The following is a 115,343-nucleotide window of genomic DNA, read 5'->3' on the forward strand; positions in this document are numbered from 1 at the left end:
TTTTGTAGGTGGTGTAGTTGGCCAGCACGTCCAAAATAAAGCCTTCTTCAATCGCTTGCTTCATCGAATACAGATGAAACGGTTTGAATGTGCCGTCTGCTTGCTTCTGGCCAAACTTCTCTAAGGTGCTGTTTTTCGGAGTTGCCGTGAACGCCAAATAAGAGGCATTGCCACGCATTTTGCGTGAATTCATGGCTTGCAGAATTTTGTCTTGCGCATCTTCCGCTTCTTCGACATCTGTGCGCCCCATGGCTCGGTTCATGCTGTCGTGCGCCGAACCCGACTGCGAGCTGTGTGCTTCATCGATAATCACGGCAAAGCGTTTATCACTCAGATCGCTAATGCCGTCAATAATAAAGGGGAATTTTTGAATGGTCGTGATGATGATCTTCTTGCCATTCTCTAATGCTTGTTTCAACTCAGATGACTTATGCGCCGGCGCGATGATATTTTTGGCCTCAGAGAATTCCTTAATGTTGTCTCTGAGTTGCTTATCCAATAGTCGTCTGACTGTGACAACAATCACCGAGTCAAACAAAGGTTGCTCCAGGCTCTTGCCACCGGATACCGCTTCCGATGCAGGGTAGGTTTCAATCAACTGATAAGCCGCCCAAGTGATCGAGTTTGACTTACCTGAACCGGCAGAGTGCTGAATCAAATAAGTCTGACCGACGCCGTTGTTCGACGCATGATCGACCAACTTTCGAACAACATCCAACTGATGGTAACGCGGGAAGAAGAGCGTTCGCTTTGGCAATGGATCTTTGCCGCCGCCATCTAGCCGAACAAAGTGCTGAATGATGTTGACAATACTGTCTTTGGTGAAGATCTCTTCCCAAAGATAAGCTGTTTTATGACCCTGCGGATTTGGGGGATTACCTTGACCCAGGTTATGCCCTTTGTTAAACGGTAAGAAGAAGGTACTTTCCCCAGCCAATTTGGTGGTCATGTAAACTTCATCCGTATCCACCGCCATATGCACCAAGCAACGTCCAAACGTCAGTAACGGCTGTGTTGTATCTCGATCTTCACGGTATTGTTTCTGGCCGTGATAACGCGCAGTCTGCCCCGTCCAAGCATTCTTTAGCTCAAGCGTAACCAGAGGAATGCCATTGATGAACAGCACCATATCGATCTCTTGCAGGGGATTGGCAAGCGAGTACCGAACCTGTCTTGTGCAGCTGAAAATGTTATTTGCAAAATTCTGCGTTACTTTCTCACTGCTACTGGCGAGTGGTGCGGGATACAGCAGGTTAAAATGCGCATCATCGACACTTAAGCCTTTTTTCAATAGATGTAAGATACCGTGCTTTTTGATCAGTCGGTCATAACGTTCAAGCAGCTTACGTTGCCAATCACCCGGGTTGTTTTTCTGAAGCTTGGCCAGCTCTTGTTCCTGAGTTTTTTCCAGAAACTGCCAGAAAAAGCGTTCGTCAATGGCATATTGGCTATTAAAATCTGATGCCTGACCAACTTTATAAAGTTGATTATGAAAATCAGGTGTTACTTCTTGAACGCCCGCTTTTAGCTCCTCTAAGCAAGTGCCGGTTAGGCATTTTTCAATCGCCGCTTCAAGCGCTTGTTCGTTTGTTTGACTGACCATATACCCCGCCTAAAAATGTACTATTATCACCAAGCCTATGATATACCTTTCGCACTTCAAATTTCGGCAGTGCCTTAGGAGGCCCCCCGGTGCCGAATTTTGATCTCCGATGGGTATAAATAGCTTTCTTTATGATTCTTTGTGGTTTTTCTCGTGAGAACCTAACAGCTCAGTTTCAAATTCTGCTTCAATATCTTCGACGCTCGGTAGGCTTGGCTTTAAATTTTTCGGTAATGATTTAGTTAATTGATATTCAGATACGCCTATAGGTTTATTGATATCACTAAGCGCATACTCCACTACCATGCGATCTTTATTTTTGCAAAGTAAAAGGCCAATGGTTGGCAGATCGCCAGCGCGACGTAATTGCTCATCGACGGCTTTAATATAAAAGTTCAGTTTTCCCGCATACTCGGGTTCAAAGTCGTTAATTTTTAGCTCAATCACTACATAACAATGGAGTTGCGTATGATAAAACAACAGATCCAAATAGAAGTCTCGTTCACCCACAGCAATTGGCACTTGTTGTCCCATGTAGGCAAAGCCTGAGCCTAATTCAAGCAAAAATTGGGTAATGTGTTTAACCAAGCTTTGTTCAAGCTCGCGCTCGCTGTGATCGACGCTTAGCGTCAGAAAATCAAAAATATAAGGGTCTTTTAGCGATTGTTGTGCTAAATCGGATTGGATGGCTGGCAAGGTCTGCTCAAAATTTGTGACCGCCATACCCTCTCGCTGCCATAAGCCTGATTCCATTTGATGAACCAGTACTGCTCGGCTCCAACCGTGGATTAATGACTGCTGAACATAATACAGCGCCTCTTGGTGATCTTGCGTTTTGCTAATAATGGCTAGGTTATGCCCCCACGGCAGTTGGCATAATTGGGCAACAGCCTGTTGCCCAATTTCCGCGTAAAAGCTGCGCCATTGGCGGATATATTTAAGATTACGAACCGAAAATCCTTTGACAGCAGGAAATTCCGCCATTAAATCTTTGCTCAGTTGGGGAATAAAACCCTCGCCCCATTGCGTCTTTTTCTGTTTTTCTAAAATTTCGCCACCAAGCTGCCAGTAAAATTGCAACAAGGTTTGATTCACCTTGATAACGGCTTTGAGTTGTGATTGGCGAAACTGCTGTTTTAATGCCTGAATCCAGTTAGCGTATTGGGTGTCTTTGATAATTTTCGTCATCACACGTACCCTATCATCTCTGGGGTAATTTTGATTTTGCCGGTAACCGCGCTGTTGATCAGGGTGGTTTTGTATTCTTTGAGTTTTTCGATTTGGGCATTCAGTAGCTTGTCTGCTGCTTCAGTCTTGGTTGCCAAGTCTTGTATGAACTGGATAATCTTTTCTTGTTCTTTCTCAGGAGGAACAACTGTTTTCAACTGCTTGAAGCCATCCCAGTATAATCTCTTACGAAAATCTGTAATTCCTTTAGAGTATCTATCCATCTGCTGTATAAACTTAGGGCACCGATACTGATACTCAAAAAAATCAGCAACAATTGCACCAATGGGCTTGGCAACAATATATGCAGGGCTAACCATTCCCTCTGTCGTTACAGCACCAATTCCACCCTGCCAAGCACGCATCATGTTGAAAGCGACATCCCCTTTTTTAACAAGAACATATTTCGTTTTATCCTCGATTTTGACGCGACCACGAACATTATCCTTCTCTGAGACCTCCTCAGAAGAAACACCTGAATGAATTGAAACTGAAAGCAGGGGTAATCCCTCTCTACCTGATTCTACGCGCTCAGTAAACAATGTGCGATTAGCCAGCACTTCCCAATGTTCGGGAATCATCCCAATCCAATCCACGTCCGAATTTTTCATGGGTACGTTGGGGTCTAGGCCTTGCGTGACTGCTTGCTGGATGATGATTTGCTTGCGCTCCTTGAGCAGGCTAATTTGCTGCTGTTTGATGGCAATGGCTTCGTCGATTTGGGCTGTTTTTATATCTAGGTATTTGGCGATGAGTCCTTGTTGACGTTCATCAGGAAGAATGAAAGGAATTCCTTTCATTCTTGTTTTGGACAAGTCCCACTGACCAATACGAACACCATCAGAAGCACTTCCGAAGTAAGATACATAGAGCTTACTACGGATGGCCCAGTTAAAAAAATCAGGATTAATCTCTTTAGCAAAGTCGAATATGTAATATGCGGGGCTAACTATTCCTGTATACTTTGATACCCCGTACGAACCTTGCCACGCTTTCATTTTATTCATACCAAACTGACCTTTTTTGATTAGCTTGTAACCACTCAAATCGTCTGGAATAAAGTTATGATTAGATTCTTGGTCTTCAATATTTCGCTCAATAACTCCCTGTTCCCTTGTTATTGAAAGTAATGGAAGTCCTGGATAGTTCTTAAAAGAAACAGAAGATAAACATGCTCCTAATTTTGATATTTCCCAATCTAAGGGAATTTCGCCAATCCATTTGAATCCTGAGTCCTTATAAGCCTTATACTTCGGCATTTCTGCAATAGTTACCATAATTGTATCTTCCTAATTTTGCAGTTTTTTCGGCTTTGAACTTGCCCAATGTGAACGCTTTCAAAATTCATCCGCAATGGGGATCAGAAGAGTGAAATGGGTCCAGCTTAATTGTCGCATCAGTGGTGCGACATTGTTTTCATACGGAAAAATAGCCGAAAATTGCATCATCTTGCGTAGGTTTTTCTCGCTAAAACTCTTGCCGTAATCAGCAGTCAATTGTCGCGACAGCGATGTGACAATCTTTTTCCCATAGTCAGCGCGCAGCCCTTGCAACACTTCTTCGTTGATTCGCTTTCCAAGTTGCCAATATAAATACGTCATTTGCTGGTTCACTTCTTGGGCGATCGTATTACGCGTCTTTTCAACCATCGCTTTCACCTCAGACATGAACTCATGGGACACGCTAGCCATCTCATGTTTCATAGTGGATTTCCCTCGGATAGATTTTTCAAACCCAAAATATTTGCGATCAACCCTTCCGCCTGCTGTTCCAGGCGAATAATGTCGGTTGCAACTTCCTCTAATGAACGCAGCGGCTTATGGCGATAAAAGTATTTGTTAAAGCTGATTTCATAACCGATTTTCACCGAATCGAGGTTGAGCCAGGCTTCGGCGACATGGGGCCGAACTTCATCCACAAAGTATTGATGAATGGCGGAATGTTCGCCCTTGGCTGGGTAGGTCAGTGGGATGGATTCGCTGTCGCGCAGGTCTGAATTCGACTCAAAAGTGACAAATTCGCCCTTTTTGCCTGTGGGGTAGTAGCCAAAATCCGGGAGTTCGGCTTCGTCACATGCATAGCGCTCTAACAGGTCTTCAAGCTTATCCGCACTGAGTTTAACCACTTTTTTCACCACCTTGGCTGCGCTGTCGTCATACCAACTCACGGCGTTTAAAATGGCGTTTTTCTCTGAGGCGCTCAGTTTGGTTTTTTGCGCTTTCAGTTGGGCTTCGACTAATTCTTTAAACGGGTTGTAGTCGTTGTATTCCTCCTGTCCGATGGCGGCCATCAGCTCGGTGGCGACGCGGTGCAGGGCTTGCAATGACAGCCAGTGTTTCACATCCAGTAATTTGCTTTTGGCTTTGGTGTTTAGGCTGATGTCGTTGTCTTCGCACCAACTGAGAATGGCTTTGTCGATGGATTTTAAAAAGCCGGCTTCGTAGACGCGCTCGCCGTGTTCTTGGTAAAGGTGCTCCATCACTTCGCTAAGGGCTTTATCAAAGCGCAGCGGCGCGATGGCCTCGGGTGTGAACTGCGCTTTGCGCCGGTCGGGGCGCTCAATGCTGACTTTGTAATAGCCAAAGTCGGCATTGTTAAACACCTTGCTGGCCAGGCCAATGGGGTCTTGGTTGTCGTTGAGTTGGCGTTCAACTTCGGCGCAGGCCAAATAGGTATGGGTGATTTCTTCAATGTGCTCGGGAGCAAATTCGCAGTTTTTGTTACCCAGGTTTTTGCGCAGTTTGCGAAACATCAGGCTGGCGTCGATTAACTGCACCTTACCTTGGCGTGATTCGGGTTTGTTGTTGTTCAAGACCCAGATGTAAGTGGTGATACCGGTGTTGTAAAACAGATTATTCGGTAGTTGAACGATGGCTTCCAGTCTATCGTTTTCGATGATGTAACGGCGAATATTACTCTCGCCACCGCCGGCATCGCCGGTAAACAGTGATGAACCATTGTGAACAGAGGCGATTCGGCTGCCGAGCGGGCTGACGGCCGGGTCTTTCATCTTGCTGACCATTTCCATCAGGAACAGTAACTGACCATCACTGGAGCGCGGCGTGGCATCAACCACTTCCTCATTGCCCCAGTAGTCTTTCAGGCTTACTTTGAAACGCGGGTCAATCACATCGTTGCCGTCTTTGATGTGCTTTTGTTCACCGGCCCAGCTTTTGCCATAAGGCGGGTTGGACAGCATAAAATCGAACTTGGTACCGGCAAACTCATCGGTAGACAGGGTTGAGCCTTCTCTGATGTTTTCCGGGTTATTGCCCTTAATCATCATGTCCGATTTACAAATCGCGTAGGTTTCGTCGTTGATCTCTTTGCCGTAGAGATACACATCTCGATTGTCGTTCGGGTATTTTTCTTCAATGAAATTTTGCGACTCCGTCAACATACCGCCGCTACCACAAGCCGGGTCATACACGGTCATCGTCAGTGGTAGCCGGTCTTTCACCGGGTCGAATACCAGGTGCGTCATCAGTTCAATGACTTCCCTGGGCGTAAAGTGTTCTCCGGCTTCTTCGTTATTTTCTTCGTTGAATTTGCGGACTAGTTCTTCAAACACATAACCCATGCCCAGGTTGGTCAATGCCGGCATTTTATTGCCATCCGGATCTTCAACGGTTTCGTGCGTTAGGTTGATATAAGGCGAGACAAATTTTTCGACGACATCCAGCAGCACCTGTTTTGACGCCATGTGGCGGATCTGAGACTTCAAGTTAAAGCATTCAATGATTTCTTTGACGTTGTCGCTGAAACCGAGCAGGTATTCTTCAAAGTTTGCCAGCATGATTTGCTGGTTGTTCGTTGCGGTATTGAAGAGTGACTTTAGCGTCCACTTGGACGTGTTATAAAACACATAGCCACTGGCGGCTTTTAACGGTTCGTCGTCCAACTCCGTGGCTTGCATTTCTTCTTTCTGAAATTTTACTTCTTCCAGCACCGCTTCTTTGGTTGGCTCAAGCAGGGTATCGAGCCGACGCAATACCACCATAGGCAGAATGACATCACGGTATTTGCCGCGAACGTACACATCGCGCAGACAGTCGTCGGCGATATTCCAGATAAACGAGATCAGCTTATTGTGTACACTGTGGTCCATTTTTTTCCTTTGAGTGCCCGGTTTCATCGGGAACTGATTCATTTCAGATGTTGTTCAATTTTTTTAAGGATTGGGTCGTAAATAACTTCCCCATTTTACGGAGGGTTCGGTTGCTCGATTGGCAGGTGTCGGCGGCAGGGAAAGCCGCCGTCAAGCCTACACGGACGTATTCACCCAGCACCTAAATTCCATAGCCTTTTGGCTATGGTAACTATCTTGCATAATTCATCCAGCACCTAAATAAGCCATGATTTTGAATCATTGCCAAACACCTATAGAATTTAGGTGCTGGATTTAGGTGCTGGGTTCACGGCGTCCTGCCAAGCGAGTTACCGAACCCTCAACAAAGCGCATAGTTCAAAGACGTTATTTATCACGAAATCCTAAGGCTTCTGATGCGTGTCATTCAAACCATTAGCCCGAGCGCCCCGGCGCCGAAATTTGACTAGATAACGACGAACGCGGAGCGTGGAAGTCATTCGGGGATGTTGTTTTTTACCGTATCTTCAAGCATCCTCCCGGTGCTTGATAATCAGCGGACAAAACAAAAAACCCAACAGCACGCCGAGCACGACGACGCCGGCCAGAATTCTAAGCGATGTACTCTCGGCCGTGCCCAAGCAACCGAAAGCCAGCGCACTGGTGGACATCGAGGCGGCCATCGCTTGATAGGTTAGTTTGATATTGCCGCCGCGATTTTCCTGGTAAAAAATACCGTAATCGACACAAATTGCTACGACCAGCAGAAAACCGACCAAATGCAGAAAACTGATCGCCGCGCCGCTCAAGGACCAGAGGCTTAAAATGAACAGCGCCGCCAATACCGCCGGCAATAAGGTTTGCAGCGTTTTTACCAGGCTTCGGTAGCGCACGGCCAATAACAGCACGATAATGAATAAACCGACCGCCAGCAAGATCCGGGCTCTTTCGGTATAGTCGCGGGTCATGTCGTTGAGCATATCGCGCTGGCTGAAATAACGCGCGTCCTCGATCGTAGCTAGCGCTGCCCGTAGCGCTTCGGGCTTATGTTCGGCCAGCCAGATCATCACGACGGTTTGGCGCTCCGTGCTGATGATACGGCTGTCTATCAGTCTTTTGACCGGTGTTTCGAATACTTGCTCCAATGTCAGCGGGTCCTGCTTCGGATAGTCGAATTGGCCTAATCGTTCGATCGACAAGCCTTGTTCCCGAAGGGCCTGTTGCCAGAGCTGCCGGTTATCGTCGGTCAGATAGTCTTGAAATAGCGCTTGATTACGCTGTTGTTGTTGCGCCGATAGCAGCCAAGGATACAGGCCGAAATACTCGTTCAGTTCGCCTTGTTGTTTCAATCGGTCCAGCACCGGATAAACTTGCTCGGCTTTTTGCAGTGCGGCTTCGATGTCTTGCCCGGTAATCAGCACGAAACGCCCCGGCTCAATGCTGACCATGCGCGCCCTTATGCGTTTGTCGTTTTCTTTCAGATAATCCAGTTCCGGCGTTAAATCCTGCATGTCTTCGAGCCAGCGTATCGACTGCAAACCTAACAACGATGAGCCTAGCAGCGCTAGCAGCACGGTCAACAGCCAAGGCCGGAAACGCGCGCAGAAGCTGGCCCAACGCGCGACAAGCGGGACCTTTAACGTTCTACGGCTGCCTGCGACGACCAAGCCCGGTAGGATGAAGCGGGTCAATAACAAGGCGGTAATGATGCCGGTACCGGCATAGACCGCGATTTGTTGAAATCCCGGATAACCGGACGCGCCCAAGGCCGTATAACCGACCAGTGTTGTAATACCACCGAGTAAAAGACTAGGCCAGATTCTGACAATCGCCGCGGTCTTGTCCCCGGCGCGAACCGTTTGCGCGTGTGCAACCGCATGTATCGGGTAGTCGATGCAGATACCGATCAACGTGGAGCCGATCGCAATCGTCATGCCGTGCACATAGCCGAATACCCAAGCGGTGCTCAGTATCGCGCTCAGGATCACGATAATCAATAAGGTGAATACTTGCAGCAATGCGCCGAACGAGCGGAATAGCAGCAGAAACAGCGCCATTAAGGCAATGGAAGACAGAACGCTAATTTGGACGATATCGCCCTGAATCAATTGTTGCGTTGCCACCGCAAACACCGGAACGCCGGTCATTTCCAGTCGCCAGGCTTCCGGCCGGGCTTGCATGAGTTCTTTAAAGGCTTGATCGATCGCCGCCTGAATTCGGCTTTGTTGCGGCGCGTCCAATCCGGCCATCTCGGTTTCCAGGATCAAATTCCGGTATTGCGTATTGGTGATGCCGGCTTGTTGCATTTGCGCGCCGACGGTGCGAAAGCCGTTTAGCGTCAATAACAAGGGATCTTGCAAGGCGATGCTTTTGATCATCGCGCCTTGCGGAGACAAGAGCGCTCGTTTCAAAAACTCGGCGCGTTGCGCCAAGCCTTGCGGCGTGAACAGCTCCGCCAAGTCCGATTCCGGGGTAAGACTGTAGAGCGCGCCGGCGTAATCGCGGTATAGTGCTTGCACCGCTTCGATGTTTTGGTTTTGTCGTTCGGGCGACCAGACTTCGAGCACTCCGTCGATGGTATTCAAGCGTTCTTGCAGTGCCTCGATGAAAGCGCCGGTGACCGGCTCGCCTGTATCCGAGCCGACCGAAATTAAATAACGCCGCGACAATGCGCCGGACTGCATTTCGCTCGCGAGCATCAGTTCTTCGGCATTGTCGCCGGCGATGATGAAAGCGGAAAGGTCGGTCTTGAATTCGACCGTTAATGCCACCAGCAATGTCAGCAATGGCGGCAACAGATAAAAAAGGCTATTGCGTAGCTTCGGCAAATCAGTTCCCCAGCAATTCTTTATACAAGCGATTCACTTCGGTTTCGATCGTTTTGCCTTCGGCATCCTTGCTCAACAAAAATTCGCTGTGATCGCCGTCGGCCTGCCTGATTTCGATACGCTCGGCTTGTTGTCCGGGCGGGCCTGAAATAACGACAGTCAATCCGGACCGGTCGCCCCGCCTAGGCTTCAGCGTCATCAGCCAGTCTTGCTCCCGGGCGTCGAAATCGACGCGATAAACTCTGTGCAGCAAGGCGATATCGGCATTGACCAAGGCATTGAAGAAGGCGATATGCAAGCTTAACGGATTGGCCGCGTCCAGCTCGCCTCGATGGCGCATATTAGCCGCCGGATCGAAATAGAACATCCGGTCGCCCTTGATGCCCATTAATACCCTCTCCGGTCGCAATTGTTCCTTGATCATCAAATCCGGCGCCTGCGAGTACAGATAACCGCTGCCTTGCCAAGGTTGATCGATAAGTTCCAGTATGCGGGTTTCTTGATAGGCGATTCGCACCGCGGTATCCGATTGCATCCTTTGCATGACTTCCCACTCGGTATCGACGGCATGGGCTGCTTTTGCCGATAAAAAGAACGGCAGTAGCAAAAGAAATGTTGAGCAAAATGAGGTGATGTTAGGTTTATTCATTTAGAGTGTTTGTACATACATCCCGATTCTCAAGGGGTTCCCATGCTCTGCGTTACTGACATTAAGGTAGGTGGGTCAAAACAGCGTAGCCCGGATGGAGCGTAGCGCAATCCGGGAAGCTCGGAGCCACGCCATTCCCGTATTCCGCTGCGCTGCATACGGGCTACATGCTGCAATTGCTCCTTGATCATCAAATCCGGCGCCATCGAGTACAAATAACCGCTGCCTTGCCAAGGTTGGTCGATAAGTTCCAGTATGCGGGTTTCTTGATAGGCGATTCGAACTGCCGTATCCGATTGCATCCTTTGCATGACTTCCCACTCGGTATCGACGGCATGGGCTGCTTTTGCCGATAAAAAGAACGGCAGTAGCAAAAGAAATATTGAGCAAAATGAGGTGATGTTAGGTTTATTCATTTAGAGTGTTTGTGCATCCATCCGGATTCCCAAATAGTTCCCATGCAGAGCGTTCATTGTTATACATAAATGGTGTATTACCGTCATGTCATCTTAGCTAATGTGACCTCGATACCATTTATTGTTACCTAACGCGCCCGGCTTCGAAATCGCGATCTGGGGATCGCTCCCACAGAGCATTCGAAACCTTTGTGGGAGCGACGCCTTCGTCGCGACTATCGAAGCCCCGATGCGCAATGTTCTGTGACTTATCAAACAGCACAGCTCCCGGATATTCCGATAACTGGTTGTCAAAACGCATGACGGTACTTGTCTATAACGTTGGGCGCAGAGCGTGAGAACGATGGAAAGCGATTTAAGGCAGGTCAAGATTAAGGAAAATTGTTTCATTAACGCGCCTGCGCATCCATCCAGATTTTTCGCCCGTTGACGATCATCGTTTTAATCGTCGAGCGCGGGTCGGGGATGCCTAGGCCGGGAAAGCGGAAATGGCGATAAATGTACTCTCCTATCATCAGAGCGCCGATCATCGTATAGATCAATATGCCGTTATAGACTGTCCACCAAAAATCGCTGCCCCAGACTGCCAAGATTGTACACATCGCGGCATTGAATGCGAAAAATCCTGTCCAGAGCAAAGTCAATTGACGGCAATAGACCAGGATTTCGGGAGGAATTTCAGGGAATTCCAGCCTTACGAAGCTTTCGATAAACGGCGGTCCCTTGTCTTTCAGCAAAGTCCGCCCGAAAACGCCCATCAACATGAGTTGAATCAATACCGGCAATATTTTCGCGGTGACGGTTTGCAGATAATACGCGCCCAACAGCAAGGCCAGCGCGAACAGGCCTTTGTAGATTTTGACTCTCAGGCTGGGTGCGGCCAACGCCCGCATCAGATAGAGGCCGGAAAAAATAGCCGGCGCCAGCCAGACCATGCCGCTTTCGATCCCCCGGTAAACCAGGTACGGATAGGATAGGAACAAGCCGGTGGCGATGATGCTTTTTATGAGGGCGGTCATTTCGAACAAGGATACATAGTAGGAGAAAAACAAAAAATAGGCTTAGGATTTGGCCGTAAATAATTTCCCTATTTTAAGTAGGGTTCGGTTGCTCGATTGGCAGGTGTCGGCGGCAGGAATAGCCGCCATCAAGCCTACACGGACGTATTCACCCAGCACCTAAATTCCATAGCCTTTTGGCTATGGTAACTATCTCGCATAATTTAGGTGCTGGGTTCACGGCGTCCTGCCAAGCGAGTGACCGAACCCTCAACAAGGCTCATAGTTTCAGGACGTTATTTATCACAAAATCCTTAGGTACCGTCTAAAAAATACTTTCGGATTTTATCGGGTACGTTACGCTAAACTTCAGTCAGTAAATGATGGACCGTTACTTAACCCATGCAACCGCGATACCGCTTGTTGTTACCTAGCATACATGGCTCCGAAATCGCGATCTGGGGATCGCTCCCACAGAGCATCCGGCCTTTTGTGGGAGCGACGCCTTCGTCGCGATTTCGAGGACGAAAGCGTTAAACGACAATAAATGATATCGAAGACTCATTGACTAGGTGGCTGTTTAAAAATGACTTACCGATTTTATCGGATGCGCTACGCCAAACTTCGGGAACTAGATGACGGACAGTTACTTAGCGCCGACCGCTCATTTGTTAGGGAAAAAAACGTTGCTTCGCCTCGTTCAATACGCAAGCGTCTTTCGTCGAGAATGTCTCGGTGCCAGCCGGGCATGTCGATTTCAGTTTCGTCACGAACCAAGGAATCCCAAATTGCTTCCATGGTTTCAAGACGTTCTGTCGTAGTCATTTTGTTGATTTCAAATGTATTCATAATCATTCCTCGACCCAACTCACCTTGCCGTCTTTGAAATGTACATTGAAGCGATTGAAACGGTGGCTCCAGTAAACCCAGCGATTGCCGTCCAAGCTCGGTGTTTCGGTGATCGGCGGATAGCCGATCGCGACTAGTACTGCGTCCTTGCTCATGCCTTTGGCTACCGTGCCGTTTTGAATATGTTGCTTTTCCAAGGCGTTGAACCTTGATAAATCGACCTTATTTGGCGCGAATAATTTATCGAAGGCCTGATAGACGTCATCTCCGGTATGTTTTTGAACATTTTTTATCGTCAAATGCTGGCTGGAATTATCGACCTCGACTTCGATCGTTTTATTGGTCATTTTCAATAGCCTAACCGGGGTATTGACCGGAATCGACGCGCCGCGCCGGTAATTGGTCGTTGGATGGACGTCTTTTTCGTAACGCATCACGAATTGCGTATAGTAGGTATCCCCCAATGAGATATGTGACGGCAAGGCTCCGGGCTTGATGGCTCTGGTGCAGGAGGCCAGCGAAAACAGTATTAATAAAAATAAACCGTAAATAGTCGTACGCATCATTATTCTTCTCCTCTTTCAAAAGCCGGTCGGTAACGCGTAGACCGGGTTATTCGATAATAGAACCACAAAAAAATGACGAAAACCGTCAGGCTGATGCCGATAATATTAGCAGTTAATGGAATCAATATCAGCGAGCTGAGCAACTCGACCAGGATCAACAGGATCAAGATGACGGCAATGCACCGACTATTCAGCTTAGTACAGCAATAAGCGCCCAACGGCGCGCCGATCACGACGACCGGCACTGCCGCTAGCCAGTAACGCTCTACTGTCGCGGTGAAGCTATCCAGCAAGAACCCATGTAGCGCAAATCCGGCCAGCGCATTGACCGCCATCAAGATCACCGAAGTCGGCGTCGAGACTTTTTCCGATAAACGGAACCACAAAACCATCACCGAAAAACAAATGATATCGATGCCGTTGCCGACCAAGCCGGTCATGCCGCCGCCGACGGTTCCGGTCAACAGCATAATGGCTTTTTCGCGCGCGCCGAAAAACGGCAGCGTGTTGTTATACAGTCGTTTTTGCCAAGTCAAGATCGTCAACGGCAATGCAAAAGCGGCGATCATCGCGGTGAACAGCATTTTTAACAGAGCGGGCGACAGCAAGGGCGCCAATGCCGCCGAACTGATCGAGACGCCGGCTAAACCGCCCAAACTGACCCAGGCAATGACCGGCCAGGCAACCGGAACGCGCAGCGCGATAATGGTCAACGACGCGGCGGTCATGCCAACGCTTTGAATGGCCAATGAGAAGACCTTGGCATCGAGCGGCGCGATATGCAGTACTTTCGTGAACACAGGAAAAGCGACCGCTCCGCCGCCTTCGCTGGTCGCGCCGGCGATGAACGAACCGAAGACCATCGTCAAAGTGACGGCCCAATTTTCTTCGATGATCGATAGGCTACCCGGCGAGCTGTAGGCGTACCAAGCCAGCCAAACCGCAAGTGCCAAAGCCGTGCTAAACAGTAATGGTTTATTCAAACGGCTGGTTGGATGATTTATCGTTTGATTGTCGATCAAGGGTGATGAATGCTTAATCCGCAAGAACATCCTCAAAAATTTCAGCGAGCGGAATCGTTAAGTCGAGACTGACAAGTCGGCAATCTTGTTGGCCGGTGTAATCATGCAATAGCCATTCGTTGTCCGCGGTCCGCCGATAGCATTCCACCCGGAGCGCGTCGATATCGACGATGACATATTCCTTGAGCGACTCCAGACTGCGGTACGCGGCGAATTTATCGCCCCGGTCGAATGCTGCCGTGGAATCGGACAATACTTCGGCAATGAGCGTCGGATGGGCTAAAAATTGTTCGGCCTTGCGGTCTTCCGGATGGCAAGTCACGATGACATCGGGATAGAAGAATGCGTCGGCCGACTCGACCCGCAGTTTCATGTCGGCCATGTAGGATTGGCAGGGCGTACCGCGTAATCGTATCTTCAGTGCGGCCAATAAGTTACCGGTAACGAGAACATGCTCGCGCCGCGCGCCGACCATTGCGAAGGTCTCTCCTGCAATGAATTCGTATTTCTCGGTTTGGGATTCCTCCCAAGCCAAAAAGTCATCGGCGTTGAATGTTAATGCTTCTGCTTGTTGCATAAATCTATTTATCCTGAAAATCTAAAATGACAAAATGGTAACGAATCAAAACCGGTCATCGGGTCGACGGCCGACCATTAGCGCATTATGTTCGGCTAGATAGTCAGGGCGGTGCATCGGCTTGATTAAAATCAGTCCCGCTATAAAACCGCCCGCATGCGCCCAAAAGGCGACACCACCGGCTTCATCGCCGATTGCCGGAATGCCGCTCAACAATTGAATCAAAAACCAATAACCCAGCATGAAGCCGGCGGGAACGGAAAACGATGTGATATAAAAACCAATCGGTATGATCGAATGTACCCGTGCTCTTGGATATAGCCGGGCATAAGCTCCCATGACGCCGCCGATCGCACCTGACGCGCCTACCATAGGTATCGCTGCTCCCGGATTGCTATAAATTTGAGCCCCCGCCGCGGCAAGTGCGCACAGCAAATAAAATGCCACGAAGCGAAAGCTACCCATCACATCCTCGACGTTATCGCCGAAAATCCATAAAAACCACATATTGGCGATTAAATGGAACCAACTGCCGTGCAAAAAGGCATGAGTCAACAGCGTGCTATTGCCGGTTTCGCCGCTTAGAATACAGCCGTAGTTCGCAGTCACTTGAATTGTCATTCCCTTAGGCACCATATTCAATAATTCACCCGGAATCAAGCCGTAATGACACAGCGACTTAACCAATGCAGCCTCTCCGCCGGCACCTTGAAGCAAGAGCCATACCGCGATATTCGCCGCAATGATTGCGATCGTGATCACGGGAGGACGAACGACAGGGTTTTCGTCTCGTATCGGTATCATTTTTAATCTCGGAGGGGTTTAATTTTTCTTACACTAAAACTCTTTTAGCTCTTAATGTATTCCAGGGAGCTCGAAACAACATAGCAGATATAGCCTTCGTAGATCATAATTCGGCACCGGGGCGCCCGTCAAAGGACACCGAATTTTGATCTACGATGATATAAAAAATTTATCTTGCCTTCGATAACTTGCATCTATTTTGAGTCTACACAACATCTATTCCGCCCGCTATGCTTGGCTTCATAAAGCGCTCGGTCGGCTCTTATGATCAGTTCATCGAGACTCTGCGTTTCCGGTCTCAAACACGCAATACCTAAACTCGCGGTAATTGTTTGTTCGATACCGGAAAGACTTAATTCGGTGATGGCCTCACGCAGTCGCTCTGCAAATTTAAGCGCGTTATGCGAATCCGCCTCTTCCAGAAGCAAGACAAATTCCTCGCCGCCGAAACGCGCAGCAAAATCGCTGTCTCGGCAACTTTTCCGGAAACAATCGGCGACCTTGACCAACACTTGGTCGCCCACCGCGTGACCATAGGTATCGTTGAAGCGTTTGAAGTGATCGATATCCAACATGATTACCGACAGGTTCCGTTTGTAACGCTGGGCGGCGCGAAATATCGGTTCGCCTTTTTGGTAGAATGCGCGCCGGTTCAAAATATTGGTCAACGGGTCTCTTGTTGCTAATAATTCGAGCTCCCGTGTGCGGTCTTTGACTTTTTGTTCAAGCGTTGCGTTGAGTCGTTTTAACTCGGTTTGCGTTTGTACGAAGTGATGTAACGAAATGGCGATCAATGCCAATGAAAAGCTTAACACGCCCCAGGTCAGCGGTATTCGCCGCCAAGGTAGAATACTGTGCGCCACAGCCATGTCGAGCAACAGCAATAGACCGAAAAAAGCAAATGTGACGATGATGACTTTTTGCTCATTATTGACATGACGAAATCTCGAGAAAGCCACTGCAAACAATAGCGTCAGGCTGAGCGTAAGTAAACCGTCAAAAACGAAATACATTCTGGAAATCGCGCTATAACCGAGCAATGGCAATATATTGGCGCCTACCGCATAGGCTAAATGAAATCGCCATAGCGCCCCGATCAATTTTTGATACTTGATTCCTGCGCACCACTCCCCGAACAATAAAGCCATTGCGACCGGCAATAAAAAATAGCCGGTCGCAGCCAGATGATCCCAAAATAAGGGTGCGTTGATCAACCACAATTTGACTTGGCTCTGACCGAAGACCATCAAGGTGGATGCCAAGGCGAACAATGCTAGATAATAAAAACTTCTCCGTTCGGCTTGCAGTAACGCGAAAAAAAAGGCCAAACCGGCAATCAGCAAGGAAAATCCGCTAACGACAATTTGTTCCACCGAATGATCGAAAATCAATTTGATCAAATCGAGTCGTTCCATCAACCTGACTTCGCCCCATAGGCCGATGTCGCTATAATCGGAAAAAACCCGAAAATAAAGAAACTTGCCGGCAAAATCGGCAGGCAGTTGGATCATGTGCCAAGGCCAACCTTCGAAACGTCCATGACCGTTATCATCGAAATGGCCGTACTGATAGATTTTTCGCCCATCCAGATAAGCTTGAACAATCAAGTCGACACTGTAGATATAAACGACCGGGTCATGCCAATTGCCATTCGGTAGAGAGGTACGAAACCAAACATTGGTCTGCCCGTCGCGTCCCGGAGGATTGGAAGGAAAGTCGATTACTTGCCATGCTTCGCTAGCGTTGTCTTGCTGAGCCCACTCCGGTCGCCCTTGAGCATCGAAAGGCGAGTCGCCCCAGCGGTATTGCCAGTCGTTATGCAATGGCAGGGGGGATTCATGTGCTTGGAGACAGACGGTAAAAAGTGACAGGCAAAGCATTAAGCCGCCTTTCAGTCGGTGTTCCGTCACAAGATCTATGAAGTAAACGACTAATCGTGTAAGCAACTGTATCAATCGGCCTGATAATAGAGATTGACGGGAAAGCCATCGCTTGCGATAGGCTGATAGCAAAGATCAGAGACATACCTTTTTGCTCTGCACACTTCGTCAAAGCCGTGAGCAATATTCGGTGTGCCTTGAATAGTTGTCATGGCGGAAGTATAGCAGCGTAACGCCTCGGAAAATGGTCATACCTCACAAGCCGGCAAATAGATTCATTAAATTTTGAATTAAGGCGAAAGGTATATAGTTAATTGTCTTGGATAATTTAGGTGCTGGGTGAATACGTCCATGTAGGCTTGACGGCCGCTATCCCTGCTGCCGACACCAGTCAATCGAGCAACCGCACCTCCTTTCAGCCATTGGCGCGATATAGAAAAAAGGAAGGTTATTCAGAGTTGAATCCTTGGGGTTCATGTTGGCTTTTAGTTCAAAAATATCAACTATTAACGCGAACATAGCCTTAAAATACACATAAAGAATCCCATAAAAGGCCTGAGGAACCAGTTTACTCCTTTCGCAAGTCAAATTTCGTCAGCGCCTACGGAGGCGCCGGGGTTCCGAATTATTATCTACGATGGGTGTAAATAGTAGCCATCAAAACCTAATTATTTCATTTCGTTACACAATATGACCGAACTCAATCCCCAACAACTTGCGGCGGTGCGCACCGTCGACGTTCCATTGCTTGTGCTAGCAGGCGCCGGCAGCGGCAAGACGCGCGTGATCACCGAAAAAATCGCCTATCTGGTCAAACAAGGTACACCGGCTCGACACATCGCGGCCGTGACATTCACGAATAAGGCCGCGCGCGAGATGAAAACACGGGTGTCGAAATTGCTGAACGACAAAGACATTCGAGGCTTGACCGTGTCGACTTTTCATTCGCTCGGTTTGAATATTCTCCGCAAGGAACACAAGATGCTCGGATACAAAGCCGCGTTGACGCTTTTCGACGAACTGGACAAACAAACGCTTCTGAAAAACCTGGTCATGCACAACGGGAAGGAATGCGATATCGACAAGGCCGATCATTACGCTTGGCAAATCGGTCAATGGAAAAACGCCTTCGTGACGCCGGAACAGGCCTTGTCTCATGCCTCGCAAGAACAAGCACCGGCCGCACATCTGTATAACGATTACACACGCAGCATGAAAGCCTACAATGCGGTCGATTTCGACGATTTGATTCTGATGCCGGTATTATTGTTTCAACAGCATCCTGAGGCTCTCGAAAAATGGCAAAATAAGATTCGTTATCTACTGGTCGACGAATATCAGGACACCAACATCACGCAATATCAATTGGTGAAACTGCTGGCCGGTAATCTGGGCCGCTTTACCGTGGTCGGCGACGACGATCAATCGATTTACGCCTGGCGCGGCGCGCAACCGGAAAATCTGGCGCAATTGCAAAAAGACTTCACGCGCCTGAAAGTGATCAAGCTTGAGCAAAACTACCGCTCGGCCGGACGGATTTTGAAGGTTGCGAACCAATTGATCGCGAACAATCCTCATACTTTTGAAAAACGCTTGTGGAGCGATTTGGGCTTCGGCGATCCGCTGCGCGTGTTGAGTCATAAGGACGAAACCATCGAAGCGAAACAGGTTGTCTCGGAAATCATTCATCACAAGTTTAAAACCGGCAGTAGCTACCAGGACTACGCGATTCTATACCGCGGGAATCATCAATCGCGACTGTTCGAACGGGCGCTACGCGAAAACAACGTGCCGTATTTTATCAGCGGTAGTACGTCGTTTTTCGCATATACCGAAATTAAAGACATACTCAGTTATTTGCGGTTGTTCGTGAATCCGGACGATGATGCCGCGTTTTTGCGCATTATCAACACGCCGCGCCGCGAAATCGGTCCGAATACCCTCGAAAAACTCGGTGCCTATGCCAACGAGCGCCACGTTAGTTTGTTTAAGGCCAGTAACGAAATGGGCCTGATGCAGAAGCTGTCCGACAAGGCGCGTCAGCGCCTTAATAAATTCACCGATTGGGTGACCGATACGGCGGATCGCATCGAGCGCGGCGATACTTTTGCCGTGATCGAGCAAATGATAGCCCAAATCGGCTACGAAGCGTGGCTGCGCGAAAACGCGAAGACGCCGCAATCGGCCGAACGCAAGATGCAAAATGTTTACGAACTGATCGACTGGTTGAAGCGCATCGCCGACAAAGACCTGGGCACCGAGAAATCATTGTCTGAAATCGTCTCGAAGATCATGTTGATGGATATACTTGAACGCAACCAGGAAGAAGAGGCCGGCGACCAGGTCAGCCTAATGACACTGCACGCAGCCAAGGGTCTCGAGTTTCCGCATGTTTTCTTAATCGGCATGGAAGAAAACCTGCTGCCGCATCAAAACAGCATCGAAACCGATAATATCGAGGAAGAGCGCCGACTCGCTTATGTCGGCATCACGCGCGCGCAGCGTTCATTGACCTTCAGTTATTGCACGCACAGAAAGCGCTATGGCGAAATAAGCGAATGCGAACCGAGCCGCTTTTTGGGCGAATTGCCGTCCGACGATTTGGAGTGGGCCAACAAAAAACAGCTCGATCCGGCCGTGGTCAAAGAGCGCGGCAAGGCCAGTCTCGCGCATTTGAAAACAATGCTATCGTAATTATCGCGGCGATCGGTTAGAATACGCATCCCAAACAAGCGCCCGTAGCTCAGCTGGATAGAGCGCGGCCCTCCGGAGGTAACGGTCATCCGGTTTTTGGGCTTGAGGGTCACGGTCATTTTAGAATGACCCCAAAGACTGTAAAATTTTATCGCAATTCACTTTGCGCCCGTAGCTCAGCTGGATAGAGCGCGGCCCTCCGGAGGCCGAGGCCAGAGGTTCGAATCCTCTCGGGCGCGCCATTTTGACATCTACCCCAAAACGGCCATTTTTGCTCTGTGCCCTGTATGTGCCCTATCTGTGCCATGCCCTTTAAAATAGATTGAGGTCAATTAAAGATTCCGACCTTTGCCCCCGATTGCGCATTTCGCCCATATCAAAATAAATCAGCACAGTTTTGCATTCTATTTTTGGAATTGATACTGAGCTATTCCTTGATATATCAACGACAATATTTAAGATATTATTTTCGAGTTTGCTTCAGTTTAGATCATCTCCAAAAATGACTAGAAAGCAATCGATGATAAAAAATTATTTGACCGGCTGAACCCGACTCTTGAACTTCCTGAAAAGCTGCAAGCTCTTTATCGCCGGTTAAAAAATGAATATCTTCTCCTGAACGCGTAGTTTTAAAAATCCGGTCTGAAGATTTTCGAGTTTTAATGATTTGACGCTCTTCAATATCAATTTTTTGCTTTACGCAAACAATTTGATTTGTTTAACGAATAAACAAAAGAATGAACTCGATGCACAACGAAATCATCGTGTCGCTCGCCATATGTGCCTTTTTCTCCGGCAACCGATTCCTTGAGCTTGTGGCTCCAGTGCTTGATCGAACGACGAGGCTTCAACAAGGCCGCGGTGACTTTGGCCAACAAGAACGCTAGAATTATCTGGGAGATGGCCACATGAGGAGGCAACTATGCGCCTCTAACGACTTAGTGGCATGAAGGGGCAATCAAGCGTCGGGGCTTTTCTCCGCATTAGCAGTTCATCCAAGTTATAATCGTGACTCAAGCCGACATAGTTAACGTACTGTTTCTGCGATTTTCCCTAGAGGATGAGCCTTGAATGTCGGAGCACAGTGAAACGTATTCATTGGCTACGGCCTCTTCGAAGAGCTGACTGTAAAGCGAGCTGGTTAAAACTTCTTGATAGGTGATGGATGGCATAGTTGGCTATCGGATTAGCTGTTGTGCAACATTTTTATATTTTGTTGCACAACAGTACCCTGTCCAATGACACATAAGCCTGAGCGACGGGCTGTATTTCCATTATTAAGTGAGCCTGGAGGCGCAAAAGCTGGGATCATGGAGGCATGATCGTGACTTTACATCCCCAAGGATTAACAACGCTAGCCCAATCGGATAGAGCCTTACGGTGAGAGCGGAAAATATAAAGTGATCTTTTCTGAAAAAGCCAAGCTAATTGGCTCTATCAATTACGGGGGGCATACAGGGCGGCACGCAAAGCCCGCGTTACACATCTATCGACAAACTTAAAATAGCAATACAATTGACAGATTTGTTTGGTAAGAAATAAGGTGTTGTAAGCTGGGACCACAGAAAATTTATTCCTTGGTACGGTCTCCGATCAAAACCGCCAAGCATTCTAATACAAGTCAGCTAGATTTTGGACGCTGGAGATCGGCTATTTTCGGACCGCAACATGGATATTACGAGTAACTGAAGTTGAATCAATACCCGTCTGCCAAATTAGCTGTAACTTTAAGCATCTGATTTGAAGAAATAGAGTGCATTCAAGTTGACCTCATTGCTTGTCCCCTCCGGCAGACCATGGGTATCTACACAAGTACTTGCTCCTTCTCTCTTGAGGGAGAAGATTGGGGTGAGGGGGATATAGTTGGTTGTTTTTACTCTCACCCCCCCTCTCCAACAGGAGAGGAGGGGGGTGGGCCGACTTGTAACTCATTGTATTTTATAATATAAAAATTTTTTTAGATCCCTATGCCGGCAGATGTGGGACGTGAAGAATTGGTTCGCAAATAAGAAGGCTTCAAAAGGTATGTTTTGTTCCCAGCAATAGATTGGCAAATACTAATCTTTCTCGTATTCGTCCCGGACTCGTGCGGCGTCTGTTTCATAACTATCCGCCAAAGTATTTAACGTCTGGGCAAACCTGACATAACCTTCATGTTCCATTTCTGCTGCTTGCAAACGATATTTCTCCGCAAGTTTAAGTTCCGACGCACCAGAAGGGTCAACCGTGTAAACACCGCGCGAATTCCGAATGGCGAAGTAGTAACCTCGTCTGAGCGCCTCGGCGTATTTTTCGTTCAATTGCTCAGCCGCTCCCCGGTTCATCCAAAGACCATCAGCGTCGGGCGGACAATGCATCAACACGTGACCAACGCTGGACATTGCCACATCCGAATGACCAGACTCCTCAGCGAGTTCCCTGACCCGGTTTATCCAAACAACTAATTTTTCTGAATTAAAAGTTCCATCGGCCTCAGTTCCAGGGGGAGTTTTCCAATCGTTCAATAAGCGGTAGGCATTATTTGCCAAGGATTTTCTTTGCTCGGAAACTTCTTCCGTTTCCGTGCCTTGCTTATCTGAGCGATAAATCAATCGGATTGCTTCGCAGAAAAAATCAGGATCGTCAGCGAGTCGCTTTTCCAGATATATTGGTCTGGCTCCGTGATAGCCATTTAACAAAGGTAAATAAGCCCATTCGACTCGGAAGAGGTCGTCAGGTGAAACATCGATCGATTCTTGTAGATATTTAATCAAATCAACGATATGGTGACTTGCCAAAGTATGCGTCGGTTCGGATGTTGATACCGCTGCCATTAAAGCCCTAACGCATTGATCGACATCGAGTGATTTTTGACCATGCCGCATCATATCCAGACAATCGATCGCAGCCAACGGTCGTCCATACTTAATCAACTTGTCCACGGCAAAAGCCAAATCGCTATCTGGCTGGTAGGGATTCACCCAAGCGTGTTGCCAATATTTAATCTCGCAATCACGTAAATGTTGGGCGACGCGTTGCCATGTGCGCTGTTCGAAAGGTAGCTGGCTAAAAAACTGAGCAATTTGGGACTTATTCCATGTAGTCATATCAAATCCGTCCGCCCATGGCCAACCACTGATATGAAGACGAGTTCCGATATAGGCGGATATAAAATTATCTAGTTGTACATTTTCTTTGCTGAGATATTCCGGCAATAAAAATTCATCAATTTTGTCGTCAGCGATATGCGCCAATGCTTGTCCTACCTGATTAGGCGATTTCACGGCTTCGGCAAACCAGATAAGGGTAGTAATACCATTTTGATCCAGTAAATCTTTTGCCGCATCAATGCGGCGCTGATTTAGTTTTTTCAGTTTCTCGTCCCAAGATATTTCATCGTCATATTGTTCAAAGTCTCGATTTGAAAACAAATGCTGGTATCGGATAAAAGGAGTTAATGGGGCCAATTTTTCCGCCACCGCGTCAATCGGTGCCAACAATGCTTCATCCATGCTCCACTCGGCGTTTGGAAATCGGCGATGTTTGGCAACAAATCCAACGAGTTTCTCCCACAATTTTTGTCGAACGTCTTCACCGAGACTAACCACAGTTTCCGATCTCAACACACTAAGCAATTGATCGTATGCAGGATTCGGCAAGCTATCGAAGCGCTCTACCAAGTCTCCCAGTCTAATTGGATCGTATCCCGCCATTTCAACGGCTTGTTCTGCATAAAAGGATATTTGTTCCCAATATTCTTGCTGAGTAACGCCTTTCTCCCAAGTCGCCGGAATCACATTTCGCCAAACAGGCTTATGTGCGCCAAACGATGACTGAAGCTGGTTAGGCAATAAATTCAGGATCAGCGACCACGCTACATCGGGTTGATCATTCTTTAACGTGCGAATGACAGCCTGGCGCTTTTCAAATGGCGCAACGGTCTGGGGTAACCATGGCAACAAAATGGTCGATAGGGAGTTTGCCGGGTGATTGGCCCATTTGCCGCCCGGATCATGGCCAGCGAGTTCGCCGAGTAACGAGCAAGCGCTGACCAGATAGGCTTCGTCCCAGGCCAACGTTTCCAAGGCCCAAAGCAACCCAGACAGATAATTGCCGCCAAACATACCATCGCCTTCTTGCGCGAAAAGCTCGTCAAACGGACAAGGCGTTTGGTTTAATGCATTCTCGACTGCTCGCAAAAACTCCTTAGGCGCGGCTTCCGCTAACGTCGGTAACAAGTGATTTAGCGAACCCCATAGCCGCCAATCCGCATCCGCGAATATCTCCCTGATTGCCAGAGCTACGGTAACTTCGGCCTTATTCAGGGAGCAGTGAGTCAGCCATTCCGGACAAGCTCCTAACAATGCCAAACCTTCGGCGAATCCTTTGCGCAAGATTTGGGAATGCGATGGAACTTTGCCGTAAATACTGGCCATAATGCGTTGATCGGTGGCTAATTCGAAAGAGGGATCACTTTCGCGCAATACCGAAACTGCGTTTTGTTTGAATGCGTCAAGGTTCTGGTCAAACAATTTATTGCCGAGTGCTTGCAACAACTCAATGCGGCGTTGTACCGTCCACACGCCGTTTTTGATAGCAACAGGCGCATCGGTCAGCGTCAACCATGATTTGGGTTTTTGAATCCAATCGTTATAGTTTTCGCCGACTAGAGCGCTAACAACCTCAACATCGGTTGGCTTTTGTTCATCCCAGCAACCGATTAAGCTTGCAACGGCCAGTGCGGTTGCGTGTTGGTGCTGACTCCAATCGATTGGCTCAACCGATGTTTTGGGTTTGACCAGTGATGTTGGGAAATGGCTCACCTTTCGTTCTTGGAAAAACGCTTTGATTTCTTCCGGCAAATTTTCCAACGTGATAGTTCCGGCGCTCTGGTTCCATATGTGAACGGTATCGACGATTCGAGACCAAACCAATCGAGGTTCTGGCGTACTGAACTGAGAAATATGCGAATGCAGTAACGACAGTACCACACCTTCCTCCTTACCCAGATCATAACCCAGCCAGTGAAAATGTCTGAGAAAAGCATAGAGTTGATCGTCAGCGACATCGCGATTTCGGTTGGCGGATTTCAAGTGGTGCCGGATCACTTCAAGTTTGTCACTAGAGCCAGACGGACTGAAGTTTGTATGTTTGACGTTTCTGAAAAATTCGTCAACGCTGGCTGTGCGTTTAGCCTGTTCCAATATCCACGGTACTGTTTGGAAATCTTTCGCCGTTAATGGTCCCGTGATCAGCGCAATAGCATCCTTGTTTTTATTGAAAATCCGTGGGTTGTTGAAATCGCTCCAGGCTGCGTTGATGACATCTTTTAGCTGTTTATCGCTTTTGACGAAACTAACTGCGTGCTTGACTTGGCCCAATAATTTCTGAGTTTCTCGGGTGCCCGCGTTTTCAACAAAAACGATCAAATCGTCAGTATCGAAGCCATCGATTTTACCTTGCAATTTGACCTCGCTGATCGGCCAGCAAGGTAGACACGGAGCATGGCCGCCAGTCAACATCAACGTAACGAATGTGGCTTGGACGTGGGCTTCGAAATGCGCCCCGCCCCCGCCCGTGGAAAATGGATTGCTGAGTTGTTTTTTGGGATTATTCATTTGATAGAGATTGAATCGGTTTGAACAAAGATAAGCCCAACTTTTGAATTTGAATGCAATTTTCTAATTGCTTTAAGACATTCCAACCAGTCATTTTGGCGAGCTTACGAGGGGACTGAGAGCACACAGATTGATAAAGCCACAAAGAACTGTAATTAAATTCAGGGTCTTTCTTTTCATAATATCTGCATAAATAATTTGATTACCGGTTAAATTGCCGTTCGCAAGGAATGCCATCTCCATCGCCATCTAGCTTGGTGTTTGGGCAATTGCGAAGGTAAAAAACCGCTTCTTCGTACAAAGTCATTTGGGAGCAATACACCTTGCCCTCGCATTGGAACCGTTGAGTTTGTTTCTCGGGTTGGTTACTCAATTGGAATAAATTCTGCCGGCACTGAGAAGCCATGACGCTTTGAAGTCTCTTTGTAGGCAACGGCAGCAATCCCAATGGCAATAAAAATTGGGAATGGGTTAAAGCGCTTTTCGGCATGCTAAAGTTCGCCTTAGCTCTGTGCGGCTTTACTCTGGCCGAGGAAGGCTTAAAAATCTTACGTCCTTCAAATGCGGCCAAGTTCAAAGCCTGGCTGACACCTTTAATCCTGGCATTGGTTGTGCAAGTCTTGCCGCTTTTGTCAAAGCCGACCCGGTAATGAATGACATCGCCAATGACCGGTTTACGGCTCATGCCCTTCAATGCCGAAATGTGGATGAAAATATCCGGTTCGCCATTAACTTGCTTTATAAACCCGTACCCCTTGTCATCAAGCCATCGAACCAGCGTTCCTTTGCTAGTAGTCATCCTGAGTCTTCTCCAAAACAATCGCCCTATAGCTTAAGCTTTTTAGCCGCCTCTTCAGGGCTTTCATACCGGTCGCGCAAGGCCAGCAGCAACAAATCCCAGGTCCAATCGACGCGCTTCGAACTTTTCGTGGCCCATAACCGATCTTCGGTAGGTTTCTTTTGCAGCAGTTCTTTGAGTTTGCTTAGAGAGTCAGGGGCTTCCGTATCGACATCGGATAACCAATTCAGCTCAGCCGGTGTCAGCTGTATGCCGCTTATTCTTTTAGGACTTAACTCCATACCGGGTGCCCAAGTGACGAAAGACGTCTCTTCTATATTGGGGTTTATTTCCAGCGACTGACGGTCCGAGTCCTTCGGGACGTAATAATTGGGGGTCTTTTTCAGCGTTTTGCTTTTGGGTAGCTTCCATTTGACGACAACATAGATCTCCTGCCAATTGAACACCCAGAATGCCGCAGGCAGGCCTTTCACGTCGCCACCCAGGATCGGAGTCGCCGTGAATTTATAGGGGTCGGCGCCTGATTTTGGCTGGGCATTCGTTGTGTTAGTCACCAATTCGGTGGTCACTCTAAAAACCCGATTCAATGCCGCCAAGGGCAAAGGGCTTGCCTCAACGCCCCAAGTATAAATTCTGTTCTGTTGTAAAAGACCTCTGTGATCAAGATTCAGTAATTGATGGACCCGATTTAACCGATCATCGGAAAGCCTGTGCGGAAGGCCCTTCAGGTGATCGCGTATGCCCGAATAACTGAGATTGGTCATTTCACCTAGATGCCTTATGGACCAGCCTCGGGCGGTGATGAGATCGAATATGAATTGATGCATTGGGAAAAAGCCTGCAAAAAAATGCGGTGGGACAGGAATTTTATCATGTGATCTTGTTTTTTTATAAGGCCTCGATGAGATCATTGCGGTGGGTTGATTGCTGAAAAAAATTATAATCATTTAACTTAAATGTGAACTTGTTTTTTTGTTGTCGAGCGCGTATATTTTATTTCGCAACTCACGAAGGAGATCAGGCATGCACTCAACAACACAATCATCTAAGCCCGGTGCGGTCTGGGTAGATGAGCCATTCGAACCGGACTGCGCGCGCAATACGCTTTTAGTCCGATTCCCATGGACATTGTCTTGGCGGATCCACGTTTCCAGTGGCTATATCGAGCTGGTTGACCAACTGCTGCAGAATATCGAGGACATTTTGGGTAAAAACCCGCCGCTCGATTTTTTACGCATCATCGAGCAGGAGGAAGAACAAGGGCCCACGCGGCGCAAAATCCATGTATTCATTGAGCCTCGTCAATGTAGCGCGGCGAAATCCCAGGCGATCAGGCACGCGATACACATGACGGGCAAATGGGCGGAACGGCTTTGCCCGCGCTGCGGCGATAAGCTAGTGACGGTAAACCCGTTTGACGAGGATACCTGCGAAATGACGCCGGAACTGATCGCGTTCCTGAAAGCCAGGTCGGGACCGTTCCGGAGCCGCACCATTGAGATTTGCCTGCCGTGCCTGCAGTTGGAATGGGAATCCAGCCACCCGTTCGGGTTCGTGGAGGAAAGCGGTTTGGAAGTGTCTGATGAGGATGAGGATTGCGACGAGGCAATCGATGGCGATGAGCCGTGGGACGAGGCTTGTCCGGCGGAAGAAAATGAGTCGGGCGAGGATTGCGCCGATGCCATCAACGACGATGCGCCGCCGGATGAAGTGCAAAACAGCGCCGTGGAGCAAGCGGTTAAGGCCGCGATTTTCAAGGCCGCCGATATCGATCTACTGGAAAAGACGTGCTCAACTGCGACTCGGGACCAGTCAAGCCGGGCTAAGGCTTTGATCTCTAGTTTACGCGAAACCGAGCCGGACAAACCGTTGACGCCAATTCCTGATGACTGGCGCTCGGTTTGCGATGATTTGGACGCCAGATTCCCGAATTTCAAAGACGTCACCGAGTTTCTGCGTTCGCAATTTGCGCTGTCGGATATCGGCGACCGAGTCATCCGGTCGGCGCCGGTTTTATTGGTCGGCGAGCCGGGAATCGGTAAAACGGAGTACCTGCACCAACTCGCGGAGGCTGTTGCCGGCGAATTCATAGCGATCAATATCGGCAACTCTCAAACCAACTCGACGCTGGCGGGCTCCGAGCGATATTGGAGCAATAGCCACCAGGGCAGGTTGTTCGACGCGCTGGTTTTCGGGACGGTCGCGAATCCGATCATCATGCTCGATGAGATCGACAAGGCCGGCGGCCAGTACGACAAATATAAGCCTTTGTCCGCCCTGCACCAATTGTTGGAGCCGAGGCAGGCCCGTAATTTCTACGACCTGTCGGTGCCGGAGATCAAATTCGACGCGTCCCATATCCTTTGGGTGGCGTCTGCGAACGACCTGGATATGATCGAGAAGCCCATTGTCGATCGGTTTACGGTGTTCGGGGTCGAAAAGCCGACGCCTGCGCAGATGACGGCGGTCGTGAATAATATTTACCGGCGCTTTTTGGCCGAACACCCCTCCGGCGCTTATTTCGATAGCGAGATCCGGCCGGACACGATGGCGTTATTGTGCGCGCACCCACCCCGGAAAGTCCGGAAACTCGTAGAGGGAGCCTTCGGGTTTGCGGCGAGGGAAGCCCGCAACTATTTGCTGCCCGAAGACATCCGGGACAGCGAAAAGAACAAGCGGCACACAATAGGGTTTGTGCGCTAAGGCATTGAGGCGCGGCTGTTTGCGCCCGACAACAGACAACCGGAGGAGAAAACCATGAAAAGAATGTTACAAGAAAAACTGTTTCAAAAGTATCCCGCATTGTATTCGCGGCCCGAGGATACATTGATGCGATTCGGTTTCGAGACTCACGACGGCTGGTACGAACTGATCGATGCGGTATCGGATATCATCACCCGGCGCTGTCCGGACGCTCACGCCAGGCAGGTAAAAGAAAAATTCGGCGGCCTGCGGTTCTATTACGGCGGCGGCGACGCCTATTGCTATGGTGCGGCACGGCTGGCCGAGGAGTTGTCGTATTCGATTTGCGAGGCGTGCGGCGCGCCGGGCTCGGTTTACAACAATGGCGGCTGGGTCTCCACCAAGTGCGCCGAGCATGCGAAAGATCGAAACTTAGACAACATCGAGACGGATTATGAAATCGAGGTTACCCCGGTTTATGGTCTGGGGCCGGGATGGTCGCGCCTGATATTGATTTTAGAAAAAGCCGAGTCCGATTATGCCAAAATCGACGGCCGCCCGCCGGCCCGTTTCCTCGTGGCCGTCAAAAACGGCAAGCTCAAGGTGTCATATTCAGGCGGGAACGAGGAAACGGCCGGCCGCGTCGACCTGATCAACCGCTATGCCGGCCGCATCGACCAGCACACGGGCAGGGTTTTGGATGATTTATAAAGTCGAGCCGCCGCAAGACGGCGAGTACGCCGAAGTCTGCGACTGGACGATCCGGGCCGTCGTTTGCCGGTTGCCTGAAAACCTCATGGAAGAGGTCACTCACCATGTGGTGGGCCTCAATAGGGCAACCGGCAGAGGGCGGGTCAGCACCGCGATCGAGGCGTTCGATCCCGCGACGATGACCCTCAGTACGCGCTCCGGGCGGCATTACCATTTGGTGGGACAACCGGGGCTCCATGTCTTTGCCGAGTATGTGTGGCAGTATTGGAGGGCTCTAAACCAAGCCGTCCACGAGCGTGACGTGACGGCCGACTACTGGTCAGGGAGCACTTGAGCATGAAAATTTTTTTAATCTCCGACATTCATACCGAATTCGCGCACCGGCGGTTCGACCTGTCCGTCGATTACCGGTGTCTGCGTTTCGATTATCCCGATGCCGCGGATGTCGTGATTCTTGCCGGCGATATTGGCGAAGGGTGCAATGGCCTGGAATGGGGCCGGAGGCGATTTGCCAACCATGAAATCATTTATGTCGCCGGCAATCACGAATTTTATGACAACGACCTGAGCATCATCGATGAATTGCGGGCGACTGCGGAGGCGCTGGGCATCCATTTTCTGGAGAATGACGGCGTGGTCATTGACGGGGTGCGGTTTTTAGGCTGCACATTGTGGACCGACTTTAACCGCTATTCGCCAGCAGCGGTTTACGATGCGCAGTCGACCATGACCGACTATCGCTATATCACCTGCAAAACATGGTGGCAAAATCCCGGCCACTACGATCGCGCGACCTCGCTGATGAGGCGAACCACCGATTCGCTGTTCGGGTTTGAGCCGCGTTATTTTTCCCCGGCCGTCGCCTATTGTCTGCATCAGGATTCGCTGCGCTGGCTGGACCGGCAATTAGCCGAAGCGCATGACGGAAAAACGGTGGTGGTAACCCATCATGCTCCCTCGCTACGCTCCATGGAAATCGTCGATTACGCCTATGCCTCTGCGCTGGATGATTTTATCGCCGACCGATCGCACCGCATTGACCTGTGGTGCCACGGCCATATCCATAAATTGGTGGATTATGAAATCGCCGGCGTTCGGATCGTGTCGAATCCGCGCGGTTATCCAAAATCACCGGCGCCCGGCTTTGATGAGGGGCGATTGATAGAGGTAGTTTCTTGATTTCATAATCAGTTTTTCTTGCACTTATCCGGGATTTTCATCTCGGATTATTTGATTCTATAAGTGCACTTTTTCTCACATTAACTGTACCTGACTTTTATCCTGCTCACATTAAATGATTTTATAGCCTGGAAATTCTCACTTTAATTGATTCTATCGGTTGCCCAAAAACAGGAAAACAGATGAGCTGTTTTATGAAAGCTATAAAAACTGAATTTTATAACTTATTATTGAAAACACAGTGCTTTTCTTTACCGAAATAGGTAATAAAAATGATCGTTTTTTCTTTCGTATTTTATGGTCAACAAAACCAAAGCGGACGCTGACTTATTAACGTTGAAAGCTTACTACCGGCCAAAAGCTACCAACCAGTGGTGTTATTTCTCACGTAACCCAACAGCTGCTATCAATTCTAAACCAGCCAGTTATTTATCTATCTAATCCGAACTTTCCTACAGTTCTCCATCAAAATCTTCTTGCAGGCGTCTTTAAAATATTGATTTGAAATAACATCGCTTGTTGGTTGTTCAAAATCTGATTCGTTAATTTTCGCTGCAAAAGGGTTTAGAGAGTTGGCATTTGAGGCGATGCTGATCTTGATTCAGGCATTCCGGTAATCGATAGGCAAGCTGTTTGATTTGTGCGTGCAAAGACATGCGTAAAATACAGTCAAAAAGCGGCTGAACCATTTGATTGGAAGGCATGAGCAAATCTGTTCATTTAAATCAGCTCGAACGACTATTTGCTAATCAGCAAAAAATTCCCACAGTTTTCCCATTACAGCGGCGAATCTTTCGAAGATACTACACGCCAAGTTGAAACGAACGGCACGGCGGGCGCAAGCCTTTATTTACCGATACAAACCCGTTCAAACCAGTAATTTAATGTATCGATTGAGAATATAAGCGACGGCATTGCCGACCATGCAATGCCGTTTAACCGAACGAACCGCAGGAGAACGACAACATGAACAGACTGCCTGAAACCGTCCATCAAAAATTCAACGAACTGTTCGCCGTTATCGGCAAAGCCGGCGACGATTTGAAAATCGCAACGGCCGAAGCGGCTATGGCCGGGAACTTCGATCAAGTTTCCGCCGCCAGCGAGCATTGCTTACGTTTGCAATCCTTGGAGCTGGAAATCAAAACTTGCTTGAGTCATTTCGAGTCTCACTTCAAACAAAAATCACAGGAAAGTGCTGGACATAAAAAAGCCCGGCGCCGCCCGCGCAATTCCCGCAGTCGATTGAGAGTCACCATCGCCGGTAAAATCATCGAGGAAGCCACGATTGCCGAAACCTTCGTGAAGACCTTGAGGATTTTCAAATTGGAGCGGGTGGCTAAATTGAATAAAACGCTGAGCGCCGTCCCGCTCATCGCCAGAACGCCGGCGAACGGCTATCAAACGCAGAAACGTTGTGATGGTTGGTACATTACGACGCATGTCAACAAACACAATGCGACCGCGTTAATTGAAGAAATCGGCAAGGATTTGAACATGCCGGTTAAGGTTGAATTTGTTGAACGGTGATTTTTAAAACAACTCGTTAGCCTGATAGACCGATAAAACATTAAGTCATAGCCAATGACTGTAGTACAAGAATCAAAAAACCAAGGACAAGATCATGATTGAACAAAACAACGTATCATTTACTGCGCTGAAACAAAAAGCTCATGAGGGCGATGCTCAAGCACAATTTGACTTAGCTTATTGCTATGTAAGAATTGACGGAAATCAGGATCTGTCTCTCAAATGGCTTAAAAAATCTGCTTTGGGAGGTCTTGCAAACGCTCAATTTACATTGGGACTTTACTATTATCATAGACTTGAAAAACAAATACAGACTGAGTTTGGAAGTCAAATGAAAATAGATAGTGATATTATGGATATTTTACGTGAACGAAGAAAACCTCTTGATTTAACAGTTGATCCAATGGATTTTGCTCTTAAGTTATGGCTGAATGAGAGTGAGACTAATGAGGATTGCGGTATTGCTAAACTAGCTTTTGAGTGTTTTAGAAAGGCTGCTGAACAGGGTTTTGTGCTTGCTAAGTATTGTTTAGCACTATGTTATTGTAAAGGTAAATGTATAGAAAAAAACGTTGAACTAGCATTTAAATGGTTTAAAGAAGCTGCCGAACAAGGTCTTGTTTATGCCGAATATTCGTTAGCACGTTGTTATTATGATGGTGTGGGTGTTGGGCAAAATTTTGAACTCGCCAAAGAATGGACTTTAAAAGCAGTTAACAAAGAATACACTAAATCCTATTTACTTTTAGGACATTTATATTCTCATGGCATAGGCATTGAACAGAACGATAAAGTTGCTTTTGATTGCTATAAAAAAGCTTCTGAATGTAATTCAGAAGCTGGGTTTTTGACGGCTTGCTGCTATCTTGATGGAAAAGGGGTAGAACAGAACTATGAACTCGCATTAGAGTGGTTTAATGATGCTGCCATGCGTGGTCATAGTGATGCTAACAACTGGTTGAACAATAACTCAAAATTAACTGATCAAACAAATTTTGATGTCGTAAAGTCATTGTCACCCGAATCTGCTGGTGCAGAAAGATTCTTACCTTTAAGGCTATCTGTTTTTATCGATAATAAAGAATATGATTTAGCAAAAGAATTCGTTGAAAAAATCTTCGAAATTGTCCCTTACTTAGATCAAAACTTTAAACACGTTTGTATTAAAGCTATTGATCAAGCAGAAGAACTAGATATAAAAAACAAACAACTCGAAGTAACAAACAAACAATTACAGGACGCTCAAAAAGAACTGGAAGACATGATGTCCATGTTCGCGCATAAATTCCGCAGTCCTTTGGATGCGATCATCTACAATACCACGCACGAAAATCAACCGAAATTGTATGCCCAAGCCGCTCAAACCATGCGCGGTTTGCTGGATGTGTTCAGCATCATTTCCACCGATGAAACCGTACTTAAAAACCGGCTAATGCAGGATATGCAGGGCGATAGCGGTTTGTTGCCGGTTTTCGACAAAACGCTGAACATGATCATGATGCACTTGCTTTCGGTTTCCGGCGCCGAAAAAATTCAGCAGCATTATACGAGTTACGCCAAATCGCATGGTTTGTGCGGCTCCGATATCAGCCGCAAAATCTGGAATGAAGAACACTATGAACTGGAACGGCAACTACAAACCGATTGGGAACAAAGCTATGCCGATTTGTTGAACCGGTCGGCGACGCTCGAACAGCGATTGTCTTGGATCGAGGAACGTTTTTTCAAGTTGGAATTGCACGGATTCGAGCGCACCGATATACAATTCAAAGCATACGGCATCACCGAATCGTTCTTGACCATCTTGCTGAACGAGATTTTGGTCAATGCGTTCAAGTATTACTCGTCAGCCGATCGGCAACCGGTGCGATTGGAATGGACCGAGCGAGGCATTCATCACTGGTTGATTTGCCGCAATCCCAGTATTCGAAACGAACGTTCCAGGCTAAAAGGCAGCGGTAAAGGCCATGTTTTTTTGTCGGCATTGGCCAGAAAGACCGGCAGCCAGTTTAGTAAACCCAAACCGCTGGATGATTTTGTGTTGGAATTCGGTATACCCAATGAACTTTTAAAAACCGATTGAGGGATAATGCATGAGCTATTTTTTATGGGTCGAGGATTTTGAAGGCGATCCTAAGGCAACCGCAAGCAATGTGTTAGGAAGCGTATTCAACGTTAGCTTGTTCGATGAAGATAAACGGGCGCTGAAAAAAAACATGAAAGCCCAGGGCGTCTTTATTGAATTGACGCTACAGGATGGCCTGGAATTTATTACCTCGGATCTGGACAAAAAAGTCGATTACATTATTCTAGACATCGACTTGCCTGCTTATCCTCCCGATATCGCTTATAAAGATGTAACTAACGAAGAGTTTTTGCATTTGTTAGAGACCTTCGAAAATTATCAAAAGCAGGAGGACGAAACGGCTAATGAAGTGGCTTGGAAAACCGCATGCAGCGAATTGAAAAAAATTGCAGGTTTCTATCTTTACACGAAACTGGTCGTTGAGATGGGTTTTCCCAAACAGCATATTTTATTTTGCTCCAATCACGCCAATCAGACCGAATCGATTTTGAAAGCATTCAAGACCGCTAAAATCGTCTTGCCGAAAATCTACGAAAAGGCCGATCCGTTCGTGCAGCACTGGACCAAAGACCATTATCAAAATCCTTATTCAAGATTACGGCGCGGCATTATCGAAGCTTGCCGTCATCTAAAAGATCATCCCGAAGGCCGCTATCGCTTTAAGCGGTTCATCAATGAAACGGAAAAACAGCCCGGCTTGGACGATGTTCACGATTATTTAGACGTGCTGGCTAATTTTTTACCGTTGCGCGAACCGGAACAACCGGCGGTTTTTTATAAACTTTTGACCCGAACGTTGGCCCACGAATGGGAGGCGGCCGAACCGCAGCGGCTTGATAGGCAGAATGAATTGTACGCATTTTCGTGGATCATGAAAATGACCCGTAATTGGTCTGCTCACAGCAAGATTTTCGAACAGTTGGAAGCCCCGGATGTGGCTTATTTGTTCATCGTCAATATGCGGGCAATGTTCGAGTTGGGGGATAAGGTGTTGCCTTATGAGCGACATCTGTTAAGCCTGTTCGATCGCCCTCTTGATGAATCGGAGATGTCGAAGAAATGCGGCAGCGATCACAGCGACAGACAGCTTCCATTGATTGAAAACTATGCGAACACACTGAAAAAAACCGGCAATACATGGCAAGCCATTAATTTTCATGACGCATTGAATAATCTGCAGAAAAACAAAGACAACACTATTGAAAGCGAATTTTTTATCAAGGGGCTCTATCAAGCGTTTTGGTTTTTAACTTCGAAAGGCGGTGTGTACCTTCCACCCAACGAAGATCGAATCAAAACATTCTCAGTTTTGAAATACCAATTCAAATATTTCGATTACAAAGAACCGAACTTTATTTTCGAACTTGCCAGGCATATTTATCGCCCAAGCTTTCCGGAGACTAAATCATGACCGCCCTGCAAACCCAAATCCCCGATCAACTGTTGCAGCAAGCCCAATATTTGGTGCAACAAGGTTGGAACGCCAATATCGACGAATTGATCGCCGAAGCGATGCGGCGTTATCTGGAATCGCATCATGACGCTATAAGCGAACAGTTCATACGAGAGGATGTCGATTGGGGGCTGAAGACATACGAAAATTAGAGAACTCATCAGCGAGTTGGAAAAAGCCGGGGTTGTTAATCGAGGCGGCAAAGAAGGCATTGCCGCCACTGACATCAGGCAAGGACGATGCGAATAAAATGCTTGATGTGGCTTAACGGTAACGAGGGGGAGAAAATTCATCATGAACAGAACTGAAATTGAACAAGCGGTGTTGAACGAAATCCACACGTTGCCGCTGGATAAAGTCGAAGCGACATTGAATTATGTGTTATCGCTGAAGAAGTCGGCTAAACCGGCCAACACCGCGCCCGATCATCCTTGTATCGAACAAGTGGAGGGGCAAAGAATTTTGTCTATTTTGAAGGATACCGGTTTTCTCGCCAGCATGCCGGATGCCGCGGATTTATCGGAAAATTATAAGGATTATCTCGATTGGGGCGATAAGACATGATGATGACCGATAGCGGTTTTTGGGTGGCATTGGTCAATCCCGATGATCATCATCACGCTACTGCCCTCGAAGCCTTATCTACGATTAATGAGCCGTTGATTACCACTTATCCGGTAATTACCGAAGTATGTCATTTGCTGCTCAAACGACGAGGCATTCAATCGATGTTGGCTTTTGTCGAAAGTTACCGCCAAGAAGCATTCTCGGTTTTTCAGATCAATGATGCTAAACACAAAGACCGGATCGTTACGCTGATGCAGCAGTATGCCGATTTGCCGATGGATTTTGCGGATGCGTCTTTGGTGCTATTGGCCGAATCTTTGGGACACAGTCGAATTTTGAGTACCGACAAACGGGATTTTCATACCTACCGCTGGAAAAACCATTACCCTTTTTTCAATATGTTGCCTGTTTAAAAACCGGCTATGCGCATTTCAGAAAAACACTCAATCGCGGAAGTCATAAAATCCTTGCTTCCGCACTTACCCCGCTTCGCCGAAGAAGAAGGCGATCATTACAGCGTCAACCGCTGCGACTTGATCAATGCGCTGTGCCAAAAACAACATCTGGATCGGAAGCTTGCCGAAAATACGGTCAATTGGTGCGAAGCGCTGCTCGATACCTTGGCGGTTTTGAATATCGATGCCTTGCAACGCGGTGAATGGTGTTTCGTTTCTTTCCCGGCCCAGTTGATGGCTTTGTCCGTGTTGACGGCCCTAAGCGATTCGGATTCGCGCTATTTCGAGCCGAATTTCTGGAATACCCGGGACGTGGATTCCAGCAAGCTAGAACGCCAGCGAGAAGTCTTGCAGATCATCGAGAATCGCCGCAACGATCGTCATCTGAAGCAACAAGCAGAGCCGGTTCGTTATATTCATGTCGCCTGGAGCGTGATCAAGCATGAAGGCAAGGTGCTGTTTTTTCATCGCGAGGATAAAACCCGCCATGAAAAGAATTCGGGAAATTACGGCCTAATCGGAGGTCGCGTCAATCAAAATGATTTCATTGGTTTCAATGGCGATAGTCAAGCCAAATTACGGCTCTTGCAATCGGCGGATCGTACATCGATACAGTCGGCGTTGGCGAAAACGCTGAAAAGGGAATTATTGGAAGAAGTCGGTTTGGAATACGAACAACATTATTTATTTCGTCCCTGGCGAGCTTTAAAGCCTTATCGACAAGTGCAAGGTGCCAAATCAAACCACGCCTTGACCGACTATTTTCTGGAGATTTTTTCTATTGAACTGACCTTGGAAGGCTTTTGCTATTTGCAGCAAAAGATTACCGAAGACGAACAACTCGTATGGTTTACGCTCGATGAAATGGCGCAAGGCCAAACGCGGGACGGAAAAACCGCCTTTATCGAAGCGCTGTACAAGGATTTTGACGACAACAGGGAGCGCTTGAAAGCGGCTCTGGACGATTTGGACGACAGTTTCAAAACGAATTATCTCAATTGCCAAGATCCGGCAAAATACCGAATCGTATTACCGGGAAATGAAAGCCAACCGATTTGCGCCGGCGCACCGGGCAAGGAATCGGCGATTGACTTGTCGCTGGATCAATCAAGCTTATCGCTGTTATTGGGTTTAGCCGCGCATTTGCGCGAATTTTCCTTTGTTGAAAAAGATGCCTCTATCATGCTGAATCCATACGGTTGGATAGAAGTGGAGGACGATTGCGAGTTACAGACCGAACTTGTCGAACTGGCCGAGGCGTTCAAGGGCTCGACGGAAATCGTGATTGAAAACCAAAAGGACCGTTGGTTCAGGCTGTCTATTTCTCCGGATTGCGTGTTTTTCGACGACTCTTATTTTCGCTGTTCTGTCGATCGGAAAGATATGCAAAGCCGCAAAAACAAGGTGCGGGTGACGGCAATGCGCAGGGAATTCGGCACCCGTTTAGGAACTGTGGGTGAGGATAAAAAGGACTCCAAGGTTCCGATAAATGTCGTTAAGTCTTTGGATAATCTAAACAAGGGCAATCGGAATGACAGCCTTACCGATTCAGTTCGGGATAGTTACAGAAAATCCCAACTGCATGACTGTTTAGCGAAACTTGGAATGAGAGGTCTGCTAAGACAAGATGCCGGTGCAGTAAAAATCTATTGCGAGTTTGTGATGAATTGAAACGGCGGATTTACGAAATCCGACCATTAAGCCAGATCATTTCTTAACAAGGTAAAGCTTAAAGCGGTGCTGGATTCTAAATCTCTGTCTGCTTTAAGAATAACACCGGTCAAAAGGAATTCGTATGGTTGACAGGCTGTTTTGGGTCGGTAGCGCCAATTGATCTTCATCATCCGAATGGCTCCTTTTTACAACATTATAAAGTCACTTAATCTGAGAAAAAGTGAATTTATACGGTCAATTAATTCGAGAAAAAATTAGCGGATAAGGTCACGAAATGCCGTTTATGAAATCAAGAAACTACAGATAGAGGTGTAGTAAAACGGTCTACCGGCACCGTAAAATAACGCAGGCACGCTAGCTTATTGTAGGGCTGCCATCCTGCAGTTTTCTCCATAACTCCAAACTAATCACTCCGAAAGCATCGTTCGGGTAAGACGTGCCGCACGAGGAAAACAATATGCTTCCAGGCTCGTGCAAGCCAAACGCATTCCGGACCGCAGCGCCAAGGCCGAAGTGCAAATCGGTCAGGTCGCTTTCGGCGGCTTTGCGTTTGGATTTCAAGGCATCTCTAAGTGTTAGAAAGTACAGATCCGATTATCTTCTTTATCGACGTTAGTTACCTGAAGAATGATCTTTGCTCATAAGTGAGGGCAATATTCTCCTTACTTAAGCATAGGGCTTACATCGCTAAATGTTTCTCTGATCATTCTTTTATTTTGAATCATCAGGAAAAAATTCGAAAAGGTCCCCAACAGTGCAATTGAAGTATTTGCACAGCTTATCCATTGTTTCTAAGTCAACGCGAGCTGCTTCTTCTCTATAGAGAAGAGTAATCGTGTTGCGGTGTAAGTCGGTTTCTCTCGCTAAATCAGCAATCTTTAGCTTCTTCTTGCCCATTAATTCTGATAAATGGCACTTGATCATAATTCATCCAAAGTAAAAATATTTCATTCAGAATGAAATAAATGCTTGCAAAATGATATTTTGAGCCTTAAAATGACATTCAAGATGAAATTTAACCATCTTGAATAACTTTTTATCATTCAGAATATCAGATAGGAGGCGTTATGTCTTTAACTTATTTAACCACTGCCGAATTATCGGAAAAAATAAAATACGATGCTCGTACGATCCGCAATGTCCTAAAGGATAGTGTTTTGCTGGAAGGCCGCCATTATGTTCGTCCTTTTGGAGGACGCAAGATTCTTTTTATCTGGGAGCATATCGAACACGATATGACTCAGGTTCAATCCGATTTTGCCATTCCTTTGAGCCAAGGAGGTGTTTGTCATGGGTAGTATCCGCGTGCGCCAAGAGACCGGTAAATTGTTCTTTGACTTTAAGTATCAGAATACCCGCTGCCGTGAACAGACTACGCTGGACGATAACAAAACAAACCGTAATCGTTTACAGAAGGTGATGGATAAAATTGATGCTGAAATCACGTTGGGCATCTTTGATTACCGAAATTATTTTCCGAATAGCTCGATGGTTGCCAAGTTTGAACATCTGGAAACCCGAAATAAGATTCTAAGCGGTAATGCCAAGCCCAAGTTTAAGGAATTCGCTGCAGAATGGTATGACGAAATGCAGGTTGGTTGGCGTCATTCTCATCAGGTGACGGTAAATCGGATGTTGAACGATCGGATCATGGACTGGTTCGGAGAAATGGAGGTCAGCCACATCACTAAAGCCGATATTTTGAAGTTTCGCGCCTCGCTCGCCAAAGTAACGCGCAAAAATGGCAATCAGTTATCCGCCGAATACATCAACAAGTACCTGAAGATTCTTCGGATGGTCCTTAATGAAGCAGCTGACCGATTCGATTTTACTTCACCTTTCCGTGGAATTAAACCGTTAAAAAAACCCAAGTCGCATATCGATCCGTTTTCACTGGAAGAGGTGAATCTGATTTTGGCTAATGTTCGAGCCGATTTTAAGCCATATTACACAGTTCGCTTTTTTACCGGCATGCGGACCGCTGAAATCGATGGCCTTAAATGGAAATATGTGGATTTTGAACGTCGTCAGATCCTGATCCGGGAAACCTGGGTGATGAAGCGGGTGGAAACCACTAAAACAGATGGTTCGCAACGGGAAATCGAAATGTCGCAGCCAGTTTATGACGCCTTGCTGCAACAATGGCAGGTGACCGGCGGCAAGTTTGATTATGTGTTCGTGAACCGGGCCGGTCAACCATTGGAATACAACAATGTTTCGCGCCGAGTCTGGCATCCTTTATTACGCTATTTGGAGCTTCCCCGACGTAAAGCCTACCAGACTCGCCATACTGCAGCGACCTTATGGCTGGCATCTGGTGAAAATCCGGAGTGGATTGCCCGTCAAATGGGGCACACCACCACGGAAATGTTATTCCGCGTTTATTCCCGTTATGTGCCTAATCTGACCCGAAAGGACGGTTCGGCATTTGAACGGCTGTTGGCTGCCAGCTTAAATGCCGACCAGGACGGTGTCGCATGAATACAGTAGTCACACAAGTTCAGCGCTTAAAAAAACAGCAGCATTCATCAAGCCATCCGTATTCGCCTGGGCTTGAAATAACACACAATCATAAATTGCCTAATATCGAGCCGGATCTCAACCGACCTCAGAATTTTCAGCATCTATTGGGATGTCTGTGTTATGCCTTGGCTATAGACGATGCAATACCAATAGCGCCCGCGTTAGGAATGCCGAAAGAACTGAGCAATCAGGTGGCTTTGAGCATATGGGTTCGCACAGAATTAAGCAGTATGCAGTTTTTAGATAGTAGTGCTTTATTCAATTACTTGGTTTGCCGACTAGATAATCTTACAGATCACATAAGGGGGAACGTGTGATGATTGTTACTAAAATAAATCACGTCACAACGCGCAATAGGCCAGATCATCTAAGAAGTGCTGATACAACAGCTTTCTCTACCAAACAATCAGTGTGGCTAGTAGGTTCAGTCGAGGCTCTACTGAAACGCCATACGGATTCAGGCGAAATGCATTTTCTGTTGTTGAAACGGGTTAACGGGCAGCTGCTGCGATGCAAATGGCGCGCAGAAAACATACCATCATTACCTGAGGTAGGTCAGGTTATCCGGGTCGAGTTAGAAAACAGAGTTGATGTCATAACTCAAAATCTGAATCAAGTTCCTTCCGCCGACGGAGCTCTTCTGGTCACTGATAGCAAGACACATCATTTCATTCGTGCATGGTATTACAATCAGACATGTTATTCACCGGAATGGTTGGAACGCATGTATTTCGAAACTGCTGACGTGGCCGCATTAGAGCGCTTATGGCTGGTTATACGGAGTTTGCCCGTTAGTTGCCTGAGGGATTGGATGTTTGAGATTTTCGCCCAACCGGATTTTAGTATTCCGTTTGTTCGGGTTGCCGCTAGTCACAGCCATCATCATAGTCATGCCGGAGGTCTATTGATACACAGCGTGGAGTGTGCTGAATGGGTGGCTCAAGTTGCTAACAATACTTTGAATCCTAAAGAAGCCGCACTAGCTATCACGGCAGCCTTATTACATGACGCCGGCAAAATCGTGACGATGCAGCCGGGCAATGACAATCCGTCTGTAGCTCATGAAGTGCTGACACTGACAGTGCTGGAACCGGCACTGATCCGGTTACAACAGCAATGGTCGTCAGGCGCTTACGCGCTGAGGCAAATGCTGAGTTGGTCACCGCGTTACGAGAAGTTTCCAAGATTGCCCGGCACCCTGCTGGTAAAAATGGCCGATCAGTACAGTACCGCATTGTCTGCACGTAACAAGGCTTTTGATGAGGCCCCGGTCTATTACCATTGGGCCAAATTACAAACCTCAAGCAGCGCTCAGATTTTCAATCGAATCAATTAACCATACGTTTCAGTGACTGATCCGTTCGATTTAAGAACGAATCAGTCATCGGATTACTACAGGCCGATTAAAGACCCCGGAGTACTTGAATGTATACTCATAACCGAAACCATTTCCTTCGACATTATTTGAAAAATAAAGCCCTCAATCATTCATTATCCGCTAAGCATGAGCAATTCGATCCGAATCAGATATCTGCCTTAGTACAGGTTTTTGATACGGTCAAAATGGATGAAATGCTGAGCCTTCATGATCGTAAAAGTAATTTGTACCGAAATCATCAAAGGTATTTGCATTATCTCGAAGATTCGTTGGGTTTATTGCCGCTCAGTCGGTTGTCTAAAGACATTTTTAGCAAGCTCGACGACTTAGCACTGAAATTTCCAAACTTTGTCAATGTAATTGAATTTTACCGAGAGCAATTTGCGCTGGCATTGATGAACGAATCGCCAACGTTCACCGCCAATCCCCTATTGATTTCAGGCCCCCCTGGGGTTGGAAAAACCGCATTCTGCCGTGCATTAGCCAAAATCATCGATACGTATTTTGAATTCGTCAGCTTTTCCGGCATTACGGCAGGTTTTGTGTTGGGCGGCATGTCGTCGAATTGGGCGGATGGGAAACCCGGCCGAATTGTCGAAACCCTAGCTCGTGGCCTCAAGGCAAACCCGCTGATTATGTTGGATGAAATCGATAAATGTGGTGGGGACAAACGTTATGACCCTTTGGGTTCGCTATATCAATTATTGGAGAAAGAAACCGCGTCAACCTTCGTTGACGAAGGATTGGAGATTGCGACTGACTGTTCTTATGTCGTTTGGGTGGCGACCGCCAATCACTGTGAATTGATTGCCGAACCCATTCTTTCTCGCTTCACCATTCTCGAAGTCAATCCACCCAACAAGGAACAGATGAAAGCTGTTTTACAATCGATTTATGACACTATCAGACAGCAGCATACTTGGGGAAGTCAATTCAGTGAGCATTTGTCGTCGCCACTGGTTGAAAAAATCATCCTGAGTCGATTAGAACCTCGATTGCTGCAACGAGAACTGATTGCCGCGTGCGGGAAAGCCGCGTTGAGAAATACTGCCGAAGATGGAAAAATTTCAGTCTTTCCTGAAGATTTTGTGCCACGGCAAAAGGCTAACCGATTGGCCACCATTGGATTTATTTAACTTGATCATCCCATGACCGCTGAACAAAAAATGATTGTTCAGCGGTCATGGGAAAGTTTTCGTATAGCTAATGGACGGTAGTTATTGGTTAAGAGGGGGTGATGTCGGTCAGGATTCTACATGAGACACGAAGCAGCAAACTCATTAATGCCTACGCTTTATTAATTACCTCGTTAATCAATTGGATGCCATCTTAATCAAGCACTGGAGCGACAACATATGAGACAAATAATGACACAACGCGACACACCTGTTACCTAGATTTTAGCTTTGCCCCGATCGGTCAAAGGTCATACTGTGACTCAAGCTGACCCAGGCCATAATGGGTCAACCTGAGCCAGGCAGGTATGTCAGTTTGGTCAGTAGCGACACAACGTACGGCTAAACAGGCCGGTAATCTTTTAATCTTCTGGAACATATGAGACAGACAATGACACAACGCGACACATCTGTTATCTGGGTTTCAACTTTGCCCAGATCGGTCAAAGGTCATACTGTGACTCAAGCTGACCCAGGTCATAATGGGTCAACCTGGGTCAGACAAGTCTATCAGATTGAGTCGATATTATTACTGCGCCAGCCTGAAAACTCCGATATCGGTCCAGTTCTTTAAATGGAGTCTCTGATGCAGGAAAGTAGCATTTGGGTGACGTTGAGCGAAGCGCTGGCTCTGCTCGGCGTCAGCCGCAAAACCCTATACCGTTACATGGACAGAGGACTCTTATCCTACAGAAAGGCGGCCAATGGCCACCGTTATCTCTCCAAAGACGAAATTGACGCTTTTCTGGCATCACATCCTGCCAATGCCAATATCCAAAGTGACGCCCAAACTCAAGATTATTCGGCTTTAATCAAGCAACTTTCAGAACTCAACAACAAAATCGATCGACAAAATCAATTACTGGAAATAATGATCGAGCTTTATAAACCGGAAACGATGCATGAGTTAATGGTAAAGCGGAAAATTCTTTAGAAGCCGTTTCTAAAGCGCATAAAAGATCAGTATGGCAATCAAAAAGTCGAATCGAATGTTCTTACTTTCATTTTCGTTTATTGGTCTTCGCCGAGCTATCGTAGGAGTGAAAATGGTCAGCCAATACAGCACAATGTTATCGGCCAGCACCAAGGCCTTGCTTAACTTAACTCATAAAACTGAAATTACGTAGGACGATCGTCCTGGCAATATGATGCAAATAGGTTACAACCATATCGCTTCTTGCTCTAATGCTTTTCCATGACGTTGCGATAACTCAGCGAGCTGTATAAAGTTAATATCCAGCAAATCCGCTGACTTAAGATTGTTGTAGGCATTTTCAAATAAGATGCGAGTGCGTGACCAAATTTCCGTATCACCAAATTCTTTTAGTTTTTCTTGCCAGTTTGGCATCCAGTAAAAGCTTATTTTGGTTTCAGGATGGATAGATTGAGCAAGACGAGCATAATTCGACAAACCTATGCCATCGTAATCAGGAAACAAAATGAGCTGTTTACTTCGAGGAAATTGCGATAACCATTGCAAAAGTAAATCTGGCAGTTGGCCGGCGTAATAAATGAGACAGCCATCGAAATCCTTTTCCAGCCAATCTGATTGGTCGAATAAGGCTTGGTTTTCGATTAACAGCAAAGTTCTGTTACATTGCCAGCTTTGATCTGAATTAACCTGTAACGCAGCCGCGCCGAATTGCTGTGTCGCTGACGTAACATTTAAAATGTTTTTTCCGTCCTGCCAAACCGCGCCGTCAGCCCAGGCTTTCATTAGTAAATAATATGACCCGTGAGTGGATTTACCCTTTTTGCTATTGCGATTAATCCCCAGATTGCGGCTGCGGGCCGGCAAGTCGGACGGGAGATCGCTTTCGGACAAAGGATGCAGCTGCTTAAAATAACTCGATAAGCCTTGCCGATTAAGCACTCGATACGTCGTACTTCGACCCTGCTTGATGAGTTCTATTAGTCGTGTACGCCGTGCAAAATCTTCTAAGGCTTTTCGTTGCTGTGGAGAAAAATCGGATTGTTTGGGCGTGTCCTGATTTTCCAGCAATCGTTTGATCGCATCGGATAAAGTACTCACGCTAAAGCCTCTTCTATCGGTTCCAGAATCTGCCAATTCAATCGACTGATATGGTTTTTGCCGTTGCTGGTGCCAATTGGGACGCAATATCGGGCGGTAATTTGCGGTTCGGGAGAAGCGAAAATCAACGAAAACCCGAATTCAGCGGCGGTTTCGATTAAATTGCGTTGGTTGCGTTGATCCAATGAAGCGGCTTCATCCAAATAACAAGCGGTTTTGATGCTTTTTCTCGGATCTTGCATTTGATTGAGCATAGCTAAACCGGTGATCAACTTAGCCATTAACACTGTTCCGTTAGAAGCAGCGCTGTCGAGTTCTTCGAATTCGGCAGCATTTTGATTTTGCTTGCCGATTACGAAGACGAGCCGAAATAGATGCTCGACTCTAAGACTGCCTAATTTTTCTCCCTGCTTGATTAATAAATCTTTGGCCTTATTGAGCTCCTTGTCGTCAAGAACGGCATTATGGTCGAACAAATCGAACGAACTGCCAGAGTCAACCTGCTCCGACGTTGAAATCAACGTTCGTATTGCATTGACGATCGCCTCTTCTTCACGAGGCTCGATCTTGAATACCTTGAGGTCGGATAGCTGGCGGCGATTGATTTTGGTATTGAAATCCGTCATGCGGCGTTTCAACGTTTCCAGACTGTCGCGTAAGTCTCTCAAGATGGCGGCCACTTGCACCACGGCAGAACGTGACTTGCGCTCGATCGCCGCCTGTTCTTGTTTGAGTTGGGCGGTGTAATTGAACAATGCTTGCAATTCCTGTTCTGGTCCTTCCTGTACCTGAAACTTGCTGACGCCGTCATGATGCAAATGGATCAAACCTTCGGCCAATTCTTTATCCAACTCCCGCAATCGCTGACAATCCTGGTTGTAAGCTTCGATCTGATCGGCCAATCGATCGATTTCAAGCCGGGCGGCCTGCATGCAGGGCAGATGTGGCAGTTCCTCTAAAAAGTTAAACGGCGTTTCATGATCCTTGCGTTGCTGGCGGGCGATATGTATGCGTTTGTGCCGGTCGTTCAAACTTTCCCGATCATTTTTTACGCGCGTTTGATTTGATTCGATGGCAGACTTTTGCTTTTTGAGTGTTGCTTCTTCAACCTCTAATGCCTGACTCTTGTTTTCCAATTCTGTGATTGACTGCTGCCGTTCGGAGGCAGAGGCGCGCAAGGTCAGAAGCTCCTTATACTGTTCAATCTCCTTTCTTTGCTGGGCGAGCTCTCGATCAAATTCGTCTACTTTTGCTCTTTCTTGCTCATACTGTTCAACCGTTGTTAGTAGTTCTTTCCACTGGGTTAGTTGCCGCTGCAATTCTTCGATGTCGGCTTGCAGCTCGGCGGCGGTCCTGATTTGCATATTGGGTTCCAATGCGGCAAGGTCGATCGATAATCCGGCCGCTTCGAGATGATATCCGTTAATACGATCGACCAATTCCTGACCGAAAGCACGCAGGCGGTTTTCATCCAGTACTTGTACCTTGCCGCCTGCTGCAACCGGCAAACTCAACGCCGCACCGGCCAGCAAACGAATAAGTGCGTCGAAGCTTTCTGTCGGCAGTGACTGTTGCAACAGTAGATACAAATTGTTGTTGAGTGATGCTAATTGTCGACTAAGCTGACCCATCTCTTGCCGGCATTTTTTTATATTGTTGCGAATAGTATTGGGGTTTGGCTGACTCTTGGCGTTTTTTAAGCGGGTGACTTGCTCGTCGCGTTTCTCTTGAAGGTTGTCAAGCTGCTTTTCCAATTGAGCGAGATCATGAACGAAATGGAATTGAACCGTCAAATCCTCATAGCGTTTTTCAAGCTGTTGTTGCTTTTCGAGCTGGACGCCGGTTTGCGCTTGATCTTTGTAAATTGTCCTTTGCCTCGCTTCGACTTTATCCCATTCTAACTTCAACTTAGCCGTATCGGCCTCTATGCTTTGGCTTTGTTGATTGAAATAAGCCTCCCATTCCGCCAATGCATTTTCTATCAACGGTCGCCAAAGAATAATCTTGCCACGTAACTCCTTACGCTTGTGCTGATTCTGCTCCATGCTAAGAATGAGTGCATGGTTGCGAAATACCGCATCGTATTGCGATTTGTCATAATTCACATCAGCAAACGACTTATCCCATTCTTCCTTGAAATTGACGCTGCGGTCATGCAATTCGTTCTTGTAGATTTCCAGCAAATACTCTTTCACTTGTCTGCTATCTAAACTATCCAGTCGTAAAGTTCGGGTCAGAATACGCTGATAGGTTGCCGCCTGCGAAGTAAACTCTAAAGGAAAAATCGTCAGATCGGGATCGTCGGAGCGTTGCTTTTGTCTGTTGCCGTATAACAATGCGCGTAAATCGCTTGATTGATAAATTTTTGCCAGTTTGCCGCATTCCAAGAGTTGATCGATCAATTTGGGTTGAGTCACGAGCTTGCCATTATCCAGGCGATAATCTTCCACATCGAGACCACCTTGGTAGGCAAAATATTCGTAATCGTGACTCAATCCTTTGCCCACGCAACCGATAACGGCCATGCCCGTCGGTAACAGCACTTCCAGCAAAATGTAAGCGCTATTATCGGGAAAATAAAACTTTCGTGAGTTTTCAATCGAATGGGCGCCAAAGTCCATCAAACGCCTGTCGATAATCAGCAAAAACTGCAAGGCGTTGATCAAACTGGTTTTACCGGTGTTATTCGGGGCAATGATCGATACCGCATCATCCAGCGGCAATTCCGCGCGGCTGTAGCCCGCGCTATTCAGCAGCACCAGTTTCTGAAATCCGTATTGTGCCAAGCTCACGCGATAGGCTCCTGTAGCTCATTGTCATCGTCCTCTCCGGTTTCGGCAGAGACGGACGTTTGGAGATCCAGCTCGGGTTTATCTGCCTCGGCCAGTTCCTCAAACAAATCCAAATAGCGATGAACGGCAGGCAAAAGCCGATAGCTGCCATCGTCGAATAGGGCAAAACCCACACGAGTCGCCCGATCCAGAGTATCTTTCAATGCTTGTAGACTAGCCAACTCTTCCGCTTCCAGCATGGCGTGGTAATGTTGGCTGAGAATTTCCAATAAAGGGCTGTCGATTCGCCATTGCTGAAACTGAAACAAATGCAGGCCCTGGTCTGCTTGATATTCGAACAATAACATCAACAATAATGCCAAGCGACGGGTCAATTTGCCGGTGTAAGAACTGGCTTGTTCGGTTTTAAAATAGGCAAAGCCTCTCCCGTCCATCACCAATACAAATCCCAACGCGGAGAACAGGCTTTCATAACATGCATAGTGCTTTTCCAAGTCCAGCCAAAGTTCGGCATCTTGCAACCGATTGATATGCGCGCCGGAACTTAACACCTTAAACAGCTGTTGGAGTTGGGTTAATTGTTTTAAATCAATGGTCATGCCGACTCCATGACATGGCTGTGCAGTTGAATGGCGACTTGTTTCAGCGTGATTCGAACCGATTCTTGATTCGGTGTAGCATTAACATCCGGCAGGCGTATCAATTTGTGATAAAGCTTCAGCAATGTAGCATCCTGAAATGTGCCGTAATGTTCGACCAACCAGCGCATCAAGTCCGGAACGGGTAAGCTGCGATACAAATGCCGACGGATAGCGTCTTCGTCGACTTTTTCCAGCGTGAGTAAAAGTTGATCTTCTGTATGTTCCGGAAAATCGACGGATTTGGCTTGATAACCGCGTACTTGTTCCATCAGGTTCAATAACTCAGGCCCTACCGCGACAGTCACAGAACGTTCCTTTCGCCAAACCGGCAAACACTGGCCGGAAAAGGTGCGATCCAGGCCTTTTTTTCGAACCTGTCCCAGCAATTGGCCAATGGCGGCACTCAAGTGATTATGCCGACGAATTTCCTCACGTAACGGCATCAGCGTGTTCGTACATTGCTTCAATGAAACGCGACCGTTTTGGCGCACATCCTTAACTCTGAAACCGACCTGACGCAACATCTGTTGATGGCTATACAAGCCGCCTTGAATGGCCAATGCTTGCGCCAATGATTCCATCACGGTTTCGGCGCGTTCCAGCAACGGGTAAAAATTCCCGCCTGCACCGGTATCCATCAGTTCTTCCATGGGGAGGACATACTGGTCGTAAGCGTCTAACACTTCCCGATAGCGATGCGCCAAAGGCATGCGCTCATCACTGGATTTAGCGCGTTCGGCAATGGCTTGAATCGCATGGCTGTCTTGCTCAAGTTGTTGCAGAATTTGCCGAAGCTGCTTGTCGATGCGAATAGCGCCATTTTGCAGGGCGGCCATATCTCGATTTTCCATGGCTTGATGCAACTGTTCCAATCCGGCTTGAATGTCGACTATCCTTGCTTTCAGAATGTCGGATAAACCCAGTTCATGCTCATGCATTAAACTACTGACAAACTGACTGACGTTTTCGTTGATTTGCAAACTGTCACTATGGGACATGGCGATCAACAATTCGCTGTTGACCAATTGTTGCAAACGTTCCAGTTGTTGTTCATGGCTGTCTTGTGGGTAGACTTTATGCAGCAACGCCAATAAATCGTCCCGCTCAAACGCAATATGCTCTCGTCCCAAAGCCACCAGGTATTCGATGATGTCCCAATGTTTATCGAGCGCCCGAACCAGACTGCGGGGATTAATCATACTACGCTACCATTGGGGGCCGTTTCTGAATGATCGCGATTAAGCCAAACAATCTGCTGAATTTTAGGCGCTAAAGGCGATTCATCGAGGTGTAGCAAACGTAAATAATAAAGCCGCATAGCTCGACGCACCGTCAAATGCAGTTTGCCGTCTTCCATCCCGAAATCATCGGCAATAATGGCTTGCTGTTCAGGACTCAAATCCGGATGCGGGGCAATCACTAAGGTCTCAAATTGAGTCCAATCCTGATCGTTTTCGACAAAATACTCAGCATTTTCCAATAATTCAGGCGAAGAAATGAATCTCGCCAAAACGAAATCTCGATAGCCTTCGTGTTCAAGACTATAGGCTCTGATATGCCAGCGAAAACCGTTGAACACTAAGGTATGAGGTTCGAGCACGAGCGATCTAGGTTCTCTGGAGAGTGATTGGTAAGCCACTTTAATCTGCCGTTTTTCCCGTATAGCTTGGTGCACAATCCGAAGAATTTGAAGATCCAGTTTACGTTCGGGAGGATCGAGTATTTCAACCCCGATACCGATTGGAATGATAGGTAATACCACCGATTGTCCCAAACAACTGCCTGCTTCAATCAAACGAAGATACTCCTCTGCAGTGCCACGCATGAAATGCGGTGTAAATTGGTCGCTCGGAAAATAGGCCTTCTGCTTTCGATCGTAAAGCAGATTCCTTTTGGCTAACTGGTGATATAACGAAAAGTCCTTGGAGGCTTGCCCTCGTGAAATGCCAAACAATTGAATCAAACTGCCAGTCGTCACCCGACCTTCCCACAATACAGTAGCTTCCAACAAGGCTAAGCGTTGGCGCGTATCCCACTTCAGCGGGGAGTCGGTTTGATTCAATGAATTCATATGATCGATTATATGTCATTTTTTTTGACATACCATAGCGCGCACATTATAGTTTTGCCATTAGTTTGAGCGTTAACCAGGTGACACTAAAGTTGAGTGTTTCTGAAATACCTGTTCACCTCAAGCTTTAACGCCCCATTTCGGTTTTTTAAAACGGTAATTGGAATAATACAACAACATGGAAAACGAGTTTTTCAGCAAGCCCATACTCAATTCGCCTTACGAATACCCGGCTAGGCATTGGGAACTGGATGATAAAGGACAGCCGACACAAAAGATCATTGAGCAACGGCGGCGTGCTGAATTTATTACTCCAATTCCTAAACCCAAAAAGGTCAAAGGTTCAGCTAAACAAAAACAACTGTTCGACTTTGAAGAATCGGATGGACTGTCGACCAACGAGCAACGCTACGATCCCACCCCTATAATTAATGAATTACGCAAGAACGTAGACGAATGGCGTAAACTTTCGGACCCATCTAGTTGGTTAGTTACTCCAGAAACAGCTCGATTACTGCAATATTGGCGTCATCATAATTTCAATAGTGTCAGACCATTTTTTTGTCAGGTCGAAGCGGTAGAAACCTGTATTTGGCTGACGGAAGTCGCTCCAAAACTCGGAAAGCAAGGTAAACGATTTCTTCAGCATTTAGAGGCCGCCAATCAAAACGCTAATCCTGGTTTAATGCGTTTGGCATTAAAACTTGCGACAGGTGCCGGGAAGACCACGGTGATGGCGATGATCATCGCTTGGCAAACAGTCAATGCGATTCGTCGTCCCAACAGCAAAAATTTCTCGCGTGGATTTCTAATCGTTACACCCGGATTAACCATTCGCGACCGTTTACGTGTTCTCCAACCCAACGATCCAGACAGCTATTACTCAACTCGGGAACTCGTACCCAGCGATATGCTGAGTGACATCGAGCGGGCCAAAATCGTCATCACCAACTATCACGCCTTTAAGCTGCGTGAGCGTTTGGAAATCTCCAAAGGCGGTCGTTCGCTACTGCAAGGTCGTGGTGGCGAAACGCTCAATACAATGGAAACCGAAGGGCAAATGTTGCAGCGCGTCATGCCGGAATTGATGGGCATGAAAAACATCATGGTGCTCAACGACGAAGCGCATCACTGTTATCGAGAAAAGCCCAATCATGATGACGAAAAGCTTAAAGGGGACGAAAAAAGAGAAGCTGAGAAAAACAATGAAGCCGCTCGACTATGGATTACCGGTTTGGAAACGGTTAATCGCAAATTAGGCGTACAACGCGTCGTCGACTTATCAGCGACACCGTTTTTCTTGAGAGGCTCTGGCTATGTGGAAGGGACTCTGTTTCCATGGGTAATGAGCGATTTTTCGCTAATGGACGCAATCGAATGCGGCATCGTCAAATTACCGCGTGTTCCGGTTGCTCAAAATATTCCAGGCGACGAAATGCCTATGTTTCGCAACTTATGGGAGCATATCGGAAAGAAAATGCCGAAAAAGGGTCGAGGCCAAGGCAAAGCGTTAGATCCATTAAGCATCCCAATCGAATTACAAACCGCGTTGGAAGCCCTCTACGGCCATTACGAAAAGACCTACCAGCTCTGGCAGGCTAGCGGCATCAAAGTGCCGCCGTGTTTTATTGTGGTGTGTAACAACACCAGCACATCTAAATTGGTCTATGACTACATATCGGGCTTTCAGCGGGAAAACGAAGACGGTTCGTCCACTTTGGAAAATGGTCGACTGCCATTATTCCGAAATTATGATGATTATGGTAACCAACTTGCTCGCCCCAACACCCTGCTGATTGATAGCGAGCAACTCGAATCCGGAGATGCGCTCGACAACAACTTTCGCAGTATGGCAAGCGACGAAATCGAACGTTTCCGCCGCGAAATCATCGAGCGTACCGGCGACCGCAGACAAGCCGACAATCTGTCCGATCAAGAACTACTGCGCGAAGTCATGAACACCGTCGGCAAGGAAGGTCGACTCGGCGAATCTATTCGCTGTGTGGTTTCAGTTTCTATGCTAACCGAGGGTTGGGATGCCAACACCGTTACTCATGTGTTGGGGGTTCGCGCTTTCGGCACCCAATTACTTTGCGAACAAGTGATTGGTCGTTCCTTACGCCGCCAATCTTACGAACTCAACGAAGATAACTTATTCAACGTCGAATATGCCGATGTCTTGGGCATACCCTTCGATTTCACAGCCAAACCGGTTATTGCCCCTCCGCAACCACCCCGGCAAACCGTACATGTAAAAGCAGTCAAACCCGAACGCGATCACTTGGAAATACAGTTTCCCAGGGTACAAGGTTATCGTGTCGAATTACCTGAAGAGCGGTTAACAGCAGAATTCAACACCGATTCCATACTTGAATTAACCCCCGATCTGGTCGGACCATCGGTTACCCAAAATGCCGGCATCATTGGCGAATCAGTTGACCTTAACCTGGTTCATACCGGCGACATGCGACTGTCGACATTGTTGTTCCATCTCACCCAACGCCTGCTCTACACTAAGTGGCGCGATCCAGGCGATGAACCCAAACTATACCTATTTGGACAACTGAAACGCATTACTAAACAATGGCTGGACTCCTGTCTAGTGTGTAAAGGAGGAACTTATCCCGCCCAGTTGATGTATCAAGAATTAGCTGACATGGTATGCGAGAGAATAACTCAAGCTATCATTAAGTCGCCCAACCAAATCAACCGTCCCATCAAAGCCGTGCTTGATCCTTACAACCCCGTTGGGTCGACCAGTCACGTCAGCTTTAACACATCAAAGACAGAACGGTGGGAAACAGCCGCTAATCGTTGCCATATCAACTGGGTAATCCTGGACAGTGGTTGGGAAGCAGAATTCTGCCGTGTGGCGGAAAAACATCCCAAGGTTAAAGCCTATGTTAAAAATCATAGTCTCGGATTGGAAGTGCCTTATCGCTATGGCTCGGAAACCCGCAAATACTTGCCCGATTTTATTGTCCGAGTCGATGATGGCCATGGCGATGATGACCTGTTGAACCTGATTGTCGAAATCAAAGGCTATCGCCGCGAAGATGCCAAAGATAAAAAAGCCACGATGGAAACCTACTGGGTGCCGGGCGTAAACAATCTCCTTACCTTTGGCCGTTGGGCCTTTGCCGAATTTACCGAGGTTTATCAAATCGAAACCGACTTTAATGCCAAAGTAGAAGCCGAATTCGACAAGATGATTGAACAGGTAATGCAAAAAAATGTGTAAACTTGATTCATAGGTCTATGAAAGACGAATACGATTTTTCAACAGCCGAGCAAGGCAAATTCTATGTCCCGATTACCGAGGTCAGTATGCTAAAAAGTTACGAAGCCACACTGGATCATGGCCAAATTAAATGGCTGGGCGAGCGACCGGCCATAGAGTCGGCGCGCGTCATCGTTACAATTCTCGAAGAATCCCTGCCCAAAACTAAGCGCCGTCCGCCGGCATCCATTGCCGGTAAAGGTCAAACGCTGGGTGACATCGTCAGCCCGATTGTCGATACAGAGGACTGGGAATGCCTCAAGTAATCGTCCTGGATACCCATATTTGGTTTTGGTGGATTACCGAAGAACATCAGCGTTTTCCGGCAACCTGGCGAGATTTGATCGAAAACGCCGATCAAGTCCTGGTTTCGCCGGTTTCCTGTTTTGAAATAGCCCTGGCCCACCAACGCGGTAAGCTGTCCTTACCGTGCGAAGCCGGACAATGGCTGGAACAAGCACTCTCACCTGCTGGCGTAGAACTCTTGCCACTCACGGCCGCTATCTCCGCGCGTGCCGTTGCCTTGTCGCCGGTACATAAAGACCCATTCGACCGCATCATCATCGCCTCGGCCCTGGATCATCAAGCCCAATTGGCCAGCATCGATAGCGTTTTCCCCAACTATCCGGAACTCAAATCCTGTTTATTACCCGTCTAATTTCATGGCAAAAACTTCCAAGAACGGCTTGAGCCAACTCACTGTCGAAACCATTATCCACGACGAAGCCACCCGTAAAAACATACCCACCGCCGAATACCAATCGGTGATGGCCAAGGACGAGCAAAGCCCGATTCGCTTGGCGTACGAACGCCGCAACCGCGACCTCGATCCGCAACTGGTCTGGCGAGGCAAGGACGAACAGGATTGGTCGGACTTGGTCGTGCATGCGCCGCCGCTGTATATCCAGGAAAAAGTCCATCCCAAAGTGCTGATCGACGATCTGCTGCGTCGTACTGAAAGCCAACAACCGGCGGAGCCCGATCAAATCGACCTGTTTTCCGACTTCAACGGTCTACCCGACGACAACGCCAAAACCGAGTTTTACAAACACGACGGCCATTGGACCAACCGCATGATCTTAGGCGACAGCCTGCAAGTCATGGCTTCGTTGGCCGAACGCGAAGGTTTGCGCGGCAAGGTGCAATGCATTTATTTCGATCCGCCCTATGGCATAAAATTTAATTCCAACTTCCAGTGGTCCACCACCAGCCGCGATGTCAAAGACGGCAACGCTGACCACATTACCCGCGAGCCGGAACAGGTCAAAGCCTTTCGCGATACCTGGCGCGACGGCATCCATTCCTATTTGACTTATTTACGCGACCGGTTGACCGTGGCGCGGGACTTGTTGACCGATTCAGGATCGATTTTTGTGCAAATTGGGGAAGAAAATCTGCATCGAGTTCGAGCTGTCATGGATGAGGTTTTAGGTGAGAACAATTCAATTGTCACAATTATTGTAAAGAAAAAAAGCGCAACAACGTCAACTGATCCAGTTAATGATTATTTAGTTTGGTATGCCAAGAACAGGGAGCAACTTAAACTGCGTACTCTTTATAAAGAAAGAAGAGACCCTGATGAAGATAACAAATTTAATACCTTAATATCTCCAGAAGGCGAGCATGCTCGTGTTGTTAAATTAACGGAATTCGAAATTGAGCAAAAGCTTGATTCTGGTTGGAGATGGGCCAGGGTTAATTATCCACTTGTGAGTCAAGATAGGTCTGAAAGAAGCAAAGATTTTGAATTTCATAATAAAGATTTTGAATGTGGCGCTAACAGACATTGGACCTATGACCCTGAAATTGATATGCAACGCCTTGCTCGGGCTGACAGAATTTTTGATGGGGGAGGAAAGTCACTAGGAGGCGTAGTTTTCTGGAAGGACTGGGCATATGCTTCCATTTCGAATATTTGGACGGAATTTCATGGGGAAAAATTCCCCGTTTACGTTGTTCAAACAAATCCAAGATTGATTGAACGATGTTTGCTTATGGTTACTGACCCAGGCGACCTTGTCCTCGACCCCACTTGCGGCTCCGGCACCACCGCCTATGTCGCCGAACAATGGGGGCGCCGATGGATTACTCTCGACACCTCCCGAGTTGCGTTAGCCCTGGCCCGCGCCCGCATCATGGGCGCTCGCTATCCCTATTATCTGCTGGCGGATAGTTACGAAGGACAACGTAAGGAAGCCGAACTTACCCGATCCGCGCCATCTAGCCAACGCACCAGTGGCAATATCCGTCATGGTTTTGTCTATGAGCGCGTGCCGCATATCACCCTTAAAGCTATCGCCAACAACGCCGAAATCGATGTTATCTGGGACAAGTTTAAGGAAAAACTGGAACCGCTGCGCGAACAATTGAATCAAGCCTTGGACAAACAATGGCAGGAATGGGAAATCCCCCGCGATGCCGATCCGAAGTGGCCGGAAGCCGCGACAAAAGTGCACAACGACTGGTGGGAGCAACGCATCATCCGCCAGCAGGAAATCGACGCATCGATCACCGCCAAAGCCGAATTCGAATACCTGTACGACAAGCCCTATGAAGACAAGAAAAAAGTCCGTGTTGCCGGACCATTTACTTTCGAAAGCCTGTCCCCGCATCGGGTGTTAGCCGTCGATGAAAACGACGAGCTGGTCGATGGCATCGCCGAGGCGGACGGAGAATACCGCGAAGAACGCGACTTCGTGCAACTGATTCTGGAAAATCTGAAAACCGCCGGCGTACAGCAAGCGCATAAAACCGACAAAATCGATTTTACGTCCCTTTCGCCCTGGCCCGGTGAACTGATCTGCGCCGAAGGCCGTTACTCGGAAGGTGACGAGAATTCCGGAAACGAAAAACGCGCAGCCGTGTTCATTGGGCCCGAATTCGGCACGGTATCTCGCCCAGATTTAGTGGCTGCCGCCCGCGAAGCCGGCGACGCCGGTTTCGATGTGCTAATCGCCTGCGCTTTCAACTATGACGCCCATTCCTCGGAATTCGAAAAACTCGGCCGCATTCCCGTATTGAAAGCCCGCATGAACGCCGACCTGCACATGGCCGAAGACCTGAAAAACACCGGCAAAGGCAACCTGTTTGTTATCTTCGGCGAACCGGACATCGACATCCTGGGTGCCGAAGACGGCAAGATTCAAGTCAAAGTCAACGGTGTGGATGTGTTCCACCCCAACACCGGCGAAGTCCGCAGCGACGGCGCCGAAGGCATCGCCTGCTGGTTCATCGACACCGACTACAACGAAGAAAGCTTCTTCGTCCGCCACGCCTATTTCCTAGGTGCCAACGATCCCTACAAAGCTTTGAAGACCACGCTGAAAGCCGAAATCAATGAAGAAGCGTGGGCCACATTGAACAGCGACACATCAAGACCATTCGAAACACCCAAATCCGGGCGAATCGCGGTCAAAGTCATCAACCATCTTGGTGATGAGGTGATGAAGGTGTTTAAAATACAGTGATGAAAGTTATCGACAGAGTTAATTTTTATGACAAATTCCGCAATCGAGAATCAAATGAACATTGTTGACTTGAATACTGAAGAAGAGGAAGTAGAAGGCCTTGGCAAAGACGAAGATGCCTCTTTGGGTGATTACCCAATTGATACATTATTAATTAGAAATGAGACACGTACAGTTCATGATGTACTTCGTCGAATTAAAGCTGGGGCCTTTGTTATGGACCCTGACTTTCAACGTGATTTCATATGGGGGAATGATAAGCAGAGCAAACTAATTGAGTCTGTACTTATGCGGATTCCATTACCGGTGTTCTATTTAGGAGAAGATGACCAAGGAAGAATGATTGTTGTCGATGGTTTACAAAGATTATCGACTTTTAATAGATTTGTGAATAACGAACTTAAATTAAAGCTTCCTAATCAACTTGAACTTGATAATAAGTATTTTAAGGATCTATCTCCTAAACTTCAAAATCGTTTAGAAGACTGTAACTTAATACTTTATATCATTGATGCGAAGGTACCAGAACGGGCTCGTTTAGATATATTCGAACGAGTTAATGGCGGAATACCTTTGACTCGACAACAAATGCGGAATTGTCTGTACAACGGAAAAGCGACGAAATTTCTTAAAGATGAGTCCTCAACTAAAATCTTCAAGCAAGCAACAGGAGGTAGTCTTAAAACTCAAACCATGCGTGATAGAGAGTTCGTTAATAGGTTTTGTGCCTTTAGATTATTACCTTTTGAAAACTATAAAGATGGCATGGACGAATGGCTTGCAATAGCATTAAAAAAAATGAATTCTCTTGATGATACTTCATTAATTAATCTCTCCAATGAGTTCCAGAATTCGCTACAAAACAATCGCATACTCTTTGGTGATCATGCTTTCCGAAAGCATGAACCGGGACAGGACAGAAGAGGTGTTCTAAATGCTTCTCTATGGGACGTTATGGTTACTGGTTTGGCCCCATATTCTCAGAATCAAGTCGAAAGTCACGCAGACAAGCTTAAATCCCGTTTTTATTCATTAATTAAAGAGAATAAATTCGTGTGGTCGATCACTTATGGCCCAAACAGTCCCGATCGAGTCAAGTATCGATTCGAAGAAACCCAAAAAATGTTCGCGGAGGTATTTGATGTTCACTCGTCTTGATCTTCAATACTTTAAATGTTTTGAATTACTTCGCTTACCTCTACGCCCCCTCACGCTTCTGACTGGGACTAACGCATCAGGTAAGTCATCGGCTCTGCAAGCTCTAGTCTTATTGCATCAGACAATGCGAGAACACGAGTGGTCTAAACGCTTGATGTTAAACGGCGAATCTATAAAGTTAGGCACTGTTCTAGATGTTGTAGATAAAGTTCATGGTAGGAAAAGCTTTGAAATTGCTATTGTAGACAGTGAACAAACATACTCTTGGGTATTCACTGGAGATCGCGATGAACTTTCTATGGAAGTTCAGAGTGTAATTGTCGATCAAGAAACAAATGAGCGGCCTGAAGCATTACGCTACTTACTGCCGCCAACAATCAATACCTCATTTGCTAATCGTCTAAAAAATCTTACCTATATAACTGCAGAGCGTATTGGACCTCGCGAAGTATATCCGCTTGAAGATCGTCAGATTGCATCTGTTGTAGGCTCTGCAGGCGAACACGCGGTCAGTATATTGCACTGGGGACGTGATGAACCGGTTTTAGATGAGCTGGTTATGCCTGATGTAATAAATAAAAGACTTTACCAAGTCGAAGCACGGATGCGAATGTTCTTTCCCGGATGTGGATTAGAAGTACAGCAAGTTCCGAAAGTAAATGCCGTTACATTGGGATTGCGTACTTCTGATGCGACAGACTTTCATCGACCTATTAATGTTGGCTTTGGCCTTACACAAGTTTTACCCATCGTGATTGCTGCTCTATCTGCCGCTAAAGATGACATTCTTATGATTGAAAATCCGGAAGTACATCTTCATCCAGCTGGACAGGCATTAATGGGGCAGTTTTTAGCCGAAGTTGCTCGTGCAGGGATACAGGTTATAGTTGAAACGCACAGTGACCATGTGCTTAATGGCATTCGTCGAGCAGTGAAAGCTTGTCGAATTCAGCCAGAACAAGTTGCAGTTCATTTTTTTAGACCATCATCTGCTGAAATTGCTCAAGTAGTTAGCCCTCAAATGGATGGAAACGGAAACATAGATTCATGGCCCGATGGATTTTTTGACCAGTTTGATAAAGACATGAATTTCTTTGCCGGGTGGGATTAATGCAACTAATGCTAAATGACCTGTCCCTGCATGGACAATTTCAAAACATTTCTGACTTTCAGAATGCGATTCGTTCCTTAATGAGCATACGAAGCAAAATCAAGCAGTTTGGATATGAAATATATTGCCATCGTAACGTAACGCAGGCGCAGATTACACATCAGCTCACTATGCAACAAGCCATTCAGAAATTTGATCAAAATGAACGTCGGTCAGTAATGGGATGGTTGACTCAGCATGGACCCTTTTGGGAGGACGAACCTCATCATGCTTCAGATGATTATTTGGAATACCAAGATCAAGTAGTTACAGATACGGCTTTAGGTGAGGCTGCTTATCGTTGTATTAACGGCAGCGAATCTCAGTTAGTTAGTTTACTTCCGTCTGATTGGATATTTACACCAATCAACGTTATTTTGCACAATGATACTGTTACAAATATTGACGTTCTCAACCATTGGGAAATTAATACAATTGAGGCCGCTTTGCGCGACTCGTTTCCACCGATTCAATCATGGGAACAATTGGCTTCCATTATGCCGGATCGATGTTCCAATTTAATTTTTTCTTCTGATAGTTTTGAACCATTGAAAGGTCATCCCTTCGTTAATGGTGCAGCAAAACGAATTGTTGAATTACTGGAAACTTTGGATAAGTTCAAAACTTATTTTGATGCACAAGGACAAAGAACTGTCGAAGGGCAACGGATTTATCAAGATCATTTCACTGGTAAAAAAGCTTGGTTCACTGACTCATCACCTAGTGAAAAAAATGAATTTAATAATGAACTGACTTTTAAACATCCTAGCAAACATACGGAAACTTTATTCTGTACTTGGCACGGAAAAATAAAAACGCCACAGCTTCGTATTCATTTTTCTTGGCCCATTAGTAAAAGTGAGCCGTTGTATGTAGTTTATATTGGTCCCAAGCTAACTAAACAATAAGCGCGATTGGAATCCTGAAATGACACTTAAGGGATAATTCATTGGACTTCCGCATCTCCGACACCTTCACTGACAGCCTAGCCAAACTCACCGGCGAAGAACAAAAAGTTGTCAAAACCACCGCTTTCGATTTGCAACTGAACCCCGAAAATCCCGGTTTTAGTTTTCATAAATTGGATCGAGCAAAAGACAAAAATTTCTGGTCGGTCCGGGTCAATACCGACATTCGCATTATCGTGCATAAAACACACAGTAGTCTGTTGCTGTGTTATGTCGATCATCACAATAAGGCCTACCACTGGGCGGAGCGTCGTAAGCTGGAAACCCATCCTAAAACGGGTGCTGCTCAGATTGTAGAGATTCGAGAGCGTGTCGAGGAAATCGTTGTTCCGAAATACATCGAAACTGTACAAGTTAAACCGGCCAAGCCTTTGCTATTTGCCAAGTACTCGAATGACGAATTGCTTGGTTATGGAATACCGGAAGAATGGTTAGAGGATATTCGTGCTGCAAACGAAGATTCGATTTTGGAGCTGGCAGACCATTTACCGGCAGAAGCAGCTGAAGCCGTGTTGGATTTGGCGGTTGGAAAGATACCTGCGGCTCCGGAATACGCTGCGCCGGTTATCGATCCTTTTCAGCATCCGGATGCCTTGCGGCGCTTTCGAGTTATGGGTAACGCCGAAGAATTGGCACAGGCGTTGGACTTTCCTTGGGATAAATGGACGGTATTTTTACATCCTGCCCAACGGCAATGGGTTGAACGTGAATTCAAAGGACCTGCGCGTGTTTCCGGTTCGGCCGGCACCGGCAAAACCATCGTGGCGTTGCATCGAGCCGTGTATTTAACACGCCTTGCCCCTGAAGCAAGGGTTTTGTTAACGACGTTCTCACCGACATTAGCTAATGCTTTGCGTAACAAGTTGAAGCGTTTAATAAACAGCGAGCCGCGTTTAGCCGAACGCTTGGAAGTGCATGCGTTAGATTCGGTTGGGCAACGTTTGTACGAATCGAATGTTGGCAAATGCCAATTAGCTAATGCCGATTTGATTCGCGGGTTGTTGCATTCGGCCTCTCAACACGTTGAAGGAAATAAGTTCAGCCAGACATTTTTGTTATCTGAATGGGAACAAGTCGTTGATGCGTGGCAATTGGATAGTTGGGAAGCCTATCGTGACGTGAAGCGGCTTGGCCGAAAAACGCGTTTGCCGGAGGCCCAGCGACAACAACTTTGGTCAATATTCGAGCGAGTGTTAACCGCTTTGGAAGAACGCCAGATATTGACTCATGCTGCTATTTTTACCTGCTTAGCGCAACATTTCACCGAACAAGGGCGGTATCCGTTTGATTTTGTCGTAGTCGATGAAGCGCAGGATATCAGTGTGGCTCAGTTACGCTTTCTTGCTCCATTAGGAGGAGAGCGAGCCAATGCTTTGTTCTTTGCAGGCGACCTTGGTCAGCGCATTTTCCAACAGGCATTTTCTTGGAAATCTTTGGGCGTGGACATCCGTGGTCGTTCCCGCACTTTACATATTAACTATCGCACGTCTCACCAAATTCGAGCCCAAGCCGATTTGTTGCTTGGACCGGATATTTCCGATGTCGATGGCAATGTCGAAGATCGTAACGGAACGATCTCGGTTTTTAATGGACCATCACCCTCTATTTTGAAACTGGATTCGCCGGAGCAAGAAGTTAAAACGGTTGCTGCTTGGTTATCTGAAATAACAAGCAATGGCATTAACTCACACGAAATTGGCGTATTTGTCCGCTCAGAAGCAGAACTGGAACGGGCCACGAACGCTGTGTCTTTGGCATCGTTACCGTGCTTGGTTTTAGACGAACGGGTTGAAACAACGACGGGGCATGTCTCGGTTTGCACGATGCATTTAGCCAAAGGGCTGGAGTTTAGGGCCGTTGCCGTGATGGCCTGCGATGACGAAATCATTCCCTCCCAAAGCAGAATCGAGTCGGTTGCCGATCCTGCCGATTTAGAAGATGTCTATGAAACAGAACGCTACTTACTTTATGTGGCTTGTACTCGAGCGAGAGATCATTTGTTAGTGACCAGTGGCGATGTGCCTTCTGAATTTATTGAGGATTTGATGATTACTGGGTGAAACTCCGGATTTACCATTTTGACAATCGCTCTGTAAAACAACTGTAAAAAATTGAAAGGATAAGATGGACGCTTTATTAAACAAATACCGTAATGTCATTCAAAATCTACCAAGTAACTGCTTCGATGAGAAACTTCTCATGGATAGAGATGGCAAGTTATCTATTTATTACGCACCCTTTGAATATATCAATCCGGAAGCAAAGGTCGTTATCGTAGGTATTACGCCTGGCCGCACTCAAATGAACAATGCGTTACGAGAGGCACAACATCAATTGAAAGCTGGTGCCGATAATCATACTGTGCTTCGTCAAGCAAAACTGACGGGTGCATTCAGCGGTACGCTAAGAAATAACCTCGTCAATTTGTTAGATCATATTGGCATCAACCACTGGCTAAACATTGATACTACCGAACATTTATTTGGAAGAATGGCGCATCTCGCGCAAACGGCGTCAGTGTTGTCATATCCGGTATTTGTGGAGGGTAAGGATTACAACGGTACGCCCAACATGCTTAAGCATCCATTACTAAAGCGATATTTGCGCGTTCATTTTGGAAAGCAGGCTCATCAATTAAGTAAGGCGATTTTTATCCCTCTGGGTGATAAACCTAAAGAAGCTTTGAATTTTTTATCTGTCGAGGGAATTATCGATACAGATAGAATTCTTGGCGACTTACCGCATCCATCAGGCGCAAACGCAGAACGTATCGCATATTTTCTTGGTAGGAAGAGTAAAAATTCTTTGTCTGCAAAGATGAATCCAGAAAAACTGGATATGGCAAAAGACAGGCTGACTAGCCAATTATCGATTATCAGAAGCAGGTAATTAAGATTTAGTTCCTACCAAATATTTATAAAAATAATAAGAGAGGGATGGCGGTGAAAAAAAACAATTGGCTTACACAATTTATTTTTACACATGCACGCATAACAGTTCCAGATGGTCGGCCCCTGTATGCGTATAAATGTGAAGATAAAAAGTATGAGGAATTGAAAGAACAAGTGATTCGACGGCTGAAGGCTATTAGTTCTCGCCATGCTGAAGCAACTTATTTTCCGTGTTATTTTTGTCTTTTTGCAGCTGAAACTTTCTGCAGAGAGCATGATGGAGGTATCTGGGCATGGGAAACAGTATTTAAACCTCTGGGCATTGATGAGCCTGAACCTGTAATTCTTCAAAATTGGATTGAGGGAGGGTTGAAATGGTGGAATCGCCCATTAATTAAACAAAATGGCAGACGGCGGTTTTTAACTACAATCGCTTGCGAGGGTGGATTACCCCTGAGGCTCTTGCAAAAAAATAATGCAGCGATCAATCAGTTTTTTAAAGCCATATTAGAGGGCTATCATCGACAAGGATACGGTGGCATCGAGGCAGCGGAAATGATTGGCCGTTTGCAGGCATTTAAATTGCCACCCGGTTTACGTCAAGATGTTGTATTTCATTTAGGCGGCGAATTGATCGCTTCTATCGTCGACTTGCAAAGAGAAATTGGTACGACAAATAATCCAATTTCAATTTTGGATAAAAATGTCCCTGATTGGCGTAGACGATTACCCCTTAGACTGGAAGAACAAACCGCTGAATCTTTATTCAATGGCTTAGTCATTCGAACAAATGAGCTCACTAAACTTGCTCAATCTCGCTTACGCTGGGTTGGTAAACTTAAAGAAACTCCCAATGGGTGGCAAGTTCAGAAATGTCTCGAATGTCCCGATGTTATTACTAGCGAACAAATTTGTCATTGGTTAGGGCGAGAAACTCAGCTACCGCCTAGGTTGCGACTATTGTTGAAAACGCCATTATCTACTGAGGTTATCGCTTTATTAACGCTGACTCAAGGCTCAGGGAAATCAGCATCGTATCGACGTGAGTGGACTCGCCGAGGTGGTCTAGTAATTACAAACGATATGGTTAAGGATCAACACTTGTTGTTCTTACATGTTGGTGATGCAGAACATAATTTGGCTGTAGAAAGTGAGGAGTCATGGGGGGATTTACCTTGGCTTTTTATAACCAAAGGAAATAATGGAGACCTTCATTTTCTTGGTGAAGGTTCACGGCAAACGCGTGCTGAAAATGCCTGGGTTTTAGTGCCTGAAGAACTTTCTGTTCATCCGGTAACAGGTGCATACGAGAAGATTGCCAAGATTTCTAATGTTAATAGAATCCTATACAAATTAAATGGCACAGCCGATTTTCTAACAGATGAGAAGGATCGTTATCGGATAACTTGTCAGGCTGAAATAGACTTCGAGGAAAGCTACAGCCTTATTGGAAGTACATTAACTGATGCCTTGAATTCGTATCCACTTTATTTGGGAGTGCCACGTATCTCATGGAACAAAGGGGACTCTAATTCGATGCACCTGAAAACACAGTGGAAACAAATGAACACTGGTGCAATTTGGAATGATTATTATGTTGAATGTGTAGGACGGGTCTGGTTACGCTTATTCGATAGCGACAAAAATATTGAAATCTTTCGACGCCAAGTTGTGGTGCTTCCAAAATCTTTCCGAATCGAGAGAACAATTGGCCAAGGAACATCGGCGGGAACTTATCTAATTCAAGGATTGACGGGAGCTTCAATATCCAGTGGCACCAGCAATGAGATTCAACGTATCGGAGACGACGTTGAAATTACTTATCCGACGCTTCAATCGGCCAATTTGCCACAGATTACACTCTATCTTAATTGGGGATCGGGTAGGGAGGTTTCAATTGCTTTACCGTATCCGCAACGTGGGGCAGTGTTTCAATTAGCTGGGGTAATGTTAACCTACGATGAGGCTGTTTCACTCGATCGGCTTGGCGGCTTACGGTTATTTCTACAAGATCACGCAGGAGGGTGTCGCTATTGGTTAGAGGCGGAACTGATCAGTGCGGATGCAGTGGATTGCGAGTTGCCTCGTTTGCGATTTAGAGATCGGCTGCCAATGCTGAATTCGGGCCGATTAGAAACCGCCTTGCTGGTATGGCAAGATAGAATTGCATCGCTATTAAATAGTAGTCGTAGCTTGGATGCTCTAGTGAGATTGGAGATCACTACGCCGAAAGGTGAAACCCTGGCACGAATCAATATTGCTCGTTTTGATTGTTTTATCGACCCCAATTTTCCTGCTTACCAGGTTCGCTTGTCATCTGCTACGCTTGAAAAAATTGGTCAGAATGGCTTAAAACAAACCCATATGGAGATGTTACCGTTATGGTCTCCAAAAGATACCCCGATTTCATTGGAGGCTAATCCAGAGCACATTGCCTGTTGGAATCTTCCGGATCAATTAACGCCTGGGCCATGGTGGATAATAGGAAGAGATGGTGACTGGGCTCGCTTTAGGCCGATTCTTTGGTCGATTTCAGGCGACAATACCAGTGAATCAGAATCTAAATTGGAATCGTCAATTCGCGAATCAAACAAAGTATTACGAGAACAAGCACTTGAGGAGGTCTTACAGCATCTCGGTCATAATCCAGAAGATACGGACTGGTTTTTATTGTTTGATTTGATCGGTTTGTCACGTGAGTTTCCTTCGAGTTCATTGGATGTTTTGACTCGTTTGGTATCGCATCCACAAACTTTAGCATTGGCCCTGCTCAAGGCAGATGATGATTTGTTTGATTGTGTATGGAGTTTGGCAGAACAATTGCCATTTTCCTGGAGCCTGCTCTCGGCTAATTGTTGGCAGAATGCTGCAAAGTTGCATATCCAGAGTCTGCAAAGTGCTCTCGGTGAAATCGATGCCAATGGGGATATTGTTTTCGGAATTTTTCAACAATTCAGAGAGAGGGCTTGTTCCAGAAGGGAGTATTGGTCGTCGCTCTGTGATTGGTTACATAAATCGGTTTTCAAAGACAAGCCATTACAAAATAGTCCATTACTAATTGCTCGTAAGCTACCTTCTTTTTTTGACGAGCAGATCATTCAGGCTGAACAAGAACTTCAGGGGCGCCATGATGCAGAAGAACAATGGCCTCAGAGTCCAGAAGTGCTAGAAAGAATTGAGATACTAGATGAATGGCACCAATATCAGCATCTCCAGCCTATGTTTCGATCTGTCCGTTGCGCACCGTTCTTAGCTAGCCGGCTTAGTGTTAAAGGAGCACTTACAAATCAGGGAAAAGAGTCGCCAAAATTATCAGCCAATGACTGGATAAATTTGGACAATCAAATGAGTTATTTGCAAAGTCTCCATTCTTACTTGATAACCGAGAACCTGATATACGAGCTTCGATTGCTAAGGGCTTTCGATCCAGATTGGTTCGATACGGTTTATGCCATTGCTTTAACAATTGAACTGTCCAAACTTCCACTGGAATTATCTACCTATGCCTAATCTCTTTTATACGGATTTAATCGAGCAACTCAATCGCCGGGCTACAAGAGCTGCCTTGGGTTTATTGGGTTTTCGAAATGATGCATTACGAGCCTATTTAGCAAGTTACTTCGGTAAGGAGGCTGGTTTACCTGGTTCCTTTCTTGCCGATCCAGTATTTGAAGCCACATTTGGCTGGCAGTCTGCTGACTTATCGTTAGAAGAACTGAGCGGGAAGCTTTTGCATAAGAATTTAGTCCATGCGTTATCCAAGCCTCAAATCAAAGATCTCACAGAAAATTATACGTTTGACATCAAGCAATCTCCTTATCGACACCAGTTGGAAGCTTGGCGAGCCCTAATCGAAGGTAATCCCTCCCGATCAGTATTGGTGAGTAGTGGAACCGGTTCCGGAAAAACAGAATGTTTTTTGATACCGATATTGAATGATTTGGCGATCGAGCTTGAACAGCGACAAGGCGATCCACTGACGGGTGTTCGTGCTTTGTTTTTATATCCTTTAAATGCCTTGATTAAGAGCCAGAAAGATCGGTTGGTTGCTTGGTCTGAGCCATTTAATGGAAAAGTACGATTTTGTTTATACAACGGCGATACTCCGGATCAAGGAAAAAGCCAATGGCTTAGTGAAGTCGCTGACCGTAGAACACTTCGTTCTAGTCCACCGCCGATTTTAGTTACAAATGCGACGATGCTTGAGTATATGTTGGTCCGAAATGAAGACCGACCAATCCTTGCTCAGTCACAAGGTCAATTGCGCTGGATTGTCATTGATGAAGCGCATACTTACTTAGGCTCACAAGCCGCAGAATTGACATTATTACTGCGGCGCGTGTTGAGCGCCTTTGGCTGTCGAGCGGAGGATGTTCATTTCGTAGCCACCTCGGCGACATTGGGTGACAGTAGTGAAGAGTCTCGGAGCCGATTGGCAGAGTTTTTAGCAGACATCGCCGGCGTTTCTGTTGATCGTATTTCAGTCGTTGAAGGAAAACGACAAGTTCCCGAGCTACCAACTTTGCTTTCAAATGAAGATCGGACAGAGCTTGATTTAGGCAGTTTGCAGGGAGCATCGGAAACTGACAAATTTAATTTATTGGCAAGGAGTAATGTTGCACGTCACATTCGATCTCTATTAACTCAACGAGCCAATCGACTGACGGATTTAAGTCAGATCATTTTTAAATCAGAAACTAGCGCTGCCCGTCGAAAGACACTGAAATTTTTGGATTTATGTACGCAAGCCAAGAGTGAGATTCAGGAACCATTTTTACCACTCCGCGGCCACTTATTTCATCGAACTATCAATGGCGTTTGGGCTTGTGCAAATCATCAATGCCAAGGCCGACAAGGTACCGCACTAGATAATGAGCGTTGGCCATTTGGCGCTGTGTTTCTCGAACGGCGCACACACTGCCCCTATTGCCAAATACCTGTGTTTGATTTGGTTCAATGCGGTGAATGTGGTGCCGAATATCTATCGGCAAATGAAACGTATAGGGATGGCAAGGAATGGCTCATTCAATACGAATACGCCCAGGATGAAGACGAGTACCAACAAGAGTTGGAACCATTGGAAGGGGACGAGGAGGAGGTTGCCTCAGAGAATACGGTGGAATCAAGTGTAGGTCTGTTTCGCTTACTAACCAAAAAGACTTCTGCTACTGCGCAAGACATTGGTTTAACAAATGAAGGAAAACTGGATTGGTCCGGAAAAGAAGGGATTCCTATTCATTTTGTCATACCGCATGAAGATACTATTAGCTGTTCGGTTTGTAATAAAAAAGAACATATGGGCAAGGTTTTATTCCGGCCCATACGCCTAGGTGCACCGTTTTTATTATCAACCGCCATACCGACGATTTTAGAACCATTACCTTCAATGGTTGGCGGTGAAGATGCGAGGCCGTTGGATGGAAAGAGGCTAATTAGTTTTACAGATAGTCGACAAGGGACTGCTCGATTCGCGGCAAAGTTGCAACAAGAAAGTGAGCGAAATTACGTTAAGAGTCTGCTCTACCATTTTCTTGCGGCCCAACAGCCAGCCAAAGATGAAAAGCAGATTCTGAAATTGTTAGAAGAAATAAAGAGCTTAGAAACCGTTGCGCAGACTAGTCCGGTTATTCAGGGAGTTCTTGAAGAGAGAAAAGCAAAACTGGCTAACTTGGAATCGCCAATGCCTGCTCAACTCACTTGGGATGAGGCGGAAAATAAGTTGCTGAATTCCGATGATTTCGTTCGCTGGATGTTGCCTAACCTGAAGGAGCTAAGTTTTAGTCAATTAACCGATCGCCAATTAGCTCGACTGTGTTTATTCCGTGAGTTTTTTGTAAGGCCTAAGAGGCAATTTTCGTTAGAAGGCTTAGGTCTTGTCCAACTGCATTATCCGGCTTTAATAAATTCGGAATTGCCTGCCGTAATAAAACAGCGAGGAATTCAAAAAGATGAATGGTATGCGCTATTGCAAGTTGCATTAGATTTTCATATTCGCGGAGGGAAAAGCGTATCAATTGCTCCGGATATTGAACGTTGGTTAGGTTATCCAGGTATTCCGACTATTCAGTTGCCCCCTGGTATGGCCAAACCTAGTACTGCAAGTAAATCTGAGAAAAGAAGACTTCGTCTTTGGTCAACTGTCGACTTGCCCAATCCCTATGGCAGTCGATTAATACGCATTCTGGCTTTTGCTTTTAAATTGGATGTGAAAGATGCAATCCATCGAGGCCAATTAGAAGAATTATTAGTCGCTGTTTGGCAAGGAATTAGGCCTGTTTTGTCGCAAGGTGAAAAAGGTTTTCAAATTGAATTGGAAAAACAAGCTGTATTACAAAGCATTCGTGAAGCTTGGTTTTGTCCCGTTACTCGTCGATTACTACCAGTAACATTTCGAGGAATAAGCCCTTATTTGCCTGAGCCTTATGTACCTGATGAAATGGTTTTATGTAATAAGGTTACGATGCCTGAAATCCCAAAGCCATTTTGGTTTGGCTGTGATACCCAAGAAGCAGATCAATGGTTAGAAACAAATCCGGAAATCGCAAAATTACGTGAATTAGGAGCCTGGTCTGATATCAGTGATCGTATTGCATCACATACCCGTTATCTGCGTGCAATGGAGCATTCTGCTCAAGTTTCAGGGCCCGAGCTGACAAAGCGAGAAACAGCTTTTAAGAATGGACAAATCAACCTATTAAGCTGTTCCACAACGATGGAAATGGGGGTCGATATTGGTGGCTTAACGTCTGTTGCAATGAATAATGTGCCACCGCACCCCGCCAACTTTCTTCAAAGAGCAGGCCGAGCCGGACGACGAGGTGAAACTTCTGCTTTGAGTTTTACTCTTTGTAAATCCACGCCGCATGGTGAAGCAGTCTTTAATAATCCGCTTTGGCCATTCGTGACCCGTTTAGCAATGCCTCAGGTTGCATTACAAAGTGAGACCATTATACAGCGTCATGTCAATTCAATGGCTTTAGCCTATTTTTTGACGGATCGTGTACCGGATAAGACTCACAAAGTCACAGCTGGTTGGTTTTTTGAAACCACGTTAGAAAATGAATCGGCGCCTTGCGATGTTTTTTCCAGTTGGTGCGAAGAACAAGCTTTAACGATAGATCGTTTAACCAATGGATTATTCTCCTTAACTAAACGTAGTATCTTCGCAGGTCGATCGTCCGAATATCTTCTTGGTAGCTGTGTCGAATCATTGTCACGAGTTGTCGAAAGGTGGCGCCATGAATTGGATGGCTTATTGTCTCAATATGAAATTTTGAAAACCAACGAAGGTAACAGTAAGCCCGAGCAAGCCGTTCAGATTCAGCTTTCCAGATTAAGGGGCGAATATTTACTTGGGGTATTGGCAAGCATGGGGTTTTTACCCGGTTATGGGTTTCCAACTGATGTCGTTCAGCTAGTAACTACTACGCTAGAAGATTTATCGCGCAAGAATAAAGATGATAACGGTCGCGAAGATAATCGATCGAGACGAGCAGGTTTTCCTAGTCGTAATTTAGCCATTGCAATACGTGACTATGCACCCGGAACAGACACAGTACTAGATGGGCGTGTATACCGTAGTAGTGGAGTAACGTTAAACTGGCATATGCCAGCAGAAATGGAGAGTGCGCCGGAAATACAAAACTTACGTTGGGTCTGGCGCTGCGAGACCTGTGGTGGGAATGGCACGAGGTTGATAATGCCGGAAAGCTGTCCGCATTGTGGAGAAAAGGATCTTTCTAAATTAACTCGAAATCGATATCTACAGCCAGCCGGGTTTGCTGTGGATATTCGTTGCAAACCTCATAATAATATATCAATACCACAGTATATTCCTGTTCGTGATCCCCTGATTTCCCTGGATGGCACAGACTGGATGCCATTACCCAACCCATCATTTGGACGTTATCGATCCAGTATCCAAGCTGAGCTTTTCTATCGTAGCGAAGGCTTGCATGGAACAGGTTTTTCTCTTTGCTTGCGTTGCGGATTTGCTGATTCGATGTCATATAGCATTGAACGTCCCGAAACCATTTCCGGACATAAGCGTTTGCGTGGTGGAAAAATGGATGACCGGGAAAAGGAATGTCCAGGTAACCATGAAGATTGGGCAATTCTTGACAACATTTTTATGGGGATAACGACAAGAACTAATGTTCTGGAGTTGCAACTGCGAGATTATGATGGCAAACCTCTGGATAAAACTACTGCTTACACATTGGCAGTTGCTTTACGTCAGGCTTGGTCACTGTTGTTAGGTATCGAAGAAAGTGAAATTAGTTCGCATGCAGCACCCAGCCGTAATCAGCAAGGACAGTCTTCTTATAGTATTTTTCTATTCGATACTGCAGCTGGTGGTGCTGGTTATGTCAGTCAAGCAATACCACGGTTGCCGGAGTTATTGAAACAGGCCGAGTCGATCTTGCATTGTCCACGAAAGTGCGATTCAGCTTGTCAGGCATGTTTGTTAACTTACGATACGCAGCATCATAGCAATGATCTTAATCGCCATAACGCCTTAAAGTTATTGTCACTGTCATATTTAAGCGCTTTCGAAATACCTGAACACATCAAGGCATTTGGTTCAAAAAGTAAATTAGAAATGGAGCCATTAATTTTGGCATTCAATAGGGAATGGCAAAAGCATCCAATATCGTTGGTTAGGGCTTATCTGGGTGGTGATGTTTCCTTGTGGGAGCCGTTAAATTGGCGGATGCGAAGTGAGCTTAATCGATTAAATGGTGCAAATATAAAGCTGCAATTTGTTCTACATTCTGAGTCATTAGAAAAGCTGAGTTTTAGTCAGCAAGCCGAACTGGAGGCTTTGGCAACTTATGTCAATGCCGAAGTTTATACCACGGAAGGGGTTAGCATTGAAGGCAATCCGGCTTTTCCTTTAATTCTTGAAGCTGGTTCCAATCAAATTAGTATCCGTTGGGTTGCGAGCTCTGAGACAGCGTTAGCTCCAGTTCCACACTGGGGGAATGGTGATTCTAATGTTCAATATGTTTTTGTTCGCTCAAGTCGAGCTATTTCCTCTCATCCAGCCAATTCAAAATTAATTGACATTAAGAATTTACGAAGCCCACAGCCTGGTTTGATAGAGTTAAAAATATGTCAAGAGCTTAATGGTCCGTCGCTTTCATTTGGTGAAAGGGCATGGGGTTTTGTTACAGAAAATGTTCCGAAATTGAAAGAATTGTTACATGGTGAGATAGAACTGTTAGAAGTTATTTACTCTGATCGATATTTGCGATCGCCATTAGTAATAATCCTATTGCATAATCTCCTTTCTGCATTATCTGATTTTCCTAACGGTGTTAACTCAAAGACTAAATTATCAATAAATACTTCAAGGTTGGATCGCCTAAACAATGACTCTGCCCGATGGCTATATCATGATTGGTGTAACGCTAGAGATAGATCCGATACCGTGAAATCTTGGTTTACTCAAAAGTTCTCTGACTTTTCATGGGATGATAGTTATTCAAATATCGAATTGCCTCATGAACGAAAGTTACAACTTAATTGGGCTGATGGAAGCCAATCAAAAATTGTGCTAGATCAAGGTGTGGGCTATTGGCGATTAATTCATGGAATTAGAGCGGAGTTTCCATTTGAAAGCGATATAGTTAGGCAAGTGAGCTTGTTAGAAAAAACTAATGTAGTAATTGAATCTGTAAGTAAGATTCATCCGACACATTGGTATTATGGGAATGCTTAGATTAGGAAATTTAATGTTAATAGTGTTGAGCCGAAATGCACTATAAGCGCCTTAATTTGCAACACGTAATCGAAATGCTGGGGCAATCAAGCAATCAAATTGAGGTTGAGGTGGCAAAGCTCATGTCTGAGGCCCGCTCATGAGTTCTAATGAATAAGGTTAGATGGCGCGAGCGCCGCGCGCGAAGCCACAGAAATGGACTCTGAAATTTGGACACAGGTTTAAGTGATAAAACCGCTCTAATGTATCTCAATTTATGAGGAAAACAGGATAGGATGAGCAAAAAAAGACGCAATCACTCACCGCAGTTCAAAGCTAAAGTTGCTTTGGCTGCCCTCAAAGGCGATAAAACCTTGACCGAGCTATCGGCTGAATATGGTGTTCACCCGAATTAGATTACGCAATGGAAGCAGCAGTTTGGTGGACAATGCGAGTGAGTTATTCAATAAGGGTCGGGGTCATCCGTCGCCTACGGATGAAGCCATCAAGGATCTGCATGCAAAGATCGGTCAACTGACGGTGGAAAACGATTTTTTGTCCAAAGTGCTCGGTCGCTATGCCGCTAGATCGGGCTCAGCGCAAAGAAGCCATTGATCCACAAGCGAAGTTACCCGTGACCGACAGCGTCAATTATTAGAATTCAGTCGTTCCAGCGTCTATTATCGACCGCTAGACGTCTCCACTGAAGACCTGAGACTGATGAAAGCCATCGACGAAATTTATCTGCAGCAGCCGTTCAGAGGCGGTCGCCGGATACGAGATGAACTACTCGGATCGTGAGGTCGTTACCCGCATTAATCGGAGGTTATTTAATTCAGTACGCAATTATTACATATGTGGATAACCTTGATTCATTTGGTATGGTAATCCCCCATTAAAATTTCATCAGCCCCCAACATCAAAACTCCTGTCATATAAATAGCATAACGAAAGCCGAAAGAACCAACGCCTTTGTCATCGACGATCGTCATTCTCAAGGAGCCATTATCATCTCCTCGCTTTCGAATGTGTCCCACTAAACTGATTTGATTTTCTTTAATCGATAGCACCTTGGCCCAATAACGAATTTGCTCTTCTGCCGGCACACTTCCTTCTTTCGTCTGAGCTTTTAGTTGGCAGTTCAGTCGCTTTTTAGGCCGCCCTAACCCTTGGATAAAGTCCTTAAATTTTTCAGCATCCGCCTGGGTTCTCATTCTCAAATGCGAGCGGTGGGCAATGTTGTTTTCGAGAAAATAACGCACTCCCCATTGCGCAAGTTTCGTATCATTGGTTCGCAACTTTTGAAGCCCTTTAAATACCTGTTGCGCGTCTTTGACATCTTGCTGCTTATGCGGAAGATACATGCATCTTGGTGGTCGGTCGATTTCTCCCTCTTGTAGCTGCCGTTTTTTTTCAGCATCTTTTAATCCATACCATTGCGGCCGAATATGCCGTGAAGCCCCTTTGCCTGTTCTCATGTTGGCCAGGAATGCCGCAGCATCGAGCCAGGCTTGAATACGATATTCAGGATAACCGATTTTATCCGCCCAATACCGGCTGTTTCGGTCGTCGGCATTCAAATGCTCAATGATTTGATGCAGGATTGCAATGGAAGGCTCTTGTCGATACGGTGGATAGCTAATGTGCAACAATTCGGGCGGCCAATCTATCGGTTCGTTCTGTTTAATTGCCGCGTGCGCCATATTCTTTTTCGGTTTTGGAAATACGCTGTCCCTTAAGCGTTTTTTCGCTATGTCCAAGACCGACAACGCCGGATATTTGCGTTGCTTGGTTTTATACAAAGCCTCCCGCCCGATGCCAGTGATTACGGTAACAGTCGCCACAGGTAACTGCGTGTCGAGGGCTTGATTCAGATAATGGCGCAGCGCGTAATCACAAAGATGAATATAGTTTTTCATCGTAATTTCCGGATTGGCGTGGCCTAACAACAGACTGACTTGATAGAGATGCTTGCGAGAAGGGCTGCGGCCATTGAGGCCAAACAACTGTTTTCCTGCCTTGTCCTCTGCCGGCTGCTCATTTACGAACGTGGGTCGGCTGAATGCCAGTTCCGGCCAGGCAATATTCATGAGTCTGAAGAGCAAATTATTGCCAAAGCTATGCCGTAAATGGTGGTAACGCGTCGATTGGTCGCCGGTTACGGTGCGTAATACCATCTGGATGACCGGGAAAATCACCGGCTCGTCGATCAGGTGCTGACCGTTATGCTCATGGCTAAACAAAAAACTCTTATCCGTTGCAAAGTCATGCAGTGCTTGTTCTAAACGGCGGTATTCGATCCATTTCATCAGTTCATCGAATTCCTCACCGGACAGTAAGGGTTTGAGTGGAATTTGCCGCGTGGATTTAGGCGATTTCACCGTTTTATAAGCATTGGCCCGCACCAACAATACCGGGTAAGCGCCCAGTTGAATATCGCACAAGCGAATTTTATGCGCCTCGGTTCGGCGTAAACCGCAGCGATACCCCAATATCATTATCAACCGTCTGACGCTCACATAACGGGGCAAGGAGGCATCCACCCTGTTCAACTCGGTTAATGTGGCTTGGTAGGCGGTTTCGTTGATGTAGTTGGCATCGACGCTGGAGCCACCGTTTTTAACGCCGCTAATTTCGCTGAAGTTGATCGAACCCGTATAGCCAAACTTCAGCAAAAAGTAATGAAATTCTTTGATGCGCCCAGCTTTATAGGCTTTCGCCTTGACGGTTTTGCTGCTTTCGACCAGTTCTTGATAGATTTCGAGCAATTCCTCGGCCTCCAATGCCAACGGATCTTCACTGCCCATCACGTTGACCAAGTCTTTGATCTGTCCCAAATACTTCGGTACGGTACTCACGGCCAACCGTGCTTTGGTATAACTGCCGTTGCGATACATTTCGATCGCCCATTGGCACAACCGAAGCAGAGGCGGCGCAACATGTTCCTGATGGGATTGCAAAAACGCCTCAATGATCTGAATCGATTGCGCATGTGAACGCCTTTTTTCGCCGCTTTTTAAGGCGAGTTGCTGACTCAGCGTTTGATAGAGCCGGTATTGATCATAACGCGTAATGACGCTGTCATCACACCGCAAGGGGGCTTGCAATGGAATAGCGATCTCGTTTTCTTCCAGATTAAGCTCAGGCGATGCTCGCTGACCGCGCTGGTCGCTGTACAACCGCTGCCAAGCCTGTACTGGCAATGAAGTCGATGAAGCGTTACCTGCGGCAAAGTTCAATAAAAAGGCCGGCAGTTCCAGTGCCGCCGTGGTGGTCGCCCCTTTTAATAAGTCACGAATCGGAAGGGTCCTTTCAAATCCGAATGCCTTCAAAAACACATTGATTAAATACTGGCAATACGACTCCGGTTTGTTGAGATTGCTGTTTTGAATCACCGGAAAATCGCCGAGTTTGTCACGGCGCCAACGTAACAAGAGTAGCTCGGTCACCGAGTCGGGAAACCAGCGTCGATGCAGAACAGATTCCTCGCGCAACTGCTTGCCTTTATCCGCGGCCTCCCGTGATTCATCACTTTCCCACACCAACTTGACGTCCTCGAAAAAATCGATCCAGCAACAGTCTGCATTGACCTGTAGTTGATGAGTCGCATCAGGCAATGCCATAAGCCAGCGGAATTCGAGCAGGCCGCCATTCAACAACGCGGATAACAGCAATTGTCCGCCTCGAAGTTGCTTGTGCTCGTCACCCGGTTTGAATCCTTTGATTGCTTTGAGCCGATTAATATAAACATCGGATTGTTGAAAAAATTCCGGATCAGAACAGCTTTGCATCAATAAGGTCTGAATCCTTCGTATTTCCGGCAATTGGATGAAGGATTCGGGTTGGAATAGCGCTTTGGCTCGCCTGACGGTGAATACAGGGGCGGGTACACGAATCTTCCATAGTCCCTCGCGGACACCCCGATCCAAACCTTGTATCAGAAAATTGCGGCAATGCTTCAGCTCGTAGCCCGGCCGATTGGCTTCGATTTCCTGTAAGATTTCTTGGATGCACGCGTCATCAATGGAATTGTCAGGCGTTCCATTGACCAGAGCAGGCGCCTTATTTTTCAGGATGTTGATGACACCCCATTGCAGTAAATTGCGCTTACGTCGATGCAAATAATATCGATAAGCCTGGAGTCCTTCCGGCTTCTCACCGACCTGGGTAAATTTCCAGCCGTTCCATATGGCTATTTCTGTATCCATGTCGTTTCCTAACTAACGATTAACGTCCTGCGGCAGCGACCGGCCAAACCCTTGAATGCAGCGCCAACCGTCTTCTTCTAATAGCTGGGTTAGCCGAGGGGCAATTTCCGCCCGATACTCGGACGGCGATAAAGTCGCGTAAAGACCGAAAGGCTCCTCACCGTTTTCCCAGTGCCCCAAAAAGTCGTTGACGATCTCGCCACTGCAACCCAATTCTCGCAGCCGGTTGCGCAAATAACTGCGGTTAACATTACAGGGCACTTTAAAAATGTCGCTGAGTTGTTTTTTGATTTCTTGAGGTGTCAACTTCAATAGCCGGCCATTGGGCTTCATCAAAAATAAAAACGGTACGCTGTAATCCAGGTTCTCACCATGTGTGAGCAGTTTTCTGGCTAATTTTGGATTAATCAAAATCAAGCGCTCGCCAAGGCACTGGCAATGTATTTGGTAATCTTGCAATTGCTGGCGCACAGCTTCCGGCAACCATACCAAACGGGCATTATAATAATCCATGTCGTCCTTGTCGGATATGCAGCAAAAGCCGCTGTGCCAATCGATCTGATAGAGACATTCGAGTGGATTGCGCACTGCGCGGTAACCCGTGGCGAACCCCAGCATCTCCGTAACATACAATGTATAGTCGTTATGCAGTTCCACCCAGTAATCCAGGTAACCACTGAATTTCAAGCAATCACTGAAACGCGCAACCAAGTCTTCCACCAAATTGGCCACTATGCCATATCTCAGGTAATGGCGACCACCGGTATATCGCGCCGCGGCCTTTTCGGTTGTCAGTTGTCGATCGTTAGTAGAGGGTTCCGGCATCGGACGATTGAGCGGCTGATAGACGGATTCTGTGATTTGTTGGCAAGTCGTTTTATACACCGACTGCAAACGTGCCAGAGAGGGACTGGAATAATGCAGCTGAACATTACCCAGATAATGATTGCGGCCTGTAATAATCATCGCTTCGGTCAAATCGCCGCTATAGTGGTAAAGGCGATTCATTAAGTCATTTTCTACCCGGATCAATGTCAGCCTGGTTTTGTACTGTCGATTGAGTTTCGTCAAAAATGCTTTAATCGCAGATTCGTAATGCGGTTTGGCGTGATTCAACGTTTTTTCCAGATAAAAGAGACGTTTGCAGCGAATCTTTTTGCGTTCGTCTGCAATTCGCCAAAGCCAGCGGCGCATGATGCCTGAGTGATGGTTTTCGATCGGTAGTACGACATTAGTGTACGTGTCGTAAACAAAATCTTTAGTCTCTTGCTCCAAATTGGATTTATAAGAGGGCCGCAAGGAACCATGCATCCATTCTTCACTGTGGTCGACATAGCGCAAATCATTTGCATCCAGTTTGGAGCTGACATCCGTTCGCCTATCGGCAAATTTGGCCATGATCACTGTGTCGAGCCCGGCTCCCGACCAATACAGCGCCGTTAACAAAGCAGCCAATTCCAGATTACCAATCCGATCACTGTAAAGGCTTTTGACCGAACGATCACGGACTAAATTAGAGACTTCATGCAAAAAAATGGTCACTTCGTGAGACGTTAAACACTCCCAGCGGCCCGCTAATAATTGGTTAGCCATGGCGATATTTTTATGTTTATCGCGGGTTCGTCGCAGGTGGGCAATGGGGGAGCGCCCCGCCATGGGGCTTCTCGTTTCGCCTTCATCCTGAACGATAATATGTTCTACCCCGGCTTTGACTTCTCCAGGCGCGCATCCGGCCGACTTTGCCTTTTCTTCTTCTTTTTCCGTTTGGCTAAACATCGAGATCGATTCGACCGAAAAAGCGGCGCTATAGGCATCGCCCGCTTCACTCGCCACTATGATCTCCCGTGTAGCCTCACGGTTGAGAATGGCTTCCCAAACCCGATTGTATTTGCGGTTATAGCCTCCTCTGTGTTCAACCGCATAACGCACCATCCGCCTTAACACCTCAAGAGGATGGCGCAGTGAGTCCTCATGAAATGCCTCGTCCTCTTCAAGCGCGTAAATAAAATTCAGATATTCGGACAGAGTGGTTACCTTTTCCGGTAAGGACTTTATTAATGTTGTTAATTCACGAACTTTTTCCGGATGCGTCATTTCGGCACACTGCCTGATAGCCCGCGCCGATTGTTGCGTTGGGCTCGTATAATCTTTTTCGTCACTTTGTTCGAGATTACGAAACTCAAAATGACATAACAGCAATACGGCCTGCAGCAAACCATATCTGTTTTGATAGTCGATAACGGGGTGGTGGTACCAAAGCGAGGTATATAAGGGATACTGTTCAAACTGTCTCGGAAAGGGCGCTCGCTTGCCGTTGCTGGATTGTTGATTGATTTCGCTGAATTCAGCTGATAACAAAGCTGTGTTTTCAATCACATAGTCACAAATTTTCAGCCAGCAGGGTAAAGATTCAGCTTTAAGCCTGTGGTCATCGGTTAATTGCTCGACTATAGGCAGGATTACCGTTAAATTGTTAGCAATGGCGGTTAAGGCGCGCAATGATGAGTGACAACCAATAAAAGCCAGAAAGTCTTCCACTGTTTTTTCCGGGATGCACAATGCCCGATTAATGACCTGAGCAAACAATACCCAGTCTGTCTTGATTCCTGAACTTGATGATGTAGTATTTATCGAGGCCATGGTTCATGAAACTTTTATTTTTGCGAGCATTTGTTATGCCTGGATAGAAGCTAGTTCTTCAATGTTTCAATGACGGGAAGCATCCAAGAGGGCGCTGATTGGTAGGATTTGACTATTCGGCCTTCTTGATTAATGTATTCACAACCCTGAAACTATTCATGGGCCAAGCCTTGTTCGGTGTCGGGCGCCATAAGGTCTCGCGTCACTGGGCTATTCATTGTGGTTTCCGGGATGTTTATTGTTGAGGTTGCTCGCATCACTCGCAGGGTTGATACTATCACGATCGTCACTTTGCGCCGATGCCGAATTGGCTTTAATACCTGTATTGTCATTCTTTGCCGACTTGGACACCTTTTTCGGATCTTTCTTTCTTTTCAAATAAGCCGTTCTTCGACTCACGCCAAGCGCTGCCGCTAAATTGCTCAAGTGGCTAACCTCTGGAGCGATTACCTTTTTTATATCGCCTAATTCGTTAAAGGCTCGACAAATCTGATCCGCCGCATCTTCACTGCGTAATGAAAATAGCAGATGGCTGAGATAAAAATCGATGGCCGCAATTTCTTCAATAGCTCCATCATCAAGACCTTTTAATAGACAACAATTAAACTCGTGCTCATCCAGATAAAACACCTTAGCTAACTGTAAAACCCTTACATTATTGATAGAGAAATAAACGCCTGCTTCTTCAACAAGAAAAAATGGATATAGGGCGATATAAATCTTCAGCGACTCATGGTCAATCAATTTATTATTGGTCATCAAATATTCGAGATTACTCTGAATACCCAAAATTTTTTTCAAATAGGGATGAACGGCGATCTCTTTGAGTGGCAACTTCAACAGTTCAATATGTTTTAAAGCTGACGATTGCTTACTTTTTTTCATTTCAGGTCACAAAAATTGAAAATGAAAGATTTGACGCATAGATGCTCATGAATCTCAGGTAAATGCCTAACTAAAAGGTATTAAAAAAAGATTATGGCTAAATTAGGGTTAATGTCAATTTTGTTCATTTTTAATGTGTCCTTGTATGGACATATTGGAGGCGGTTTGTGCACTTTAAATGGCGTAAAGTGATCTCTTTCGAGAATAAGATCTCGTGCTTGAAGTCGCTGAATTTCTATAAATTGAGCAATTAATGGCCTATAATGGAATATTACGAAATTTGATGGAATAGGTCTCCGGAGGCCGAGGCCAGAGGTTCGAATCCTCTCGGGCGCGCCATTTTGACATCTACCCCAAAACGGCCATTTTTGCTCTGTGCCCTGTATGTGCCTTATCTGTGCCATGCCCTTTAAAATCGATTGAGGTCAATTAAAGATTTCGACCTTTACCCCCGATTGCGCATTCGCCCATTTCAAAATAAATCAGCACAGTTTTGCATTCTATTTTTTGAATAGATATTGAGCTATTCCTTGATGTATCAGCGACAACATCTAGGATATTATTTTTCGAGTTTGCTTCGGTTTAGATCATCTCCAAAAATGGCTAGAAAGCAATCGATGTAAATAAAAATTATTTGACCGGCAGAACCCGACTCTTGAGCTTCCTGAAAAGCTGCAAGCTCTTTATCGCCGGTTAAAAAATGAATATCTTCCTCTGCCGGTGACGGCACTTAAAACTATCCTCTTCAATCCGTTCTTGGGTAATTTCAACTGCCTGCTTTTTTTAGTTATGATCATATTCAACTTTAAATCAAATCCGCTGTAACTATTCAGTCCCCCGGCAATTATCGTTCCCACGCTCTGCGTGGGATTACCTGAGTACCGCTCCAGCGGTACGGGACGCCAGAGCGTCTCGGTCTTCATTCCCACGCCGGAGCGTGGGAACGATAGGGGTGTGAATAATTACAATCCGCTTATTATCTCAAAAATGCTTAACTTAATGGCAGTGACCAATACCCTGTCGACTCGGCAATACCGAAGCTTTTACACAATTCTGACAAATTCGACGAAAGCGTTGCTCCAAATCCTGTGGGTTTTCGATAACGAGTCTTTCCCCTTTCATAACTCAACTCCAATAAATCTTATCATCCTTGAATTATATTAACTTAGATATCTTGACGTAACTATTCAGCATAAGTTATGTATGAGAAGGTGTCAGGCATTGATTTATAAGGCTGTCAGCAACAGGATGTTGCAGTCAGAGCTTACAGGGATGTATTCACCCACCACCTTAATACCATAATCCATTTGCTATGATAAACAATTTTGGATTATTTAGGTGCTGGGTTCACGCGTCCTTAGAAATCAATGCCTGACACCAATCTACCGCATGCGCCGAATAATTACATCTTGACTATATTTGGCCGGCAGAACCCGGCCCATTTTTGACACTCAGGCTTCTCCAAAGCCGCCAGTCGGTAAAATAAAGATTTTTGGAACGAGTGGGCTACAAAGCAGTTGTTAGCGACCGCATCCAACGGCCATAACCGGTCGCTGGTGATGTCGGCGAAATTTTCATTCCCTAACCTCAACGAATGTCAGCTTTTCGGAAGGGAACTTTGAATCCTCATCGGCTTGAGTCGGCCAAAAAGAGACGAACAGTGACTGGTTTTTAAAGGCGAGTATGAGACATAAAGCGGTCGTCTAATACAAAGTAATTAAGTCAAAAAAACACAGCCCTATGTAAAAATCGATAACCGATAGGGTGTTTTCGCGATAGCAAAACGCCAATATTCTTCAAAGCCATGGCGGATTGCCGGTTGACGAATCCACCTTACCAGGTCAGTCTTTCTCTAGCAATTCTAAGCCTCGCGCCAAGTTTCCACGTCCTCTTTCCGCTCTAATTAAAAAACGAGTTTCAGCATCCAGCTCGGCGAGCATCAAAGTGGCCATTTCGTCGATCAGACGGTTGACGCTGATGCCACGCTGATGAGCTACCTCTTTAAGGCGACGGTACTTGTCATCGGGTAGTCTTACGGTCAGTGCTGTCATGTTGCTATTTCCTTCAAAAATGCTTCAGGTGTCAGTACAGTCAAATGCGGAAAATTCAATTCCATTCTGGATAGATCACGAAGATTGCGAGTTACTATAAATTGCGCATTACCGGCAACCGCTAGCTCAACCAAATGGTTATCACCCTCGTCAGGTAGATTCGGCCGCCAGCCATAATAGATTCGCGTCCACTGACAAACCGAGAGGAAAATATCCAGAAGCTCATTACGTTCTTCAGCACTCAGACGACTACGTTGAAATAACGTTGCCCGGGCCAGTACATCTTCGTACTCGTTAAACAATGCCGAGCCCATTAAGGGGACGGCCTGACCTCGTAAACAAGTAGCGATCACCGCGTTAGCAGAGCCTTGGCTTAAACAGGCAGCCAAAAAAATATTGGTATCTACGACAATTTTCATAAGTATGCGGTAGCATAGCTGCAACCACTAATCTTAGCAATGACATGATTCAATGCCGGAGGACAGCACCTATCAGTCACGTAAAAAGGCAGATTTCGATATTGACTGTCAGCTTAGTATTAGTTCGCCGACAACCGTGATTTGGGCTGAATGTCGCTTGTGGGTCGATTGAACTCAGTGACGAATGGCGCTTTCAGGAATCGAAATTTCAATGACAGCTTTCCGGTGATCAATCTGAAGAGAGGACAGTCACCTGGCGACCCTAAAGAGACATTGGGATTAAATGTTGACGATTGTTCGAATCTTGTAATGATTCAGTCATTGGCTTTAGACAAATTCCCCAACTTGACTTGATTCCAGTCAAGTTGGGCAGCGTATGTCAAACCGATTCAAATCCATCTCTTTAGCCCAAGCATTGACAAAATCCTCTACGAACTCGTCTTTGGCATCATCCGAAACATAGGCCTCCGGCATCGCGGCCCATTTGACCGGGTTGGTCGTGCGATCCCGGCCCTCGTAAATGCCTTCGGTTGCCAATTTTCTCCATTGAGTTGACATATCGAGCAGATTCACGAAGAAGTCGTTAGTTAAGGTGCCCGGCCGTAGGGTAAATACACATAAGCGCCAATGGGTAATCGAACTATCGCCGACCATCGTGGTGGCCGCCCGGCCGAATCGGCGTTGCCCGATTTTTTGGGTCACTGCGGCAAAGAGTAACTTGCCGTGCAAATATAAATCCGCCAGCTTGCTGTCTTTTCGGGCGCGTAGCCGGTCGATATCAGACAAGCTCTTTAGCCGCTTTATGACCAGCTCCACTTGCCAGCCAACCCGGTAGAGCTCAGCGATTGATTTCGTGTCGAGCGACGATTCGGGGAGCGAAGTAAAAATCAACACCCAATCGCTCAGCATCAAGGTCTTTTCGCTCGCAGTGCGACCTTTATCACGCGCGCGTTATTTCGCTTTCTGGAATTCAAATAGGCTGAAGTTTATACGTAATCAGGTTTTTTTATTCTTACACGATTTTTCAATCGGATTATAAAAATACAACACCTAGTAGATAACGCCAAATGCCATGAAAAGATTCGCGCCTTGGGATGGCCCGTCAACGTTGTGCTTGATCTACGGTGCTTATATTTTATGGGCCGAGAGTTACGGAAATTGCTAACTAATGGGGGCGATTGACTCATTTTTTCCGGTTTAGGCGCAGCGAATTAACGATGACCGACACCGAACTGAGAGCCATCGCTGCCGAGGCGATGGCCGGATTTAGCTTACCGGCCACTGCAAACGGTATTGCAATCGCGTTATAACCGAATGCCCAAGTCAGATTCTGCTTGATAATACTTAGTGTATTCTCGCTCAATTCGATGGCATCGGCGATTTTGCCGATATCGCCGTCCAACAGCACCAAGTCGGCCGCTTCGATGGCGATATCGGTTCCTTTATCGATAACCAGGCTAACATTGGCGGCCGCTAGTGCAGGCGCATCGTTAATGCCGTCGCCGATCATCGCGACTTTGTGCCCGCTTTCGCGTAATTGACGAATTAACGCTAATTTTTTGGCGGGATCCGCCTCGGAATACACAGTAACGATTCCTACCTGCTCGGAAATATGTCGGGCCGCCAATTCGGTATCGCCGGTCACCATCCAGGTATCGATCCCGGCTTGATGCAAATGTTCGACGACTTGACGGGCGTTCGGCCGTATCGTATCGGTAGCGGCAAACAACGCCGCCGCGCGCCGATCGATTGCAAGATAAACCAAGGTCTTGCCTTGCTGAGCCAGTTTTTTTGAGGTCGCTTTAAGCGGTGTTAGATCGATCTGGTGTTGTTTCATCCAAAGATCGCTGCCAAGCAATAATTGGCGGTCACCGATTTGAGCGCGAATACCCCGATCCGGCGCATTATGAAATTGCGAGGATTCTTCTATTTCCATGCCACGCTCTTTGGCGTAGCGTACAATCGCTTGACCTAAAAAATGTTCCGAATTGAACTCCGCTGACGCGGCAAGCTGCAACAGACGCTCGTCGTCGAAATCCGATACATTGAACAAGTCGGTTATTTCGGCAACACCTTCAGTGATCGTCCCGGTTTTGTCGAATAAAACGGTATCGATGGATGCCGCCGTTTCCAGGACTTCGCCGTTCCTAATATAAATGCCGCGCCTGGCCGCCTGACCGGTTCCCACCATCGTTGCCGCCGGCGTTGCCAAACCGAGCGCGCAAGGGCATGAAATCAACAATACGGCAATCGCATTGGACAAAGCATGCGCTACCCTCTCACCAGCCAACAGCCAGCCTCCGAAAGTGGCTCCCGACAATACGATCACCGACGGCACGAACACCGATGCGACGCTATCGACGGTTTTTTGTATTTTCAATTTTGACGCCTGAGCCTGGTCGACCATATGGATCAAACCCGACAAAAAGGTATCATTACCGGTTGCGGTGGCGCGCATTTGCAGTACGCCGCTACCGTTGATACTGCCGTCGTAGAGTTTATGACCGTGCTCTTTGATCGCTGGCATCGCCGAGCCGGTTACCATTGCTTCGTTGACGCTGGATAACCCTTTGATCACTTCACCGTCCGCCGGGATGCGCTCGCCCGGCCTGATCAGAAGGATATCGTCGATCTCGATTTGTTCGGCCATGATTTTTAATTCTTTACCGTCTTTGAGCACGGTCGCTTGATGAGGCTGTAGATTCACCAATTTGCGTATATCCTGAACCGCCCGGTTTTTGGCTAGTTCTTCCAGATAGCGGCCTACCGTCACAAAATCGATAATCGCAGTCGCCGCATCGAAATAGACATGCCGGGAGGGACGAAATAATGCCGGAATGCTGTAGATATAAGCCGCACCAACCCCTAGCGCAACCAAACTATCCATCTCGGCAGCGCCTCGCTTGGCTTGGTTAAACGCTTTTTTGAAAATGTCTCGGCCGCCGCCGATAATAGCGGCACCGGCTAAAACGGCTTGTATCAATAGTAGTGTGCGCGATTTTGAGCCTATCGCACTCAGCAACCAAACCGGCACGCTCAATTTGCTTAGCGCCAGTATTTGTCGTTTGGCTTTATGTAAATGCTTGCGCTCAAGATCGAATAATAATTTTCGTTCGGCCAAGGAATCGATCGAAAAGCCCTGATAGCCATTATCCGCGATAATTTTGAATAACTTATCTTTCGGCAAGTAAGTTTTGATACGCGCGGTTTCGGAAATGTAATTGACACTGGCGTGAAGCACATCAGGCTGCCGCTGCAAGACCATTTCCAAATATAATGCGCAGGATGCGCAGCTCATATCACCGACACCGATGACAAAGTCTTGGGCAGGTTTGTCGGAATAATTTTTATCGCGCTTAAGGCTTTTCAGCGCTTCGCGCGGTTGTAGGCCGATATTGGCGATTACGGCATCAAGCAGATGCAATAAATTTACGACCGGCAATTTTTCCGGATCGAATAATATTGTTAACGACCCAATCTGCGGCGTGATATTAACCGACTCAACGCCTTCGCGTTTCAACAATAGAATTTGCAAGATATAAGCACGCTCTCGATCTTTTCGCAAACTCGGAACGATGATGCGGAGCCGTTTGTTTAAGCGGTGTGCAATCGAAAAATGCTTGGTCGGTTGAATCGTATCCATATTGCCCATTTTTATGTTTCCGTCTGCCATTTTAACTTTCCGCTTCAGCATAACCGCTTATCAATAAATTACAAGCCCCTTCTTTAAGCATGGTTTTAAAGCCTGAGCCGACGCCCATTCACCTTTCACCTTTCACCTTTCACCTTTCACCTTTCACCTTTCACCTTTCATCTTTCATCTTTCATCTTTCATCTTTCATCTTTCATCATTATAAACCTCATAAGTTTGCATACCGCCCGATAAATTTCTAACCCGAAATCCGTTTTGCTGTAGAATCCGCGTGGCATTGTATGCTCTTTGCCCAACGCCGCAAACGACCCAAATTTCACGTTCGCGGGATAATTCATTTAATCGATCGCGTAAATTATCCAATGGAATGTTTATCGCATTTGGAATATGTTTCTGCAGAAATTCCGCTTCGGTTCGCACGTCGACAAGCTGAGCCTGTGTAAAAGGATCGTCCAATATAAAAGCGAGTAATTGCGCCGCTTCGTCCTGATCTTCCGTAACTTGTACATGCGTTTCGAGTAACTCTTCCCATTTTGCAAGCGGATGCATACCGCGCAATTGATTGGCCGCTATCATGCCGGCTAGATTCACAGGATCTTTGGTGGCTCCAAATTGCGGGGCGTAACACAATTCGGCTTCCTCTAAATCGTAAACGCTACCGCCCATTTGTATGAATGCCGAAATAATATCGATACGCCGCGCCACACCGGACTCGCCGAGCGCTTGAGCGCCGAGAATTTTGCCGTTGCAACTATCGTACAACAATTTCATGTGAATCGGCTTCGCTCCTGGGTAATAACCGACATGATTGCCCGGATGCAAATAAACCTTTTCAAAATTTTCATAACCGATCTTCTGTAAGGTCTTTTCATTGACGCCGGTATTGGCAATTGTCAAATCGAAAAGCCCGCAAACCGATGTCCCTTGAACGCCTCGGTAGGTCGATGGAATATCTTGCTGATCTCCATTGCTTAATATTGCCGCGGCCGCCAATCGACCTTGCCGGTTTGCAGGACCGGCCAAGGGTAATAGTTGCCATTCTCCGGTTATGACATTCCGTACTTCGACTACATCACCGACGGCCCAAATATGAGAGTCGCTGGTTTGCATGGTTTCATCGACTCGAATTCCGCCTAAATCTCCGATGGCCAAACCGGCTTGTCGCGCTAATTGAGTTCTAGGTTTTACGCCTACGGAGACCATGACCGCATCGCTGACTATCGATTCGCCGTCTTGCAGATGCACGGTTAGCGTCTGATCTTGATTCAGCTCAAACCGGTTAACTTGGCAGTTAAGCTGCAAATTAATATCATTTTTTTGCAAATACTGTGCGACAAATCTAGCCATTTCCTTATCTAATACCGGCATGACTTGATCGGTCGATTGCAACACGGTTACCGTTAAACCTCTTTTTTTAAGATTCTCCGCTAACTCTAAGCCTAAAAATCCTGCCCCCAAAACCACTGCGCTTTTCATATTCGCTAAATTGCCGCGTATTTTTCGGCTATCCGGAATCGTTCTTAACACATATATACCGGGTAAATCGATGCCGTCGATATCGGGCCAGACGGCCTCTGAACCGGTCGAAAGCACCAAGGCATCGTACGATTCATTCCGCTTCCTGCCGGTTTTTAAATCACACACTTCTATACTTTTATTCGTTCTATCGATCGCTAGAACTTCGCTATCGGTACAAACACGAATATTAAATCTTTTTTCGAACAGCTCCGGTGTTGCCACGAGCAATTTTTGTTCGTCGACAATGACATCGCCAATAAAATAAGGTAATCCGCAATTGGCAAAGCTAACATAGGAGCCCATTTCGAAAATGACGATTTCACAATGCTCGCACAATCGGCGAAGCCTTGCAGCGCAGCTTGCGCCCCCTGCGACGCCGCCGATAATTAATATTCTTTTTTTCATTGTCAATTGAGGCTCCTGCATCATTGCTTACGCCCATGTTAAGCCGCCAACAATCCGAGCTTGGAGCTTTTTTCGGCTCGAAATACGAACTATTTCAGGCAAATAAAAAGCCGATAATGTCATTATCGGCTTTTTAGAATATGGGGTTATTACAACGTGTTGCTTGCGTTTAAGTCTTGGAATGCTTGTTGCAGACGTGTGACCATGCCGACTTGACCTGCACGTTGCCACACGCGAGGATCATAGTATTTTTTATTCGGCTTATCTTCACCGTCAGGGTTACCGATTTGTCCTTGTAAATAACCTTCGTTTTTCTTATAGAAATCCATCACGCCAGCCCAGGTGGCCCATTGAGTGTCGGTGTCGATATTCATTTTAACGACGCCGTAGCTGATCGATTCCTTGATTTCCTCTGGAGAGGAGCCCGATCCGCCATGGAAAACAAAAGTCAGGCTATTTTCCGGTAAGCTGAATTTTTCTGAAACATATTTTTGCGAATCGCGCAAAATTGTCGGAGTCAATTTAACATTGCCCGGTTTGTACACGCCGTGCACATTTCCGAATGACGCAGCAATCGTGAAACGGTGGCTGATTTTGCTTAAATGCTCATAAGCATAAGCGACGTCTTCCGGCTGCGTATAGAGCATAGAATGATCCATACCGGTATTATCTACGCCGTCTTCTTCGCCGCCCGTGCAACCCAATTCAATTTCAAGAGTCATGCCCATTTTGGACATGCGCTCCAAATATTTACCGCATATTTCAATGTTCTCTTCCAGACTTTCCTCGGAAAGATCCAGCATATGCGAACTGAATAAAGGCTTACCGGTTTTTTCGAAATGCTTTTCGCCGGCATCCAATAGGCCATCGATCCATGGTAATAGCTTTTTCGCGGCATGGTCGGTATGCAGAATAACCGGTACACCATAATGTTCCGCCATCAGATGAACATGCTGTGCACCGGAAATAGCACCTAAAATCGAAGGCATTTGACCTTCTAAGCTAACGCCTTTACCGGCAAAAAAAGCCGCGCCGCCGTTGGAAAACTGAATGATAACGGGGGATTTCGCTTTAGCTGCGCTTTCAAGTACCGAGTTAATCGTATCGGTACTGATGACATTAACTGCGGGAAGCGCAAACTTGTGTTCCTTACAAAACGCAAAGACTTTTTGTACATCTTCACCGGTTACGACACCCGGTTTAACAATATCTAAAATTTTTTGTGCCATTTTCGGTTCCTATATTAAAAAACAAACCCGTTTTCGCGACAACTGCACAAAAACGGGAAAATGTATTTACGGATAAATCTATATCATTTCATGCGGTTTATCCTCTGTACCGCAGTATCGAAACGTATCTTATCCTTCTAAGGATGCCAAACGCTCGGCTAACAGTTTTTCCAAAGTTTCGAGCGCTTTAGTGAATCCATCGATACCTTCGGATAATTTATCCGTCGCCATTCTGTTATCTGCATGCATACTATCGAAAGTTGCTTTATCGATAGTGATTTTTTCAATCGCTTGTTCAGCAGCTTTTGCAGGGTCGAGTTTGCGAGGCAAATCGCCTTCGGTTGATTGCAACTCACCCAGCAGCGATGGCGAGATAGTCAATAAATCGCAGCCCGCCAATTCGGTGATTTCCCCGATATTACGGAAACTTGCGCCCATAACTTCGGTTTTATAACCGAATTTTTTGTAGTAGTTGTAGACAGTCGTAACCGAAATAACGCCCGGATCTTCTGCTGGTGGATAAGAATCGCGTCCAGTGTCTTTTTTGTACCAATCCAGAATACGTCCGACGAATGGAGAAATCAGTGTAATGCCCGCTTCAGCGCAAGCGATCGCTTGATGCAATCCGAATAATAAAGTCAGGTTACAATGAATTCCTTCTTTTTCAAGAACTTCCGCTGCTTTAATGCCTTCCCAAGTCGACGCTATTTTGATCAGAATGCGCTCTTTTGAAATGCCTTTAGCTTCGTATTGCGCAATGATTTCACGACCCTTGGCAATCGTTGCTTCGGTATCGTAAGACAGTCTGGCATCGACTTCTGTCGATACGCGGCCAGGAATGATATCGAGAATTTTCAACCCGAATGACACGGCCAATCGATCGAACGCTAAAGTCACGACTTCGGCAGCCGAAGCGCCTGCGCCTAATGTGGCTCTTGCGCCTTTCAGCGTATCATCCACAATATCCTGATATTGAGGCATTTGCGCCGCGGCCGTAATCAACGAAGGGTTAGTTGTCGCATCCCTTGGTTTGTAAGTTTCAATTGCTTGAAGGTCGCCGGTATCCGCGACAACGACGGTCATTTCCCGAAGTTGTTCAAGTAAATTTTTTGCCATTTTGTGCACCTTTATTTGCTGTTGTATTAATCTTTATACTTCCAGGGAATCTTACCGTGTCGATTCATTTATCGGTAACTCATGCCGGGAAGTGAAATGCCAATTAACGCAATATACCCTCGTAGGATCAAAATTCGGCTCCGAGACCCGTTCAAAGGCTTGGCTCCTAAATTATTCAAAACGATTAACCACGGCCAATAGCCTATGGAATTTAGATAGTGGGTGAATACATCCCTGAAGGCTTTATGCCAAGCACCCCGCCGCCTCCTTAAGCATCACCGAAAATTGCAATGCTAGAGGTATATGCGAACCGCTTTAATGAGCTATTTGGATTCGATTCCTTACTCGTCAAACGATCGAGCAAGACTTTGATGTTTTATGTAATCATTCGACAGTATCTCATAATCACCAACCTACTCATATCAGTTCATCGTGATTCGAAATAGCAATCGATCGTACCGGCCTGCGTCAATACAAAATTATCTAGCAAGCCGGTAATCTCTCTAGAGGATGTTAAATACCGGGTAATTATTTCATCCGTATCGATGAAACAGTTGTCTCAAACATTCTGTATTTATCCGGCAGGCAAACATCGATTGTTTACTCTTTATCATCCGTTAGCGCTCTTCGATTTTAGCCCTTAGTACGAAGATATTTTGACACGCCGGTTTCCGATTCCAGTTCTTTCTTTTCCAAATATTTATCGACGCCAGTAGCCGCAACTTTTTCTTGAACCGAAGCCGCTTGTTTTTCCAAATATTTAGCGACGCCAGTTACAGCAGCCCCTTCAAGTTTGTTGAGGTATCTTGCAACACCGGTTGTTCCGCTGTTACCTTGATAATAAGTCGAATCGCTAGCACTTGACTTGGCAACGCCCGAACTTCTTCTAAATACAACAAAACCGATAGCGGCCAATACGGCGACTAAAATCACTAACGTATTATCCGATTTCGCTTCTTGAGTCGCCGATTCGGCGCTCGCGACTTCAGCACTTGAGCTCGCAGAAGACGAGCTTGATTTTGCAGTCGGAGCCGCTACTTTTGGCGTTGTATGCTTATACTCGCTATCTTGATAAACTACTTTCGGTTCGAAATTGGTTGCCGGATAGCGTGGGTCGGGCTCTGTCGTTTTGGCAGTGGCTTCTGCCTTGGCAGGTTGTTTCGCTGTATTGGCGATATAATCGGCATCCTGATATTGGACCTGTGGTTTAAAATCAGATGCCGGATATTTATCTTCAGCGCCTGCTATCGGGCTGGATAATAGCAAGGATGCCAATGCACCCATGGTAATAGTATTCACTTTCACGTTGTTCCCCTTTCTGCTGTAGGAAGCGGAAAAGCCATCCGATACTAACGCATTTCCGAATGACTTTTCGCTCTGTGTAATGTTAATTGTTAAAGTTAATAATTAAAGCAGAGCTTCGACGTGTTTGACGACATTGTCAACGGTGAAGCCGAACTCTTTGAACAGCGCGCCGGCCGGTGCCGATTCGCCGAAACGATCCATTCCGATGACGCAGCCTTGTGTGCCCGCGTATTTCCACCAGCTGTCGGTCACGCCCGCTTCAATCACGACGCGTTTTGTCACCGATGACGGCAGCACCGATTCACGGTAGGCTTCGTCTTGCGCATCAAATACGTTGGTCGATGGCATCGAGACGACGCGTACTTTTTTGCCTCTGCCGCTCAACTCGTCTGCCGCTTTCACCGCCAATTCGACTTCCGAGCCCGTCGCAATCAGGATCACGTCCGGCTGACCTTCGCTGTCTTTCAGAATGTAGCCGCCTTTGTTGATCGCTTCAATCTGCGCCGGCGTCCGCGCAATGTGCGCTAGGTTTTGCCGTGAGAAGATCAGACAGCTCGGTCCATCGTTTCGTTCAATCGCCGCTTTCCACGAAACCGCCGATTCCACAGCATCGCACGGACGCCAGACTTGCATGTTCGGAATCATGCGCAAGGTCGCGGTTTGTTCGATCGGTTGGTGGGTCGGGCCGTCTTCGCCGAGTCCAATCGAGTCGTGCGTGTAGACGAAGATGGTCGGGATTTTCATCAACGACGCCATCCGCAAGGCATTCCGCGCGTATTCGGAGAACATCAGGAAGGTCGCGCCGTACGGCTTGAAGCCGCCATGCAGGGTGATGCCGTTCATGATCGCCGACATGCCGAATTCACGGACGCCGTAGTAGACGTAGTTGCCGTCATGTCCCGGGGCGTTGACGTCTTTGCAACCCGACCACAGGGTCAAGTTGGAGCCCGCCAAGTCCGCCGAGCCGCCCATCAGTTCGGGCAGTAACGGGCCAAATCCGTTCAGGGTGTTTTGCGAGGCTTTGCGGCTAGCGATGGTTTCGCCTTTCGCGTCGACCGCTGCAATGAAGGCGTTCGCTTTTTCCGACCAGTCGCTCGGTAGTTGTCCGTTCATGCGGCGTTCGAATTCGGCCGCCAGTTCCGGATGCGCGGCTTTATATTGCGCGAATTTGTCGTTCCAGGCTTCTTCCTGACGTGCGCCTTTGCTTTTTGCGTCCCAACCCGCGTAAATGTCCGCCGGGATTTCGAATGGCGCATGCGGCCAACCGATACGTTCGCGGGTTGCCGTGATTTCGGCTTCGCCTAATGCCGCTCCATGACATTCTTCTTTGCCTTCTTTGTTCGGTGAGCCCCAGCCAATGATGGTTTGGCAGCAGATCAAGGTCGGCCGGTCGGTGACGCTGCGCGCTTCTTCCAAGGCTTTTTTCACGGCTTCCGGATTATGTCCATCTACTTTCGGGATGACGTGCCAGCCGTAAGCTTCGAAGCGTTTCGGCGTGTCGTCCAGGAACCAACCCGGCGTGTCGCCGTGACCGCGGACTTCGCCGTCGATCGAGATGTTGTTGTCGTCGTAGACGGCAATCAGTTTGCCTAGTTTCATTGAGCCGGCCAATGAGCAGGCTTCATGCGAGATGCCTTCCATTAAACAGCCGTCGCCCAGGAAGGCGTAGGTGTAATGGTCGACGATTTCGTGCCCGGGACGGTTAAATTGACCCGCTAGTGCGCGTTCGGCTATCGCAAAGCCCACGGCATTGGTGATGCCTTGACCTAACGGTCCGGTCGTCGTTTCAACGCCCGGCGCATAGCCGTATTCCGGATGACCCGGGGTTTTTGAATGCAGTTGACGGAATTGTTTCAGTTCGTCGATCGGCAGTTCGTAACCGGTCAGATGCAGTAACGAGTACAGCAGCATCGAACCGTGTCCGTTGGACAGTACAAAACGGTCTCGATTGGCCCAGTTCGGGTTTGTCGGGTTATGTTGCAGAAAGTCGTTCCATAACACCTCGGCGATATCCGCCATCCCCATCGGTGCGCCCGGGTGTCCGGAGTTGGCTTTTTGGACGGCATCCATGCTCAAAGCGCGTATGGCGTTCGCTAAGTCTCGGCGCGAAGGCATATTCTTCTCCTTTGTCAATTCGGTAAGTTACAACGGTGACTCGTTTCGGTAACGCCTTGCGGCTCGGTCACTTCTTTTGTTGTGTTGGAATTCGGTTGGAACGAGTGACAGGCCGCCACTCGTTCGGTTCGGCTTTCGGTTTGTTCCAGCGCGGATCGCTCCGCTTCGGATCACTCCAGGTTCGCGTGCCGCGATCTCATTTCTTCTTCCGGAATGCCTTTCTCATGAATGATATGTGAGATGATCGCTTCCAGGAAGAACAGCGTTGATAGTTCGAACACGGTGCCCATCGGCATGCCTTTCACTTTGCCGTACAGCTCCGATGTGCCAATTTGGAACACCGCATCCGCGAGGTCGCCTATCGTCGAATCGCTTTTTGCCGAGATCAACAGGATTTTAGCGCCGATTTCTTTCGCTTTCTTGGTGAACGCGATCAATTGTTCGGTTTCGCCCGAGCCTGAAATAATGACCAGCAGGTCGCCCGCCTTGATGCTCGGCGTGACGATTTCGCCAACCACGCTGACATCGTAGCCGCTATGCATCAAGCGCATCGCAAAAAACCGACCGATCAAGCCCGACCGACCCGCGCCCGATACGAACACGCGTTTCGCTTGGTCGAGTAGGGTGGTCAGTTTTTGATCATAGCTGTCGTCGGTCGCCGCCAGAATGCCGGATATTTTGTCAATGATCAGTTGCTGATGCATGACTTATGCACTCGCTGCATCAACCAGCTGACGGATTTCGCGTGCCGCTTCCGCCGGGGATGGCGCGCCATAAATCGCTGCACCGACCACGATGATGCTCGCGCCGCTGGCAACCACTTGTTGCACGGTCGCTTGTTTGATACCGCCGGCTACCGATACGCGTACGTTCAGGCCCAGATCGGCAATCGCTTGCAGGTCGGCAAATGGCGTTTGGCCCGCTGCTTGTGCGTCCAAGCCCGTGTGGACACCGACGATTTGTGCGCCCAGTTTCGCCGATTCGCGTGCGCAATCGACTTTGTCAGGCACGTTGATCAGGTCGACTTGCACTTCGGCATTGTGCGCGCGCGCCGCTTTGATCACACCTCCGATAGTGGCCAGACCCGATACGCCCAACACGGTGCAGATGTCCGCGCCCGCTGCGTAGAATGGCGCCGCTTCGTATTCGCCGGCATCCATCGTTTTCAGGTCAACCAACAACAGTTGGTCCGGGAATCGTTGTCTCAGTTCTTTCACTAAGCCAATCCCGTTGTATTTGATGCATGGGGTGCCAATCTCAAAAATATCTACATACGGTGCCACTTGCTCGGCAAGCGCAACGGTTTGATCGAAATCCAATGAGTCCAACGCCATTTGTATTAATGGTCTTGCCATGTTTCTTCTCCGATAGGTTATTATTTTTTGTTACATATTCGTTATGCGGAGGTAACTGTAAATTAGAAAGGACTGAAATGTCAATGCCCAATACCTTTTAGAGACTTTGGGCCGAAAAAGCGAGAAGCAGCGCTTAAATGCTTGGAACGAACCAATTTTATTTATCGCTGTTAGGGCTCGCAAGATTGGGCTTGCGGCTGGAGAAGAAGATTAGCCGATTATTCGGCCTCGAGGGCCGGACTATGCTCTTTCGAACTAACCCGACCACACGTATACGATTAAAACCAATGGCTTTTTAGAATTATTAACCGGCATTCCTTAAATATTTTTCGACGCCGGTTAACTCGATGACAGGCTCGGCGACGGTTGGTGCTACGATTTGCTTGATCATATATCTTGCAACACCGGTTATGTTACGCACTTTATTATCAGTTAAGGCGTGTTTTTTCACATATTTGGACACACCGGAAACTTTTAACGTTTCTTTACGAGATAACAAAGATTTAGCAAGATATTTATCTACGCTGGTTGTCGCCGGCGCTTTCAATGCCGCCAACTCTCTTTTTGTTATATATTTTTCAACCTTGGTCACTTTAGGCGCATTCAACGAAGCCAAATATTGTTTTACGAGATATCTGGCAACACCGGTTTTAACCGGCTCGCCATGTTCCTTGGCTAATTTTTTAGCGGCATATTTTGCCACGCCGGTAACCGGCGGTTGCAGGCTAATTAAAATACTCCGTCTAGCGACGTATTTGTCCACTCCAGTTCCGTCCATTTCCCTTATAGCCGCTAATTTACTTTCAATCGACTCCTCTGCCGTTTCTGTCGCAGTAGATTCAGCTGCTTTTTTTTCCGCTGCTATTCGGGCTTCTTCTTCAATATATCTTGCGACAATTTTTTCCGCTTCCAGTTTTTTCTCTGCTTTTTTCTGTTCATCAATGAACTTTTCAACGCCGGTTAACTGTGCGGATTTTTTCGCCAACTCTACTTGCTTGGTGAGATATTTTGCCACACCTGTCTGTGCCGGTATTTGACGAGCAGCTTGTTCTTGCTGCGTCATATACTTAGAAACTTTAGTTGTTTGCGGCAAGTGACTTGCTTCAATTTGCTGGCGCAATAAATATTTGGCGACTCCTGTTGCCGGCGCCTCTGCATTTTCCATAAAACCTTGCTTAGCGACATATTTGTCGACGCCGGTTCTAACTGGCACCTTTTTTTCTTCAAACCCTTTTTTAGTTAGGTATTTTGCCACCCCTGTTACAACTTCCCGGGGCCTATCCAGTATTTCATGCCTCAATTGGTACTTAGCCACGCCGGTAACTGCCGGCTCTACTTTGGCACGTTCGTTCATTTTCGTTAAATACCGAGATACTCCTGATTCGATTTCTTCCGGCAACATCTCTGGCTCTATTTTCTCGACAACAATTTCTTGAGGTTTATCAACTTCCGGTTTTACATCAAGCTTTTCAAGATATTTTGCAACACCCGTTACAGAAGCCTTTTTTTCCGGAGTCATTTTATTCAAATATCGCTCTACCCCAGTCGGCCCTTCGGAACTTCTGTCAGACACTACAACATCGCTACTCAGCTCGACCGAGTCGTCGGAAGAAGAGGTCGGCAGTATCCCTAATAAACTATTTAGCCAATTATTATTTTTCATTTGTGGACACCACATCAATACGTTGTTTTTAAGAAGCTGTTCAGCAAAACCCGCCGACGAAACTTAATCGGTTCGCGGCTACCTAGAGATCAAATAAACTCATGGCGCCGCAAACCCTTTTGTTATCCAGACTCTGCAGATACTAGCTAGAGATGGATCATAGGAGAGCTTCGACGTGTTTGACGACATTGTCAACGGTGAAGCCGAACTCTTTGAACAGCGCGCCGGCCGGTGCCGATTCGCCGAAACGATCCATTCCGATGACGCAGCCTTGTGTGCCCGCGTATTTCCACCAGCTGTCGGTCACGCCCGCTTCAATCACGACGCGTTTTGTCACCGATGACGGCAGCACCGATTCACGGTAGGCTTCGTCTTGCGCATCAAATACGTTGGTCGATGGCATCGAGACGACGCGTACTTTTTTGCCTCTGCCGCTCAACTCGTCTGCCGCTTTCACCGCCAATTCGACTTCCGAGCCCGTCGCAATCAGGATCACGTCCGGCTGACCTTCGCTGTCTTTCAGAATGTAGCCGCCTTTGTTGATCGCTTCAATCTGCGCCGGCGTCCGCGCAATGTGCGCTAGGTTTTGCCGTGAGAAGATCAGACAGCTCGGTCCATCGTTTCGTTCAATCGCCGCTTTCCACGAAACCGCCGATTCCACAGCATCGCACGGACGCCAGACTTGCATGTTCGGAATCATGCGCAAGGTCGCGGTTTGTTCGATCGGTTGGTGGGTCGGGCCGTCTTCGCCGAGTCCAATCGAGTCGTGCGTGTAGACGAAGATGGTCGGGATTTTCATCAACGACGCCATCCGCAAGGCATTCCGCGCGTATTCGGAGAACATCAGGAAGGTCGCGCCGTACGGCTTGAAGCCGCCATGCAGGGTGATGCCGTTCATGATCGCCGACATGCCGAATTCACGGACGCCGTAGTAGACGTAGTTGCCGTCATGTCCCGGGGCGTTGACGTCTTTGCAACCCGACCACAGGGTCAAGTTGGAGCCCGCCAAGTCCGCCGAGCCGCCCATCAGTTCGGGCAGTAACGGGCCAAATCCGTTCAGGGTGTTTTGCGAGGCTTTGCGGCTAGCGATGGTTTCGCCTTTCGCGTCGACCGCTGCAATGAAGGCGTTCGCTTTTTCCGACCAGTCGCTCGGTAGTTGTCCGTTCATGCGGCGTTCGAATTCGGCCGCCAGTTCCGGATGCGCGGCTTTATATTGCGCGAATTTGTCGTTCCAGGCTTCTTCCTGACGTGCGCCTTTGCTTTTTGCGTCCCAACCCGCGTAAATGTCCGCCGGGATTTCGAATGGCGCATGCGGCCAACCGATACGTTCGCGGGTTGCCGTGATTTCGGCTTCGCCTAATGCCGCTCCATGACATTCTTCTTTGCCTTCTTTGTTCGGTGAGCCCCAGCCAATGATGGTTTGGCAGCAGATCAAGGTCGGCCGGTCGGTGACGCTGCGCGCTTCTTCCAAGGCTTTTTTCACGGCTTCCGGATTATGTCCATCTACTTTCGGGATGACGTGCCAGCCGTAAGCTTCGAAGCGTTTCGGCGTGTCGTCCAGGAACCAACCCGGCGTGTCGCCGTGACCGCGGACTTCGCCGTCGATCGAGATGTTGTTGTCGTCGTAGACGGCAATCAGTTTGCCTAGTTTCATTGAGCCGGCCAATGAGCAGGCTTCATGCGAGATGCCTTCCATTAAACAGCCGTCGCCCAGGAAGGCGTAGGTGTAATGGTCGACGATTTCGTGCCCGGGACGGTTAAATTGACCCGCTAGTGCGCGTTCGGCTATCGCAAAGCCCACGGCATTGGTGATGCCTTGACCTAACGGTCCGGTCGTCGTTTCAACGCCCGGCGCATAGCCGTATTCCGGATGACCCGGGGTTTTTGAATGCAGTTGACGGAATTGTTTCAGTTCGTCGATCGGCAGTTCGTAACCGGTCAGATGCAGTAACGAGTACAGCAGCATCGAACCGTGTCCGTTGGACAGTACAAAACGGTCTCGATTGGCCCAGTTCGGGTTTGTCGGGTTATGTTGCAGAAAGTCGTTCCATAACACCTCGGCGATATCCGCCATCCCCATCGGTGCGCCCGGGTGTCCGGAGTTGGCTTTTTGGACGGCATCCATGCTCAAAGCGCGTATGGCGTTCGCTAAGTCTCGGCGCGAAGGCATATTCTTCTCCTTTGTCAATTCGGTAAGTTACAACGGTGACTCGTTTCGGTAACGCCTTGCGGCTCGGTCACTTCTTTTGTTGTGTTGGAATTCGGTTGGAACGAGTGACAGGCCGCCACTCGTTCGGTTCGGCTTTCGGTTTGTTCCAGCGCGGATCGCTCCGCTTCGGATCACTCCAGGTTCGCGTGCCGCGATCTCATTTCTTCTTCCGGAATGCCTTTCTCATGAATGATATGTGAGATGATCGCTTCCAGGAAGAACAGCGTTGATAGTTCGAACACGGTGCCCATCGGCATGCCTTTCACTTTGCCGTACAGCTCCGATGTGCCAATTTGGAACACCGCATCCGCGAGGTCGCCTATCGTCGAATCGCTTTTTGCCGAGATCAACAGGATTTTAGCGCCGATTTCTTTCGCTTTCTTGGTGAACGCGATCAATTGTTCGGTTTCGCCCGAGCCTGAAATAATGACCAGCAGGTCGCCCGCCTTGATGCTCGGCGTGACGATTTCGCCAACCACGCTGACATCGTAGCCGCTATGCATCAAGCGCATCGCAAAAAACCGACCGATCAAGCCCGACCGACCCGCGCCCGATACGAACACGCGTTTCGCTTGGTCGAGTAGGGTGGTCAGTTTTTGATCATAGCTGTCGTCGGTCGCCGCCAGAATGCCGGATATTTTGTCAATGATCAGTTGCTGATGCATGACTTATGCACTCGCTGCATCAACCAGCTGACGGATTTCGCGTGCCGCTTCCGCCGGGGATGGCGCGCCATAAATCGCTGCACCGACCACGATGATGCTCGCGCCGCTGGCAACCACTTGTTGCACGGTCGCTTGTTTGATACCGCCGGCTACCGATACGCGTACGTTCAGGCCCAGATCGGCAATCGCTTGCAGGTCGGCAAATGGCGTTTGGCCCGCTGCTTGTGCGTCCAAGCCCGTGTGGACACCGACGATTTGTGCGCCCAGTTTCGCCGATTCGCGTGCGCAATCGACTTTGTCAGGCACGTTGATCAGGTCGACTTGCACTTCGGCATTGTGCGCGCGCGCCGCTTTGATCACACCTCCGATAGTGGCCAGACCCGATACGCCCAACACGGTGCAGATGTCCGCGCCCGCTGCGTAGAATGGCGCCGCTTCGTATTCGCCGGCATCCATCGTTTTCAGGTCAACCAACAACAGTTGGTCCGGGAATCGTTGTCTCAGTTCTTTCACTAAGCCAATCCCGTTGTATTTGATGCATGGGGTGCCAATCTCAAAAATATCTACATACGGTGCCACTTGCTCGGCAAGCGCAACGGTTTGATCGAAATCCAATGAGTCCAACGCCATTTGTATTAATGGTCTTGCCATGTTTCTTCTCCGATAGTTACGGTTTATTGTTGTTTAATGAAAAATCATAATTAACGATCAGGCCCTAAACCACCATAATTCCCTTTAATTAAAGCGGAAAATTGGCGCCTAAATCGATTTTAAACGAGTCTATTTTTAACCTGAACGGTGAACTCTAACCAGAATGCGAGCTGTTGTCAATTTCGCCGAGTCGAAGGTCGCCAGAACAGTACTACTAGCGGAGGGTAAAAATTATGCGCGAAACAATTACTTGAATCAAACTTGCTCTTTGCTAACGCCTCAATGTACTTTAGGATTTCGCGATAAATATATTCCGGGAGTTTAAGCTTTGCCGAGTACTTGGCCTCCTTCTTTTCTATTCATCAATCCTAATAACAACTAACTTATGACACCTTTTTCCGATATTCAGGCGCTGATCATCGATATGGATGGCGTTTTATGGCATGGCTCCCAACCGCTTCCGGGGCTTATTGATTTTTTTGAGACATTGCGTGCCAAACATTTACGCTACATTTTAGCGACTAACAACGCAACACTCACTGCCGAACAATATGTCATTAAATTAGCCGGAATGGGAGTATTCATAAGCGCCGATCAAATACTGACATCGGCAATGGCTACCGCCTCCTATTTATCGTGTGAGGTAGACCCGACCACTAGTCGCATTTTCGTAATTGGCGAAGAAGGTGCGCGCGCACCGCTTCTCGAACAAGGATTTACTTTAACCGATACTTTCGACCCGGTTAATACTCAAACAAATGCCGACATCGTTGTATGCGGGCTGGATCGAACACTCACCTGGCAAAAATTGGCCGATGCGACTTACACTCTCCATGCCGGCGCTAGATTCATCGGCACCAATGCCGATACTTCATTACCGACCGAACAGGGTATGACGATCGGCAATGGCGCCATTTTAGCGGCTTTACAAGCCGCCACCGGAGTGAAGCCGATTACTATCGGCAAACCCGAGCCGATCATGTACCGACAAGCCATGGCCTTGCTTGGCACCGATACAAACAAAACCATTGCAATAGGCGACCGGCTCGATACCGATATTCTCGGTGCCGTAAGAGCCGATATCCGCAGTTTAATGGTTTTGACCGGCGTGTCTTCCGAAGAAGATTTAAAAGTTTCCGATTTCCAGCCTACTTGGGTCATGCAGGATATTCGGGCGATTACCCAGGCCTTGCAAATAACTTAATCGTCCGATCGACAACCGATTTGCCAGGCAGCCTGCCAAGGTCTACCCTTAATATCATCACATAGGAGTTCCGAACATGAAAAAATTTATCAATAGCGTCGATACTCTGCTCGACGAAAGCTTGTCCGGCTTTGCCATGGCTCATGCCGATATCGTCAATTTTAATAAAGAACCCCACTTCATCAGCCGATTGGCAGCGACACAATCCGGTAAAGTCGCGCTCATCTCCGGCGGCGGCTCCGGTCACGAACCTTTGCATTCGGGCTTTGTCGGTCACGGCATGCTCGATGCGGCTTGTCCCGGGCAAATATTCACTTCGCCGACACCGGATCAAATGATGGCAGCGGCGCAAGCGGTCGAAAACGGAGGCGGTGTATTATTCATTGTTAAAAATTATGCGGGCGATGTTATGAATTTCGAAATGGCCGCCGAAATGATCGATTGCTCGAATGCGACTGTGTTGGTGAACGATGACGTTTCCCTGCCGAAAAATCACAGCACCGGGCGACGCGGCGTCGCCGGAACACTGATTGTCGAAAAAATTGTCGGCGCGGCTGCCGAAAACGGCAAAGACTTAGCCGCCTGTAAAGCCTTGGGTGAAAGAGTGAACGAAGCAACCGCGTCGATGGGGGTGGCAATGACGAGCTGCACCGTTCCGGCGCTTGGCAAACCGACATTTAACCTCAATGATGATGAAATTGAAATGGGCGTCGGTATTCACGGCGAAAGAGGGCACGAAACGATTCCGATCAAATCCGCCACGGAGATCGTCGAACAGCTCTCGACAGCGATTGATGAGGAGCTGAAACCCAAAAAAAATCAACCGGTACTGTTGCATATCAACGGCTTTGGAGCAACACCGCTCATCGAATTACATTTGATTTACAACCTAGCAGCCCAGTTTTGGCAAAAAAGCGGTGTGGATATCCGCCGCTCACTGGTCGGCAACTATACGACTTCACTCGACATGGCCGGCTGCTCCATCACCTTAACCTTGCTCGATGAAGAGTTATTGAAGCTGTGGGATGCGCCTGTCCATACAGCGGCATTACGCTGGGGCATGTAACCTTTATTTCGCTAGCACCGATGCTATCGCGCAAATCATCAGTTCCGCAGTTTTCGCTCCGGCGTCGATATGCCCTCGCGAGCGCTCTCCTAAAAACGATGCTCGGCCCTTGGTCGCCACCATATCGCGAGTGGCCTCCATACCCTGATTAGCGGTATCGCAAACCTGCTCTAAAATTTCTGGCCATGGAGTCGAATTGGCTTCCGCTTGTTTCAGGTAATCGGCTACCGGTATATAGACATCGAGCATCGTTTTCTCGCCGGCATCAGCCTTGCCTCTGCGCTTAACCGCTTCGACACCTTGCGCGAAGGCTTCGGCGAAGGTCGATACACTCAACTCTTGCCCCTTGGCCGCTTTGCTCATTGCGATGAATAGCGTTCCATAAAGAGACCCCGACGCACCTCCGATCGCCGACATCGATACCATGCCGATGCTCTGCAAGGCAGAGGCCCAATCGAGCGCCGATATTTCCTCTTCTTTTGTTTTTAAGGCCTTAATACCGCGTTGTAAATTCGAGACATGATCGCCGTCGCCAATTGCTTGATCCAATTCGGTGACTGATTCTGAGTTTTGCTTGATGGTGGCATCCACGGCATCGATCATTGCCGGGAATAATTTAGGAAATAATGACATGGCAAACTCCTTGACACAGTGTTGAAGGCTCGAGCATAGCCTTCAACAAGCCGGTCTGTCCAGTACCGTCAATCAGCCCAATGTCAACATTACCGCAAATGAACCGCCCAAAGCGATACTGCATACCACTTTCGATTTTTTAATCATGGGCGATGTTTGCCAAGTATTTTGCAATTGAGCTTTTTGTTCGAAGCACCAAGCAGGAACGGCTTCTTTGGCTTGGCGCCACAAATCGACGATATAGTTAAAAATGGCCACAGCCATGATTGCACCAATGCCCAACATCAAATAAAACACGATAATCTCGGTGGTTCTTGGATCGGTATCAAATGTCAATGAAATGATTTCATCCAACATAAATTCTATGAAAACATAGATGTGTTTAACGACCCATACGACCGCATGGATCAATTCCAACGGCATTTTAACGCTCAACAACATTATAGAAAAAAAGATCAACAAGTTGATTGTGCTGAATGCTTTCATATCGATTTTCTCCTGATTCAACGTAATAGACTTCGGCCAAAACCGTCTAAAAGCCTTGCGACCCGACAGAATAGGATGATTGATAAACTTGGGAAATTCCTTTTGTACATGACTATATCAACAGTAGCTTTCAATAAACTTGCATTGATATCTTTTGCTAATCAAAGTTCGGCGCCGCGGTGTCATGCGAGTCAAAAAGCTTGGTTAGGAACGAGCATGAAATAACTTCGACAACCGTTAGAAGGGGGTTCGGTGGCTCGATTGACAGGTGTCGGCGGCAGGGCAGATTTTTGCTCCTGCAAAATCTGCATTCATGCCATCCTTGGCAATCAGTCGCCGCCGTCAAGCCTACAGGGATGGATTCACGGCGTCCTGTCAAGCGAGCCACCGAACCGCCGCAGAGCCTACTACTTGTAGCAATTATTTTGTGCACATTCCTTACTTATCTATACCTTTCGCACTTCAAATTTCGGCAGTGCCTTAGGAGGCGCCGGGGTGCTCGGTAAAGGCTTTGCCAGCATGGAGCTGGCATAGAGCCTACATGGACGTATTCACGGCGTCCTTTGACGGGCACCCCGGTGCCGAATTTTGATCTCCGATAGGTATATTACGAACCCTTAAGATGATTCAATGTCATAAACAACGCCGCAATCGACCGGGCTTCGGTACACTCGCCGGTTGCAATCAACCCTCCAATATCGTCAATTTTCCAGGGCACGACTTCGAGTTCCTCGGGTTCGTCGCCCTGCAATTTTTCCTCATAAAGATCCGTGGCAATAATAATCTCGGTCATGTGCTCGAGATAAGCGGGCGCGATTGAAAACGAACTCAAATGATAGAGGGTTCTAGCCCCAAAACCGACTTCCTCCTTGAGCTCACGGTTTGCGGCTTCGATAAAGGTTTCTCCGGCGTCGGTTTTACCTTTAGGCAAACCTAACTCATAACGATGAACGCCGGCAGCATATTCCCGAACCAATAACACCGTTTCGTTATCCAAAAGCGGTACAATTAACACCGCACCTCCAGGTCTTCCTCGGGCCAGGCGTTCGAAATTACGCTGTTCGCCATTGCTAAACTCGATGTCGAGCGATTCGATACGGAATAACCGGCTTTCGGCGATAACGGTTTTATTGAGAAGTGTCGGTTTTTCGCGCATTATTGGCTATATTTTTAACTGATGATTAATAAATATAACCCACTTCTTTTGATTAATTGAAAAAATGATTGATTGGAAAAAAATTGATACTGTCTTACTTGACATGGACGGCACGTTGCTGGATTTGAATTTCGACAATCATTTCTGGCTGGAATTCGTGCCGTTGAAATTCGCCGAAAAAACCGGCATCTCGGTTGAAACGGCCAAATATCAATTGGAACCCCGCTTCAAAAGTATGGAAGGCAAGTTGGAATGGTATTGCCTGGATTATTGGAGCGAAGTCTTGGAATTGGATATTGCCGGCCTCAAAGCCGAAATAGCGGGATTGATCGAGGTCTTGCCGCATGTCACCGAGTTTCTCGAAAAAGTTAGGCAATCATCGAAAAATCTTTTTTTGGTGACCAACGCGCACAGGAGCAGTTTGGACCTGAAAATGGAAAAAACCTGTTTACAGCCGTTTTTCGACGCTATTATCTGCTCGCATGATTTCGGCTTTCCGAAGGAACAGCCGGGATTCTGGCGTTTACTGGAAAACCATCAATCGTTCGACAAGCAACGCACGCTACTGGTCGATGACAGCCTGGCGGTCTTGAATTCGGCCAGGCAATACGGCATCAATTATTTGATATCAGTTAGTAAACCGGACAGCACTCGTTCGAAAAGACTGATAGAAGAGTTTCCCGCTATTGAGGACTTTCGGGAGCTGATGCAGGGTTTGTAGCGGCTTGAGCAGACTTACTTCGCCGCGCCGGCTTTTTTTTCGGTTTTTCCGAACGCTTGCCTTGGCCATGACGAGAGGCATTCTCCGGCCGAGGTTTACGCTCAGGCTTGACGACTTCAGGCAGCAAATCGGCCGTTATCGGTTGAATCGGTACTTTTTGACCGATATATGTTTCGATGTCCGGCATCGAATAGGCGTATTCCTCGCAAATAAAACTGATCGCTTCGCCGCTGGCGCCGAAACGTGCGGTTCTGCCGATTCGGTGGACATAATCCTCGACTTCCTGAGGCAGATCGTAATTGATCACATGCGACACGTCGGCGATATGCAACCCGCGCGCCGCGACATCGGTCGCGATCATGAGCCTAATTTTGTTTTCCTGAAAATCAGTCAATAGCCGTTGACGTTTTTCCTGAGGAACATCGCCGCTCAAAACAGCGGTGACGAAACCATTGGCATTCAGATAGTCGTTAAGCCGTTCGGCACAACGTTTGGTGTTGACGAAAATAATGCTGCGTTGCGGCTCATATTTTTTCAGTACACCCAACAATAGCGGAATTTTCTGTTCGTTGGACGGACAAAACGCACTTTGCCGAATGGCCTTGGAAGTGACTTCTTCCGTTTCGATTTTGATGAGCACCGGTTGATTCATATGCTCGTAAGCCAACTCAGTCACTTTGTAAGATAAAGTTGCCGAAAACAGCATATTCAATCGCTTATCGGCCGGCGGCATCCTTCTTAACAGAAATCGAATATCCTTGATGAATCCTAAATCGAACATCCGATCGGCTTCATCGAGCACCATTACTTGCACGTTATCCAACGTAAAAGTTCCTTGTCGATAAAAGTCGATAATACGGCCCGGTGTGCCGATGATAATATCGACATTGGACTTGATCGTGTCCATTTGTTTTTTATAATCGGTGCCGCCGTATATCAGCGCTAGCTTAAGATTTAAATATTTGCCCAACAATAAGGCATCTTTATGAATCTGAATGGCAAGCTCCCGGGTTGGCGCTAAAATAACCGCCCTGGGGTTTTTGATCTTTTCGCTTTCGTCGTTGATTAAGCGCTGAAAAGTAGCCAGTAAAAAGGTTGCTGTTTTGCCGGTCCCGGTTTGAGCTTGCCCGGCGATATCCTTGTCTCTTAATGACAAAGGCAACGAACGATCCTGAATTGGAGTACAATGCGTAAAGCCGGCCTCGGTCAGTCCGCGCAATATCGAATCGGATAGCTCCAAATTGCTGAATCGGGTTTGAGTAAGATGCGTTGTATTCATAGCCCTATAGCATAACTTAAAAAAGCTGAAAGTGATTGACAAAATAACGCCGGCACTCCTATAGTCACAATTTTAGCAATTTTGGAGAATAGCGTGAGTGAGTCAGTCCTTCATGTAACTGATGGTGAATTTAACGAAACCGTACTAAAAGCAGGCGGTCCTGTGCTAGTTGACTATTGGGCTGAATGGTGCGGACCTTGCCGGATGATCGCACCGGTTCTGGATGAAATCGCCAAGGAATATGCCGGTCGCTTGACTGTCGTCAAACTCAATATCGATGAAAACCCGCAAACGCCACAGCATTACGGCGTTCGCGGCATACCGACTCTAATGCTGTTTAAAGACGGAGAAGTGGAGGCGACTAAAGTTGGCGCCTTGACTAAATCGCAACTAGCCGATTTCATCGATAACAATATTTAGGAACGTGAATTTTATTAAGTAATTCAACCGACAGGTCTTTTTTGTCCGTCTTCTGCGTCAGTTATACCAATGCAGATAAAGGGCGTGAGGGAAGCTTTGCGAAAACAGTTAAATAGCTTGACGCCTGTTTGCGCGCCTTGAATACGAACAAAAATCCTGCGTCAGTTGTCTAATTTATTTAGTACCCATTCATTAATATTCCAGCGAACTCGGGGTTGTCGTAATTTATTTGGACGACCCCGACTATTTTGATATATAATCGCGCTGCTTTTTTTCGGCATCTTCCTTACCCGTCTATGGGTAAAATCCAAAAATTTTACCATTCCTTTGTTTTACGGCCGTTCGCCGTGCTTTTCATTCCTTCGAGTTCCCGTTAATCTATGAATCTAACCGAGTTAAAACTAAAACAAGTCAGCGAACTTATTGATATTGCGGAGTCATTGGGACTCGAAAATGTCGCCAGAACACGCAAACAAGATCTCATCTTCGCCATTTTAAAAAAACAAGCCAAAAGCGGCGAGGACATTTACGGCGATGGCGTATTGGAAATTTTACAAGACGGTTTCGGCTTTCTTCGCACACCCGGCTGCTCTTATCTAGCCGGCCCCGACGATATTTACGTTTCACCCAGCCAAATAAGACGCTTTAACCTACGCACCGGCGACACGGTCAGCGGCAAAATTCGTCCACCGAAAGAATCGGAACGTTACTTCGCGATGCTCAAAGTTCAAAACATTAACTTCGAAGCGCCCGAAAATACCAAAAACAAGATTCTCTTTACCAACCTCACTCCCCTGTTTCCGAACGTTCGCTTCACACTAGAAAAGGGTAACGGCACCAGTGAGGACTTAACGGGCCGCATTATCGATCTAATAGCACCGATCGGCAAAGGACAACGCGGCTTGATCGTTTCACCGCCGAAAGCCGGTAAAACGATGATCATGCAAAGCTTGGCCCATTCCATCGCCGAAAAAAACCCCGAATGTTATTTGATCGTGTTATTGATCGACGAGCGCCCTGAAGAGGTAACCGAAATGGAACGTTGCGTACGCGGCGAGGTTATTTCCAGCACCTTCGACGAACCCGCAACGAGACATGTGCAAGTGGCCGATATGGTAATCGAAAAAGCGCGAAGACTAGTCGAGCATAAACACGATGTAGTCATCCTGTTAGATTCGATTACTCGATTAGCCCGCGCATACAATACCGTAGTACCTTCTTCCGGTAAGGTATTAACCGGCGGTGTCGACGCAAATGCCTTGGAAAAACCCAAGCGCTTCTTTGGTGCCGCAAGAAATATCGAGGAAGGAGGGAGCCTCACGATCATTGCAACGGCATTGATCGATACCGGTTCGAGAATGGATGATGTAATTTACGAAGAATTCAAAGGCACCGGCAACATGGAATTGCACCTAGACCGCAAATTGGCTGAAAAACGGATTTATCCGGCGATCAATATCAATCGCTCCGGAACGCGTCGTGAAGAATACCTGGTCGACTCTGAAGAGTTGCAAAAGACTTGGATATTACGAAAAATCCTACAACCGATGGATGAAATGGCGGCTTCCGAGTTCTTATTGGGCAAGCTCAAGGACTTCAAGACTAATTCCGAATTTTTCGATTCGATGAAGCGTTAATTTTTAGCGCAATAACTCGCAAACAACACGTTTGTGACGGATCGCGATACCGTTTGATGGATTGGCTCATTTCACTCCCACATTATTAAGTCGAACAGGCCCTTTTTTATCAAGCGACGAGACCCCATAGCTTAGAAGCGTGGCGGAAATCCGATTCATTTGGAAATAAGTTATGACGGCAAAACGCATTGCAATCATTCAAGGACATCCCGATCCGGACGAGCAACGATTTTGCCGAGCCCTTGCTAACGCCTATGCTGACGGAGCCGATTCTGCAGGGCATCAAATCAAAATGATCGACATTGCCCGAATCGAATTTCCGATTCTCCGTACACAACATGAATTCGAACAAGGGGCCATAAGCGAATCGATTCGACAAACCCAGGACATCATTCAATGGGCGGATCATCTCGTCATCATTTACCCATTATGGCTCGGCAGCATGCCCGCCTATCTGAAAGCGTTTCTCGAACAAGTTTTCAGACCCGGATTCGCCGCAGTCAAGTCTGCAAAAGGCAAGCCATGGAAAAAATGCCTCTCGGGAAGAAGCGCGCGAATAGTCGTGACCATGGGCATGCCGGCTTTCGTATACCGCTTCATCTATTTGGCTCATAGTTTGAAAAGCCTAGAGAGAAATATACTAGGTTTCTGCGGTATCGGTCCAACCAAAGACACGTTGATCGGCATGGTAGAAGCCATCGGTGACGATAAAAGACGGAAGTGGCTGCGCCGACTCGAAAAGCTGGGACAGGAAGGTCGATAAAGGTGGAATCCGATTAAACCCAAAATTCGGCACCGGGATGCCCATCAAAGGCCAAGCAACTAAATTATCCCAGATAGTTAGCCATAGCCAAAATTGACTATTGAATTTAGGTGCTGGATAAATACGTCCCTTAGGCTCTATGCTAGATCCATGCTGGCCCCTCACCTAGCATTAGAGTGGGACCGAACACCCCGGCGCCTCCTCTTAGGCACTGCCGAAATTTGAAGTGCGGAAGGTATAATTTCGCCGATTTAACAGACTTATTGTAACTATTTCTTCCCCCGGCAATTATCGTTCCCACGCTGGAGCACTCGCCGTTATACACAAGTATCGGTAAACGTGCTAAACAGAGGTTATCGTATACTTGAAAACGGTGCTGTTTGATAAATCTGCGGATATTGAACATCAGTGGCTTCGAAATCGCGACGTAGGCGTCGCTCCCACAAGGGGGCGGATGCTCTGTGGGAGCGATCCCCAGATCGTCCCTCACCTAACGCTAGGTGAGGGAAAGTCGGGAACGTTGGGCGACAAGAAATGGTATCGAGGCCTCATTAGCTAAGATTGCAAAACGGTAATTTTTGACTTATGTATAACGATGAGCGCTGGAGCATGGGAACGATAGGGGATGTGAATAATTACGACTTATTTGCATCGAAATTTTCAAACGACGCCCCAATCGCTAAATGTGATGCAGCCCTTTGGCTTCAGCTTTGCGAGAAACCAACGGACTACAACACATATACGCTTTCGATTTATTTTGTTGGAGGCACGTATCCTTCGGGCATTTCAGCCCCGCCGCCGAATAAAAATTTATTCCTTTCTTCCTCAAGAAATTTTTTAGCTTTAGGATCGAAACTGGCCAAACGATGCTCATTGATCAGCATGGTTTGCAAACTAAGCCAATCCTGCCAAGCTTGTTTTGAAATCGTATCGAATATTTGCTGTCCTTTAGGCCCCGGAAACGGAGGCGCATCAAGGCCTTCGGCGTCGATACCTAATTTTGCACAGCGAATGATTCTGGTCATAGTCAGTCCTTATAAATTTGATGCAACAGCCGCTTGATCGGCGCAGCCAAAGCAAGTGAAGAAAATTGCTCAGGTTTATACCAGAGCATACGGTTTGCTTCCATCACAAAATGATTAGGGTTATTGGTTTGGAAGTGCAGAGGCGTAAAATCCAAATGATAATGCGAAAAAGTATGACGCACTTCGGGTAGCGTGTATTCATTAATGATGTCGATATGACGAATCATACACCACGAGTGTGCCGATTCGATCGTATCGAATTCCGGGAGGCTCCATAATCCTCCCCAGATTCCTGCACTCGGCCTTTGCTCCAGCAAAATACTGTTCTCGTTTGTGGTCAAGCATAAAAAATAAACCTGCTTGACCGGTTGCTTACGCGCCGGCTTCGGCGCCGGTATAGTCGCCGTTTTATTTTCAATATGAGCCCTGCAAGCCGAAACGAGCGGACAAACAGTACAATTTGGCTTGCCTCGGGTACAAATCGTGGCGCCTAAATCCATAATCGCCTGTGTATAGTCTTCGACACGATGAACCGGCGTATACAATGTGCTTAGTTTCCAGAGCGACTTGCCGGCTTCTGTCGAGCCGGGCCATTCGCTAATGCCGGCGAAGCGGGTCAGCACTCTTTTGACATTCCCATCCAGAATCGGATGGCTTTTCTTGAACGCGATGCTCAATATCGCGCCGGCAGTCGAGCGTCCTATTCCGGGCAAATCGAGCAGTTCGTCCAAGCTATCAGGAAACGAACCGCCGCGCTCCGCAATGATTTGCGCGCATTTGTGCAAGTTGCGTCCCCGAGCATAATAACCAAGACCCGCCCAATACTGCAAAACCGTATCGACCGAAGCCTCTGCGAGAGATTGAATATCGGGAAAGCGAGCGATGAATGCATTGAAATAAGGAATTACGGTTGCCACTTGCGTTTGCTGCAACATGACTTCGGAAACCCAAACTTTGTAAGGTGACGCCGGATTTTGCCAAGGCAAGTCATGGCGTCCGTGCTTATCGAACCACACCAATAGCCGGTCTTGAAATTCGCTTGGAGTCATTGGAATCAAAAATTATCAAGGAATAGTCATGAAATGACCTAACGATCATGACGATATTTTCATCACCCCGGAAAACAAAGGCTCTGTATTCGGTTAAGAGTTGAAAACACCCACCACTTCCGGAAGTACTTAAAAATTCAAAGTAGATCGTAGGGTACGCTATGCGTACCAAATGTCGATGCCAGACATCACATGAGGGCACTTTAAACGGCGGGCGGGACTGCTGTGGTACGCGCAGCGTACCCTACAATTTTCAAGTTTCGACATTAGCGTAGTATTCATTTGTTCAACTATTAACGCGAACACAGCCAAAAAAATCGGCCCGATTACTTACCGAACAGGCCACCGTGAAGCCGGCTCTTGCGTTATTTAAGGCAGAACCAACAACTTGAAAAAACTTTTCGGTGCCCCGCAAATAGGGCAGACCCAATCGTCGGGAATATCTTCCCAGCGGGTACCGGGCGCGATGCCGCTGTCCGGATCGCCTTTTGCTTCGTCGTAAATGTGCTCGCATTCCATACAGTGGTATTTTCTATATTCGGACATTTTGACTGCCTCCTTTAGCAATGGTCGGGCTCAATGACCCTAATGATTATGGATTTAACGCATTATATACTCATATATGGACTCCTCGTTTATTGCAAGCCAAGTTTTCAAAAAATGATGTCAAAACAGAGATCAAGATTGCTGCCATATATTCGGTCTCTCAACAGAGGCTTTATTGCCTCAGGACTCCTGATGAATCTATCCGCGCGCTTATTCCTCAACCATCGTAACGGTTTCTTAAGAACCTATGGGTATAACGGGTTGTAAAAGCACCGGTCTGACCTGTTGTTGTCATCACTGATTATCTACTTGCCTCCGCAATCTTGTGTACTCGGTTAAATCAATCTCACTCATCAGGGTTATCCACGCTTTGTCCACGGGCTCCGAGCTCTCTTCTCTAGCTGGGAGCCGGTGGGCAAAGGGTGGATAACCCGGCCCAATGCCCGCGTTAGGCAGGCGCCCCTTGATAAGCTTCGTTTTTCATGGTCATCGCCCACAGTATCCGGGCGTTTTTGTTGGCTAGGGCAACCGCAGCCTTGTTAAAGCCGCGCCGCTCGACCAGCGCCTGCAGCCACCGGCTGAGTTGGTCGGTTTTGCCAGCGCAATTTCTGACCACCGCTCGGGCACCATGAATTAAGTTGGTTCGGATATAACGATTACCCCGCTTACTGATCCCCAGATAGCGGGGTTTATCGCCGCTGCTATGCTGCCCGGGAACCAGGCCCAGACTCGCTGCATAATCTCGGCTACTGGCATAGCCTTTGCCGTCCCCGATATCAGATGCCACAATCGTGGCGGTGATCGGACCCACCCCGGGAACATCCAGCATACGTCGGCTTAATGCATCGGCTTGACTGAGCCGGCCAAGCCGTTTGTCCTGCTCCTTAATCGCCTTATCCAATTCTCTTAACCGTTCGGCTTGCTCAGCAATCAGCTCTCGACACAGCGCCGTCAGTCCGTTCTCGGCATCTTCTAAAATATCAGGCCATTGTTTTCTGACTTGATCGACCCCTTTGTGAATGGCAATGCCGCGCTCCAGCAAGGCTCCACGAATCTGATTCACTACAGCAGTTCGTCGTTTGACCAGATCCTGGCGTAGATTATGAAGCA

General features: G+C 47.2%; 89 protein-coding genes, 1 tRNA gene and 2 pseudogenes (2 of these 92 running past the window's edge). 38 read left to right on the forward strand and 54 right to left on the reverse strand.

What is annotated here, in order from left to right; translation table 11 throughout:
- From WJM45_RS20195 to WJM45_RS20275, 17 genes are all read right to left on the reverse strand, one after another.
- A protein-coding gene (locus WJM45_RS20195) for a type I restriction endonuclease subunit R (RefSeq protein WP_341326810.1) crosses the window boundary here: on the reverse strand, positions 1-1,603 show its 5' portion. Its footprint begins 1,430 nt before the window's first position; 1,603 of the gene's 3,033 nt are visible here — the first part of the coding sequence; it begins with the start codon at positions 1,601-1,603; its stop codon lies off the left edge, out of view.
- A 129-nt stretch (positions 1,604-1,732) separates the two neighbouring features.
- A complete protein-coding gene (locus WJM45_RS20200) occupies positions 1,733-2,791 on the reverse strand; it encodes a PDDEXK nuclease domain-containing protein (protein ID WP_341326811.1) in 1,059 nt (352 codons plus the stop codon).
- A complete protein-coding gene (locus tag WJM45_RS20205; RefSeq protein ID WP_341326812.1) occupies positions 2,791-4,107 on the reverse strand; it encodes a restriction endonuclease subunit S in 1,317 nt (438 codons plus the stop codon). Before WJM45_RS20205 ends, WJM45_RS20200 begins: the two co-directional genes overlap by 1 nt.
- Before the next feature lie 60 nt (positions 4,108-4,167).
- Positions 4,168-4,533 (reverse strand): DUF1016 N-terminal domain-containing protein, encoded by a 366-nt coding sequence (locus tag WJM45_RS20210; RefSeq protein ID WP_341326813.1) that lies wholly within the window; start codon positions 4,531-4,533, stop codon positions 4,168-4,170.
- Positions 4,530-6,938, reverse strand: coding sequence for a class I SAM-dependent DNA methyltransferase (locus WJM45_RS20215; RefSeq protein ID WP_341326814.1), 2,409 nt, complete (start codon positions 6,936-6,938; stop codon positions 4,530-4,532). The genes WJM45_RS20210 and WJM45_RS20215 overlap by 4 nt, the downstream gene beginning before the upstream one ends.
- 506 nt (positions 6,939-7,444) lie before the next feature.
- Positions 7,445-9,745 (reverse strand): MMPL family transporter, encoded by a 2,301-nt coding sequence (locus tag WJM45_RS20220; RefSeq protein WP_341326815.1) that lies wholly within the window; start codon positions 9,743-9,745, stop codon positions 7,445-7,447.
- A 1-nt stretch (position 9,746) separates the two neighbouring features.
- The gene (locus WJM45_RS20225) at positions 9,747-10,394 is read right to left on the reverse strand and encodes a LolA-related protein (RefSeq protein WP_341326816.1); all 648 of its coding nucleotides are present in this window, start codon (positions 10,392-10,394) and stop codon (positions 9,747-9,749) included.
- Between the two features lie 29 nt (positions 10,395-10,423).
- Positions 10,424-10,810 (reverse strand): hypothetical protein, encoded by a 387-nt coding sequence (locus WJM45_RS20230; protein WP_341326817.1) that lies wholly within the window; start codon positions 10,808-10,810, stop codon positions 10,424-10,426.
- A gap of 124 nt (positions 10,811-10,934) precedes the next feature.
- Positions 10,935-11,111, reverse strand: a complete 177-nt coding sequence (locus WJM45_RS20235) for a hypothetical protein (protein WP_341326818.1) — start codon at positions 11,109-11,111, stop codon at positions 10,935-10,937.
- Between the two features lie 88 nt (positions 11,112-11,199).
- Positions 11,200-11,829: a hypothetical protein gene (locus WJM45_RS20240; protein ID WP_341326819.1), complete on the reverse strand. Its 630-nt coding sequence runs from the start codon at positions 11,827-11,829 to the stop codon at positions 11,200-11,202.
- Between the two features lie 591 nt (positions 11,830-12,420).
- A complete protein-coding gene (locus WJM45_RS20245) occupies positions 12,421-12,657 on the reverse strand; it encodes an addiction module protein (protein ID WP_341326820.1) in 237 nt (78 codons plus the stop codon).
- A 2-nt stretch (positions 12,658-12,659) separates the two neighbouring features.
- Entirely contained in the window at positions 12,660-13,223 is a 564-nt protein-coding gene (locus tag WJM45_RS20250; protein WP_341326821.1) for a hypothetical protein, read from the reverse strand.
- Positions 13,223-14,275 (reverse strand): sulfite exporter TauE/SafE family protein, encoded by a 1,053-nt coding sequence (locus WJM45_RS20255; RefSeq protein WP_341326822.1) that lies wholly within the window; start codon positions 14,273-14,275, stop codon positions 13,223-13,225. The genes WJM45_RS20250 and WJM45_RS20255 overlap by 1 nt, the downstream gene beginning before the upstream one ends.
- Positions 14,259-14,822 carry a Uma2 family endonuclease gene (locus tag WJM45_RS20260; RefSeq protein ID WP_341326823.1) on the reverse strand — a complete coding sequence of 188 codons (564 nt, stop codon included), beginning with the start codon at positions 14,820-14,822 and terminating at the stop codon, positions 14,259-14,261. The genes WJM45_RS20255 and WJM45_RS20260 overlap by 17 nt, the downstream gene beginning before the upstream one ends.
- A 45-nt stretch (positions 14,823-14,867) precedes the next feature.
- Positions 14,868-15,626: a rhomboid family intramembrane serine protease gene (locus WJM45_RS20265; RefSeq protein WP_341326824.1), complete on the reverse strand. Its 759-nt coding sequence runs from the start codon at positions 15,624-15,626 to the stop codon at positions 14,868-14,870.
- A gap of 194 nt (positions 15,627-15,820) precedes the next feature.
- Complete coding sequence (locus tag WJM45_RS20270; RefSeq protein ID WP_341326825.1) at positions 15,821-17,536, reverse strand: diguanylate cyclase; 1,716 nt, start codon at positions 17,534-17,536, stop codon at positions 15,821-15,823.
- A 41-nt stretch (positions 17,537-17,577) separates the two neighbouring features.
- The gene (locus WJM45_RS20275) at positions 17,578-17,718 is read right to left on the reverse strand and encodes a hypothetical protein (protein WP_341326826.1); all 141 of its coding nucleotides are present in this window, start codon (positions 17,716-17,718) and stop codon (positions 17,578-17,580) included.
- Positions 17,719-18,196: 478 nt separating this feature from the next.
- On the opposite strand from WJM45_RS20275, the gene rep reads away from it, so the two are divergent.
- From rep to WJM45_RS20290, 3 genes and pseudogenes are all read left to right on the forward strand, one after another.
- Positions 18,197-20,200, forward strand: coding sequence for a DNA helicase Rep (gene rep / locus WJM45_RS20280; protein ID WP_341326827.1), 2,004 nt, complete (start codon positions 18,197-18,199; stop codon positions 20,198-20,200).
- Between the two features lie 165 nt (positions 20,201-20,365).
- Positions 20,366-20,442 (forward strand) — tRNA-Arg (locus WJM45_RS20285).
- A gap of 565 nt (positions 20,443-21,007) precedes the next feature.
- Positions 21,008-21,112: pseudogene (locus WJM45_RS20290) on the forward strand (IS110 family transposase); the annotation flags it as partial.
- Positions 21,113-22,257: 1,145 nt separating this feature from the next.
- On the opposite strand, the gene WJM45_RS20295 reads toward WJM45_RS20290, so the two are convergent.
- From WJM45_RS20295 to WJM45_RS20305, 3 genes are all read right to left on the reverse strand, one after another.
- Positions 22,258-25,797 (reverse strand): hypothetical protein, encoded by a 3,540-nt coding sequence (locus WJM45_RS20295; RefSeq protein ID WP_341326828.1) that lies wholly within the window; start codon positions 25,795-25,797, stop codon positions 22,258-22,260.
- A gap of 202 nt (positions 25,798-25,999) precedes the next feature.
- On the reverse strand, positions 26,000-26,596 hold the full coding sequence (locus WJM45_RS20300) for an excalibur calcium-binding domain-containing protein (RefSeq protein ID WP_341326829.1): 597 nt from the start codon (positions 26,594-26,596) through the stop codon (positions 26,000-26,002).
- A gap of 26 nt (positions 26,597-26,622) precedes the next feature.
- Positions 26,623-27,423, reverse strand: a complete 801-nt coding sequence (locus tag WJM45_RS20305; protein ID WP_341326830.1) for a hypothetical protein — start codon at positions 27,421-27,423, stop codon at positions 26,623-26,625.
- A gap of 196 nt (positions 27,424-27,619) precedes the next feature.
- Between WJM45_RS20305 and WJM45_RS20310 the strand changes: the two genes are divergently transcribed.
- The 11 genes from WJM45_RS20310 to WJM45_RS20360 all read left to right on the forward strand — a co-directional run bounded on the left by WJM45_RS20310 (position 27,620) and on the right by WJM45_RS20360 (position 38,930).
- Positions 27,620-29,299 carry an AAA family ATPase gene (locus tag WJM45_RS20310; protein ID WP_341326831.1) on the forward strand — a complete coding sequence of 560 codons (1,680 nt, stop codon included), beginning with the start codon at positions 27,620-27,622 and terminating at the stop codon, positions 29,297-29,299.
- 54 nt (positions 29,300-29,353) lie between these two features.
- Positions 29,354-29,989, forward strand: coding sequence for a hypothetical protein (locus tag WJM45_RS20315; protein ID WP_341325737.1), 636 nt, complete (start codon positions 29,354-29,356; stop codon positions 29,987-29,989).
- On the forward strand, positions 29,979-30,323 hold the full coding sequence (locus WJM45_RS20320) for a hypothetical protein (protein ID WP_341326832.1): 345 nt from the start codon (positions 29,979-29,981) through the stop codon (positions 30,321-30,323). Before WJM45_RS20315 ends, WJM45_RS20320 begins: the two co-directional genes overlap by 11 nt.
- Positions 30,324-30,325: 2 nt before the next feature.
- A complete protein-coding gene (locus WJM45_RS20325) occupies positions 30,326-31,168 on the forward strand; it encodes a metallophosphoesterase (protein ID WP_341326833.1) in 843 nt (280 codons plus the stop codon).
- 966 nt (positions 31,169-32,134) lie between these two features.
- Entirely contained in the window at positions 32,135-32,698 is a 564-nt protein-coding gene (locus WJM45_RS20330; RefSeq protein ID WP_341326834.1) for a hypothetical protein, read from the forward strand.
- Between the two features lie 94 nt (positions 32,699-32,792).
- On the forward strand, positions 32,793-34,781 hold the full coding sequence (locus tag WJM45_RS20335; protein ID WP_341326835.1) for a tetratricopeptide repeat protein: 1,989 nt from the start codon (positions 32,793-32,795) through the stop codon (positions 34,779-34,781).
- Between the two features lie 10 nt (positions 34,782-34,791).
- On the forward strand, positions 34,792-36,195 hold the full coding sequence (locus WJM45_RS20340) for a hypothetical protein (protein WP_341326836.1): 1,404 nt from the start codon (positions 34,792-34,794) through the stop codon (positions 36,193-36,195).
- Complete coding sequence (locus WJM45_RS20345; protein ID WP_341326837.1) at positions 36,192-36,389, forward strand: CopG family transcriptional regulator; 198 nt, start codon at positions 36,192-36,194, stop codon at positions 36,387-36,389. The genes WJM45_RS20340 and WJM45_RS20345 overlap by 4 nt, the downstream gene beginning before the upstream one ends.
- A gap of 142 nt (positions 36,390-36,531) precedes the next feature.
- Complete coding sequence (locus WJM45_RS20350) at positions 36,532-36,801, forward strand: hypothetical protein (RefSeq protein ID WP_341326838.1); 270 nt, start codon at positions 36,532-36,534, stop codon at positions 36,799-36,801.
- On the forward strand, positions 36,798-37,217 hold the full coding sequence (locus WJM45_RS20355; protein WP_341326839.1) for a PIN domain-containing protein: 420 nt from the start codon (positions 36,798-36,800) through the stop codon (positions 37,215-37,217). The genes WJM45_RS20350 and WJM45_RS20355 overlap by 4 nt, the downstream gene beginning before the upstream one ends.
- Before the next feature lie 9 nt (positions 37,218-37,226).
- Positions 37,227-38,930 carry an NUDIX hydrolase gene (locus WJM45_RS20360; RefSeq protein ID WP_341326840.1) on the forward strand — a complete coding sequence of 568 codons (1,704 nt, stop codon included), beginning with the start codon at positions 37,227-37,229 and terminating at the stop codon, positions 38,928-38,930.
- 357 nt (positions 38,931-39,287) lie between these two features.
- Here the strand turns inward: WJM45_RS20360 and WJM45_RS20365 are convergent, their stop codons facing one another.
- Positions 39,288-39,494 carry a DUF6794 domain-containing protein gene (locus WJM45_RS20365; protein ID WP_341326841.1) on the reverse strand — a complete coding sequence of 69 codons (207 nt, stop codon included), beginning with the start codon at positions 39,492-39,494 and terminating at the stop codon, positions 39,288-39,290.
- A gap of 150 nt (positions 39,495-39,644) precedes the next feature.
- Complete coding sequence (locus WJM45_RS20370) at positions 39,645-39,857, reverse strand: helix-turn-helix transcriptional regulator (protein ID WP_341326842.1); 213 nt, start codon at positions 39,855-39,857, stop codon at positions 39,645-39,647.
- Between the two features lie 143 nt (positions 39,858-40,000).
- Between WJM45_RS20370 and WJM45_RS20375 the strand changes: the two genes are divergently transcribed.
- The 6 genes and pseudogenes from WJM45_RS20375 to WJM45_RS20400 all read left to right on the forward strand — a co-directional run bounded on the left by WJM45_RS20375 (position 40,001) and on the right by WJM45_RS20400 (position 44,943).
- Positions 40,001-40,231 (forward strand): hypothetical protein, encoded by a 231-nt coding sequence (locus WJM45_RS20375; protein ID WP_341326843.1) that lies wholly within the window; start codon positions 40,001-40,003, stop codon positions 40,229-40,231.
- Complete coding sequence (locus WJM45_RS20380) at positions 40,224-41,414, forward strand: DUF3596 domain-containing protein (RefSeq protein ID WP_341328984.1); 1,191 nt, start codon at positions 40,224-40,226, stop codon at positions 41,412-41,414. The genes WJM45_RS20375 and WJM45_RS20380 overlap by 8 nt, the downstream gene beginning before the upstream one ends.
- A complete protein-coding gene (locus WJM45_RS20385) occupies positions 41,411-41,773 on the forward strand; it encodes a hypothetical protein (RefSeq protein ID WP_341326844.1) in 363 nt (120 codons plus the stop codon). The genes WJM45_RS20380 and WJM45_RS20385 overlap by 4 nt, the downstream gene beginning before the upstream one ends.
- A gap of 533 nt (positions 41,774-42,306) precedes the next feature.
- Positions 42,307-42,792 (forward strand): annotated as a pseudogene (locus WJM45_RS20390) (HD domain-containing protein); the annotation flags it as partial.
- Between the two features lie 89 nt (positions 42,793-42,881).
- Positions 42,882-43,970, forward strand: coding sequence for an AAA family ATPase (locus tag WJM45_RS20395; protein ID WP_341326845.1), 1,089 nt, complete (start codon positions 42,882-42,884; stop codon positions 43,968-43,970).
- A gap of 625 nt (positions 43,971-44,595) precedes the next feature.
- Complete coding sequence (locus tag WJM45_RS20400; RefSeq protein WP_341326846.1) at positions 44,596-44,943, forward strand: helix-turn-helix domain-containing protein; 348 nt, start codon at positions 44,596-44,598, stop codon at positions 44,941-44,943.
- A 225-nt stretch (positions 44,944-45,168) separates the two neighbouring features.
- On the opposite strand, the gene WJM45_RS20405 is transcribed toward WJM45_RS20400, so the two are convergent.
- The 5 genes from WJM45_RS20405 to WJM45_RS20425 all read right to left on the reverse strand — a co-directional run bounded on the left by WJM45_RS20405 (position 45,169) and on the right by WJM45_RS20425 (position 51,545).
- Positions 45,169-45,834 carry a hypothetical protein gene (locus WJM45_RS20405; RefSeq protein ID WP_341326847.1) on the reverse strand — a complete coding sequence of 222 codons (666 nt, stop codon included), beginning with the start codon at positions 45,832-45,834 and terminating at the stop codon, positions 45,169-45,171.
- Between the two features lie 203 nt (positions 45,835-46,037).
- Positions 46,038-48,833 carry a hypothetical protein gene (locus tag WJM45_RS20410; protein WP_341326848.1) on the reverse strand — a complete coding sequence of 932 codons (2,796 nt, stop codon included), beginning with the start codon at positions 48,831-48,833 and terminating at the stop codon, positions 46,038-46,040.
- The gene (locus WJM45_RS20415) at positions 48,830-49,432 is read right to left on the reverse strand and encodes a hypothetical protein (protein WP_341326849.1); all 603 of its coding nucleotides are present in this window, start codon (positions 49,430-49,432) and stop codon (positions 48,830-48,832) included. Before WJM45_RS20415 ends, WJM45_RS20410 begins: the two co-directional genes overlap by 4 nt.
- On the reverse strand, positions 49,429-50,673 hold the full coding sequence (locus WJM45_RS20420; protein WP_341326850.1) for a hypothetical protein: 1,245 nt from the start codon (positions 50,671-50,673) through the stop codon (positions 49,429-49,431). Before WJM45_RS20420 ends, WJM45_RS20415 begins: the two co-directional genes overlap by 4 nt.
- On the reverse strand, positions 50,670-51,545 hold the full coding sequence (locus tag WJM45_RS20425; protein ID WP_341326851.1) for a WYL domain-containing protein: 876 nt from the start codon (positions 51,543-51,545) through the stop codon (positions 50,670-50,672). The genes WJM45_RS20420 and WJM45_RS20425 overlap by 4 nt, the downstream gene beginning before the upstream one ends.
- Positions 51,546-51,723: 178 nt before the next feature.
- On the opposite strand from WJM45_RS20425, the gene WJM45_RS20430 reads away from it, so the two are divergent.
- The 12 genes from WJM45_RS20430 (at position 51,724) to WJM45_RS20485 (ending at position 74,777) form a co-directional block, all read left to right on the forward strand.
- Positions 51,724-54,786 carry a DEAD/DEAH box helicase family protein gene (locus tag WJM45_RS20430; RefSeq protein ID WP_341326852.1) on the forward strand — a complete coding sequence of 1,021 codons (3,063 nt, stop codon included), beginning with the start codon at positions 51,724-51,726 and terminating at the stop codon, positions 54,784-54,786.
- Between the two features lie 17 nt (positions 54,787-54,803).
- A complete protein-coding gene (locus tag WJM45_RS20435) occupies positions 54,804-55,091 on the forward strand; it encodes a hypothetical protein (protein WP_341326853.1) in 288 nt (95 codons plus the stop codon).
- Complete coding sequence (locus tag WJM45_RS20440; protein WP_341326854.1) at positions 55,079-55,483, forward strand: type II toxin-antitoxin system VapC family toxin; 405 nt, start codon at positions 55,079-55,081, stop codon at positions 55,481-55,483. Before WJM45_RS20435 ends, WJM45_RS20440 begins: the two co-directional genes overlap by 13 nt.
- A gap of 4 nt (positions 55,484-55,487) precedes the next feature.
- The gene (locus tag WJM45_RS20445; protein ID WP_341326855.1) at positions 55,488-58,292 is read left to right on the forward strand and encodes a site-specific DNA-methyltransferase; all 2,805 of its coding nucleotides are present in this window, start codon (positions 55,488-55,490) and stop codon (positions 58,290-58,292) included.
- Positions 58,293-58,319: 27 nt separating this feature from the next.
- The gene (locus tag WJM45_RS20450; protein WP_341326856.1) at positions 58,320-59,450 is read left to right on the forward strand and encodes a DUF262 domain-containing protein; all 1,131 of its coding nucleotides are present in this window, start codon (positions 58,320-58,322) and stop codon (positions 59,448-59,450) included.
- Complete coding sequence (locus WJM45_RS20455; protein WP_341326857.1) at positions 59,434-60,561, forward strand: DUF3696 domain-containing protein; 1,128 nt, start codon at positions 59,434-59,436, stop codon at positions 60,559-60,561. The genes WJM45_RS20450 and WJM45_RS20455 overlap by 17 nt, the downstream gene beginning before the upstream one ends.
- The gene (locus WJM45_RS20460) at positions 60,561-61,508 is read left to right on the forward strand and encodes a hypothetical protein (protein WP_341326858.1); all 948 of its coding nucleotides are present in this window, start codon (positions 60,561-60,563) and stop codon (positions 61,506-61,508) included. The genes WJM45_RS20455 and WJM45_RS20460 overlap by 1 nt, the downstream gene beginning before the upstream one ends.
- A gap of 41 nt (positions 61,509-61,549) precedes the next feature.
- Positions 61,550-63,628 carry a UvrD-helicase domain-containing protein gene (locus WJM45_RS20465; protein ID WP_341326859.1) on the forward strand — a complete coding sequence of 693 codons (2,079 nt, stop codon included), beginning with the start codon at positions 61,550-61,552 and terminating at the stop codon, positions 63,626-63,628.
- 64 nt (positions 63,629-63,692) lie between these two features.
- Positions 63,693-64,457 carry a hypothetical protein gene (locus WJM45_RS20470; RefSeq protein WP_341326860.1) on the forward strand — a complete coding sequence of 255 codons (765 nt, stop codon included), beginning with the start codon at positions 63,693-63,695 and terminating at the stop codon, positions 64,455-64,457.
- A gap of 53 nt (positions 64,458-64,510) precedes the next feature.
- On the forward strand, positions 64,511-67,969 hold the full coding sequence (locus WJM45_RS20475) for an STY4851/ECs_5259 family protein (protein WP_341326861.1): 3,459 nt from the start codon (positions 64,511-64,513) through the stop codon (positions 67,967-67,969).
- On the forward strand, positions 67,962-74,183 hold the full coding sequence (locus WJM45_RS20480; protein WP_341326862.1) for a DEAD/DEAH box helicase: 6,222 nt from the start codon (positions 67,962-67,964) through the stop codon (positions 74,181-74,183). Before WJM45_RS20475 ends, WJM45_RS20480 begins: the two co-directional genes overlap by 8 nt.
- Before the next feature lie 420 nt (positions 74,184-74,603).
- Positions 74,604-74,777, forward strand: coding sequence for a hypothetical protein (locus tag WJM45_RS20485; RefSeq protein WP_341326863.1), 174 nt, complete (start codon positions 74,604-74,606; stop codon positions 74,775-74,777).
- A gap of 257 nt (positions 74,778-75,034) precedes the next feature.
- Here WJM45_RS20485 and WJM45_RS20490 read toward each other — a convergent pair whose 3' ends face one another.
- The 19 genes from WJM45_RS20490 to hxlA (WJM45_RS20580) all read right to left on the reverse strand — a co-directional run bounded on the left by WJM45_RS20490 (position 75,035) and on the right by hxlA (WJM45_RS20580) (position 102,248).
- Positions 75,035-78,370 carry a site-specific integrase gene (locus WJM45_RS20490; RefSeq protein WP_341326864.1) on the reverse strand — a complete coding sequence of 1,112 codons (3,336 nt, stop codon included), beginning with the start codon at positions 78,368-78,370 and terminating at the stop codon, positions 75,035-75,037.
- 12 nt (positions 78,371-78,382) lie between these two features.
- Positions 78,383-81,010 (reverse strand): hypothetical protein, encoded by a 2,628-nt coding sequence (locus WJM45_RS20495; RefSeq protein ID WP_341326865.1) that lies wholly within the window; start codon positions 81,008-81,010, stop codon positions 78,383-78,385.
- 210 nt (positions 81,011-81,220) lie between these two features.
- Positions 81,221-81,895 carry a hypothetical protein gene (locus tag WJM45_RS20500; protein ID WP_341326866.1) on the reverse strand — a complete coding sequence of 225 codons (675 nt, stop codon included), beginning with the start codon at positions 81,893-81,895 and terminating at the stop codon, positions 81,221-81,223.
- Between the two features lie 559 nt (positions 81,896-82,454).
- The gene (locus WJM45_RS20505) at positions 82,455-82,625 is read right to left on the reverse strand and encodes a hypothetical protein (RefSeq protein ID WP_341326867.1); all 171 of its coding nucleotides are present in this window, start codon (positions 82,623-82,625) and stop codon (positions 82,455-82,457) included.
- A 1,111-nt stretch (positions 82,626-83,736) separates the two neighbouring features.
- The gene (locus WJM45_RS20510; RefSeq protein WP_341326868.1) at positions 83,737-83,946 is read right to left on the reverse strand and encodes a toxin-antitoxin system HicB family antitoxin; all 210 of its coding nucleotides are present in this window, start codon (positions 83,944-83,946) and stop codon (positions 83,737-83,739) included.
- Positions 83,943-84,365 carry a putative toxin-antitoxin system toxin component, PIN family gene (locus WJM45_RS20515; protein WP_341326869.1) on the reverse strand — a complete coding sequence of 141 codons (423 nt, stop codon included), beginning with the start codon at positions 84,363-84,365 and terminating at the stop codon, positions 83,943-83,945. Before WJM45_RS20515 ends, WJM45_RS20510 begins: the two co-directional genes overlap by 4 nt.
- A gap of 360 nt (positions 84,366-84,725) precedes the next feature.
- Positions 84,726-85,274 carry a transposase gene (locus WJM45_RS20520; protein WP_341328985.1) on the reverse strand — a complete coding sequence of 183 codons (549 nt, stop codon included), beginning with the start codon at positions 85,272-85,274 and terminating at the stop codon, positions 84,726-84,728.
- A 274-nt stretch (positions 85,275-85,548) separates the two neighbouring features.
- Positions 85,549-88,038, reverse strand: coding sequence for a heavy metal translocating P-type ATPase (locus WJM45_RS20525; RefSeq protein ID WP_341326870.1), 2,490 nt, complete (start codon positions 88,036-88,038; stop codon positions 85,549-85,551).
- A 165-nt stretch (positions 88,039-88,203) separates the two neighbouring features.
- Complete coding sequence (locus tag WJM45_RS20530) at positions 88,204-89,940, reverse strand: FAD-dependent oxidoreductase (protein WP_341326871.1); 1,737 nt, start codon at positions 89,938-89,940, stop codon at positions 88,204-88,206.
- Between the two features lie 149 nt (positions 89,941-90,089).
- The gene (fbaA, locus tag WJM45_RS20535) at positions 90,090-91,169 is read right to left on the reverse strand and encodes a class II fructose-bisphosphate aldolase (RefSeq protein WP_341326872.1); all 1,080 of its coding nucleotides are present in this window, start codon (positions 91,167-91,169) and stop codon (positions 90,090-90,092) included.
- 129 nt (positions 91,170-91,298) lie between these two features.
- Entirely contained in the window at positions 91,299-92,285 is a 987-nt protein-coding gene (locus tag WJM45_RS20540; protein WP_341326873.1) for a transaldolase, read from the reverse strand.
- A gap of 633 nt (positions 92,286-92,918) precedes the next feature.
- Positions 92,919-93,590 carry a hypothetical protein gene (locus tag WJM45_RS20545; protein ID WP_341326874.1) on the reverse strand — a complete coding sequence of 224 codons (672 nt, stop codon included), beginning with the start codon at positions 93,588-93,590 and terminating at the stop codon, positions 92,919-92,921.
- Between the two features lie 102 nt (positions 93,591-93,692).
- Positions 93,693-95,705 (reverse strand): transketolase, encoded by a 2,013-nt coding sequence (gene tkt / locus WJM45_RS20550; RefSeq protein WP_341326875.1) that lies wholly within the window; start codon positions 95,703-95,705, stop codon positions 93,693-93,695.
- Between the two features lie 170 nt (positions 95,706-95,875).
- Positions 95,876-96,409: a 6-phospho-3-hexuloisomerase gene (hxlB, locus tag WJM45_RS20555; protein WP_341326876.1), complete on the reverse strand. Its 534-nt coding sequence runs from the start codon at positions 96,407-96,409 to the stop codon at positions 95,876-95,878.
- Positions 96,410-96,412: 3 nt separating this feature from the next.
- Complete coding sequence (hxlA, locus tag WJM45_RS20560; RefSeq protein WP_341326877.1) at positions 96,413-97,060, reverse strand: 3-hexulose-6-phosphate synthase; 648 nt, start codon at positions 97,058-97,060, stop codon at positions 96,413-96,415.
- A gap of 304 nt (positions 97,061-97,364) precedes the next feature.
- Entirely contained in the window at positions 97,365-98,723 is a 1,359-nt protein-coding gene (locus WJM45_RS20565; protein WP_341326878.1) for a hypothetical protein, read from the reverse strand.
- Between the two features lie 157 nt (positions 98,724-98,880).
- Positions 98,881-100,893 carry a transketolase gene (gene tkt / locus WJM45_RS20570; RefSeq protein ID WP_341326875.1) on the reverse strand — a complete coding sequence of 671 codons (2,013 nt, stop codon included), beginning with the start codon at positions 100,891-100,893 and terminating at the stop codon, positions 98,881-98,883.
- A gap of 170 nt (positions 100,894-101,063) precedes the next feature.
- Positions 101,064-101,597, reverse strand: a complete 534-nt coding sequence (hxlB, locus tag WJM45_RS20575) for a 6-phospho-3-hexuloisomerase (RefSeq protein ID WP_341326876.1) — start codon at positions 101,595-101,597, stop codon at positions 101,064-101,066.
- A 3-nt stretch (positions 101,598-101,600) separates the two neighbouring features.
- Entirely contained in the window at positions 101,601-102,248 is a 648-nt protein-coding gene (gene hxlA / locus WJM45_RS20580) for a 3-hexulose-6-phosphate synthase (RefSeq protein ID WP_341326877.1), read from the reverse strand.
- Positions 102,249-102,633: 385 nt separating this feature from the next.
- On the opposite strand from hxlA (WJM45_RS20580), the gene WJM45_RS20585 reads away from it, so the two are divergent.
- Together WJM45_RS20585 and dhaK are read left to right on the forward strand one after the other, a co-directional pair.
- The gene (locus WJM45_RS20585) at positions 102,634-103,452 is read left to right on the forward strand and encodes an HAD-IIA family hydrolase (protein WP_341326879.1); all 819 of its coding nucleotides are present in this window, start codon (positions 102,634-102,636) and stop codon (positions 103,450-103,452) included.
- Between the two features lie 76 nt (positions 103,453-103,528).
- The gene (dhaK, locus tag WJM45_RS20590; RefSeq protein WP_341326880.1) at positions 103,529-104,518 is read left to right on the forward strand and encodes a dihydroxyacetone kinase subunit DhaK; all 990 of its coding nucleotides are present in this window, start codon (positions 103,529-103,531) and stop codon (positions 104,516-104,518) included.
- A 3-nt stretch (positions 104,519-104,521) separates the two neighbouring features.
- Here dhaK and dhaL read toward each other — a convergent pair whose 3' ends face one another.
- From dhaL to nudE, 3 genes are all read right to left on the reverse strand, one after another.
- Complete coding sequence (gene dhaL, locus WJM45_RS20595) at positions 104,522-105,151, reverse strand: dihydroxyacetone kinase subunit DhaL (protein ID WP_341326881.1); 630 nt, start codon at positions 105,149-105,151, stop codon at positions 104,522-104,524.
- A gap of 72 nt (positions 105,152-105,223) precedes the next feature.
- Positions 105,224-105,637: a hypothetical protein gene (locus WJM45_RS20600; RefSeq protein WP_341326882.1), complete on the reverse strand. Its 414-nt coding sequence runs from the start codon at positions 105,635-105,637 to the stop codon at positions 105,224-105,226.
- Positions 105,638-106,244: 607 nt separating this feature from the next.
- Positions 106,245-106,793 carry an ADP compounds hydrolase NudE gene (gene nudE / locus WJM45_RS20605; protein ID WP_014150363.1) on the reverse strand — a complete coding sequence of 183 codons (549 nt, stop codon included), beginning with the start codon at positions 106,791-106,793 and terminating at the stop codon, positions 106,245-106,247.
- Between the two features lie 64 nt (positions 106,794-106,857).
- On the opposite strand from nudE, the gene yrfG reads away from it, so the two are divergent.
- Positions 106,858-107,514, forward strand: coding sequence for a GMP/IMP nucleotidase (gene yrfG, locus WJM45_RS20610; RefSeq protein WP_341326883.1), 657 nt, complete (start codon positions 106,858-106,860; stop codon positions 107,512-107,514).
- On the opposite strand, the gene WJM45_RS20615 is transcribed toward yrfG, so the two are convergent.
- Positions 107,477-108,793: a DEAD/DEAH box helicase gene (locus WJM45_RS20615; protein WP_341326884.1), complete on the reverse strand. Its 1,317-nt coding sequence runs from the start codon at positions 108,791-108,793 to the stop codon at positions 107,477-107,479. The genes yrfG and WJM45_RS20615 overlap by 38 nt on opposite strands.
- A gap of 93 nt (positions 108,794-108,886) precedes the next feature.
- On the opposite strand from WJM45_RS20615, the gene trxA reads away from it, so the two are divergent.
- The 3 genes from trxA (at position 108,887) to WJM45_RS20630 (ending at position 111,613) form a co-directional block, all read left to right on the forward strand.
- Positions 108,887-109,213 (forward strand): thioredoxin TrxA, encoded by a 327-nt coding sequence (trxA, locus tag WJM45_RS20620; RefSeq protein ID WP_341326885.1) that lies wholly within the window; start codon positions 108,887-108,889, stop codon positions 109,211-109,213.
- 380 nt (positions 109,214-109,593) lie between these two features.
- Complete coding sequence (rho, locus tag WJM45_RS20625; RefSeq protein WP_125217712.1) at positions 109,594-110,850, forward strand: transcription termination factor Rho; 1,257 nt, start codon at positions 109,594-109,596, stop codon at positions 110,848-110,850.
- A 172-nt stretch (positions 110,851-111,022) separates the two neighbouring features.
- Entirely contained in the window at positions 111,023-111,613 is a 591-nt protein-coding gene (locus tag WJM45_RS20630; protein ID WP_341326886.1) for an NAD(P)H-dependent oxidoreductase, read from the forward strand.
- A 752-nt stretch (positions 111,614-112,365) separates the two neighbouring features.
- Here the strand turns inward: WJM45_RS20630 and WJM45_RS20635 are convergent.
- The 4 genes from WJM45_RS20635 to WJM45_RS20650 all read right to left on the reverse strand — a co-directional run.
- Positions 112,366-112,638: an oxidative damage protection protein gene (locus WJM45_RS20635; protein WP_014150368.1), complete on the reverse strand. Its 273-nt coding sequence runs from the start codon at positions 112,636-112,638 to the stop codon at positions 112,366-112,368.
- Positions 112,639-112,640: 2 nt separating this feature from the next.
- Entirely contained in the window at positions 112,641-113,687 is a 1,047-nt protein-coding gene (gene mutY, locus WJM45_RS20640; RefSeq protein ID WP_341326887.1) for an A/G-specific adenine glycosylase, read from the reverse strand.
- Between the two features lie 369 nt (positions 113,688-114,056).
- Positions 114,057-114,233, reverse strand: coding sequence for a rubredoxin (locus WJM45_RS20645; protein ID WP_141901361.1), 177 nt, complete (start codon positions 114,231-114,233; stop codon positions 114,057-114,059).
- Between the two features lie 448 nt (positions 114,234-114,681).
- Positions 114,682-115,343: the 3' portion of an IS110 family transposase gene (locus WJM45_RS20650; protein ID WP_341326888.1), read on the reverse strand. 355 nt of this gene lie beyond the right edge of the window; the window shows 662 of its 1,017 coding nt (coding positions 356-1,017); its start codon lies beyond the right edge, outside the window; it ends in the stop codon at positions 114,682-114,684.

It is taken from the genome of Methylotuvimicrobium sp. KM2, assembly GCF_038051925.1.
Classification (GTDB): Bacteria; Pseudomonadota; Gammaproteobacteria; order Methylococcales; family Methylomonadaceae; genus Methylotuvimicrobium.

What these genes read in the sequence shown, in the direction of transcription:
- WJM45_RS20200 (WP_341326811.1), bottom strand. Translation starts at nt 2,791, where the DNA reads ATGACGAAAATTATCAAAGACACCCAATACGCTAACTGGATTCAGGCA.
- WJM45_RS20205 (WP_341326812.1), bottom strand. Translation starts at nt 4,107, where the DNA reads ATGGTAACTATTGCAGAAATGCCGAAGTATAAGGCTTATAAGGACTCA.
- WJM45_RS20210 (WP_341326813.1), bottom strand. Translation starts at nt 4,533, where the DNA reads ATGAAACATGAGATGGCTAGCGTGTCCCATGAGTTCATGTCTGAGGTG.
- WJM45_RS20215 (WP_341326814.1), bottom strand. Translation starts at nt 6,938, where the DNA reads ATGGACCACAGTGTACACAATAAGCTGATCTCGTTTATCTGGAATATC.
- WJM45_RS20225 (WP_341326816.1), bottom strand. Translation starts at nt 10,394, where the DNA reads ATGAATAAACCTAACATCACCTCATTTTGCTCAACATTTCTTTTGCTA.
- WJM45_RS20230 (WP_341326817.1), bottom strand. Translation starts at nt 10,810, where the DNA reads ATGAATAAACCTAACATCACCTCATTTTGCTCAATATTTCTTTTGCTA.
- WJM45_RS20235 (WP_341326818.1), bottom strand. Translation starts at nt 11,111, where the DNA reads ATGCGTTTTGACAACCAGTTATCGGAATATCCGGGAGCTGTGCTGTTT.
- WJM45_RS20240 (WP_341326819.1), bottom strand. Translation starts at nt 11,829, where the DNA reads ATGACCGCCCTCATAAAAAGCATCATCGCCACCGGCTTGTTCCTATCC.
- WJM45_RS20245 (WP_341326820.1), bottom strand. Translation starts at nt 12,657, where the DNA reads ATGAATACATTTGAAATCAACAAAATGACTACGACAGAACGTCTTGAA.
- WJM45_RS20250 (WP_341326821.1), bottom strand. Translation starts at nt 13,223, where the DNA reads ATGATGCGTACGACTATTTACGGTTTATTTTTATTAATACTGTTTTCG.
- WJM45_RS20255 (WP_341326822.1), bottom strand. Translation starts at nt 14,275, where the DNA reads ATGTTCTTGCGGATTAAGCATTCATCACCCTTGATCGACAATCAAACG.
- WJM45_RS20260 (WP_341326823.1), bottom strand. Translation starts at nt 14,822, where the DNA reads ATGCAACAAGCAGAAGCATTAACATTCAACGCCGATGACTTTTTGGCT.
- WJM45_RS20265 (WP_341326824.1), bottom strand. Translation starts at nt 15,626, where the DNA reads ATGATACCGATACGAGACGAAAACCCTGTCGTTCGTCCTCCCGTGATC.
- WJM45_RS20275 (WP_341326826.1), bottom strand. Translation starts at nt 17,718, where the DNA reads ATGACAACTATTCAAGGCACACCGAATATTGCTCACGGCTTTGACGAA.
- rep (WP_341326827.1), top strand. Translation starts at nt 18,197, where the DNA reads ATGACCGAACTCAATCCCCAACAACTTGCGGCGGTGCGCACCGTCGAC.
- WJM45_RS20295 (WP_341326828.1), bottom strand. Translation starts at nt 25,797, where the DNA reads ATGAATAATCCCAAAAAACAACTCAGCAATCCATTTTCCACGGGCGGG.
- WJM45_RS20300 (WP_341326829.1), bottom strand. Translation starts at nt 26,596, where the DNA reads ATGACTACTAGCAAAGGAACGCTGGTTCGATGGCTTGATGACAAGGGG.
- WJM45_RS20305 (WP_341326830.1), bottom strand. Translation starts at nt 27,423, where the DNA reads ATGCATCAATTCATATTCGATCTCATCACCGCCCGAGGCTGGTCCATA.
- WJM45_RS20310 (WP_341326831.1), top strand. Translation starts at nt 27,620, where the DNA reads ATGCACTCAACAACACAATCATCTAAGCCCGGTGCGGTCTGGGTAGAT.
- WJM45_RS20315 (WP_341325737.1), top strand. Translation starts at nt 29,354, where the DNA reads ATGAAAAGAATGTTACAAGAAAAACTGTTTCAAAAGTATCCCGCATTG.
- WJM45_RS20320 (WP_341326832.1), top strand. Translation starts at nt 29,979, where the DNA reads ATGATTTATAAAGTCGAGCCGCCGCAAGACGGCGAGTACGCCGAAGTC.
- WJM45_RS20325 (WP_341326833.1), top strand. Translation starts at nt 30,326, where the DNA reads ATGAAAATTTTTTTAATCTCCGACATTCATACCGAATTCGCGCACCGG.
- WJM45_RS20330 (WP_341326834.1), top strand. Translation starts at nt 32,135, where the DNA reads ATGAACAGACTGCCTGAAACCGTCCATCAAAAATTCAACGAACTGTTC.
- WJM45_RS20335 (WP_341326835.1), top strand. Translation starts at nt 32,793, where the DNA reads ATGATTGAACAAAACAACGTATCATTTACTGCGCTGAAACAAAAAGCT.
- WJM45_RS20340 (WP_341326836.1), top strand. Translation starts at nt 34,792, where the DNA reads ATGAGCTATTTTTTATGGGTCGAGGATTTTGAAGGCGATCCTAAGGCA.
- WJM45_RS20345 (WP_341326837.1), top strand. Translation starts at nt 36,192, where the DNA reads ATGACCGCCCTGCAAACCCAAATCCCCGATCAACTGTTGCAGCAAGCC.
- WJM45_RS20350 (WP_341326838.1), top strand. Translation starts at nt 36,532, where the DNA reads ATGAACAGAACTGAAATTGAACAAGCGGTGTTGAACGAAATCCACACG.
- WJM45_RS20355 (WP_341326839.1), top strand. Translation starts at nt 36,798, where the DNA reads ATGATGATGACCGATAGCGGTTTTTGGGTGGCATTGGTCAATCCCGAT.
- WJM45_RS20360 (WP_341326840.1), top strand. Translation starts at nt 37,227, where the DNA reads ATGCGCATTTCAGAAAAACACTCAATCGCGGAAGTCATAAAATCCTTG.
- WJM45_RS20370 (WP_341326842.1), bottom strand. Translation starts at nt 39,857, where the DNA reads ATGATCAAGTGCCATTTATCAGAATTAATGGGCAAGAAGAAGCTAAAG.
- WJM45_RS20375 (WP_341326843.1), top strand. Translation starts at nt 40,001, where the DNA reads ATGTCTTTAACTTATTTAACCACTGCCGAATTATCGGAAAAAATAAAA.
- WJM45_RS20380 (WP_341328984.1), top strand. Translation starts at nt 40,224, where the DNA reads ATGGGTAGTATCCGCGTGCGCCAAGAGACCGGTAAATTGTTCTTTGAC.
- WJM45_RS20385 (WP_341326844.1), top strand. Translation starts at nt 41,411, where the DNA reads ATGAATACAGTAGTCACACAAGTTCAGCGCTTAAAAAAACAGCAGCAT.
- WJM45_RS20395 (WP_341326845.1), top strand. Translation starts at nt 42,882, where the DNA reads ATGTATACTCATAACCGAAACCATTTCCTTCGACATTATTTGAAAAAT.
- WJM45_RS20400 (WP_341326846.1), top strand. Translation starts at nt 44,596, where the DNA reads ATGCAGGAAAGTAGCATTTGGGTGACGTTGAGCGAAGCGCTGGCTCTG.
- WJM45_RS20415 (WP_341326849.1), bottom strand. Translation starts at nt 49,432, where the DNA reads ATGACCATTGATTTAAAACAATTAACCCAACTCCAACAGCTGTTTAAG.
- WJM45_RS20420 (WP_341326850.1), bottom strand. Translation starts at nt 50,673, where the DNA reads ATGATTAATCCCCGCAGTCTGGTTCGGGCGCTCGATAAACATTGGGAC.
- WJM45_RS20425 (WP_341326851.1), bottom strand. Translation starts at nt 51,545, where the DNA reads ATGAATTCATTGAATCAAACCGACTCCCCGCTGAAGTGGGATACGCGC.
- WJM45_RS20430 (WP_341326852.1), top strand. Translation starts at nt 51,724, where the DNA reads ATGGAAAACGAGTTTTTCAGCAAGCCCATACTCAATTCGCCTTACGAA.
- WJM45_RS20435 (WP_341326853.1), top strand. Translation starts at nt 54,804, where the DNA reads ATGAAAGACGAATACGATTTTTCAACAGCCGAGCAAGGCAAATTCTAT.
- WJM45_RS20440 (WP_341326854.1), top strand. Translation starts at nt 55,079, where the DNA reads ATGCCTCAAGTAATCGTCCTGGATACCCATATTTGGTTTTGGTGGATT.
- WJM45_RS20445 (WP_341326855.1), top strand. Translation starts at nt 55,488, where the DNA reads ATGGCAAAAACTTCCAAGAACGGCTTGAGCCAACTCACTGTCGAAACC.
- WJM45_RS20450 (WP_341326856.1), top strand. Translation starts at nt 58,320, where the DNA reads ATGACAAATTCCGCAATCGAGAATCAAATGAACATTGTTGACTTGAAT.
- WJM45_RS20455 (WP_341326857.1), top strand. Translation starts at nt 59,434, where the DNA reads ATGTTCACTCGTCTTGATCTTCAATACTTTAAATGTTTTGAATTACTT.
- WJM45_RS20460 (WP_341326858.1), top strand. Translation starts at nt 60,561, where the DNA reads ATGCAACTAATGCTAAATGACCTGTCCCTGCATGGACAATTTCAAAAC.
- WJM45_RS20470 (WP_341326860.1), top strand. Translation starts at nt 63,693, where the DNA reads ATGGACGCTTTATTAAACAAATACCGTAATGTCATTCAAAATCTACCA.
- WJM45_RS20480 (WP_341326862.1), top strand. Translation starts at nt 67,962, where the DNA reads ATGCCTAATCTCTTTTATACGGATTTAATCGAGCAACTCAATCGCCGG.
- WJM45_RS20490 (WP_341326864.1), bottom strand. Translation starts at nt 78,370, where the DNA reads ATGGATACAGAAATAGCCATATGGAACGGCTGGAAATTTACCCAGGTC.
- WJM45_RS20495 (WP_341326865.1), bottom strand. Translation starts at nt 81,010, where the DNA reads ATGGCCTCGATAAATACTACATCATCAAGTTCAGGAATCAAGACAGAC.
- WJM45_RS20500 (WP_341326866.1), bottom strand. Translation starts at nt 81,895, where the DNA reads ATGAAAAAAAGTAAGCAATCGTCAGCTTTAAAACATATTGAACTGTTG.
- WJM45_RS20510 (WP_341326868.1), bottom strand. Translation starts at nt 83,946, where the DNA reads ATGACAGCACTGACCGTAAGACTACCCGATGACAAGTACCGTCGCCTT.
- WJM45_RS20515 (WP_341326869.1), bottom strand. Translation starts at nt 84,365, where the DNA reads ATGAAAATTGTCGTAGATACCAATATTTTTTTGGCTGCCTGTTTAAGC.
- WJM45_RS20520 (WP_341328985.1), bottom strand. Translation starts at nt 85,274, where the DNA reads ATGCTGAGCGATTGGGTGTTGATTTTTACTTCGCTCCCCGAATCGTCG.
- WJM45_RS20525 (WP_341326870.1), bottom strand. Translation starts at nt 88,038, where the DNA reads ATGGCAGACGGAAACATAAAAATGGGCAATATGGATACGATTCAACCG.
- WJM45_RS20530 (WP_341326871.1), bottom strand. Translation starts at nt 89,940, where the DNA reads ATGAAAAAAAGAATATTAATTATCGGCGGCGTCGCAGGGGGCGCAAGC.
- fbaA (WP_341326872.1), bottom strand. Translation starts at nt 91,169, where the DNA reads ATGGCACAAAAAATTTTAGATATTGTTAAACCGGGTGTCGTAACCGGT.
- WJM45_RS20540 (WP_341326873.1), bottom strand. Translation starts at nt 92,285, where the DNA reads ATGGCAAAAAATTTACTTGAACAACTTCGGGAAATGACCGTCGTTGTC.
- tkt (WP_341326875.1), bottom strand. Translation starts at nt 95,705, where the DNA reads ATGCCTTCGCGCCGAGACTTAGCGAACGCCATACGCGCTTTGAGCATG.
- hxlB (WP_341326876.1), bottom strand. Translation starts at nt 96,409, where the DNA reads ATGCATCAGCAACTGATCATTGACAAAATATCCGGCATTCTGGCGGCG.
- hxlA (WP_341326877.1), bottom strand. Translation starts at nt 97,060, where the DNA reads ATGGCAAGACCATTAATACAAATGGCGTTGGACTCATTGGATTTCGAT.
- WJM45_RS20565 (WP_341326878.1), bottom strand. Translation starts at nt 98,723, where the DNA reads ATGAAAAATAATAATTGGCTAAATAGTTTATTAGGGATACTGCCGACC.
- tkt (WP_341326875.1), bottom strand. Translation starts at nt 100,893, where the DNA reads ATGCCTTCGCGCCGAGACTTAGCGAACGCCATACGCGCTTTGAGCATG.
- hxlB (WP_341326876.1), bottom strand. Translation starts at nt 101,597, where the DNA reads ATGCATCAGCAACTGATCATTGACAAAATATCCGGCATTCTGGCGGCG.
- hxlA (WP_341326877.1), bottom strand. Translation starts at nt 102,248, where the DNA reads ATGGCAAGACCATTAATACAAATGGCGTTGGACTCATTGGATTTCGAT.
- WJM45_RS20585 (WP_341326879.1), top strand. Translation starts at nt 102,634, where the DNA reads ATGACACCTTTTTCCGATATTCAGGCGCTGATCATCGATATGGATGGC.
- dhaK (WP_341326880.1), top strand. Translation starts at nt 103,529, where the DNA reads ATGAAAAAATTTATCAATAGCGTCGATACTCTGCTCGACGAAAGCTTG.
- dhaL (WP_341326881.1), bottom strand. Translation starts at nt 105,151, where the DNA reads ATGTCATTATTTCCTAAATTATTCCCGGCAATGATCGATGCCGTGGAT.
- WJM45_RS20600 (WP_341326882.1), bottom strand. Translation starts at nt 105,637, where the DNA reads ATGAAAGCATTCAGCACAATCAACTTGTTGATCTTTTTTTCTATAATG.
- nudE (WP_014150363.1), bottom strand. Translation starts at nt 106,793, where the DNA reads ATGCGCGAAAAACCGACACTTCTCAATAAAACCGTTATCGCCGAAAGC.
- yrfG (WP_341326883.1), top strand. Translation starts at nt 106,858, where the DNA reads ATGATTGATTGGAAAAAAATTGATACTGTCTTACTTGACATGGACGGC.
- WJM45_RS20615 (WP_341326884.1), bottom strand. Translation starts at nt 108,793, where the DNA reads ATGAATACAACGCATCTTACTCAAACCCGATTCAGCAATTTGGAGCTA.
- rho (WP_125217712.1), top strand. Translation starts at nt 109,594, where the DNA reads ATGAATCTAACCGAGTTAAAACTAAAACAAGTCAGCGAACTTATTGAT.
- WJM45_RS20630 (WP_341326886.1), top strand. Translation starts at nt 111,023, where the DNA reads ATGACGGCAAAACGCATTGCAATCATTCAAGGACATCCCGATCCGGAC.
- WJM45_RS20635 (WP_014150368.1), bottom strand. Translation starts at nt 112,638, where the DNA reads ATGACCAGAATCATTCGCTGTGCAAAATTAGGTATCGACGCCGAAGGC.
- mutY (WP_341326887.1), bottom strand. Translation starts at nt 113,687, where the DNA reads ATGACTCCAAGCGAATTTCAAGACCGGCTATTGGTGTGGTTCGATAAG.
- WJM45_RS20645 (WP_141901361.1), bottom strand. Translation starts at nt 114,233, where the DNA reads ATGTCCGAATATAGAAAATACCACTGTATGGAATGCGAGCACATTTAC.